The 112277-nt window shown below is 68.4% G+C and carries 108 protein-coding genes (1 of these 108 cut by a window edge); 42 read left to right on the forward strand and 66 right to left on the reverse strand.

Features of this window, described 5'->3' with window-relative positions:
• Positions 1-119: 119 nt before the first annotated feature.
• Entirely contained in the window at positions 120-1421 is a 1302-nt protein-coding gene (tyrS, locus tag ACFVV0_RS08785) for a tyrosine--tRNA ligase (RefSeq protein WP_387061179.1), read from the reverse strand.
• A 180-nt stretch (positions 1422-1601) separates the two neighbouring features.
• On the opposite strand from tyrS, the gene ACFVV0_RS08790 reads away from it, so the two are divergent.
• Together ACFVV0_RS08790 and ACFVV0_RS08795 are read left to right on the forward strand one after the other, a co-directional pair.
• A complete protein-coding gene (locus ACFVV0_RS08790) occupies positions 1602-2219 on the forward strand; it encodes a DNA-binding protein (RefSeq protein WP_387061181.1) in 618 nt (205 codons plus the stop codon).
• Entirely contained in the window at positions 2216-2827 is a 612-nt protein-coding gene (locus ACFVV0_RS08795; RefSeq protein ID WP_387061184.1) for a hypothetical protein, read from the forward strand. The genes ACFVV0_RS08790 and ACFVV0_RS08795 overlap by 4 nt, the downstream gene beginning before the upstream one ends.
• 17 nt (positions 2828-2844) lie before the next feature.
• Here ACFVV0_RS08795 and ACFVV0_RS08800 read toward each other — a convergent pair whose 3' ends face one another.
• From ACFVV0_RS08800 to infC, 15 genes are all read right to left on the reverse strand, one after another.
• Entirely contained in the window at positions 2845-3534 is a 690-nt protein-coding gene (locus ACFVV0_RS08800) for a DNA-3-methyladenine glycosylase (protein ID WP_387061187.1), read from the reverse strand.
• A 1-nt stretch (position 3535) separates the two neighbouring features.
• Positions 3536-3670 (reverse strand): hypothetical protein, encoded by a 135-nt coding sequence (locus ACFVV0_RS08805; RefSeq protein WP_387061190.1) that lies wholly within the window; start codon positions 3668-3670, stop codon positions 3536-3538.
• On the reverse strand, positions 3670-5124 hold the full coding sequence (gene argH / locus ACFVV0_RS08810) for an argininosuccinate lyase (protein WP_387061193.1): 1455 nt from the start codon (positions 5122-5124) through the stop codon (positions 3670-3672). Before argH ends, ACFVV0_RS08805 begins: the two co-directional genes overlap by 1 nt.
• 7 nt (positions 5125-5131) lie before the next feature.
• Positions 5132-6331, reverse strand: coding sequence for an argininosuccinate synthase (locus ACFVV0_RS08815; RefSeq protein ID WP_387061196.1), 1200 nt, complete (start codon positions 6329-6331; stop codon positions 5132-5134).
• Between the two features lie 45 nt (positions 6332-6376).
• On the reverse strand, positions 6377-7306 hold the full coding sequence (argF, locus tag ACFVV0_RS08820; protein WP_387061198.1) for an ornithine carbamoyltransferase: 930 nt from the start codon (positions 7304-7306) through the stop codon (positions 6377-6379).
• 47 nt (positions 7307-7353) lie between these two features.
• A complete protein-coding gene (locus tag ACFVV0_RS08825) occupies positions 7354-8565 on the reverse strand; it encodes an acetylornithine transaminase (RefSeq protein WP_387061200.1) in 1212 nt (403 codons plus the stop codon).
• Positions 8562-9485, reverse strand: coding sequence for an acetylglutamate kinase (gene argB, locus ACFVV0_RS08830; RefSeq protein ID WP_387061203.1), 924 nt, complete (start codon positions 9483-9485; stop codon positions 8562-8564). Before argB ends, ACFVV0_RS08825 begins: the two co-directional genes overlap by 4 nt.
• Positions 9485-10657 (reverse strand): bifunctional glutamate N-acetyltransferase/amino-acid acetyltransferase ArgJ, encoded by a 1173-nt coding sequence (gene argJ, locus ACFVV0_RS08835; protein ID WP_387061206.1) that lies wholly within the window; start codon positions 10655-10657, stop codon positions 9485-9487. Before argJ ends, argB begins: the two co-directional genes overlap by 1 nt.
• Complete coding sequence (gene argC / locus ACFVV0_RS08840) at positions 10654-11697, reverse strand: N-acetyl-gamma-glutamyl-phosphate reductase (protein ID WP_387061208.1); 1044 nt, start codon at positions 11695-11697, stop codon at positions 10654-10656. Before argC ends, argJ begins: the two co-directional genes overlap by 4 nt.
• 324 nt (positions 11698-12021) lie before the next feature.
• On the reverse strand, positions 12022-14568 hold the full coding sequence (pheT, locus tag ACFVV0_RS08845) for a phenylalanine--tRNA ligase subunit beta (protein ID WP_387061211.1): 2547 nt from the start codon (positions 14566-14568) through the stop codon (positions 12022-12024).
• Positions 14568-15608, reverse strand: a complete 1041-nt coding sequence (gene pheS / locus ACFVV0_RS08850) for a phenylalanine--tRNA ligase subunit alpha (protein ID WP_387061214.1) — start codon at positions 15606-15608, stop codon at positions 14568-14570. Before pheS ends, pheT begins: the two co-directional genes overlap by 1 nt.
• A gap of 67 nt (positions 15609-15675) precedes the next feature.
• Complete coding sequence (locus ACFVV0_RS08855) at positions 15676-16491, reverse strand: TrmH family RNA methyltransferase (RefSeq protein ID WP_387061217.1); 816 nt, start codon at positions 16489-16491, stop codon at positions 15676-15678.
• A gap of 28 nt (positions 16492-16519) precedes the next feature.
• A complete protein-coding gene (gene rplT, locus ACFVV0_RS08860) occupies positions 16520-16912 on the reverse strand; it encodes a 50S ribosomal protein L20 (protein WP_387061220.1) in 393 nt (130 codons plus the stop codon).
• 30 nt (positions 16913-16942) lie between these two features.
• Positions 16943-17137 (reverse strand): 50S ribosomal protein L35, encoded by a 195-nt coding sequence (rpmI, locus tag ACFVV0_RS08865; RefSeq protein ID WP_387061222.1) that lies wholly within the window; start codon positions 17135-17137, stop codon positions 16943-16945.
• Positions 17137-17793: a translation initiation factor IF-3 gene (infC, locus tag ACFVV0_RS08870; protein ID WP_387061789.1), complete on the reverse strand. Its 657-nt coding sequence runs from the start codon at positions 17791-17793 to the stop codon at positions 17137-17139. The genes rpmI and infC overlap by 1 nt, the downstream gene beginning before the upstream one ends.
• 270 nt (positions 17794-18063) lie before the next feature.
• Between infC and ACFVV0_RS08875 the strand changes: the two genes are divergently transcribed.
• Positions 18064-18438 (forward strand): DUF1844 domain-containing protein, encoded by a 375-nt coding sequence (locus ACFVV0_RS08875; protein WP_387061224.1) that lies wholly within the window; start codon positions 18064-18066, stop codon positions 18436-18438.
• A gap of 30 nt (positions 18439-18468) precedes the next feature.
• Positions 18469-20259: a gamma-glutamyltransferase family protein gene (locus ACFVV0_RS08880; protein ID WP_387061227.1), complete on the forward strand. Its 1791-nt coding sequence runs from the start codon at positions 18469-18471 to the stop codon at positions 20257-20259.
• Here the strand turns inward: ACFVV0_RS08880 and ACFVV0_RS08885 are convergent.
• Complete coding sequence (locus ACFVV0_RS08885; RefSeq protein ID WP_387061230.1) at positions 20256-21653, reverse strand: pyridoxal phosphate-dependent decarboxylase family protein; 1398 nt, start codon at positions 21651-21653, stop codon at positions 20256-20258. The genes ACFVV0_RS08880 and ACFVV0_RS08885 overlap by 4 nt on opposite strands.
• Positions 21654-21676: 23 nt before the next feature.
• Between ACFVV0_RS08885 and ACFVV0_RS08890 the strand changes: the two genes are divergently transcribed.
• Positions 21677-22006, forward strand: coding sequence for a hypothetical protein (locus ACFVV0_RS08890; protein ID WP_387061233.1), 330 nt, complete (start codon positions 21677-21679; stop codon positions 22004-22006).
• A 2-nt stretch (positions 22007-22008) separates the two neighbouring features.
• Here the strand turns inward: ACFVV0_RS08890 and ACFVV0_RS08895 are convergent, their stop codons facing one another.
• Positions 22009-23436, reverse strand: coding sequence for an amidase (locus ACFVV0_RS08895; RefSeq protein WP_387061236.1), 1428 nt, complete (start codon positions 23434-23436; stop codon positions 22009-22011).
• A 36-nt stretch (positions 23437-23472) separates the two neighbouring features.
• On the opposite strand from ACFVV0_RS08895, the gene ACFVV0_RS08900 reads away from it, so the two are divergent.
• The 4 genes from ACFVV0_RS08900 (at position 23473) to ACFVV0_RS08915 (ending at position 26330) form a co-directional block, all read left to right on the forward strand.
• Complete coding sequence (locus ACFVV0_RS08900) at positions 23473-24174, forward strand: hypothetical protein (protein ID WP_387061238.1); 702 nt, start codon at positions 23473-23475, stop codon at positions 24172-24174.
• 91 nt (positions 24175-24265) lie between these two features.
• Positions 24266-24628 (forward strand): GntR family transcriptional regulator, encoded by a 363-nt coding sequence (locus ACFVV0_RS08905; RefSeq protein WP_387061241.1) that lies wholly within the window; start codon positions 24266-24268, stop codon positions 24626-24628.
• Positions 24625-25557: an ABC transporter ATP-binding protein gene (locus ACFVV0_RS08910; protein ID WP_387061244.1), complete on the forward strand. Its 933-nt coding sequence runs from the start codon at positions 24625-24627 to the stop codon at positions 25555-25557. The genes ACFVV0_RS08905 and ACFVV0_RS08910 overlap by 4 nt, the downstream gene beginning before the upstream one ends.
• The gene (locus ACFVV0_RS08915; RefSeq protein WP_387061247.1) at positions 25554-26330 is read left to right on the forward strand and encodes a hypothetical protein; all 777 of its coding nucleotides are present in this window, start codon (positions 25554-25556) and stop codon (positions 26328-26330) included. Before ACFVV0_RS08910 ends, ACFVV0_RS08915 begins: the two co-directional genes overlap by 4 nt.
• A gap of 210 nt (positions 26331-26540) precedes the next feature.
• On the opposite strand, the gene ACFVV0_RS08920 is transcribed toward ACFVV0_RS08915, so the two are convergent.
• A complete protein-coding gene (locus ACFVV0_RS08920; protein WP_387061250.1) occupies positions 26541-26990 on the reverse strand; it encodes a VOC family protein in 450 nt (149 codons plus the stop codon).
• 69 nt (positions 26991-27059) lie between these two features.
• On the opposite strand from ACFVV0_RS08920, the gene ACFVV0_RS08925 reads away from it, so the two are divergent.
• Positions 27060-27392, forward strand: a complete 333-nt coding sequence (locus tag ACFVV0_RS08925; protein ID WP_387061253.1) for a DMT family transporter — start codon at positions 27060-27062, stop codon at positions 27390-27392.
• A gap of 35 nt (positions 27393-27427) precedes the next feature.
• Here the strand turns inward: ACFVV0_RS08925 and ACFVV0_RS08930 are convergent, their stop codons facing one another.
• The 4 genes from ACFVV0_RS08930 to ACFVV0_RS08945 are packed head-to-tail and all read right to left on the reverse strand — an operon-like array spanning position 27428 to position 29882.
• Positions 27428-27982: a DUF2781 domain-containing protein gene (locus ACFVV0_RS08930; RefSeq protein ID WP_387061256.1), complete on the reverse strand. Its 555-nt coding sequence runs from the start codon at positions 27980-27982 to the stop codon at positions 27428-27430.
• 27 nt (positions 27983-28009) lie between these two features.
• Positions 28010-28588, reverse strand: a complete 579-nt coding sequence (locus ACFVV0_RS08935; RefSeq protein ID WP_387061259.1) for a GNAT family N-acetyltransferase — start codon at positions 28586-28588, stop codon at positions 28010-28012.
• Positions 28589-28624: 36 nt separating this feature from the next.
• Complete coding sequence (locus ACFVV0_RS08940; protein ID WP_387061262.1) at positions 28625-29332, reverse strand: uracil-DNA glycosylase; 708 nt, start codon at positions 29330-29332, stop codon at positions 28625-28627.
• 31 nt (positions 29333-29363) lie between these two features.
• On the reverse strand, positions 29364-29882 hold the full coding sequence (locus ACFVV0_RS08945) for a phosphoribosyltransferase (RefSeq protein WP_387061265.1): 519 nt from the start codon (positions 29880-29882) through the stop codon (positions 29364-29366).
• Between the two features lie 42 nt (positions 29883-29924).
• Here ACFVV0_RS08945 and ACFVV0_RS08950 point away from each other — a divergent pair, with 42 nt between their 5' ends.
• Positions 29925-31427, forward strand: a complete 1503-nt coding sequence (locus ACFVV0_RS08950; protein WP_387061268.1) for an MFS transporter — start codon at positions 29925-29927, stop codon at positions 31425-31427.
• A gap of 117 nt (positions 31428-31544) precedes the next feature.
• Here the strand turns inward: ACFVV0_RS08950 and ACFVV0_RS08955 are convergent, their stop codons facing one another.
• Positions 31545-32867 carry a bifunctional o-acetylhomoserine/o-acetylserine sulfhydrylase gene (locus ACFVV0_RS08955; protein ID WP_387061271.1) on the reverse strand — a complete coding sequence of 441 codons (1323 nt, stop codon included), beginning with the start codon at positions 32865-32867 and terminating at the stop codon, positions 31545-31547.
• 150 nt (positions 32868-33017) lie between these two features.
• Here ACFVV0_RS08955 and ACFVV0_RS08960 point away from each other — a divergent pair, with 150 nt between their 5' ends.
• Genes ACFVV0_RS08960 through ACFVV0_RS08985 form a run of 6 tightly spaced genes read left to right on the forward strand, consistent with a single transcriptional unit; the run spans position 33018 to position 38821 of the window.
• Complete coding sequence (locus ACFVV0_RS08960; protein ID WP_387061274.1) at positions 33018-33797, forward strand: SDR family oxidoreductase; 780 nt, start codon at positions 33018-33020, stop codon at positions 33795-33797.
• 1 nt (position 33798) lies between these two features.
• Positions 33799-34488, forward strand: coding sequence for a potassium channel family protein (locus ACFVV0_RS08965; protein ID WP_387061276.1), 690 nt, complete (start codon positions 33799-33801; stop codon positions 34486-34488).
• Between the two features lie 40 nt (positions 34489-34528).
• Positions 34529-35734, forward strand: a complete 1206-nt coding sequence (locus ACFVV0_RS08970; protein ID WP_387061279.1) for a homoserine O-acetyltransferase — start codon at positions 34529-34531, stop codon at positions 35732-35734.
• A 14-nt stretch (positions 35735-35748) separates the two neighbouring features.
• Positions 35749-36912: a sensor histidine kinase gene (locus ACFVV0_RS08975; protein WP_387061282.1), complete on the forward strand. Its 1164-nt coding sequence runs from the start codon at positions 35749-35751 to the stop codon at positions 36910-36912.
• Complete coding sequence (locus ACFVV0_RS08980; protein ID WP_387061285.1) at positions 36909-38123, forward strand: hypothetical protein; 1215 nt, start codon at positions 36909-36911, stop codon at positions 38121-38123. Before ACFVV0_RS08975 ends, ACFVV0_RS08980 begins: the two co-directional genes overlap by 4 nt.
• Positions 38124-38167: 44 nt before the next feature.
• Positions 38168-38821 carry a response regulator gene (locus ACFVV0_RS08985; protein ID WP_387061287.1) on the forward strand — a complete coding sequence of 218 codons (654 nt, stop codon included), beginning with the start codon at positions 38168-38170 and terminating at the stop codon, positions 38819-38821.
• Positions 38822-39003: 182 nt separating this feature from the next.
• Here ACFVV0_RS08985 and ACFVV0_RS08990 read toward each other — a convergent pair whose 3' ends face one another.
• The 4 genes from ACFVV0_RS08990 to ACFVV0_RS09005 form a co-directional block, all read right to left on the reverse strand.
• Complete coding sequence (locus ACFVV0_RS08990) at positions 39004-40284, reverse strand: MFS transporter (protein WP_387061290.1); 1281 nt, start codon at positions 40282-40284, stop codon at positions 39004-39006.
• Between the two features lie 9 nt (positions 40285-40293).
• Positions 40294-40545, reverse strand: coding sequence for a hypothetical protein (locus tag ACFVV0_RS08995; RefSeq protein ID WP_387061293.1), 252 nt, complete (start codon positions 40543-40545; stop codon positions 40294-40296).
• A complete protein-coding gene (locus ACFVV0_RS09000) occupies positions 40545-40856 on the reverse strand; it encodes an MTH1187 family thiamine-binding protein (RefSeq protein ID WP_387061295.1) in 312 nt (103 codons plus the stop codon). The genes ACFVV0_RS08995 and ACFVV0_RS09000 overlap by 1 nt, the downstream gene beginning before the upstream one ends.
• 66 nt (positions 40857-40922) lie before the next feature.
• Positions 40923-42233 carry a glycosyltransferase 87 family protein gene (locus tag ACFVV0_RS09005; protein WP_387061298.1) on the reverse strand — a complete coding sequence of 437 codons (1311 nt, stop codon included), beginning with the start codon at positions 42231-42233 and terminating at the stop codon, positions 40923-40925.
• Between the two features lie 101 nt (positions 42234-42334).
• On the opposite strand from ACFVV0_RS09005, the gene ACFVV0_RS09010 reads away from it, so the two are divergent.
• Positions 42335-43039, forward strand: coding sequence for a YceI family protein (locus ACFVV0_RS09010; protein WP_387061301.1), 705 nt, complete (start codon positions 42335-42337; stop codon positions 43037-43039).
• 3 nt (positions 43040-43042) lie between these two features.
• Here ACFVV0_RS09010 and ACFVV0_RS09015 read toward each other — a convergent pair whose 3' ends face one another.
• Positions 43043-43900 (reverse strand): NAD(P)H-hydrate dehydratase, encoded by an 858-nt coding sequence (locus ACFVV0_RS09015; RefSeq protein ID WP_387061304.1) that lies wholly within the window; start codon positions 43898-43900, stop codon positions 43043-43045.
• 72 nt (positions 43901-43972) lie between these two features.
• On the opposite strand from ACFVV0_RS09015, the gene ACFVV0_RS09020 reads away from it, so the two are divergent.
• Complete coding sequence (locus ACFVV0_RS09020) at positions 43973-44590, forward strand: HAD family hydrolase (RefSeq protein ID WP_387061307.1); 618 nt, start codon at positions 43973-43975, stop codon at positions 44588-44590.
• Between the two features lie 63 nt (positions 44591-44653).
• Entirely contained in the window at positions 44654-45736 is a 1083-nt protein-coding gene (locus tag ACFVV0_RS09025) for an NADH:flavin oxidoreductase/NADH oxidase (protein WP_387061309.1), read from the forward strand.
• Positions 45737-45749: 13 nt separating this feature from the next.
• Here ACFVV0_RS09025 and ACFVV0_RS09030 read toward each other — a convergent pair whose 3' ends face one another.
• From ACFVV0_RS09030 to ACFVV0_RS09040, 3 genes are all read right to left on the reverse strand, one after another.
• On the reverse strand, positions 45750-46787 hold the full coding sequence (locus tag ACFVV0_RS09030; RefSeq protein WP_387061311.1) for a hemolysin family protein: 1038 nt from the start codon (positions 46785-46787) through the stop codon (positions 45750-45752).
• Entirely contained in the window at positions 46780-48084 is a 1305-nt protein-coding gene (locus ACFVV0_RS09035) for a hemolysin family protein (protein WP_387061792.1), read from the reverse strand. The genes ACFVV0_RS09030 and ACFVV0_RS09035 overlap by 8 nt, the downstream gene beginning before the upstream one ends.
• Before the next feature lie 198 nt (positions 48085-48282).
• Positions 48283-49734: a GuaB1 family IMP dehydrogenase-related protein gene (locus tag ACFVV0_RS09040; protein ID WP_387061313.1), complete on the reverse strand. Its 1452-nt coding sequence runs from the start codon at positions 49732-49734 to the stop codon at positions 48283-48285.
• A gap of 136 nt (positions 49735-49870) precedes the next feature.
• Here ACFVV0_RS09040 and ACFVV0_RS09045 point away from each other — a divergent pair, with 136 nt between their 5' ends.
• Entirely contained in the window at positions 49871-53734 is a 3864-nt protein-coding gene (locus ACFVV0_RS09045) for a multifunctional oxoglutarate decarboxylase/oxoglutarate dehydrogenase thiamine pyrophosphate-binding subunit/dihydrolipoyllysine-residue succinyltransferase subunit (RefSeq protein ID WP_387061794.1), read from the forward strand.
• A gap of 82 nt (positions 53735-53816) precedes the next feature.
• A complete protein-coding gene (locus tag ACFVV0_RS09050; protein ID WP_387061315.1) occupies positions 53817-54590 on the forward strand; it encodes a VOC family protein in 774 nt (257 codons plus the stop codon).
• Positions 54591-54623: 33 nt separating this feature from the next.
• Here the strand turns inward: ACFVV0_RS09050 and ACFVV0_RS09055 are convergent, their stop codons facing one another.
• Both ACFVV0_RS09055 and ACFVV0_RS09060 read right to left on the reverse strand, forming a co-directional pair.
• A complete protein-coding gene (locus ACFVV0_RS09055) occupies positions 54624-54866 on the reverse strand; it encodes a zf-HC2 domain-containing protein (RefSeq protein ID WP_387061317.1) in 243 nt (80 codons plus the stop codon).
• Positions 54863-55468 (reverse strand): sigma-70 family RNA polymerase sigma factor, encoded by a 606-nt coding sequence (locus ACFVV0_RS09060; RefSeq protein WP_387061319.1) that lies wholly within the window; start codon positions 55466-55468, stop codon positions 54863-54865. The genes ACFVV0_RS09055 and ACFVV0_RS09060 overlap by 4 nt, the downstream gene beginning before the upstream one ends.
• 113 nt (positions 55469-55581) lie before the next feature.
• On the opposite strand from ACFVV0_RS09060, the gene aroA reads away from it, so the two are divergent.
• From aroA to bcp, 3 genes are read left to right on the forward strand one after another with little or no spacing between them, the layout of a single operon-like run.
• Positions 55582-56943 (forward strand): 3-phosphoshikimate 1-carboxyvinyltransferase, encoded by a 1362-nt coding sequence (aroA, locus tag ACFVV0_RS09065; protein WP_387061322.1) that lies wholly within the window; start codon positions 55582-55584, stop codon positions 56941-56943.
• Complete coding sequence (gene rsgA, locus ACFVV0_RS09070; protein ID WP_387061324.1) at positions 56944-57990, forward strand: ribosome small subunit-dependent GTPase A; 1047 nt, start codon at positions 56944-56946, stop codon at positions 57988-57990.
• Between the two features lie 24 nt (positions 57991-58014).
• Positions 58015-58488, forward strand: coding sequence for a thioredoxin-dependent thiol peroxidase (bcp, locus tag ACFVV0_RS09075; protein ID WP_387061326.1), 474 nt, complete (start codon positions 58015-58017; stop codon positions 58486-58488).
• Between the two features lie 6 nt (positions 58489-58494).
• Here the strand turns inward: bcp and ACFVV0_RS09080 are convergent, their stop codons facing one another.
• The 8 genes from ACFVV0_RS09080 to ACFVV0_RS09115 form a co-directional block, all read right to left on the reverse strand.
• Positions 58495-59259: an ABC transporter ATP-binding protein gene (locus tag ACFVV0_RS09080; RefSeq protein ID WP_387061329.1), complete on the reverse strand. Its 765-nt coding sequence runs from the start codon at positions 59257-59259 to the stop codon at positions 58495-58497.
• Positions 59256-60074, reverse strand: a complete 819-nt coding sequence (locus ACFVV0_RS09085; protein WP_387061332.1) for an ATP-binding cassette domain-containing protein — start codon at positions 60072-60074, stop codon at positions 59256-59258. Before ACFVV0_RS09085 ends, ACFVV0_RS09080 begins: the two co-directional genes overlap by 4 nt.
• Positions 60071-60958, reverse strand: a complete 888-nt coding sequence (locus tag ACFVV0_RS09090) for an ABC transporter permease (RefSeq protein ID WP_387061335.1) — start codon at positions 60956-60958, stop codon at positions 60071-60073. The genes ACFVV0_RS09085 and ACFVV0_RS09090 overlap by 4 nt, the downstream gene beginning before the upstream one ends.
• A complete protein-coding gene (locus tag ACFVV0_RS09095) occupies positions 60955-61917 on the reverse strand; it encodes an ABC transporter permease (RefSeq protein ID WP_387061338.1) in 963 nt (320 codons plus the stop codon). The genes ACFVV0_RS09090 and ACFVV0_RS09095 overlap by 4 nt, the downstream gene beginning before the upstream one ends.
• A gap of 76 nt (positions 61918-61993) precedes the next feature.
• Positions 61994-63493 carry an ABC transporter substrate-binding protein gene (locus ACFVV0_RS09100; RefSeq protein WP_387061340.1) on the reverse strand — a complete coding sequence of 500 codons (1500 nt, stop codon included), beginning with the start codon at positions 63491-63493 and terminating at the stop codon, positions 61994-61996.
• Between the two features lie 49 nt (positions 63494-63542).
• Entirely contained in the window at positions 63543-64313 is a 771-nt protein-coding gene (locus tag ACFVV0_RS09105; protein WP_387061342.1) for a DUF1684 domain-containing protein, read from the reverse strand.
• Positions 64314-64349: 36 nt separating this feature from the next.
• Positions 64350-64781, reverse strand: a complete 432-nt coding sequence (locus tag ACFVV0_RS09110; protein ID WP_387061344.1) for a hypothetical protein — start codon at positions 64779-64781, stop codon at positions 64350-64352.
• Positions 64782-64822: 41 nt separating this feature from the next.
• The gene (locus ACFVV0_RS09115) at positions 64823-65989 is read right to left on the reverse strand and encodes an acyltransferase family protein (RefSeq protein WP_387061347.1); all 1167 of its coding nucleotides are present in this window, start codon (positions 65987-65989) and stop codon (positions 64823-64825) included.
• Positions 65990-66298: 309 nt separating this feature from the next.
• Here ACFVV0_RS09115 and ACFVV0_RS09120 point away from each other — a divergent pair, with 309 nt between their 5' ends.
• The gene (locus ACFVV0_RS09120) at positions 66299-66547 is read left to right on the forward strand and encodes a WhiB family transcriptional regulator (RefSeq protein ID WP_018190103.1); all 249 of its coding nucleotides are present in this window, start codon (positions 66299-66301) and stop codon (positions 66545-66547) included.
• Between the two features lie 122 nt (positions 66548-66669).
• On the opposite strand, the gene ACFVV0_RS09125 is transcribed toward ACFVV0_RS09120, so the two are convergent.
• The gene (locus ACFVV0_RS09125) at positions 66670-68163 is read right to left on the reverse strand and encodes a sensor histidine kinase (protein ID WP_387061350.1); all 1494 of its coding nucleotides are present in this window, start codon (positions 68161-68163) and stop codon (positions 66670-66672) included.
• Positions 68164-68349: 186 nt separating this feature from the next.
• Between ACFVV0_RS09125 and ACFVV0_RS09130 the strand changes: the two genes are divergently transcribed.
• On the forward strand, positions 68350-68868 hold the full coding sequence (locus tag ACFVV0_RS09130; protein WP_387061354.1) for an Rv3235 family protein: 519 nt from the start codon (positions 68350-68352) through the stop codon (positions 68866-68868).
• Between the two features lie 81 nt (positions 68869-68949).
• On the opposite strand, the gene secA is transcribed toward ACFVV0_RS09130, so the two are convergent.
• The 6 genes from secA to mtrA form a co-directional block, all read right to left on the reverse strand.
• Positions 68950-71754: a preprotein translocase subunit SecA gene (gene secA, locus ACFVV0_RS09135; protein WP_387061356.1), complete on the reverse strand. Its 2805-nt coding sequence runs from the start codon at positions 71752-71754 to the stop codon at positions 68950-68952.
• Positions 71755-71903: 149 nt separating this feature from the next.
• Positions 71904-72608: a ribosome hibernation-promoting factor, HPF/YfiA family gene (gene hpf / locus ACFVV0_RS09140; protein ID WP_387061360.1), complete on the reverse strand. Its 705-nt coding sequence runs from the start codon at positions 72606-72608 to the stop codon at positions 71904-71906.
• Positions 72568-73461 carry a ComF family protein gene (locus tag ACFVV0_RS09145; RefSeq protein ID WP_387061363.1) on the reverse strand — a complete coding sequence of 298 codons (894 nt, stop codon included), beginning with the start codon at positions 73459-73461 and terminating at the stop codon, positions 72568-72570. Before ACFVV0_RS09145 ends, hpf begins: the two co-directional genes overlap by 41 nt.
• 102 nt (positions 73462-73563) lie before the next feature.
• Positions 73564-75297 carry a GerMN domain-containing protein gene (locus ACFVV0_RS09150; protein ID WP_387061366.1) on the reverse strand — a complete coding sequence of 578 codons (1734 nt, stop codon included), beginning with the start codon at positions 75295-75297 and terminating at the stop codon, positions 73564-73566.
• Entirely contained in the window at positions 75294-76934 is a 1641-nt protein-coding gene (gene mtrB / locus ACFVV0_RS09155; protein WP_387061369.1) for an MtrAB system histidine kinase MtrB, read from the reverse strand. Before mtrB ends, ACFVV0_RS09150 begins: the two co-directional genes overlap by 4 nt.
• A gap of 13 nt (positions 76935-76947) precedes the next feature.
• The gene (mtrA, locus tag ACFVV0_RS09160) at positions 76948-77631 is read right to left on the reverse strand and encodes an MtrAB system response regulator MtrA (RefSeq protein WP_387061372.1); all 684 of its coding nucleotides are present in this window, start codon (positions 77629-77631) and stop codon (positions 76948-76950) included.
• Positions 77632-77817: 186 nt separating this feature from the next.
• Between mtrA and ACFVV0_RS09165 the strand changes: the two genes are divergently transcribed.
• The 5 genes from ACFVV0_RS09165 to ACFVV0_RS09185 are packed head-to-tail and all read left to right on the forward strand — an operon-like array spanning position 77818 to position 83375.
• The gene (locus ACFVV0_RS09165; RefSeq protein WP_387061375.1) at positions 77818-79026 is read left to right on the forward strand and encodes a hypothetical protein; all 1209 of its coding nucleotides are present in this window, start codon (positions 77818-77820) and stop codon (positions 79024-79026) included.
• 8 nt (positions 79027-79034) lie between these two features.
• Positions 79035-79682, forward strand: a complete 648-nt coding sequence (locus ACFVV0_RS09170; protein WP_387061378.1) for a DUF4129 domain-containing protein — start codon at positions 79035-79037, stop codon at positions 79680-79682.
• The gene (locus tag ACFVV0_RS09175; protein WP_387061381.1) at positions 79679-80977 is read left to right on the forward strand and encodes a DUF4350 domain-containing protein; all 1299 of its coding nucleotides are present in this window, start codon (positions 79679-79681) and stop codon (positions 80975-80977) included. Before ACFVV0_RS09170 ends, ACFVV0_RS09175 begins: the two co-directional genes overlap by 4 nt.
• Positions 80974-82035 (forward strand): AAA family ATPase, encoded by a 1062-nt coding sequence (locus ACFVV0_RS09180; RefSeq protein WP_387061383.1) that lies wholly within the window; start codon positions 80974-80976, stop codon positions 82033-82035. Before ACFVV0_RS09175 ends, ACFVV0_RS09180 begins: the two co-directional genes overlap by 4 nt.
• Before the next feature lie 8 nt (positions 82036-82043).
• Positions 82044-83375: a DUF58 domain-containing protein gene (locus ACFVV0_RS09185; RefSeq protein WP_387061386.1), complete on the forward strand. Its 1332-nt coding sequence runs from the start codon at positions 82044-82046 to the stop codon at positions 83373-83375.
• 27 nt (positions 83376-83402) lie between these two features.
• Here the strand turns inward: ACFVV0_RS09185 and ACFVV0_RS09190 are convergent, their stop codons facing one another.
• On the reverse strand, positions 83403-84398 hold the full coding sequence (locus tag ACFVV0_RS09190; RefSeq protein ID WP_387061389.1) for a stage II sporulation protein M: 996 nt from the start codon (positions 84396-84398) through the stop codon (positions 83403-83405).
• Between the two features lie 17 nt (positions 84399-84415).
• Between ACFVV0_RS09190 and ACFVV0_RS09195 the strand changes: the two genes are divergently transcribed.
• Together ACFVV0_RS09195 and ACFVV0_RS09200 are read left to right on the forward strand one after the other, a co-directional pair.
• A complete protein-coding gene (locus ACFVV0_RS09195; protein WP_387061392.1) occupies positions 84416-85255 on the forward strand; it encodes an RDD family protein in 840 nt (279 codons plus the stop codon).
• A gap of 2 nt (positions 85256-85257) precedes the next feature.
• Positions 85258-86184 carry a cyclase family protein gene (locus ACFVV0_RS09200; RefSeq protein WP_387061395.1) on the forward strand — a complete coding sequence of 309 codons (927 nt, stop codon included), beginning with the start codon at positions 85258-85260 and terminating at the stop codon, positions 86182-86184.
• Positions 86185-86188: 4 nt separating this feature from the next.
• Here the strand turns inward: ACFVV0_RS09200 and ACFVV0_RS09205 are convergent, their stop codons facing one another.
• The 4 genes from ACFVV0_RS09205 to ACFVV0_RS09220 all read right to left on the reverse strand — a co-directional run bounded on the left by ACFVV0_RS09205 (position 86189) and on the right by ACFVV0_RS09220 (position 89957).
• Positions 86189-86740, reverse strand: coding sequence for a GNAT family N-acetyltransferase (locus ACFVV0_RS09205; protein WP_387061398.1), 552 nt, complete (start codon positions 86738-86740; stop codon positions 86189-86191).
• A complete protein-coding gene (gene ahcY, locus ACFVV0_RS09210) occupies positions 86740-88230 on the reverse strand; it encodes an adenosylhomocysteinase (RefSeq protein ID WP_387061401.1) in 1491 nt (496 codons plus the stop codon). The genes ACFVV0_RS09205 and ahcY overlap by 1 nt, the downstream gene beginning before the upstream one ends.
• A gap of 69 nt (positions 88231-88299) precedes the next feature.
• On the reverse strand, positions 88300-89739 hold the full coding sequence (locus ACFVV0_RS09215) for a phosphomannomutase/phosphoglucomutase (protein WP_387061403.1): 1440 nt from the start codon (positions 89737-89739) through the stop codon (positions 88300-88302).
• Positions 89736-89957 (reverse strand): DUF3499 family protein, encoded by a 222-nt coding sequence (locus ACFVV0_RS09220; protein ID WP_387061406.1) that lies wholly within the window; start codon positions 89955-89957, stop codon positions 89736-89738. Before ACFVV0_RS09220 ends, ACFVV0_RS09215 begins: the two co-directional genes overlap by 4 nt.
• Positions 89958-89999: 42 nt before the next feature.
• On the opposite strand from ACFVV0_RS09220, the gene ACFVV0_RS09225 reads away from it, so the two are divergent.
• Positions 90000-90443, forward strand: coding sequence for a metallopeptidase family protein (locus ACFVV0_RS09225; protein WP_387061409.1), 444 nt, complete (start codon positions 90000-90002; stop codon positions 90441-90443).
• A 6-nt stretch (positions 90444-90449) separates the two neighbouring features.
• On the opposite strand, the gene ACFVV0_RS09230 is transcribed toward ACFVV0_RS09225, so the two are convergent.
• From ACFVV0_RS09230 to ACFVV0_RS09250, 5 genes are all read right to left on the reverse strand, one after another.
• Positions 90450-91880: a DUF5719 family protein gene (locus ACFVV0_RS09230; protein ID WP_387061412.1), complete on the reverse strand. Its 1431-nt coding sequence runs from the start codon at positions 91878-91880 to the stop codon at positions 90450-90452.
• Positions 91873-95022 carry a glycosyltransferase gene (locus ACFVV0_RS09235; RefSeq protein WP_387061415.1) on the reverse strand — a complete coding sequence of 1050 codons (3150 nt, stop codon included), beginning with the start codon at positions 95020-95022 and terminating at the stop codon, positions 91873-91875. Before ACFVV0_RS09235 ends, ACFVV0_RS09230 begins: the two co-directional genes overlap by 8 nt.
• 88 nt (positions 95023-95110) lie before the next feature.
• Positions 95111-95431, reverse strand: coding sequence for a WhiB family transcriptional regulator (locus ACFVV0_RS09240; protein WP_387061418.1), 321 nt, complete (start codon positions 95429-95431; stop codon positions 95111-95113).
• Positions 95432-95616: 185 nt separating this feature from the next.
• Positions 95617-96579, reverse strand: a complete 963-nt coding sequence (galE, locus tag ACFVV0_RS09245; RefSeq protein WP_387061421.1) for a UDP-glucose 4-epimerase GalE — start codon at positions 96577-96579, stop codon at positions 95617-95619.
• A 77-nt stretch (positions 96580-96656) separates the two neighbouring features.
• Positions 96657-97835, reverse strand: coding sequence for an acyl-CoA dehydrogenase family protein (locus ACFVV0_RS09250; protein WP_387061424.1), 1179 nt, complete (start codon positions 97833-97835; stop codon positions 96657-96659).
• Between the two features lie 126 nt (positions 97836-97961).
• Here ACFVV0_RS09250 and manA point away from each other — a divergent pair, with 126 nt between their 5' ends.
• From manA to ACFVV0_RS09265, 3 genes are read left to right on the forward strand one after another with little or no spacing between them, the layout of a single operon-like run.
• Positions 97962-99191, forward strand: coding sequence for a mannose-6-phosphate isomerase, class I (gene manA / locus ACFVV0_RS09255; protein ID WP_387061426.1), 1230 nt, complete (start codon positions 97962-97964; stop codon positions 99189-99191).
• A gap of 29 nt (positions 99192-99220) precedes the next feature.
• Positions 99221-100537 carry an O-antigen ligase family protein gene (locus ACFVV0_RS09260; RefSeq protein ID WP_387061429.1) on the forward strand — a complete coding sequence of 439 codons (1317 nt, stop codon included), beginning with the start codon at positions 99221-99223 and terminating at the stop codon, positions 100535-100537.
• Between the two features lie 9 nt (positions 100538-100546).
• Entirely contained in the window at positions 100547-101836 is a 1290-nt protein-coding gene (locus ACFVV0_RS09265) for an O-antigen ligase family protein (protein ID WP_387061432.1), read from the forward strand.
• Here the strand turns inward: ACFVV0_RS09265 and ACFVV0_RS09270 are convergent, their stop codons facing one another.
• On the reverse strand, positions 101837-103132 hold the full coding sequence (locus ACFVV0_RS09270) for a hypothetical protein (protein WP_387061434.1): 1296 nt from the start codon (positions 103130-103132) through the stop codon (positions 101837-101839).
• A 128-nt stretch (positions 103133-103260) separates the two neighbouring features.
• Here ACFVV0_RS09270 and ACFVV0_RS09275 point away from each other — a divergent pair, with 128 nt between their 5' ends.
• From ACFVV0_RS09275 to ACFVV0_RS09285, 3 genes are read left to right on the forward strand one after another with little or no spacing between them, the layout of a single operon-like run.
• On the forward strand, positions 103261-104157 hold the full coding sequence (locus ACFVV0_RS09275; protein WP_387061437.1) for a glycosyltransferase family 2 protein: 897 nt from the start codon (positions 103261-103263) through the stop codon (positions 104155-104157).
• A 40-nt stretch (positions 104158-104197) separates the two neighbouring features.
• Positions 104198-104923 (forward strand): glycosyltransferase family 2 protein, encoded by a 726-nt coding sequence (locus ACFVV0_RS09280; RefSeq protein WP_387061440.1) that lies wholly within the window; start codon positions 104198-104200, stop codon positions 104921-104923.
• A 3-nt stretch (positions 104924-104926) separates the two neighbouring features.
• Positions 104927-105304, forward strand: a complete 378-nt coding sequence (locus tag ACFVV0_RS09285; protein WP_387061443.1) for a DUF2304 domain-containing protein — start codon at positions 104927-104929, stop codon at positions 105302-105304.
• A 16-nt stretch (positions 105305-105320) separates the two neighbouring features.
• On the opposite strand, the gene ACFVV0_RS09290 is transcribed toward ACFVV0_RS09285, so the two are convergent.
• Genes ACFVV0_RS09290 through ACFVV0_RS09305 form a run of 4 tightly spaced genes read right to left on the reverse strand, consistent with a single transcriptional unit; the run spans position 105321 to position 109687 of the window.
• Positions 105321-106292 (reverse strand): glycosyltransferase family 2 protein, encoded by a 972-nt coding sequence (locus ACFVV0_RS09290; protein ID WP_387061446.1) that lies wholly within the window; start codon positions 106290-106292, stop codon positions 105321-105323.
• Positions 106285-107547, reverse strand: coding sequence for a lipopolysaccharide biosynthesis protein (locus tag ACFVV0_RS09295; protein ID WP_387061448.1), 1263 nt, complete (start codon positions 107545-107547; stop codon positions 106285-106287). Before ACFVV0_RS09295 ends, ACFVV0_RS09290 begins: the two co-directional genes overlap by 8 nt.
• Positions 107544-108620, reverse strand: coding sequence for a UDP-N-acetylglucosamine 2-epimerase (locus ACFVV0_RS09300; RefSeq protein ID WP_387061451.1), 1077 nt, complete (start codon positions 108618-108620; stop codon positions 107544-107546). The genes ACFVV0_RS09295 and ACFVV0_RS09300 overlap by 4 nt, the downstream gene beginning before the upstream one ends.
• A complete protein-coding gene (locus tag ACFVV0_RS09305; RefSeq protein WP_387061453.1) occupies positions 108617-109687 on the reverse strand; it encodes a glycosyltransferase family A protein in 1071 nt (356 codons plus the stop codon). The genes ACFVV0_RS09300 and ACFVV0_RS09305 overlap by 4 nt, the downstream gene beginning before the upstream one ends.
• A 166-nt stretch (positions 109688-109853) precedes the next feature.
• Between ACFVV0_RS09305 and ACFVV0_RS09310 the strand changes: the two genes are divergently transcribed.
• Positions 109854-110969 (forward strand): acyltransferase family protein, encoded by a 1116-nt coding sequence (locus ACFVV0_RS09310; RefSeq protein ID WP_387061456.1) that lies wholly within the window; start codon positions 109854-109856, stop codon positions 110967-110969.
• A 30-nt stretch (positions 110970-110999) separates the two neighbouring features.
• On the opposite strand, the gene ACFVV0_RS09315 is transcribed toward ACFVV0_RS09310, so the two are convergent.
• Positions 111000-111992: a Gfo/Idh/MocA family oxidoreductase gene (locus ACFVV0_RS09315; protein ID WP_387061459.1), complete on the reverse strand. Its 993-nt coding sequence runs from the start codon at positions 111990-111992 to the stop codon at positions 111000-111002.
• Positions 111989-112277, reverse strand: partial view of a DegT/DnrJ/EryC1/StrS family aminotransferase gene (locus ACFVV0_RS09320; protein ID WP_387061462.1) — the 3' end only. 803 nt of this gene lie beyond the right edge of the window; 289 of the gene's 1092 nt are visible here — the last part of the coding sequence; its start codon lies off the right edge, out of view; its stop codon occupies positions 111989-111991. Before ACFVV0_RS09320 ends, ACFVV0_RS09315 begins: the two co-directional genes overlap by 4 nt.

Here is a 112277-nt window from a genome sequence, read left to right on the forward strand (position 1 = left end):
CCTCGTGTTGCCCCACCACTCTCTCCCCCTCCCTTCCATTATCGGGCGTCCCCACCCCCGCTCCCCCGGCCGGCCGCCTCCGCTTCGCGCCCCACCCCTCGTCGCGTCTGGAGGTGCGGCTACTCGACGAAGAGGCCGGCCAGGGTCTTCTTGCCACGGCGGAGGACGGCCATCCGGTCGAGCAGGAGCGCGTCGCCCACCGGGAGTTCGCCGTCTTCGACCTTGACGTTGTTGAGGTAGACGCCGCCCTGGGCGATGGCCCGCCGCGCCTCCCCCAGGCTGGTCGTCAGGCCCGTGTCGACGAGCGACTGGGTGACGGTCGCTGTCGGCGAGGTGGTCGTGTTCGGCAGCTCGCGCAGGGCGGCCTCGAGGGTGCCCTCATCCAGCCCGGAGAGCTCGCCCTGGCCGAAGAGCGCCTGGGCGGCGGCGATGGCGGCCTCGGTGGCCTCGACGCCGTGTACGAGGCTGGTCACCTCGAAGGCGAGCGTGCGCTGCGCCTCCCGCTTGAACGGCTCGTTCGCCACGGCCGCTTCGAGTCGCTCGATCTCGGCACGGGTCAGGAACGTGAACACTTTGAGCCGGTCGATCACGTCGGCGTCGTCGGTGTTCACCCAGAACTGGTACATGGCGTAGGGACTCGTGAGCTTCGCATCCAGCCACACGGCGTTGCCCTCGCTCTTGCCGAACTTGGTGCCGTCGCTGTTGGTGATCAGCGGCGTTCCGATCGCGTGCGCACTGACGTGCTCGACCTTCCGGATGAGGTCGGTTCCGCTCGTGAGGTTGCCCCACTGGTCGCTGCCACCGGTCTGCAGAACGGTGCCGTACTCGCGGTAGAGCTCCAGGAAGTCCATGCCCTGCAGGATCTGGTAGCTGAACTCGGTGTAGCTGATTCCCTCGTCGGAATTGAGCCGGGCTGCCACCGCATCCTTCTTCAGCATGGTGCCGACCCGGAAGTGCTTGCCGATGTCGCGGAGGAAGTCGATCGCCGACAGCGGCGCCGTCCAGTCGAGGTTGTTCACCAGTCGCACGGCGTTGTCGCCCTCGGAACTGAGGAACCGCGACACCTGCGCCTGCAGGTAGCCGACCCACTCCGACACCGTCTCTTTGGTGTTGAGCGTGCGCTCGGCGCTCGGCCGGGGGTCGCCGATCAGGCCCGTGGATCCCCCGACGAGTCCGAGCGGTCGGTGGCCCGCGAGCTGCAGGCGGCGCATGGTGAGCAGCTGCACGAGGTTGCCGAGGTGCAGGCTGGGCGCTGTGGGGTCGAATCCGCAGTAGTAGGAGACCGGCTCGCCCGCGAGGAGCTGTTTCAGCGCTGCTTCATCCGTGGAGACGTGGATGAGCCCGCGCCACTTCAGCTCATCCCAGACATCGTCGAATGACGGGTCATTGGTCTGTGCGTGGAGGGTTTCTGAGTCGGACACGGAATCAGGCTATCAGCGGGAGGGCTGCAGCCCTGATGTGGCATGAAACAGGCCTGTGGACCTGATCACGCTTGCATCAGGGATGAGGACCTGATAGCCTCCTGATCAGGTTTCTGAGCCTGATCCCCCGCCCACACCGACGGACGGATCCCGCGGCCCGGACGCCGGAAGGAGCAACCCGTGTTCGTCATCACCGCCGACCAGGTCGACTCGAGAACCCGCCCCGACATCGTGACCGGCGCCCTCGACGACCTCAACGAACGCTACAGCGACCGCCTCGAACTCCCCGTCGACCGCAACGCCGGCGACGAGATCCAGGCGCTCACCGCCGACCCCCGCACCGCACTCGACCTCGTTCTCGAGCTGACCCGCCGCGGGATGTGGAGCGTCGGCCTCGGCGCGGGCAGCATCCGGACACCCCTCCCCGCCGAGACGAGGGAGGCGAGCGGGGATGCGTTCATCGCCGCCCGCGAAGCCGTCACCCGCGCCAAGCGCTCGCCGACCCGCTTCGCGGTGAACGCCATCGTCGCTCCCCGGCCCGCCGAAGACGCCGAGGCGCTCGTCAACCTGCTGCTGACCATCCGCGAGAGCCGCTCCCCCGCCGGCTGGGAGCTCTACGACCTCGTCGTCTCGGGGCTCACCCAGGCCGAAGCGGGCGCGCGGCTCGGCATCACCCCGCAGTCGGCGAGCGACCGCGCCCGGGCGGCAGGCCTGCGGGCGGAGCTCGCCGCCATCGGAGCCCTGACTAGGCTGTTGACGAGCCTCGACGACGCCCAGCTCCGAACGGACACTGCATGATCCCCCATTTCTTCGCCTTCCTCGCCGCGATCGGCCCGCTGCTCGCGTGGTGCTCGGTGCTGATCCTCGCAATCGCCTCCCTGTGCTGCGTGCTGTTCGCCTTGAGGAGTCCGCGCCGCCCCCTCGTCTACGTCGCCGCCGGTCTGCTCGCGCTGGCCGTGCTGATCTCCGCACTGCCGGTTCCGGATGCGCCACCGCTGTTCCGGGTGCTCATCGGACTCGTGGTGGTCGCGCTCAGCATCGCCGGAGGCGGACCGGCGTCGCAGCTGGTGCTCGCGCTCGCGTCCGGCGGAGGGGTGCCCGGAGTGCACGGCGGCATCGTCGTCGCCGAGCGCGCCACGGCCGGGGACCGCGCCGAGGGCGTGCAGCCCACCCGCGAGGTTCTGCGCGGAGGCGCCACGATCGGGTTCCTCGAGCGCCTCGCCACGACGACCACCATCATGGCCGGCTTCCCCGAGGCCATCGCCGTGATCGTCGCCGTCAAAGGCGTCGGCCGTTTCACGGAACTCGAAGAGCCCGAGGCCCGCGAGCGCTTCATCATCGGCACCCTGACCAGCCTCATCTGGGCCTGCGCCTGCGCGGCCGTCTTCCGCCTCTCGTTCGCCTGATCGAAAGCGATCGCGTTTCAGTGGGATTTGGGGTGGCGCTTGTACGGCGAGACGGTGGGGTCGTCCGGCAGCCAGTACCGCCAGGGGTACGACGCGCTGCCACCGGCACCCGAGATGCCGGTGCGGGGTCCGGTGGAGTACGGCTGCGGGATTCGCGGCAGCTGCACCGAGAACGGTGCGGCCAGCAGGTCGGCGCCGTTCTCGTCGAGGCGGATGCCCGCCGCCACGACCAGGCGCGCCGGCCCACGGCCGAGGTCGCGCGCGGCGACGACCCGCGCCCGGCTTCGCGCCAACCCTGGCGCCGCGCCGGCCGCGCCGGCGCCCGCCGCACCGGATCGGCGCGCCAGTGCCAGCTCGAACCCTTCCACGACCTCGGCGCCGCGCAGGAGCACGGCCGTCGCCTCACCCTCCGGCGAGCAGACGAAATTGGCGCAGACGTGCATCCCGTAGGTGAAGTACGCGTACAGGTGCCCGGGTGGCCCGTACATCACCGCGTTGCGTTTCGTGCGGCCACGGAAGGCGTGCGATCCGGGGTCGACGCCGTCGCCCACGTACGCCTCGACCTCGGTGATGCGCAGGCCGACGGTCCCCTCCGGCGTCGTGTGCCGCAGCACGGCGCCGAGCAGCCGTGGCGCGACCTCGAGAGACGACGCCAGGAAGAACTCCCGATCGGGACGATAGAGCCCCTCGTCGTCGCCCGCAGTCACGTCAGAACATCCGGATGCCGCTGGCCACGGCCACGATCAGGCCCACCACGATGATGGCCACCGCGACGACGACGATCGTCGGGATGATCCACGGGTAGCGCGGGGACTTCTTCTCCGGGCGCTCTCGGGCGGCCATCAGACGAGGTCCCGCTTCACGACGGGGAGCTCGGTCGCGATCGTCCGCACGCGTTTGGTGAGCGCCGCGAGCTGCTCGGCGACGCGAACCGGCGCCGTTCCGCCGACGTTGTCACGGCTGGCGACCGAGCCCTCGATGGTCAGCACCGCACGCACATCCGGGGTGAGCAGTGGCGACACGGATGCGAGACCCTCGTCGTCCACCTCGCTCAGTTCCAGCCCGCGCGTCTCCGCGAACTTGACGAGGTTGCCCGTGATCTCGTGCGCATCCCGGAACGGCACGTGCTTCTTCACGAGCCACTCGGCCACGTCGGTCGCGAGCGAGAAGCCCAGGGGCGCCAGCTCGGCCATCCGGTCGGTGTGGAAGTGCAGCGTGGCCACCATGCCGGTGAACGCCGGCAGGAGCACCTCGAGGGTGGTGACCGAGTCGAAGACCGGTTCTTTGTCCTCCTGCAGGTCGCGGTTGTACGCGAGCGGCAGGCCCTTGAGGGTGGCGAGCAGGCCCGCGACGTTGCCGATCAGGCGCCCGGCCTTTCCGCGCGTGAGCTCGGCGATGTCGGGGTTCTTCTTCTGCGGCATGATCGACGATCCGGTCGAGTACGCGTCGTCGAGGGTGACGAAACCGAACTCCCGGGTGTTCCAGAGGATGATCTCCTCGGCGAACCGGGAGAGGTCCACCCCGATCTGAGCCGCAATGTACGCGAACTCGGCCACCACATCCCGAGCCGCCGTGCCGTCGATCGAGTTCTCAGAGCTGCCGGCGAATCCGAGGTCGTGAGCGACCAGCAGCGGGTCGAGGCCGAGGGTCGATCCGGCGAGCGCCCCCGACCCGTACGGGGAGACGTTCGCGCGCTTGTCCCAGTCGACCAGTCGCTCGAGATCGCGGACCAGGGGCCAGCAGTGCGCGAGCAGGTGGTGCGCGAGCAGCACCGGTTGCGCGTGCTGCAGGTGGGTGCGCCCGGGGAGGATGGCCGTCGGATGCGCGTCCGCCTGAGATGCGATGGCGTCGATCAGCCCGATCACGCGTTCGGCAATGGCACCAGCGTGGTCGCGCAGGTAGAGGCGCACGAGCGTGGCGATCTGGTCGTTGCGGCTGCGACCCGCGCGGAGCTTTCCGCCGAGGTCTCCCCCGGCCCGCTCGATCAGGCCGCGCTCGAGCGCCGAGTGCACGTCCTCATCGCTCTCCGCCGCGACGAATGCGCCGGATGCGACGTCACGGTCGAGCTTGTCGAGCGCGGCGATCATCCCGTCGAGCTCCTCCGACGTGAGATACCCGGCGGCGGCCAGCGCCCGTGCGTGGGCACGGGAGCCGGCGATGTCGTAGACCGCGAGCTGCCAGTCGAACTGCGTCGACTTGCTCAGTGCGGCGAGCTCGGGCGACGGCCCGCCGGCGAAGCGGCCGCCCCAGAGGGCGCCTGCTTCGCCGGCGCGATTGCCGTGCTCGTTGTCGGTCATCCGCTGCCTACTCGGCGGCGAGGTCGCGGCGAGCCGAGATCTTGCTCGGCAGCGACCACAGCTCGATGAAGCCCTTCGCCAGCGACTGGTCGAAGGTGTCTCCGGTGTCGTAGGTGGCGAGGTTGAAGTCGTACAGGCTCTCGGCGCTGCGGCGACCGGTCACAACGGCCGTGCCGGCGTGCAGCTTGAGACGCACCTCGCCGGTGACGTGCCTCTGCGTCTCGTCGATGAACACGTCGAGGGCGCGCTTCAGACCGGAGAACCACAGGCCGTCGTAGACCAGCTCGGCCCACTTCGACTCGACGGTGCGCTTGTAGCGCGCGACGTCGCGCTCGACGGTCATGTTCTCGAGCTCCTCGTGCGCGGCGATCAGGGCGAGTCCGGCGGGCGATTCGTAGACCTCGCGGCTCTTGATGCCGACGAGCCGGTCTTCGACGATGTCGATACGGCCGACGCCCTGCCCTCCCGCGATCGTGTTCATGAGCTGCACGGCCTGGAGGGGGGTGACCGACTTTCCGTCGATCGCCACGGGGACGCCCTCGCTGAAGGCGATGACGACCTCGACCGGCTCCCGCGTGACGGCCGGGTCCTCCGTGTAGGTGTAGAGGTCCTCGATCGGGGCGTTCCACGGATCTTCGAGGAACCCGGTCTCCACAGCGCGGCCCCAGACGTTCTGGTCGATCGAGTACGGCGACTTCTTCGACTGCTCGATCGGCAGGTTGTGCTCGGCCGCGTATGCGATGGCCTTGTCGCGGGTGAGCGCGAAGTCGCGGACGGGAGCGAGTGAGGTCAGGTCGGGCGCGAGCGCGGCCACGGCGGCCTCGAAGCGCACCTGGTCGTTGCCCTTGCCCGTGCATCCGTGGGCGACACTGTCCGCACCGAGCGCCTTGGCGGTGGCGGCGAGGTGCTTTGCGATCACGGGACGGCTGAGCGCGGAGACCAGCGGGTAGCGCTTCTGGTACAGCGCGTTGGCCTTGAGCGCCGGCACGATGTAGTCGTCGGCGAACTCGTCCTTGGCGTCGACCACGACCGACTCGATGGCGCCGCAGTCCAGCGCTCGCTGACGGATCGCCTCCATGTCTTCGCCGCCCTGACCCACGTCGACCGCGAGCGCCACGACCTCTTTACCGGTCGCATCCTTGAGCCAGCCGATCCCGACCGAGGTGTCGAGTCCGCCCGAGTACGCGAGAACAACACGTTCCGCCATGATTCTCCTTCAGCTTGTGTTTCGTAACGAGTTTAGGGTTTGCGGCTAGGCCGCGTTCTGGTCGAGAAGCCAGACGAGCAGCGCCTTCTGAGCGTGGAGGCGGTTCTCGGCCTCGTCCCAGATGACGCTCTGCGGACCGTCGATGACGTCGGCCGTCACCTCGTAGCCGCGGTCTGCGGGGAGGCAGTGCATGAACAGGGCGTCCGGCTTTGCGAGCGCCATCAGCTCGGAGTCGACCCGGTAGCCCCCGAAGACGGCGATCCGCTCCGCCTTCTCGTCTTCTTTGCCCATCGAGACCCAGGTGTCGGTGATCATCACGTCCGTACCCGCCGCGGCCTCGTCGGGGTCGGTGAAGAGGGCGACGGAGCCGCCGGTCGTCGCGGCGATCCTGTCGGCGTCGGCCACCACGTCCTCAGCGGGGGCGTACTCGGCCGGGGATGCGATGCGCACGTGCATCCCGGCGGTGACGCCCGCGAGCACGTACGACTGCGCCATGTTGCTCGCGCCGTCTCCGAAGAAGGTCATGGTGAGGCCCGCGAGCGTGCCCCGCTTCTCCTTGATGGTCAGCAGGTCGGCCAGCAGCTGGCAGGGGTGGAAGTCGTCGGAGAGCGCATTGACGACCGGAACCGTGGTTCCCGCGGCCATCTGCTCGAGACCCGACTGGGCGTAGGTGCGCCACACGATCGCCGAGACCATGCGCTCCAGCACCCGGGCCGTGTCGGACGGGGTCTCCTTGCCGCCGAGCTGGCTGTTCGCGGTCGAGATGATGAGCGGGCTCCCGCCGAGGTCGGCGATACCGACCGCGAAGGAGACCCGGGTGCGGGTGGAGGACTTGTCGAAGATCACTGCGACGGTCTGGGGTCCCGCGAGGGGCTTGGTGCCGAAGCGGTCGGCCTTGAGCTGTTCCGCCAACTCGAGGATCTCCGCCTGCTCGGCGGGGCTGATGTCGTCGTCGCGCAGAAAGTGCCTGGTCATGGGATGTCTTTCGTTCAGGTGTCGGTGAGGGCCGGAGGCGGCGGGCGTCAGCGGTGAGCGGCGACGTCCGCCAGGGCTCGTCCGAACCGCTCGCGGAACCCGGCGAGTTCGGTGTCTCCCACGATGAGCGGCGGGGCGAGGCGGATGCTCGACTCGTTCGGGGCGTTGACGATCAGCCCGTGCGTGAGCGCGGCATCCGAGAGCCGATGTGCTTCGCCCTCGGTGAGCCCGATGCCGATGAGGAGCCCGGCGCCCCGCACATCGCCGATCAGCGGCGAGTCGAAGCCGCGAATGATCGCGCGCAGCTCCTCGCCGCGGCGGGCGGCGTTCTCGATGAGCCCGGCGTTCTCGATCTCTCCGAGCACCGCGTTGCCCGCGGCTGTGGCGAGCGGGTTGCCGCCGAACGTAGAGCCGTGCTGCCCGCGGGAGAACAGGTCGGAGGCCCAGCCGAACGTCACCAGGGCGCCGATCGGAACGCCGCCGGCCATCCCCTTGGCGATCGTGATCGCGTCGGGGACGATGCCTGCGTGCTCGTAGGCGAACCAGCGGCCGGTGCGGCCGATGCCCGTCTGGATCTCGTCGATGATGAGCAGTGCGCCGTGCTCCTGCGTGAGCTCGCGCGCCCGCTTCAGAAAGCCGGGGGGCAGGTCGAGCACGCCCGCCTCACCCTTGATCGGCTCGATGAACAGAGCAGCGACCCGGTCGTCGATCGCCGCCTCGAGCGCCGCGATCGTCGAATCGATGTGCTCGACGCCCGACGGGACGGGCTCGAACGGCTCGCGCATCGGCGGCTTGCCCGTCAGCGCGAGCGAGCCCATCGTGCGGCCGTGGAAGGCGTTGTTGAGCGCGATGACGCGCTTGCGGCGGCCGTGCTCGCCCTTGTTCAGGCGCGCCAGCTTGAAGGCTGCCTCGTTCGCTTCGGCGCCCGAGTTGCAGAAGTAGACGCGCCCGGCGTCGCCGGCGCCGGTCAGGCGCGTCAGCCGCTCGGCGAGTTCGAGCTGCGGCGGGGTGGCGAAGTAGTTGGAGACGTGCGCGAGGGTCGCGATCTGCCGGCTCACCGCATCCACGAGCACCGGATGCGCGTGGCCGAGCGAGTTCACGGCGATGCCAGCCAGGAAGTCGAGATACTCGTTACCGTCGACGTCCCACACGTAGCAGCCCTCGCCGCGCGCGAGCATCAGCTGCGGGGTGGCGAGCGTTCGCATCATCGTATGGCCGAACCGATCGGTCCAGCCCTGGGTCACCTGCTGGGTGCTCACGAGGGCACCACCTCCGTTCCGATGCCGCTCTGTGTGAACACTTCGAGCAGGATCGAGTGCTGCACCCGCCCGTCGATGATGGCCGCCTTCGCGACCCCGCCGTCGACAGCGGCGAGGCACGCGGCCATCTTCGGGATCATGCCCGATTCGAGTCCGGGCAGCATGCCGCGCAGCTCGTCGGAGTCGATCACCGACACGAGCGAGTCCCGGTTCGGCCAGTCCCGGTAGAGGCCGGCGACGTCGGTGAGGATGACGAGTTTGGCGGCGCCGAGGGCGACGGCGAGCGCGGCCGCAGCTGCATCCGCATTCACGTTCAGCGAATGGCCGGGGTCGTCGATGTCCGGCGCGATCGAGGAGACGACCGGGATGCGCCCAGCCGCGATCTGCGCGTGCACGGCCTCGGGATTCACGCCGATCACGTCGCCGACGAGACCGAGGTCGACCTCCTCGCCGTCGACGACCACTCCCCGCTTGCGGCCCTGGAAGAGTCCCGCGTCCTCCCCCGAGATCGCCGCGGCGAGCGGGCCGTGCTTGTTGATGTTCCCGACCAGGGCGCGGCTGATCTGCCCGGTGAGGACCATGCGCACCACATCCATGGCCTCGGGCGTCGTCACGCGGTACCCGCCCCGAAACTCGGATTCGATGCCGAGCCGGTCGAGCATCGCCGAGATCTGCGGGCCGCCGCCGTGTACGACGACCGGGTGGATGCCGGCGTACCGCAGGTAGACCATGTCTTCGGCGAAAGCGCTCTGCAGCTCCTCGCTGACCATTGCGTTGCCGCCGAACTTGATGACCATGATCTGCTCGTGGAACCGCTTCAGCCAGGGCAGGGATTCGATGAGGGTCGCAGCCTTGACGGCGGCGAGGCGCTGGTCGGCCTCCTCGGCGGAGGCGTCGGGATCGGTGTCGGTGTCAGTCATCAGCTCGCGTATGCACTGTTCTCGTGAACGTAGTCGTGGGTGAGGTCGTTGGTCAGGATGGTCGCCGCACGGTCGCCCGCGTGCAGATCGATGAGCACGTGGACCGCGCGCGGCGTCAGGTCGACGAGCTCACGAGGCTGGTCGGGTTCCCCTGCGGTGCAGACCTGCACCCCGTTGATGGCGACGTCGATGCCGTACGGGTCGAACTCGGCGTCCGTGGTGCCGACCGCTGCGAGCACGCGGCCCCAGTTGGGGTCGTTGCCGAAGACCGCGGCCTTGAAGAGGTTGCTGCGCGCGACCGCACGTCCGACCGTGACCGCGTCGTCCTCGGTGGCCGCATCGACCACCTCGATGGCGATGTCGTGGGATGCGCCCTCCGCGTCGGCCTGCAACTGCTCTGCCAGGTCCCGGCACACGCCCGTCAGTGCGACCGTGAACTCGTCGAGATCGGCGCGCACCTCGCTCGCCCCGGAGCCGAGCAGCGCGACGGTGTCGTTCGTCGACATGCAGCCGTCGGAGTCGAGCCTGTCGAACGTGACCCTGGTCGCGTGGCGGAGCGCTGTGTCGAGCTGCTTCGAGTCGAGCACCGCGTCGGTCGTGATCACGACGAGCATCGTCGCGAGACCCGGCGCCAGCATCCCGGCGCCCTTCGCCATGCCGCCGACGGTCCAGCCGGCGGGCGAGGTGTAAGCGGCCTGCTTGGCCCGTGTGTCGGTGGTCATGATGGCCTCGGCCGCGGCCAAGCCGGCAGCCTCGGACTCGGCATCGCCCGTCGCGATGGCGAGGGTCGCATCCCACACGCCCACCTTGAGCAGGTCGAGGTCGAGCTGTTCGCCGATCAGGCCGGTCGAGCAGACGAGCACGTCTCCCGCGCTGATCGCCAGGCGCTCGGCCACCGCCTCGGCCGTCTCGTGGGTGGTCTGGAAGCCGCGGGTGCCGGTGTAGCAGTTGGCTCCGCCGGAGTTCAGAACGATCGCCGAGACGACGCCGTCGGTGATCACCTGTTCGCTCCACAGCACCGGGTTCGCCTTGCACCGGTTCGTCGTGAAGACGGCCGCCGCGGCATTGAGCGGGCCGAGGTTCTGGACGACAGCGAGGTCGCGCTTGCCGCTCGACTTGAGACCGGCGGCGACCCCGGCGGCGGCGAATCCGGATGCTGCTGTCACGCTCACGGCGCTACTCCATTCACGGTCAGGCCGGCTGTCTCCTCGAGTCCGAGGGCGATGTTCGCCGACTGGATGGCGGCGCCCGCGGTGCCCTTGTACAGGTTGTCGAGGGCCAGAACAGTCACGAGCCGGCCCGCTTCCGCGTCGACGGCGACGCCGATCAGTGCGGTGTTCGAGCCGAGAACGTCCGCGGAGCGCGGCACGGTTCCGGCCGGCAGCACCTGCACGAAGTTCTCGCCGGCGTACGCAGCCTCCCACGCCTCCTGCACCTGGGTCGCCGTGACCCCGGGTTTGAGGCGGGCGGTCGACGTGGCGAGGACCCCCCGCGACATCGGCACCAGCACGGGAGTGAACGAGAGCGTCGGATGCGTCGCCCCGGCATTGCGAAGGTTCTGCTGGATTTCGGGGATGTGCCGGTGCGTACCGCCGACGGCATACGGATTCGCGGAGCCGAGGATCTCGCTCGCCAGGTACATCGTCTTCAAGCTCTTGCCCGCGCCGGAGGGTCCGACCGCCAGAACGGCGACGATGTCCTCCTCCTCGATGAGACCGGCCGCGATTCCGGGGGCGAGCGCCAGGGAGACGGCGCTGGCATTGCATCCGGGAGCCGCGATGCGCGTGGTGCCCACGAGGCGCTCGCGCTGCTTGCCGCCGTCGACGGGCAGCTCGGGGACCCCGTACGACCAGGCGCCGAAGTACTCTCCGCCGTAGAACGCCGCCCACGACTCGGGGCTTTCGAGGCGGTGGTCTGCGCCGCAGTCGACGACGAGGGTCTCCGCCGGAAGGTGGGATGCGATCTCGCCCGACATGCCGTGAGGCAGGGCGAGGAACACCACATCGTGGCCGGCGAGGTTCTCAACGCTCGTGTCGACGAGGGTGAGGTGGCTGAGGGACCGGAGGTGCGGTTGGTGGGCGACGAGCGGCTGCCCCGCGTTCTGATGCGCGGTGACAGTGCGGATCTCGAACCCGGGATGGCCGGCGAGGATCCTCAGGAGCTCTCCGCCCGCGTAACCGGATGCTCCGGCGACGGCTACCGAGAAAGTCATGCTTCTACCTTATTGAGTGGACGACAGGGGGCCGGTCGACGGCGGCACCTACGTCGGCCCTCGCACAGGGTCGCGTCAGCGCCGCCTAGATTCGGCGGTCGCGGAGGCGTCGGCGCAGGGCGCGGGCGGCCGAGGCCGAGCGCGAGTCCGTGATGCACCGAGAAAGCATGCCGCAACCCTAGCGCGCCCGGGCGGCCCGGCGCGAATCCGGCTGCGACGGAGGATTCTGCCGACTCGCCGGTGATTCGTCCGTAACGACGGAGATCTCGGCCGATCGGGGCCGAGATCTCCGTCACTGCGACCGCAGGAGCGGCCGGTTCGCGGCTACTCGCGGATGTGAGCGCCGAACAGCCCGCTGGCGCGCTCGGCGCCGGCGATCTTGGCCTCGCTGGCCTCGGCAGCGGTGAGCGTGCGGTCGGCGGCGCGGAAGCGCAGGGCGAACGTCAGGCTCTTCGTACCGTCGGGCAGTCCCGTTCCGCGGTAGTCGTCGACGAGCCGGATGTGCTCGAGCAGTTCTCCCGCGCCATCGGCCACGGCCTTCTCGACGTCCCCGGCGGGAACGCTCTCCTGCACGACCAGGGACAGGTCCTGGGTCGCGGCCGGGAAGCCGGCGATCACGCCCGCGACGATATCGGCCGGCGCGACGGCCACGAGGGCGTCGAGGTCGAGCTCGAAGACACCGACCACGCGTGGCAGGTCATACTCCTCGGCCAGCGCGGGGTGCAGCTCTCCGGCGAAGCCGACAGGGACGCCCTCGCCGTTCTGGTCACGCGCGATCAGCTGAGCTGTGCGCCCCGGGTGCAGGCTCTGGTGCGTGCTCTGCACGGGCTCGACGGTGACCCCGACCGCGGCGGCGGTCTGCGCGACCATGGTCAGTGCATCCGCGATGCCCGCTGCGACGGCCGCCTGGCCGGGCTGCTTGAGCACCGGGTGCCCGACGGCGAGGCCCGCGAGGTAGCGCGGCTGCGGCGGGATGCCCGCGTTCAGCGAACGGAGCACGTCATCGCTCGGGAGGACGGCACCCGGCGGCAGCGTCTCGCTGCCGAATTGCGCGCCCGCGGCCGGACGGAACACCGTTCCGAGTTCGTAGATCGTCAGATCGACGAGTCCGCGCGCGAGGTTGCGCTTGGCCACGTCGATCAGGCCAGGGAGCAGCGACGTGCGCAGGAACGGCGCCGTGGCGTCGAGGGCGTTGGCCAGCCTGACCGCCGGCACGGAGCCGGGCTCGGGCGAGCCGAACCGGTCGTTCGCCTGCTCGCTCACGAACGGGAAGGCCATGACCTCCGTGGCGCCGTTGTCGGCGAGCATCTGAGCGACCGCGCGGCGGAGCTTCTGCTCCCGGGTGAGCCCCCGCCCGGGAGGAGCCACGGGCAGCACCGACGGGATGCGGTCGTAGCCGACGATGCGCGCCACCTCTTCGGCGAGATCGGACTTGTCTTTCAGGTCGGGGCGCCAGCTCGGCGGTACGACGAGCAGGTCGTCGCCCGATTCGCTGACGAAACCGCCGATCTCGGCGAGCGCGCCACGCACCTCTTCGTCGGTGAAGTCGACGCCAACCAGCCCGGAGATGTAATGCTTCGGCAGCACGATCGGCTCGGGCGAGCCTGCCTCGTCGAGGAGCGAGCCGAGCGCATCCGCGTGCCCGCCGGCGAGCTGCTCGAGCAGCTGCACGACGCGAGCGGCGGCGGCCACGGCGACCCTCGGGTCGACCCCGCGCTCGAAGCGCTTGGACGCCTCACTGGGCAGCTTGTGCCGACGAGCCGTGCGAGCGATGGACACGGGATCGAAGTTGGCCGCCTCGATCAGCACGTTGCGGGTCTCGGCACCGATCTCGGTCGACGCGCCGCCCATCACGCCCGCCAGCCCGATCGGGCCGGACTCGTCGGTGATCAGCAGGTCTTCGGCATCGAGGATCCGCGACTGGTCGTCGAGCGTGACGAGCCGCTCCCCCGCATGCGCACGACGCACCACGATGCCGCCGCTCAGCTTGTCCAGGTCGTAGCCGTGGATCGGCTGGCCCAGCTCGAGCATCACGTAGTTGGTGATGTCGACGATGAGCGAGATCGAACGGATGCCCGCCAGCTTGAGGCGCGCGATCATCCAGGCCGGCGTCGTGCGGCTGCCGTCGATGTCGCGCACGACGCGCGTGACGAACACGGTGGCGCCGACACGGCCCCGGATGGGGTCGCGGTCGTCGACCGAGACGCTGAAGCCGGCCGCGTGGGCGCGGTCGAGCAGCAGACCTGCCGCGTCGGCAGGATCGCGGAACTCTGCCCCGGTGGCGTGCGAGTACTCGCGGGCGATGCCGCGGATCGAGAACGCGTAACCGCGGTCGGGCGTGACGTTCACCTCGACGGCCGTGTCGTCCAGGCCGAGCAGCGAGATCGCGTCGGCGCCGACCTCGGGGTCGAGCCCCAGAGTCGCGAGCCGCAGGATGCCGTCGTGCTCGTCGCCGAGACCGAGCTCGCGCGCCGAGGCGATCATGCCGTCGGAGACGTGTCCGTACGTCTTGCGGGCGGCGATCGGGAACGGACCGGGCAGCACGGAGCCCGGCAGGGTCACGACGACCTTGTCGCCGGGGAAGAAGTTGCGGGCGCCGCAGACGATGCCGTGAACCGCATCCCCGCCGTCGGCGGCCGTCTCACCCTCGGGCGCGACACGCACCTGGCACCAGCGGATCGTCTTGCCGTTCGACTGCGGCTCCTCGACGAAATCGAGCACCTGGCCGACGACCACCGGTCCGGAGATCTCGAACGTGTGCACGTCCTCCTCTTCGAGGCCGACCGAGACGAGGGCGGCGTGCACCTCGTCGGCCGAGGTTCCCGGCTCCAGATCGACGTACTCGCCGAGCCAACTCAGAGGGACGCGCATCAGACCACCATTCCGAACTGCTGGGAGAACCGGACATCGCCTTCGGCCATGTCGCGCATGTCTTTGACGTCGTTGCGGAACATCAGCGCGCGCTCGACGCCCATGCCGAACGCGAAGCCCGAGTACACCTCGGGGTCGATGCCCGCCGAGCGGAGCACGTTCGGGTTCACCATGCCGCACCCGCCCCACTCGATCCACCGCGCGCCGCCCTTGAAGGTCGGATGCCACAGGTCGAGTTCGGCGCTCGGTTCGGTGAACGGGAAGTAGTTCGGACGCAGGCGCACCTTGGCCTCGTCGCCGAACAAGGTCTTGACGAAGTGGTCGAGCGTACCGCGCAGGTGAGCCATGGTGAGTCCCTTGTCGACCGCGATCCCCTCGGTCTGGTGGAACACCGGCAGGTGCGTCGCGTCGAACTCGTCGGTGCGGAAGACGCGACCGGGAGCGATGCGATAGACGGGGAGGTCGTTGCCCAGAAGGGCGCGCAGCTGCACCGGCGACGTGTGGGTGCGCATGACCATGTGCGCATTCGTCGGCTCGACGAAGAAGGTGTCCTGCATCGCTCGCGCCGGGTGGTCCTCATCGAAGTTGAGCGCGTCGAAGTTGTACCACTCGCTCTCGAGCTCAGGACCCTCTGCCACTTCCCAGCCCATGCCGACGAAGACATCGGCGATGCGCTCCTGAAGCAGGGAGAGCGGATGCCGCGCGCCCGGCTGCCAGCGCAGTGGAACGGCCGTCACATCGAGCGTCTCCGCGGCGAGCTGGGCGGCCGTCTCGGCGGCTTCGATCTGCGCCTCTTTCGCCGCGAACGCCTGGGTGACCCGCCCGCGGGCCTGGCCGACGAGCTTGCCCGCCGCGGCCTTCTGGTCGTTCGGAACGGAGCGGAGGCTCGCGTTCAGGCGCGCCAGCGGCGAACCCTCGGCCGTGTGGTCGTGACGGACGGTCTTGAGCGCGGCCGAGTCGGCGGCGGCGTCGATGGAGGCGAGCGCATCCGCAACGGCAGCTTCGACCGTCGCTTCGGAGATTTCAGTGGGATCAGACACGGTACCCCAGTTTAGTGCGCAGGCTCAGCGCGCATCCGGTCGGCAGGGTCGGCGGACGACCCGGCGGCTAATCGAAGAGTTCAGCCGATCGCTGCGCGAACGCCGACTCGTAGAGGCAGACGGATGCGGCGGTCGCCAGATTCATCGACTCGGCACGCCCGTAGATGGGAACGGTGACCACCCGATCGACGAGGTGGAGCAGTTCGTCGGCCAGTCCGCGCGCCTCGTTGCCGAAGACCCACGCGGTCGGACGAGCGAGCTGCCCGTCCGTGCGGGCGGCGAGAAGGTCTTCGCCCTTGATGTCGGCGGCGAGCACTTGCATCCCGGCGCCGTGCGCCCGCTCGACCACATCGTCCAGGCTCGCCCCTACCGCGACGGGCACGTGGAACAGTGAGCCGGTCGTCGACCGCACGACCTTGGGATTGTAGAGGTCGACCGTGCGCCCGGTCAGCACCACCGCATCCGCACCGGCGGAGTCGGCGGCACGGATGATCGTGCCCGCATTGCCCGGATCGCGCACCTCCTCGAGCACCGCGACCAACCGCGGCTCGCCCGAGAAGATGTCGCGGATCGATGTCGGGAACTGGCGGCAGACCGACACGAACCCCTGCGGGGTGACCGTGTCGGCCATCGCCTCCAGCACCTGCTCGGTGACGAACTCCACATCGACGCCGGCCTCGACGGCCGTCTGCCCGATGTCGCTGTACCGCTCGAGGGCGGTCGGAGTGGCATAGAGCTCCACCACGAGTTCGGGTCGGAAGGTCAATGCCTCGGCGACAGCCTGGGGCCCTTCCAAGAGAAAAAGCCCGGTCTCAGACCGGGCTCCTCTCTTCGCTAGTTTGGCCACGGCTCGAACGCGCGGTGAGCGCGGGTTGTCAAGCATGGCACCAGCTTAGTGATGCAGGGAGAACCTACGCAGCGGCGTCCGCCTTCGGAGCAGACGTGTCGGCGGGCAGAGCCTTCTTGGCGGTCTCGACGAGGGCCGCGAACGTAGCGGGCTCGTTGACGGCCAGCTCGGCGAGGATGCGGCGGTCGACCTCGACACCGGCGAGACCCAGACCCTGGATCAGACGGTTGTAGGTGAGGCCGTTCGCGCGGCTCGCGGCGTTGATGCGCTGGATCCACAGGCGACGGAAGTCACCCTTGCGCGCACGGCGGTCACGGTAGCTGTAGACCAGCGAGTGAGTGACCTGCTCTTTTGCCTTGCGGTAGAGGCGCGAACGCTGGCCGCGGTAACCCTCGGCACGCTCGAGGATGACCCGACGCTTCTTGTGGGCGTTGACCGCCCTTTTTACTCTTGCCATTTCTCTTTGCTTCCTTAAAAGTCGGGGGCGTTACTTGCCGAGCAGCTTCTTGATGTTCTTGACGTCGGCCGGAGCGATGACCTGGTCTGTGTTCAGACGGCGCTTACGGCTGGTCGACTTGACCTCGAGGTGGTGGCGCATACCGGACTGCTGCTTCATGATCTTGCCGCTGCCGGTGACCTTGAAGCGCTTCTTGGCCCCGGAGTGGGTCTTCTGCTTGGGCATTATTTCTCCTCATTCGTCGCCTGGGTGGGCGAACTCTCTTCGGACTGCGCAGAGTCGTCTGCTGCAGCAACCGATTCGTCGGCGGGGGCGTGCGCCCGAGCCTTTGAAGCGGCACGTTGTGCGTTGGCCTCGGCCTTGGCCTCCGACTTGTTCTTCAGAGGGCCGATGACCATGACCATGTTGCGACCGTCGATGGTCGGGGTGGACTCGACGGAGCCGAACTCGGCCACGTCTTCTGCGAAGCGCTGCAGGAGGCGGACGCCCTGCTCGGGGCGCGACTGCTCGCGGCCGCGGAACAGGATCATGGCCTTCACCTTGTCGCCGGCCTTCAGGAAGCCTTCGGCGCGCTTGCGCTTGGTCTCGTAGTCGTGCTTGTCGATTTTGAGGCGGAAACGAACCTCTTTCAAGATCGTGTTCGCCTGGTTGCGCCGGGCTTCCTTCGCCTTCTGCGCAGCCTCGTACTTGAACTTGCCGTAGTCCATGATCTTCGCGACAGGCGGCTTGGAGTTGGGAGCAACCTCAACCAGATCCAGGTCTGCTTCCTGCGCGAGTCGGAGGGCGACCTCGATTTTGACGACGCCGACCTGCTCACCGCTGGGGCCGACAAGTCGAACTTCGGGGACGCGGATACGGTCATTGGTACGGGGATCGCTGATGCGTTTCTCCTCTGATCTAGCGATTTCTTCAGCCTCGTTCCCGTCGGTTGACGGTCACGGCGAGAGAGGATTTTCCACGCACCAACGCATTCCTGCGAATTTCTCGCAGGGCTGGTACCGCACCCTGACTACCCTCGCGCTGGCGGCGCGACGGCGGAGTGCAACAACCCGGTAACCTAGTGAAGCGGTCAAGCGCGGGTGGGAGGAATCTCCACTTTCGTACCGGAACGATAAGTCCCGGAGCCCGAACGATTCTAGCAGAGGAATGCAGTGAGCGACACACCCGAGGCCCGGCGCTATGCCGAAGCCGCCGAGGAAGCATACGACGAAGCGACCCGGGACATCGCGGAGGTCCCCGCAGTCGAGGTCATCACCACCACAGCGGTGCACCTGATGAGCGCGGCCGCGGTGAAATGCGGCCTGGCCGACGATCCCGATTCGCAGACCGATCTCGACGAGGCCCGCAAGCTCATCGACGCCCTCGCCGGTCTGGTCACGGCCAGCGCCCAGCACCTCGGCGATCAGCACGCCCGCAGCCTCCGCGACGGTCTCCGCTCGCTGCAGCTCGCCTTCCGCGAAGCGTCGCCGTTCCCCGACGAGATCGGAAAAGGCCCGGGCGAGAAGTACACCGGGCCGGTCAACTAGACCACCGGATCGAGTCTGTAGCCTGAAGCGATGAGCTTCACGCCTCCCCCGTCGTTCACCACCCGTCCGACCCTCGAGGGCACGTTCGGGATGTCCGCCTCCACGCACTGGCTCGCCACGGCGAGCGCCCAGGCCGTGCTCGAGCGCGGAGGCAACGCCTTCGACGCGGCGGTCGCCGGCGCCTTCGTGCTGCACGTCGTGGAGCCGCACCTGAACGGTCCGGGCGGCGACATGGTCGCGGTGTTCGCAACCTCCGAAGACCCCACACCGACGGTGCTCTCGGGCCAGGGCCCGGCACCGGCCGCGGCGACCCGCGACCACTATCTGGCCGAAGGCCTGGAGCTGGTGCCGGGATCCGGCGCCCTCGCCGCCGCCGTTCCGGGAGCGGTGGATGCGTGGCTGCTGCTCCTGCGCGACCACGGCACCTGGGAGCTCGCCGACGTGCTCGCGTTCGCGATCGGCTATGCGCGAGACGGGCATCCGGTGCTCGAACGGGTGCGGGCCACCATCGCCACCGTCGAGCGCCTGTTCGCCGATCACTGGACCACGTCTGCCGAGCACTGGATGCCCGGCGGGCGCCTCCCCGAAGCCGGCGAGATCATCAAGAACCCTGCGTACGCCGCCGTACTCGAACGGCTGATCGCCGCCGGCGACGGTGCTCCCGACCGGGAGAGCCGTGTCGAGGCGGCCCGAACCGAGTGGAAGACCGGATACGTGGCGCAGGAGGCGGTCGCGTTCCTGTCCGCCCCGCACCGGCACTCCTCCGGCACCGACCACGCCGGCGTCATGACCGTGGCCGACTTCGTGTCGTTCAGTGCGAGCTATGAGCCCGCCACGACGCTCGACTTCCGCGGCCACACCATCGCGAAGACCGGCGCGTGGGGGCAGGGTCCTGCGCTTCTGCAGACCCTCGCCATCCTGGACGGCTTCGACGACGAACGGCTCGACCCGTCGACGGCGATCGGCGCCCACACGATCCTCGAGGCGCAGAAGCTGGCATACGCCGACCGGGATGCGCACTACGGCGACGGCGACGTTCCGCTCGACGTGCTCCTCTCCGCCGAGTATGCGGACGAGCGCCGGGCGCTGATCGGCGCGTCCGCCTCCGCCGAGTTCCGTCCCGGATCGGTGCGCGGCGCTGCACCGTTCATCCCACCGCTGCGCACCGAGTACTCCACGAGCGCCGAGGCGTCCGGAGCGGGTGAGCCGACCGTGCGACCGACGGGTGAGACGCGCGGCGACACCTGCCACATCGACGTGGTCGACCGCCATGGCAACATCGTGTCGGCCACCCCGTCCGGCGGCTGGCTGCAGTCGTCGCCCACCATTCCCGCGCTCGGCTTCTGCCTCGGCACCCGGTTGCAGATGACCTGGCTCGAGGACGGCGCGGCATCGACCCTCCGTCCTGGCAAGCGGCCGCGTACGACCCTCACCCCGACCCTCGTGCTGAAGGACGGACATCCGGTGACCGCGCTCGGCTCCCCCGGCGGCGACCAGCAGGACCAGTGGCAGCTCCTCTACCTGCTCCGCACCATCGTGGGCGGCTACACGCCCCAGCAGGCCATCGACGCCCCCGCGTTCCACACCACCTCGATTGCCGGATCGTTCTGGCCGCGCACGTGGGAACCGGCGGGGGCCGTCGTCGAGAGCCGGCTGGGCGACGACGTGGTCGCCGAACTCGAGGCCCTCGGCCATGTGGTCACCCGCTCCGGCGACTGGACGCTCGGACGGCTCTCCTCGGTGGGCCGCGACCTCGATCGCGGCGTCATGACGGCCGCTGCGAATCCCCGGGGCGTGCAGGGCTACGCGGCCGGACGCTAGCGCACAGCGTCGACCGCGACGCGCACGGCGTCCAGGGTGCGCTCGACTTCGGCCTCGTCCGTGAGCCAGTTGCTCACGGAGAACCGGAGCACGGCGCGTTGCTGCCAGCGCGATGGCGACGCGAACGCGACGCCCGCCTCGTCGAGCGCCGCCCCCACCCGCCGGGTCGTCTCGTCGTCGCCGAACGAGACGCACACCTGCGTGTAGACCACATCGTTCAGGATGCGCACCCCCGGCACCGACCGCAGCCCCGCGGCGAGCGCGGCCGCCGCATCCGCCAGTCCCTGCACCAGGTCGGCGACTCCGTCGCGGCCGAGACGGGCGATGGCCGCCCACACCGGCACGCCACGGGCACGCCGGGAGAGTTCGGGAACCCGGTCGCTGGGGTCGGAGCCCTCGGTCGACGACGGCAGATACGCAGCCTGCTGCGAGAAGGACGAGTGGAGTGCCGATGCGTCCGCGACGATCGTGATCCCCGAGTCGTAGGGGACGTTGAGGGTCTTGTGGGCGTCGGTGCCCCAGGAGTCGGCACGGGCGAGCCCCGCTGTCAGGTGCTGAAGGCCGGGGGCCGCTGCCGCCCAGAGGCCGAACGCGCCGTCGACGTGCACCCAGGCGCCGGCCTGGTGCGCGACGTCGATCGCACCGGCCAGGTCGTCGAACGAACCGGAGTGCACGTTGCCCGCCTGAAGGCACACCACGGTCGGTCCGTCACCTGCCGCGAGTGCGGCGCGGAGAGCATCCGTGCGCATCCTCCCCTGGTCGTCCGCGGCGACGAGGGACGGGGTCCCGAGTCCGGCGAAGCGGCCGGCGTCGTCGACCGAGCCGTGTCGTTCCTCCCCCGCGAGGAACCTCACCCGCGGTCCCCCGGCGAGCCCGTTCTCGCGCACATCCCATCCCGCCGCGCGCAACACCGCGTCGCGGCCGGTGACCACTCCGACGAACGTCGCCATCGTCGCACCCGTCACGAACCCCACCTCGGCGGTCGCGGGCAGGCCGAGCAGGTCGAGCAGCCACTCGCCGGCGATCTCCTCCGCCGCGATGACGCCCGGAGTGACGTTTCGCAGCGCGGTGTTCTGGTCCCATGCCGAGACGAGCCAGTCAGCGCCGAGCGCGGCCGGTTGGGCGCCCCCGATCACCCAGCCGTAGAACCTCGGCGAGTGCATCCGGATTAGTCCGGGCTCCACCGCCTCGGCGAGCCTGCTCAGCACGAGCGGCGCCGCAGGACCGCGGTCGGGAAGGGTGCGACCGAGTGCGTCCTTCACCTGCTCGATACCGGCGGTCGGTGGGATGGGCGCATCGCGCACCCCGTTCAGCCAGCGTGCCGCGAGCGCCGCCGCCTCGCCGAGCGCCCCCTCGAAGGTGTCGGCCCTGGCATCGTCGCTGCTCGCGGCCACGATGAGGATTGTACGCTTGGCTCGTGGATTCCGCTCAGGTTCGCACGCTGATTCTCGCCCTCCCCGACGTCGAGGAGTACGAGCACGGCGGCCTGCCCGCGTTCCGCGTGCGCGGCAAGCGGTTCGCGACGATGCTCGACACCACCACGGTCAATCTCATGCCGGGCGAGGCCGGCATCCGCGAGGCGTCGGCCGCCTGGCCGGAGCACTGCTCAGAGCGCTGGTTCGCCGGTCGTCTCGCCGCCGCCCGTGTCGACTTCGAGACGATCGAGCACGAATTGATGCGCGAGCTGGTGACCGATGCGTGGCTGGCGAAGGCACCCGCATCCCTGCGCCGGCAGCGCGACGCCTGACCTCACCAGGTCGGCGGGTAACGAAACTGCCACCGGATGCGCCGCTCCAGCTGTGCCGCCAGCGAGAGCAGGGTGCGCTCCCCGCCCGGGCGGCCGATGAGCTGCACGCCCATGGGCAGGCCGTCGTCGGTCTGTGCCACCGGAAGAACGATCGCGGGCAGCCCCGACACGTTCAGCATCGAGGTGAACGGTGTGTACTGCACCTGCTGCTCGAAGTTGCGTTCGCCGTCCTCCTGGTCGAACCAGCCGACCGGTCGCGGGGTCATCGCGAGCGCGGGCGTCAGCACGGCGTCGAACGACGAGAGCTGCGCGATCATCGAGCGCTCGTACAGGGTGAGGGCCGACAGCGCCTCGCCCAGCTCGCGAGCCGAGAGTGCTCGGCCGCGATTCAGCAACCACTTCGTCAGAGGCTCGAGAAGCTCCTCCGCGTCCCCCTCGGCAGGGATGGTCGCAGCACCCGCCTGCCAGATCGTGCGGAACGCGGGCGCGTAGGTCGGGTCGGGCACGAGAGCGGTCTCCTCGATGCCGTGACCCATCGCGGCGAAGGCGTCGACCGCCGCATCCAGCGCCGCACGGGCCTCCGGGGCCACGACGATGTCGTAGGCGTCGTCCCAGGCGGAGGTCGTCATGACCCCCAGCTGGAAGCGGCCCTCGCCGCGCACCGCGGTGCCGAGGAATGGACCGTCGTCGTCGTAGGGCGCGCGCAATGTGTAGTGGTGGTCGATCCGGCCCTCGCGCCTCGCGATCATGCCGTCGAGGAGGAGGGCGGCGTCCGCGGTCGTGCGGGCCAGGGGTCCCTGCACGACGAGACCCGCGAGGGAGTCGATCCCGCTCCCCGACGGCACCAGACCGCGCGACGGCTTGAGCCCGACGAGCCCGCAGGCGGCCGCGGGGATGCGCACGGACCCGCCGCCGTCCGAGCCTGGAGCGAACGGGAGCATGCCGCTCGCCACCGCGACGGCCGCACCGCCGCTCGAACCACCGGCGCCGAGCTCCGGATTCCACGGGTTGCGCGCGGGCGGAGCGGCGAGCGACTCGGTGTACGCGGGCAGCCCGAACTCGGGCGCGTTCGTCTTTCCGAGGCTGATCGCGCCCGCGGCGTCGAGCGTCTCGACGATCTCATCCGAGGTGTCCGGCACGAAATCGGCCATCAGGCGGGAGCCGAATCCGGTGCGTACGCCGGCGCGCATCCACAAGTCCTTGTCGCCGATCGGCAGACCCCAGAGCGGCGAGGTGCGCGGCACGTCTGCGGCGACGCGATCGGCGCGCGCGAGCGCTGCGTCGCGGGTCACCGTGACGAACGCGCCGAGCCGGGGATTCGAGCGCTCGATCCTGTTCAGGTAGTGCTCGGTGAGTTCTCGGGGAGAGACCCGTCCGCTCTGCAGCTCCTGCCAGAGGGCGAGCGCGGTCAGCTCGTGAAGTTCGGCCATGGTTCGAGGCTAGTCGCCGGGCAGTACAGTGATCGAATGGAGGAGCGGGAGCCGGTCGAGCAGGTTGTGGCGCGGCGCTCCGTTCTCAAAGCCGTCGCCCGATTCGAGGAGAAGCACCCGGTCTGGCTCGTCGAGCACGCGCTGACCGCGGGCTGGATCTGGGCGGCGTTCTGGATCCTGCTCCTCGTTCCGGCCGACCACTACAACTGGCACGGGTCGATCGTGGTCGGCATCGTCGTGGTCGCCGTCGTCCCGACCTTCACCGCAACGGTGATCGTGCTCAGCCAGACACCGCACTCGCACCTGAGGCGCAGCGAGTCCGTTCTCGGTCACTTCTTCGGGCGCTTCGCGGCCTACGTCTTCGCCTTCGTCGCCTGGACCCTCTCCGTGGTGCTCAGCGCGACGATCGCCTCGCAGCTGCAGACCGAGGGCGACAACAATGAGATCGACACGCTCGGCGTCGGGCTCAAGCTGCTCGTGGGCGTCACCCCGGTGGTCGTCCTGTTCCTCTGGCTGCTGCTGATCTTCCGCTATGCGTGGTTCCTGTCCCGGCTTCGCGGGTGGCGGGCGCGGCCCGTGCGCACGCGCATCCCGAAGACCTTCCTCGCCGACGAGCCGCGCACGCACCGGATGCTCATCGGTCTCGCCCACCCGGCTCTCCTCGCGGTCACCGGCAGCCTCGCCGTGATCGTCGCCCTCCTGCTCTACCTCGACGACGTCACCATCAACGTCGTCTAGCCGTTTGGGGCTTGACACGGCGCGTGCGGCCTGGTTGGTTAGTTACATGAGTAACTAACCGACGAGGTTAGCTGAGCCGAGGGAGGTGCGGATGATCGAAGAAGGAAAGCCGATCTTCGTGCAGATCGCCGAACAGATCGAGAACGACATCATCGACGGCATCTACCCCACCGAGACACAGGTGCCCTCGACCAACGAGTTCGCAAGCTTCTATCGCATCAACCCCGCCACCGCAGGCAAGGGTGTCAACCTCCTCGTGGACGACGGGATTCTCTACAAGAAGAGAGGAATCGGCATGTTCGTGGCCGAAGGCGCCCGCGAGCGTCTCATCGTCAAACGGCGCGACGCGTTTCGCGACGAATACCTCCGACCCCTGCTCGCCGAAGCGGCGAAGCTCGGGATCGACCCGCAGCAATTGACCGAAATGATCACCAAGGAAGGAGTCAGCGCATGAGTGCCGCCCGCACCGCGACAGCACAGCCGCCGACGTCCATCGCCCCCGCCGTGCACGTCGAAGGGCTCACCAAGCGCTTCGGATCGTTCACCGCGATCGATGACGTCAGCTTCACCGTCAAGCCGAACAAGATCTACGGTCTCCTCGGCCGCAACGGCGCCGGCAAGACCACGATCATGCAGCTGCTCACCGGCCAGGACTTCGCCACCACGGGCGACATCCGGGTGTTCGGCGAGCGGCCCGTCGAGAACGCCCGCATCCTGCAGAACATCTGCTTCATCAAGGAGAGCCAGCGCTACCCTGACGACTTCCAGCCGAAGCACGTCTTCCGCAGCGCACCCTGGTTCTTCGAGAACTGGGATCAGGATCTCGCCGACCAGCTCATCGACGACTTCCGCCTGCCGCTCAACCGCCGCATCAAAAAGCTCTCCCGCGGCCAGCTCTCGGCCGTCGGCGTCATCGTCGGGCTCGCCTCGCGCGCTCCCCTGACCTTCTTCGACGAGCCGTACCTGGGGCTGGATGCGGTGGCCCGGCAGATCTTCTACGATCGCCTCCTCGAGGACTTCGCCGAGCATCCGCGCACCGTCATCCTCTCGACCCACCTGATCGACGAGGTGGCCAACCTGCTCGAGCACGTCATCGTGATCGACCAGGGACGCATCCTGATGGACGAGGACGCCGAGGAGATGCGCACCTCCGCCACCACCGTGGTCGGCCAGCGTTCCGCCGTCGAGAGCTTCGTCACCGGGCTCGACGTGCTGCACCGCGACGGCATCGGCGGACTCGCCTCCGTCACGGTCGGCGCGCTCAGCCCGGCCCAGCGGGTGGAAGCCGCGGCCGCCGGCCTCGAGCTCTCCCCCGTCTCCCTGCAGCAACTCATCGTCCGCAAGACCAACGTCCGAGCGACAGAATTCGAGCAGAGCGCATGACCGCCATCGCCCCGGAGACGGTGAATCTCCGAACCGCCCCCGCCTCCGCGCACCGCATCTGGCGCGTCGTCAGGCTGAACCTCGTCAATAAGTCGACGACCATCTGGGTGCCCCTGATGATCATGGGCTTCATCTGGCTGGTGAACTACCTGATCTGGTGGATCATCTACAGCGCGGCGCCGGTCGCCGACCGTGCCAAGGCCATGGAGGGCACCCAGTGGAGCGGCGGAGCGTTCTACATCTTCGTCTACATGCTCGTCGTGGGCGTGCAGGTGATCGGAATGACGTTCCCGTTCGCACTCGGCTACAGCGTGACACGCCGTGACTTCTGGCTGGGCGCATCCCTGACCTTCCTGCTGCTCTCGGCCGGCTACGCGATCGGGTTCACCGTGCTGTCGGCGGTCGAGGAGTGGACGGGCGGATGGGGCCTCGGCGGGCACCTGTTCACCTCCATCTACTTCGGTGACAGCGGATTCTTCGCGAGGCTCTTCATCGTCTTCGTCGCCATGCTGTTCTTCTTCTTCGTCGGTGCGACGGCGGGGACCCTGTTCATGCGGTGGCGGGTGAACGGTCTGCTGATCGCAGCGGCCATCCTCGTGCTCCTCATCGTCGGCTTGGTCGCTCTCGTCACGTTCACGAACAACTGGCCGGCGGTCGGCGAGTGGTTCATGGCGATGGGGCCGGTCGGAGTGGTGGCGTGGATGCTGGTGCCGACAGCGATCTCGGCCGTCGCCGGGTTCTACATCCTGCGCCGCGCGACCCCGAAGAACTGACCGTCTGAGAATGGACGTGGCCGGGGACCCCACGGGGTTCCCGGCCACGATTGTTCATCTGCCTCGTGCGGCCGGCTCTCGCTCGGATTCTGAGCACTGAACCGGCCGTCGATGATGCTGGGCCGTCGATGACGGTGTCTTCACTGTAGGTCGGCCGTCTCGCCGCGTGCGGGTTCCTGATGGCTTACAGGCGAAGACCATAGGCGGCCCTCAGGATGCGCCCGGCCCGCTCTCATCCGCGAGCTCCTGGAAGATCGTGAGCTGCAGCTCCGCCGGGCCCGCCAGCCGGGCATTGAGCGAGTTCCACGGCGTGAGCGTCGGCGGTGCGATCAGCTCCGCTCCCCCGGCGACGAGACTGGCTGTGACACCGCGGCTGTCGCCGACCTCGAAGGCCAGCCGGATGTGCGGCGCGACCGCCCTGCCCACCTCGACCTCGTCGATCATCGCCTTCTGCGCCGGATTCGCGATCTCCAGAGTCGCGCGTCCGGCGTCGAGGATGGCCACTTCGGCGCCTCCCTCGCCGGAGTACGACTCCTGCTCGGGGAGTCCGAGCACATCGCGGTAGAACGCGAGCGCCGCCTCGTAGTCCTCCGCCTCGACGACGATGCGCAACTGGCGCACCCGTGAAGCCCCGCGTTCCGTGTCGGCTGTTTCGCTCATCCGTCGCCCTCTTCCTCGGTACCGTTGTTCTGAGCCTGGCGTGCGCCGGCCGACGGGAGCAACCTGCACATGCTCGGGTACCTATTCCTCGCCATCGCGATCGCCACCGAGGTGGTCGCGACGGCGTTCCTGAAGTTCACCTCCGGCGACAGCCCGAAGTGGTGGGCGTTCGTCATCGTCGTGGTCGGCTACGTCGCATCGTTCGCTGCGCTCTCGCAATCGCTCAGCCGCGGGGTGCCCCTCGGGATCGCCTACGCGATCTGGTCGGCCGTCGGCGTGGTCGCCATCGTGCTGATCTCGTGGATCTTCTTCAAGGAGTCGCTCACCTGGGTGCAGCTCGGCGGCATCCTGCTCGTCATCGCCGGCGTCGGTCTGCTCGAGCTCGGCGGCAAGCACGCCTGACCGTGCGGCGGTGTGCCCCGGCGCGGCGGGACGGATCAGAACTTGCGCGTGAACGGCATCGGTTTGCGCATCCGGATGAGCAGCAGCAGCGGAACCAGCACGTACGGCCCGTTGTAGAGCAGGAAGATGAACGGCTGCGGGGTGCGCTGGGCGGCGTCGCCGAAGAACTCGACACCGAAGATCGGGATGCCGGTGAGGCTGATGATCATCGTGGCGTAGATCACGGCGTACAGCTGGATCCAGTTGTAGCCCTTCGACAGGCAGATGACGAGCAGCACATAGAACGGCAGGTATATGAACGCCGACGTCCCGGTGATGAACCGCAGCCAGATCGGCGGGTTCTGGTACAGCGGGTCGTACTGCGACGAATAGGTGTAGTTCCACTGCGCGAACAGGTTCGTGGTGGTCGCCGTCTGCGGGATGCCGAGCGTGGGGATCGCGTCACTGATGATGCACGTCACGATGAACAGCGAGAAGACGCAGATGAAGAAGATGTCGATGGGTCGTTTGCGCAGGGGCAGGTTCGCGGGCGTCGCAGCGGTTGCGGCGGCGGGGGCGGCCGGTGCCTGGTCGGGGCTCAGTGAAGTCACGCAGGACACACTAGTGACACTGCGACGCTATTTGAGGGATTTCTGCATCAGGATCGTGCCCAGCCAGCGGTCGAACTTGTACCCGACGCGGCCCATCCGGCCGATCTCGGTGAAGCCGAAGTTCTCGTGCATCTTGATGGAGGCCTCGGCGCCCTTGTCGGCGATGACGGCGATCATCTCCTTGAGACCCGCCGCCTTCGAGCGGTCGATCAGCGCCTGCATGAGCACCGGTCCGAGCCCCTTGCCGGTGGATGCGGCGCCCAGGTAGATCGAGTTCTCGACGGTGAAGCGGTATGCGCGCTTCTGCTTCCAGGGACTGACCAGCGCGTAGCCGAGGATCTGTCCGCTCGGCGAGACGGCGACGATGAACGGCATGCCGAGCTTGTGCAGGTAGGCGTACTTGGACTTCCACTCGCGCAGGGTCATCGCATCCTCGTCGAAGGTCACGGTGCTGTTGGCCACGTAGTGGTTGTAGATCTCGCGGATCCAGGGCAGATCGGCGGGTTCGGCATCCCGGATGCTGTACTCGAACGGCGCCGGCGCGGGCTCCGCCTTGCGCAGGTGCGGTGGCAGCGTGCGGCGCGTCTGGTATTCCTCTTCAAGCACGTCGACAAGCCTACGCCGCCGCGCGTTTCAGCGGGGTTACGAGGCCGGGAGCAGAGGCTCCAGCGACCAGTCGACCGGCTTCTCGCCGAGCTTCTCGAGCAGTGCGTTCGCTCTCGAGAACGGCCGCGATCCGAAGAAGCCGCGGGACGCGGAGAGCGGGCTGGGATGCGCGGACTCGATCACCGGAGTCCCCCCGAGCATCGGCTTCAACGTCGACGCATCCCGGCCCCAGAGGATGGCCACGAACGGCCGATCTCGCTGCACCAGCATCCGGATGGCGTGCTCGGTCACGGGCTCCCAGCCCTTGCCGCGATGCGAGGCCGGCTCCCCCGGCCGCACCGTCAGCACCCTGTTCAGCAGCATCACCCCGTGCCGCGACCACCCGCTCAAGTCCCCGTGGGGAGGAGACACGGTGCCGAGGTCGTCGCGCAGCTCTTTGTAGATGTTCTGCAGGCTGCGCGGCAGGGGGCGCACATCCCGTTCGACCGCGAAGGACAGACCGATCGGATGCCCGGGGGTCGGATACGGGTCCTGGCCGACGATCAGGACACGCACGTCGTCGAACGGTGCGCGGAAGGCGCGGAGCACGTTCGGCCCCGCAGGGAGGTAGTGCCGGCCCGCGGCGACCTCGCCACGGAGGAACGACCCCATGTCGGCGATGCGGTTGGCGACGGGTTCGAGGGCGGCAGCCCATCCGGGATCCATCGACCCGTCGGCGGCCAGTTCGGCGAGCGTCTTCGGCACGGTCGTTTCCCGTTGTGGCGGAGAACGGCGGCTACTCGCCGGCGGTCACGGGCGGGAGGGCCGACCACGGGAAGGTGATCCAGCGATCGGTGCGGCGCCAGATGAAGTCGGGTTCGAGCACCGTGCGGGGCTTGCTGTAGAGGCAGACGGTGCGCACCTCGGCGCCGGATGCGGCGATCAGGTCCACGACCATCGCGAGGGTGCGACCGGAGTCGGAGACGTCGTCGACGAGCAGCACCCGCTTCGCGGCGAGAGCGGCCTCGTCGAGCAGCGGCGGCAGCACGACGGGTTCGGGCAGTCGCTCATCCACGCCCGTGTAGAACTCGACGTTGAGGGCGCCGCAGGTCTTGATTCCGAGCGCGTACGACATGGCTCCGGCGAGGAGGAGACCGCCGCGGGCGATCGCGACGACCACATCCGGTTCGAAGCCGGATTCGACGACCTCGCCGGCGAGATGACGTGAGGCTTCACCGAATTCGAGCCACCCGAGAACCTCCCGCTCCGTCTCGGCGAGAACGGTGGAGCCTGAGTCGTCGAGTTCGCTGGCCATCCCTCTACCGTACCGGGGCCGCGCGGGTGTTAGCATCCACAAATGACGTCACAGAGGACGCGCGCTGAGGGCGCCCGCACCCCCACTTCCCGCCGCGGCGCTGTGACCATCGGGGTCACTGCCGGCCTCATCGGCTGGCTCGCTTTCGTCGAGCTGACGAGCGGCATCCTCCAGGGCTACTACGTGCCGCTGATCTCGGACATCGTCAAGCATCTGGGCATCCACGACGCCGACTACAACTGGTTCGAGGCCGCGCAACTCCTCCTCTCGGCCCTGGTCGTCCCGGTGCTCGCGAAGCTCGGCGACATGTTCGGGCACAAGCGCATCCTGCTGATCGCGACGGTGCTCACCGCGCTGTCGACGTGGGCCCTCGCATTCTCCGGCAACTTCGTGACCTTCCTCGTCGCGTTCGCCCTGCAGGGCTTCTACGTCGTCTGGCTTCCGCTGGAGGTGGCGCTGATCTTCGACCGCGGACGGCGCACCGGCACGGCCGCCTCCCAGACCCGCAAGGCCGCGGGTCTCCTCGTCGTCGCTCTCGAGCTCGGCGCCATCCTCGGTGCCGTCGGCGCGGGTCTGCTCTTCGAGGCGCTCGGCGGCAACGTCACCCTCACGCTGATCGTGCCCGCGATCGCCGTCACGATCGTCTTCTTCGCGATCCTCTTCGGAGTGCCGGAGTCCGAGCCGACCCCCGGGCGTCGTCTGGATGCGGTGGGCTTCAGCATCCTCACCCTCGGCCTCCTGCTCATCACCTCGGGGCTCACCTTCCTGCGGATCAACGGCGTCGGAACCTGGTGGGTCTGGGCGCTCATCGTCGTGGGAGTGCTGACCTTCATCCCGTTCGGGAGATACGAGCTCAAGCAGGAAGACCCCGCGATCGACCTGCGAGTGCTCCGGCGTCCCAACATGTGGCCGGTGCAGCTGACGGCTGGCCTCATCGGCATCAGCCTGCTCGGCGCGCAGGCCCCGCTCAGCACGTTCGCCGGCACCGACCCGGTGAACGGATACGGTCTCGGGCTCTCCGCAGGTCAGCGCAGCATCCTGATCGGCGCGTACCTGATCTCGATGATCGTCGGGGCGCTCCTGTTCCCCCTCGTCTCGTCGCGGCTGACGCCGAGGGTGACACTGATCGCCGCCTCGTTCCTCGTGGCGATCGGCTACCTGCTCTTCCTCCCGTTCCATCAGGAGACCTGGCAGGTGTTCACCAACATGGCGGTTGCGGGGATCGGATCGGGGGCGCTGGTCGGCGCACTGCCTGCGGCCGCCGCTGCCGCCGCACCTCGTGGCCAGACCGGGATCGCCACCGCCCTCACCAACACCACGAAGACGATCGGCGGGTCGTTCGCGTCGGCCGTGTTCGGCGTGGTGCTCCTGTCCGGGGCAGCGACCGTGACCGCGTCCGCCGCCAGCCTGTTCGGCTACATGCTGGTCTGGACCATCTGCGGTGTCGGCGCGCTCGTCGCCGCCGTGCTGCTCTTCTTCGTGCCCAAGCTGGCGTTCGCGGATGCGGAGCCCGCCGTCGAGGCGGCCGTCGACCGCGTCGTCTGACCTCGGTCCACGACGGGCTCACACGCGAAGAGGGGTCGCAACACGCCGTGTGACGGCAAGCCGTCACGGCGTGTTGCGACCCCTCTGTGACGCGGGTCGACGCGTGGGACGCCGGGGTCAGACCCGGGCGGCCTCCACGACGGCGCGGGCTGCGGCGAGGCCGCCCTCGAGGTCGGCCTTGAGGTCGGCAACGTTCTCGAGACCGACCGAGAGACGCACGAGGCCGGCCGTGACGCCCGCCGTGAGCTGCTGCTCGGGCGTGAGCTGCGAGTGGGTGGTGGACGCCGGGTGGATCACCAGGCTGCGCACGTCGCCGATGTTCGCGAGGTGGCTGAAGAGCTTGAGGTTGTCGACGAATGCGCGGCCAGCATCCACCCCGCCCTTGAGCTCGAACGAGAGCACGGCACCGACGCCCTTGGGCGAGTACTTGTTGGCCGCCGCGTACCACGGGCTGGTGGGGAGGCCCGAGTAGTTGACCGTGGCGACGTCCGGGTGGTTCTCGAGGTACTCGGCGATCTCCTGCGCGTTCTGCACATGGCGCTCGACGCGGAGGGAGAGCGTCTCGATGCCCTGGATGAGCTGCCACGCGCTGGCCGGAGCGATGGCCGAGCCGAGGTCGCGCAGCAACTGCACGCGGGCCTTGATGATGTACGCCAGGCCGTCTCCGACCGCGGTCGTGTAGCTCGCGCCGTGGTACGACGGGTCGGGCTCGGTGAGGCCCGGGAACTTCTCCACATTCTTCGACCACTCGAAGGTTCCGCCGTCGACCAGGACGCCGCCGATGACCGTGCCGTGACCGCCGAGGAACTTGGTGGCCGAGTGCACGACGATGTCGGCGCCGAACTCGAACGGGCGGATCAGGTACGGCGTCGCGATCGTGTTGTCCACGATCAGCGGAACGCCGGCGTCGTGCGCGATGTCGGCGACGAGCGAGATGTCGAGGATGTTGATCTTCGGGTTGCCGATCGTCTCGGCGAAGAACAGCTTGGTGTTCGGTCGCACTGCGCGGCGCCACTCTTCGGCGTCGTCCTGGTTCTCGACGAACGTGGTCTCGATGCCGAGCTTGGCGAGCGTGTACTTGAAGAGGTTGTACGTTCCGCCGTAGATCGAGCTGGACGAGACGATGTGGTCGCCCGCCTGCGCGATGTTCAGCACGGCGAACGTCTCGGCAGCCTGGCCCGAGGCGACGAGGAGGGCGCCGGTGCCCCCTTCGAGCGCGGCGACGCGCTCCTCGACGACGGCCTGCGTCGGGTTCTGGATGCGTGTGTAGATGTTGCCGAACTCGGCGAGCGCGAACAGGTTCTTGGCGTGCTCCGCGTTGTTGAACACGTACGACGTGGTCTGGTAGATCGGCGTGGCCCGCGCGTTGGTCACGGGGTCGGGCGCAGCGCCGGTGTGGATCTGCTTGGTCTCGAACTGCCAGTCGGCGGCGTCGGTCATGGCTGTACTCCTTCGGGTGGATGCTGGGGCGAGCTGGTCTGCTACCGCCGGGCGAACTTTCTCCTTCGAGCAGGCTATGCTCGCGCACCCGCGCCCACAATGCGCGCGCAACAAGGCGTAACCGGCGCATCCTCGGCCACAATGGGAACCATGAGTACGAAGCGTGTGGTTGTGACGGGTGCGAGTTCTGGGATCGGGGCGGCGACCGTCCGCCTGTTCCGCTCTCACGGGTGGGACGTCGTGGGCGTCGCCCGGAGGGCCGATCGGCTCCGGGAGCTCGCCGACGAGACCGGCGCCGGCACCTTCGTCGCCGACCTGACCAAGCAGGACGACGTGGATGCGCTGCGAGCGCACCTCGAGGCGACCGGGCCCATCCACGCCCTCGTCAACAACGCCGGCGGCGCACGCGGTCTCGACTCCGTGGAGAAGTCGGCGACCGACGACTGGGTGTGGATGTACGAGGTCAACGTCATCGCGACCAAGCGGGTCATCAGCGCTCTCCTCCCCCTGCTGCGGGCGGGAGCCTCGGCGAGCGGGCACGCGGACATCCTCAACGTCACCTCGATCGCCGGACACACCGCCTACGTCGGCGGCGGCGGCTACAACGCGTCGAAGTTCGCCGAGCACGCTCTCACCGAGGTACTGAGGCTCGAGCTGAATGGCGAGCCGATCCGTGTCGTCGAGGTCGCACCCGGAATGGTGGCGACCGAGGAGTTCTCGCTGGTCCGGTTCGGCGGCGACAAGGCGAAGCGCGACGCGGTCTACGAGAACGTCCCCGAGCCGCTCACGGCGGAAGACATCGCCGCCACCATCGTCGACGCACTCGAGCGCCCGCGCCACGTCGACTTGGACCTCATCGTGATCAAGCCGGTCGCCCAGGCCGCGCCGTACCGGTTCCACAAGGGCGACCTGCAGGTGCGCGGCGACTGACATGGCCGGCAAGGAGGGTGCGATCCAGCGCTGGGAGCGAGCCACGATCTGGCCCCTCATCGGCGCGTCTCTCGTTTTTCTCGTCTGCTATTCATGGCTCGTCCTCGAACCGCGCATGCCCCGCACTCTCAATACGGTGCTGGTCGTGGTGCTCGTACTGGTGTGGGTGTCGTTCGTCGTCGACTACGTCGTGCGCCTCGTGCTCAGCCCGAAGAAGTGGGCTTTCGTCCGGGCGAATCCCGTCGATCTCGCTTCGATCCTCATTCCGCTCGCGCGCCCCTTCCGGCTCGTGGCCGATCTGCAGCGCGTGCCGGCGCTTCGAGGTAATACGGGGATGCATCTGAGGCGTCGGGTGATCATCATCGCCGCCTCATTCGTTGTCCTGTTCATCTACGTGATCGCTCTCGCCGAGTACTCGGTCGAACGCGACGCTCCGAATGCGAACATCACGAGCTTCGGCGACGCGATCTGGTGGGCGTGCGTCACGATGGCGACGGTCGGATACGGCGACTACTACCCGATCACCGTGCCCGGGAGGATCCTCGCCGTGCTGCTGATGATCGGAGGCGTCGCCATCGTCGGAACGGCGAGCGCGACGATCGTCAACTACCTCAACGACCGCACGAGACACCTCCGGGAGGAGCGGGAGCGCAGAGGCGTCCACGACGACGCCGATGACCCGAACGCGTAACACGGTCACGCCACATCACCCACTCCGACACAATTGAGTCATGGAGTGGCAGACATCCGCCGATACGGCCCCGTCGAGTTTCATCACGGAGGCGCAAGCGCGGTCGCTCCTCGGCAAGCCGCCGGCCAGCGGCGCATGGAAAGAGAGCGACCCCGTCGGCGCACGGCAGTTCGCGGGGATCGGAGCGTTCGAGTTCGAGAGCGGCGAGAGCCTCCCCTTCGTGCGCGTCGCCTACGAGACGGCAGGCACCCTCTCCCCCGAGCGCGACAACGCCGTGCTGGTGCTCCACGCGCTCACCGGCGACAGCCATGTGATCGGGAGCGCCGGTCCTGGCCAGCCCACCCCCGGCTGGTGGCAGGGGATCGTCGGCCCCGGACGCGCCATCGACACCGACCGGTACTTCGTGGTGGTGCCGAACATGCTCGGCGGCTGCCAGGGGACGACCGGCCCCGCCTCGATCGCGCCGGACGGGTCGGAGTGGGGTCCGCGGTTCCCGTTCACGAGCATCCGGGACCAGGTCAACGCGCAGGCCGCGTTCGCCGACGCGATCGGCATCGACCGCTGGGCGGGCGTCGTCGGCGGTTCGATGGGCGGGATGCAGGCCCTCGAGTGGGCGGTGACCTACCCCGAACGCGTCGAACGGCTTGCGGTGATCGCCGCTCCCCCGATGACGACGGCCGACCAGATCGCCCTCAACTCCGTTCAGATCGAGGCCGTGCGAACCGACCCGAAGTTCCGCGGCGGGCTCTACTACGACGCGGGCGACGGCGAAGGACCCCACCAGGGGCTCGCCCTCGCCCGCCGGATGGCCCTGCTCAACTACCGCAGCCCCTCCGAGCTCAACGACCGTTTCGAACGAACCTGGCAGAGCGAGATCAGCCCGCTCGGCGCCGACGGCCGGTTCGCCGTCGAGTCCTACCTCGACTTCCACGGCAACAAGTTCACCCGGCGGTTCGACGCGAACAGCTACATCACCCTCGTGCACGCGATGAACTCGCACGATGTGGGTCGGGGCAGGGGCGGTGTCGCCGACGCGCTGTCCCGGGTGACGGCCCGCACACTCGTCGTGGGCATCGACAGCGACCGTCTCTTCCCAGTCGAAGGGCAGGAGGAGATCGCGCGACACCTGCCCGACACGATCGACGGTGACGCTCCGGTGGTAATAGAGTCAGATTTCGGACACGACGGTTTTCTGATCGAGAACGATGCCGTGAGCGAGCAGTTGCGCCGTCTGTTCCAGAGCTGACGGATCGGAGGACCATGTCGCGCATCCAGAAGGAGCGTGATCGCCTTCTCTCCGTCACGGCGCGCAATGTCGGGCTCACCGCGACCGCGACCGCTCTGTTCTGCATGAGCATCCCGGGAACGCTGCCACTTCCGCTCTATCTCGCCTCCGTCGTCCTGCTCGCCGGGCTCGCCTACGCCCAGTTCCAGCTGACCTCGCAGCACGTGACGCCGTGGATCGTGACCATCGTGATCGCCGGCGTGGCGCTCATCCTGCTCAACCTGCTGCCGGCGGTCCCGCTGAACCCGGCGGCCCTCAGCGCAGCGGGCATCCTGGCGGGCGCCGCGATCCCGTGCGTGTCGATCCTGTCCGTGACGTCGACGCGGCGCCTCATACTGCTGGGTGCCGCCGGACTCGTCACTCTGGCGACCGTCTCGCTCACCCTGATGGTCACGGGGTCGCGACTCTGGGAGCCGCTCCTGTTCACGATCGCCGGCTGGATCGCGCTCACCGCTACCGGCGTCTGGCTCTCCCGCACGGTTCCGAGAACGCTCAAACGCATCTCGACGATGAGCCGCGCGTACCGGGTCGAACGGCAGGCAAGCGAGACCGAGGCGCGTCGCCGTCAGGGCGCCCGGCTCCTCCACGACACGGTGCTCGCGACGCTCACCCTGCTCGCCCACTCGGGTGTCGGGGTCAGCGTCGCCGCTCTGCGCGAACAGGCGGCCGAGGATGCTGCACTGCTCCGTCAGCTCCGCCTCGGCTTCACCCCCGACCCGACATCGTCGGGCGACTACAAACTCAAACCGGTCGAGGAGTCCACACTCGGCAACACCCTCGAATCGGTGAAGCAGCGGTTTCGGCGCATGGGCCTCGAGGTCAACTGGCACGGCACCGGTCAGGTGCTGCTGCCGAGCGACGTGCTCGACGACTTCCTCCTGGCCCTGGCCGAATGCCTGGAGAACGTGCGCCGGCACTCGGGCGTGAGCGAGGCGCACGTGACGATCACCGACGACGAGACCACGGTGCGCGCGATGGTGACCGACGCGGGCAAGGGGTTCGACGTGGCGACCATCGAGGAGGGCAGGCTGGGGTACACCGAGTCGATCGTGGCCCGGCTCCGCGACATCGGAGGCAACGCCCGTCTGTTCTCGTCGCCCGGCTCCGGTACGACGGTCGTCCTGGAGGTACCGAAGTGACGCGCATCCCCGAGCAGACGCTGCCGCACCCCACCTCGGCGACCGCCAGCACGACCAGCGAACGGGATGCCCTCGGCCGCGCCCGCCTGGACGTCGGCTTCAATGTGACAGCACTCGCGCTCATCGCCTACCAGTTCGTGGTGATGACGCTCAATCTCGGCTCCTACACGGTTCTCCCGCTGAGCCTCGCGGCCTGGGCCGTGCTGATCGCGACCCTGGTCGTCGCGCTGATCCTGCATCCCCGGATGCCCGGCGAACTCCCCGACTGGCTGTTCTACGGCGCCCTCGTGCTGTGGGCGCTGGTGGTCGCACTCGACATCACGGGCACGTGGAGCGCCGGAGATGCGGGAGCACCCCTCACCGCGGCCGTCGCGGTCGGCTCGGCCCTGCTTCTCTGCGCACCGGTGCGACCTCCGCGGGACATCGTCATTCCGGCGGTCATCCTGGGCGTCGCCCTGGCCAGTGCATTCGCCCTCCGCGGGCAGCACGACGTCTCCGCACTCGGGCCGGCGTTCGTGACGATCGCGCTCTCGGTCGCTCCTCCGCTCCTCGGCGTCCAGATCGTCCGCTCGCTGCGCACCCTCGTCCAGTTGGAGCTCGACCTCGTGCAGGTGCAGAGCACGGTGAGCGCGCCTCCGTACGCCGTCGGCATGATGGCGTCCGAGGAACTCGCGCGACTCGACCTCGCGGCCGAACGGCTGCTCGACGGGGTGGCCACGGGACGCACACCGCTCCCGCTCGACGACGCCACCGCATCCGCCGCCGCCTCGATCGCCACCGAGCTGCGGCTTCACCTCATCCAGGGGCGCCGGGAGACCTGGCTCTACCACGCGATCACCGAATCGGCGTTGCTCGGCCCCTCCGTCACCCTCAACGACCCCGAGGGTCTCGCCGGACTCCTCACCCGCGACCAGCGCGACGGTCTGCTCACGGCGGTCTGGCTGCTGATCAGCGATCCGGTGCGCCAGGGAGCGGTGCAGACCCGCACTCTGCAACTGGACCTGATCCGTCCCAGCGCGCCAGATGCCCTTGACCCCTCTGCGGGTGCCAGAATGCCTATCGTGATCTCGGCCACCGGTGTGCCGCGAAACGGGGTGGACCCCGCGGCGTGGCAAGCTATCAGAAAGGTGGGCCGGCACGTCGAATCATTCTCAGGTTCGACGCTCCGGATCGAGATCGACAGCCTGAGTCACAATCCGGCTGACTTCTAGCAGGACACGGGAGTCGGTCCCCGAGAGCTTAGAAAGGCACTTACGTGAGTGAGGCATCCCCCATCAGAATCGCGATCGTCGACGATCACAAGATGCTGCTCGGCGCCCTGACCGAATGGATCCGCAACGCCGCGGACGACATCCGGATGGTCGCTGCAGTCGCCACCTGGCCGGAGCTGCTGACCAGCCCCGAATTCCCGGTCGATGTCGTGCTTCTCGACCTGGACCTGAAGGACAACATCCCGGTCTCGCTGAAGCTCTCGACGCTCAAGACCACGGGCGTTCGCACGGTGCTCATGAGCACGTATTCGGAGCCCGCGGTGGTGCGCGAGGCGCTGGCGGCCGGCGCGCTGGGCTACCTCGTGAAGAGCGAGGACGCGGAGATGATCGTCGAGGCGATCCGCGCAGCCAGCAAAGGCGAGTCGTTCATCTCGGCCGAACTCGACCTGGCGCTCAACGCGGGCGAGGTCGGCGGAGCCCCCAAGCTGAGCGCGCAGGAGCGCCGCGTGATGGCGCTGTACGGCGCGGGCGAGCCCGTCAAGGCGGTGGCCTTCCAGCTCGGCATCTCCGATGAGACCGCCAAGAGCTACCTCAAGCGGATCCGCGAGAAGTACCGCGTGGCCGGCTACGACGTGGGCACGAAGGTCGCCCTCCGCAAGCGAGCCATCCAAGACGGCATCCTCCTCCAGGGCGACTGACCCCGCCCCCGCCCGCTCACCGCACTCACCTCACTCACGCCCGGTCGCGCAAGCCGCCGAGTACACGCGAAATGCCCTCAAAACAGCGTTTTGAGGGCATTTTGCGTGTACTCGCGAGCTCGTCGGTGGGGCGAGCGGAGCTCGGTGGGGCGAGCGGAGCTCGGTGGGGCGAGCGGAGCTCGTCAGTCGATGGGGAGGGGCTCGGGGTGCTGGGCGTGCACGACGCCGGTGTCGACGCCCCGGCGCAGACGCGAGCGGTCGATCCCGAACGCGACCAGCGCGAGCGCGATTCCGCCGATGCAGAGTGCTGCACCGACGACGATCGGCGACAAATAGCCGAACCCGGCCGCGATGGTGAGACCGCCGAGGAACGCCCCGGCCGCATTCGCGATGTTGAGAGCCGAGTGGTTCAGCGCCGCCGCGATCGACTGGCTGTCGTGCGCCACATCCATCAGCCGGGTCTGGATGGTCGGCGAGAGCGCCGCGCAGGCCGCCGCGATCACGAACAGCGAGATCAGCAGACCGGGCACGGTCGCCGCTGTGAAGAACAGAGCGGCCAACCCGATGAGCAGCAGCGCGAAGAACAGCAGCATGCCGCGTTTGAGGTCGCGGTCGGCCATCCAGCCGCCGAACAGGTTGCCGACGGTCATCCCGATGCCGATCAGGATGAGCACCAACGGCACCGCGGACTCGTTCAGCCCGGTCACCGTGGTCACCAGCGGCGAGACGTAGGTGTACACCGCGAAGAATCCGCCGAAGCCGACCGCTCCGATCAGCAACGCGAGCCACACCTGCAGTCGTGTGAACGCCTTCAGTTCGTTCGCCATCGTGGCGTTCGGATCGCCCGGCTGCCACGGCACGAGCAGCGCCACCGCGAGGAAGGTCAGCGCGAAGATCCCAGCGACCACGAGGTAGGCGGCACGCCACCCGTGCACCTGACCCAGCCAGGTGATGAGCGGAACGCCGATCACGTTCGCGATCGTCAACCCGGAGAGCACGAACGCGACACCCTGCCCACGCTTTCCCGGCCCCATCAGCGACGCGGCGACGAGGGATGCGATCCCGAAGTACGCGCCGTGCGGCAACGCGCTCAGGAAACGGGCGAGCAGGATCAGCGGGAAAGTGGGGGCGAGTGCCGAGGCGATCGTGCCGAGTGTGAACGCCACCAGGAGCCAGAGCAGCAGCTGCTTGCGCGGAAGCCGGGCAGCGAACGCCGCGATGGTCGGAGCGCCGACGACGACGCCGAGTGCATAGGCCGAGATCGCCCAGCCCACCTGGGCATTCGCCTCGGCCGGGGCGGACGCGTACAGCGCCGGAAACAGGTCGTGAGCGATGTTGGGCAGCAACCCCATCGCGACGAACTCCGTCGAGCCGATGCCGAATCCACCGAGGGCGAGCGCCAGGAGCGCAAAACGAATACGGGCCGACGACGTCTTCGTCGGCCCGTCAGAAGTCAGGGTCACCGCGTCAGCTTATATCGAATCGTTTCGATCGGGCGCCAACGTCGCGAAGAGTTCCGGAAACGCCTCGGCCGGCTGCTCGTCTTCGACATCCTGGCCGCCGCGCGCCTCCCCTGGGCGCAGGGAACGGCTCGTCGCGACCACGATCGCGACGACGACGGCGCCGAGGAGCGGGCCCGCCACGAGCACGATGATCAGGACGATGATCGGCCAGCCGAGCCAGACCACCGAGGCGACGACCCAGCCCCAGCTGTCGCCGCCCACTATTCAGACCCCTCCAGCGCGGCCTCGAGCCGTTCCACCTTGCCGGTGAGCTCACCGGTGTAGCCAGGCCGGATGTCGGCCTTCAGCACCAGCGAGACGCGCGTTCCGAACCGCCCCACCGCATCCGTCGCCCGTCTGATGACCTCGAAGACCTCGTCCCACTCGCCTTCGATGGTGGTGAACATGGCATCGGTGTGATTCGGGAGGCCGGACTCGCGGACGACGCGAACCGCCGCGGCCACGGCGTCGTGAACGGACGCGTCGGGCTGCCCCTCGCCCCCGCTCGGGGCGACTGAGAATGCAACGAGCATCGTTCCTCCTTGCTCTTCGAACGATTGCCTCCAGCCTAGCCAGCCACCACCGGTCTTCGCTTCTGTCTAGACCTTTTGTGCGACCGGCTGCGACCTGAACGGCCACACCCCCTGGGGCAAGGCATCGCGCTCGCTGTCCGACGGATGCGCGCCCCGCAGCAGTGCGACCACCGCCCATCCGAGAATGACGAAGAACATCGCGTTGCGCACGGTCAGCACCGCGATGATCGCCGGCTGAACGGAGAGGACCGCGTCGTAGAAGAACGGGTAGATGACCTGAGTGAGCGCTGCCGTCACGGCGACGAGGATCGCCGGGGTGCGGAAGCCCCGCCCCTGGTAGACCAGCCCGATCAGCACGGGCGCCGCCAGCCAGGCGACGTACTGGGGCGACCCGACCTTGTTGAAGGCGATGAAGGCGGCGACCAGCGCCAGCGACAGCTCCGGCAGGATGCGCGTGACGCGTGCGCCCGCACGGACCGCTCGCACGCCGATCAGTACGACGACGACGACCGCGACGGCAAGGAGCGGACTCATCAGCGAGCTCGCCGTCGTCGTTCCGTCACCGGTCACCTGGAACGTGAGCAGTTCGCGGTCGTAGTAGACGAACGAGCCCGGCACGTGCAGGGCCGCCTGCCACATCCAGATCGTGCTGACGGGCGCCTCGATCTGGAGGCCTCTGCCGGTCTGCATCGTGATGAAGCTGACGACGTGCATCCCCGACCCGAAGACCAGCGCGACGATCACGATGACGAGGCTCGTGACTGCGGCGACGCCGAGGATGCGCCAGCGCGACCTGAGCGCGATCATCGCGGCCGCGATCAGTGCCGCCGGCCACACCTTGATCCAGGTCGCGAGGGCCAGCACGACCACGGCGACCCGCTCGTTCATGGTCAGCCAGAGCAGGCCGATGATCGCGAGGGCGACCGAGACCGAGTCGAGGCGGCCGACCGCGATCGGGCCGAGGAGCGCCAGGAAGGCGAGCCACCACCACGCAGCTCTGATGCGGCGGGGATTCCGCCCGATGATCAGCACGGCGAACGCGGCCGCATCGAACAGCAGCACCATCGTCAGCCACGCGCCGGTGTAGTTGTCGGGGCCGAGGAGGAGCGGCAGCATGACCGGCACGATGGCCATGATCGGGTACACCCAGTCGGTGTCGATGCCGACGATCGAGGTTCCCTGCGCCGCCAGTTGCGCCCACGGCTTGTAGACGAGGAAGACGTCGCCGAGCGGCATCCCGACCGAGTGCAGGCCGAGGAAGCCGACCAGGATGTGCACGGCCAGGAACGCGATCCACAGGCTGAACGGGCTGGCCGCCAGCCGCCCCAGCGTGCTCGTGCCTTCCGGCGCCGGATTCGGTGCCGGATCGTTCCCCATAGTCGCCCATCGTAGCGGCCCCGGATACGCGGCAACGCTTCACAGAACGACCATCGTGAACTCCCAGCAAGCCGCCATGACCAATGCATACTGTCGATGGCATGTCACCAGTGCGCACGTCGTCGAAGATCTGGATCGGCGTGATCGCCGGTGTCGTCGTGGTGGGCGCGGTCGCCGCCATCGCCGGGCCGTACGTATACCGTGACCTCGTCTCCGGCCCTCCTGCCGCCGTGCCGACGGTCGCGCTCACCGCCGACCCGAAGGCTGAGACCACGCTCGACACGGCCGACCTCAGCGGCACGTGGAAGGTGGGCGCCGACTCGTTCGCGGGCTATCGGCTGAAAGAGGTGCTGAACGGCGTCGATGTCACGGTCACCGGCCGCACCTCGAAGGTGTCCGGCGACCTCACGGTCGACGGGCTCACCTTGACGCAGGCGAAGGTGACCGTCGAGGTGGGAAGCATCGCCACGGATGAACCGGCGCGCGACGCCTACTTCCGTTCGAGCGCCTTGCAGACCGACAAGTTCCCTCAGGCCACGTTCACCCTGACGCAGCCCGTCACCGCGACGGGAACGCCGAAACCCGGCGACGTGCAGACCCTGCAGGCCACCGGCGAGCTCTCCCTGCACGGAGTCACCAAACCGGTCACCGTGGAGCTTCAGGTGGGCCTCAACGGAAATGCCGGTCAGCTGAGCGGGAGCATCCCGATCACGTTCGCCGACTTCGGCGTCGATGCGCCTGACCTCGGCTTCGTCACAGTGGAGAAGACGGGGTCGGTCGAGTTCCTGCTCAACCTGGAGAAGTAGCGGTCAGTCCTGCCGGTCGAGCGTCTCACGCACGATCTGGGGCAGGGCCTCGGCGATGTCGAGTGCCACGATGGGTCCGCCGGACGACGCCCGCGCGCCCGCGCGCCCGTGCAGATACGCGGCGGTCGCGGCCAGGGACGGGAGAACGGATGCGTCTCCGCCGGCGAGCTCGCGGGCGTGCGTGGCCAGCAGCGCACCGAGCACGCCGCCCAGTACGTCCCCGCTGCCGGCCGTAGCCAGCCAGGACGGACCCGCGGTCACCGCGAACCTCGAGCCCTCGGGGCTCGCCACGTACGTCGTGTGACCTTTCAGCAGCACGGTGACGCCGAGGATGGTGCTCGCCCGAGCCGCCCAGCCGCCCGGGTCGGCGGCGATGTCGTCCGCTGTGACCGCATCCGGATCGTCGTCCGCTCTGGAGGCGAGAACCCCGGCGAGTTCGCGATAGTGCGGGGTGATGACGACCGGACCCGTGGCCTGCGGCACCAGGTCGAGGGCTCCTGCGTCGATGACGATCGGGGTGCCGTCGCTCACGGCCGCCTTCAAACGCACGGCATCATCCTGAGGGCGCGATCCGGCATCCATCCCGCTGCCGACGAGCCACGCCTGCACCCGCCCGGGCGCCGTCACGACTTCGGGCCTCCTGTGCAGCACGAAGTCGGCCGCGCGCTGCGCGCCGCGATAGCGGATCATGCCGAGACCGGTGCGGGCGGCCGCCTCCACCCCGAGCACAGCAGCGCCCGGATACAGGTCCGACCCGGTGACGACGCCGAGCACGCCGCGCGCGTACTTGTCGCTCGACTCCGTCGGCACCGCGATCCACCGAGCGGACTCCACACGGCCCCAGCTCTGCCAGTTCTCCACAGTTTCTCCGCTCCGCGCATCCTCGCCCCTGCCTTCACGATAGGTTGAAAACGACGGAAAGAGGACAGCGGCATGGGCATCAGCATCCCCGGCAAGGTCATCGTGTTCGACTACGGAGAGGTGATCTCGGCCACTCCGACCGAGGCCGACCGTCTGCAGTTGACCGAGATCGCCGGCGGCGAGGCGGAGGTCTTCTGGCCTGCGTACTGGCGTCACCGTGACGCGCTCGACCAGGGCACGCTGACCATCCAGGAGTACTGGCGCGGCATCGAACGCGAACTCGGCGAGCACTGGGGCGACGCCAAGGTGCACCGTCTCTGGCTCGCCGATTTCCGCAGCTGGCTGAGCATCGATCACGACACCCTCGACGTGCTGATCGACCTGCGCGACGGCGGAACGCGCATGGCGCTGCTCTCGAACGCGGGGCGCGACTTCGGCTCGTACTTCCGGCACGGGACTCTCGGCGACCTCTTCGAGCAGGTCTTCGTCAGCGGCGAGCTCGGCACCATCAAGCCGAGCGCCGACATCTTCGAGGTCGTACTCAGCGAACTCGCAATCACTCCCGAGCAAATGGTCTTCATCGACAACAAAGACGTCAACGTGCAAGGCGCAGAGGCGCTCGGCATCGCGGGACACGTTTTCACCACGGCTTCCGATCTCCGGGCATATCTGGAGACGCTCGCAGCTTGAGAGAAGGTGGGGTGCCTCTGGTGCCCCTCCGCCACGACCGGCACCACGATAGGACTCTGCTTCATGCCCACGCTCTTCGACCAGCTCACGCTCCGCGACGTCACCGTGCGCAACCGCATCTGGACCTCGCCGATGTGCCAGTACTCGGTGCTCGACCACTCGGGCATCCCCCAGCAGTGGCACCTGGTGCACCTCGGGTCGTTCGCCGTCGGCGGCAGCGGTCTGGTGTTCAGCGAGGCGACGGCCGTGAGCCCCGAGGCACGCATCTCCCCACGCGACACGGGCATCTGGACAGACGAGCAGCGGGATGCGTGGAAGCCGATCGTCGCGTTCGTCGCCTCCCAGGGCGCGGTGCCCGGCATCCAGCTCGGGCACGCCGGCCGCAAGGCCTCGACATGGCCGGCCTGGGGCTTCGAAGACCGCACGGGATCCGTCCCCATCGAGGAGGGCGGATGGAGCACCGTCGCGCCCTCCGCGATCCCGTTCGGCGACGATGACGAGCCCAACGAACTCGACCTCGCCGGCATCGACAAGATCGTCGGCGACTTCCGCGCGGCCGCTCGCCGTTCGGTCGACGCCGGATTCCGGGTGATCGAGCTGCACGCGGCACACGGCTATCTCCTGCACCAGTTCCTCTCTCCGATCGCCAACCACCGCAGCGACGAGTACGGCGGTTCGCTCGAGAACCGCGCCCGGCTGATGCTGCGCGTCGTCGAGGAGGTCCGTGCCGAGGTCGGCGACGGCGTCCCCCTCTTCATCCGGTTCTCGGCCAGCGACTGGACCCCGGGTGGCTGGGACGAACAGCAGACCGCGACGGTGGCGGGCTGGGCCGAAGAGGCAGGAGCCGACTTCTTCGACATCTCCTCCGGCGGCATCCAGTCGGGCATCCGCGTCCCGCTCGAACCGGGCTATCAGGTGCCCTTCGCGGCCCACGTGCGAAGCTCAGCCGAAGTGGAGGTCAGCGCCGTCGGCCTCATCACGACCCCGCAGCAGGCGTCGGCCATCGTCGAACGTGGCAAGGCCGACGCGGTGATGCTCGCCCGCGAGGCTCTGCGCGACCCGCACTTCACCCTGCGTGCCGCGCACGAACTCGGAGTGGACCTCGACTACTGGCCCGCGCAGTACCTGCGCGCCCGCTGGCACTGACAGCTCAGCGCACCTAGGCCCGTCGGGTCGCGTCCTGGACCTCACCGACGAGCTCCTCGATGATGTCCTCGAGAAAGAGCACCCCGGTCGTCTCGCCCTCCGCATCCACGACGCGCGCGAGGTGGACGCCGGAGCGGCGCATCGTCGCCAGCGCATCCTCGAGGTCGCTGTCGGAGAAGACCGTGACGAGACGACGGATGCGCTTGGCCGGCACGGGCAGCTCGAAGCCCGTCTCCTCCAGGTCGAGCACATCCTTGAGGTGGAGGTAACCCGTCGGCTCGCTGGAGGCATCCGGCACGATGTAGCGCGAGAATCCGTGCTTGGTGACCGCCTTCTCGACATCGGCCGGAGTGGGCGACGGCGGCAGGCCAACGAGTGAGCCCAGTCCGACGGCGACGTCGCGTGCCTTCTTCGAGGTGAACTCGAACGCAGCGGTAAGGGCTCCGGTGTGGTCCGTCAGCACGCCTTCACGTGTCGACTGGCTGACGATGGTCGCCACCTCGTCGAGCGTGAACGTGCTGGCCGCCTCCGCCCTGGGCTCCACCCGGAACAGGCGGAGAACCCCGTTGGCGCTCGCGTTCAGCGCGACGATGATCGGGCGCACCGCGCGGCCGATCGCGACGAGCGGCGGCGCCAGCAGCAGGGCGGCCCGGTCGGGCATCGAGAACGAGATGTTCTTCGGCACCATCTCGCCGAACACGACGTGCAGGAACGAGACGATCACCAGCGTGACGATGAACGCGATGGTCCCGATCACCTGGTCGGGCCAGCCGGTCAGGTGCAACGGCCCCTCCAGCAGGTGGTGGATGGCCGGTTCGGACACATTCAGGATCAGCAGCGAACAGACCGTGATGCCGAGCTGGGTCGTCGCCAGCATGAGAGTCGCGTGCTCCATCGCGTAGAGAGCGGTCTTCGCGCTCCGCTTGCCGCGTTCGGCCAATGGTTCGATCTGCGACCGTCGAGCGGAGATCACCGCGAACTCGGCCCCGACGAAGAAGGCGTTGACGAGCAGGAGCACGACAAGCCAGACGATGCCCGCCCAGTCACTCATGGTCGACCTCCCCCGCCCGCTCCGGGTCAGGCGTGTACCGGATGCGGTCCACCCGCCGTCCGTCGAGCCGCTCGACCCGCAGCGTGCCGCCGTCGATCGGCACCTCGTCGCCGACGACCGGCAGGCGGCCGAGCTCGTTCATCACGAATCCGGCGACCGTCTCGTACGGGCCGTCCTCCGGCACTGTCACACCGGCACGCTCCTGCAGTTCGTCGGGTCTCAGGATGCCAGGGAACGTCAAGGAGTCGCGCCCGCGCACCACGCCGGCACGCGTGCGGTCGTGTTCGTCCGCCACCTCGCCGACGATCTCCTCGACAAGGTCCTCGAGCGTGGCGATGCCGGAGGTGCCGCCGTACTCGTCGACCACGATCGCCATCTGGTAGCCGCGGGCGCGGAGTTCGCCGAGCAGGGTGTCCAACATCATCGTCTCGGGAACCCGCAGAGCGTCGGTCTGCAGGGCGGAGACGGGGACGCGGGAGCGGCGTGCCCGCGGCACGGCGACGGCCTGCTTGATGTGCACGATCCCGACGATGTCGTCGATGTCCTCGTCCACGACCGGGAAGCGCGAGTATCCGGTTCTCCGGGCGAGATCGATCACCGCTTGCGCGGACTCGCTCCGTTGCACGGTCGAGATGCGCGGACGCGGGGTCATCACATCGGCGGCCGTGCGGCTCGAGAACGCGAGCGTCCGGCTGAGCAGCGTCGCGGTGTCCTCCTCGAGGAGCCCGGCGCTCGCCGAGCGCCGCACGAGCGACGACAGCTCCTCTGCGGTGCGCGCGCCGGACAGTTCCTCCTTGGGCTCGATGCCGAAGAGCCGCAGCACAGCGTTCGCCGTCCCGTTGAGCAGCGCGATGAACGGCTTGAACACGACGGTGAACATCGTCTGGAACGGGATCACCAGCTTCGCGGTCGCGATCGGGAGTGCCAGCGCGAAGTTCTTGGGCACGAGTTCGCCGAGGATCATCGACAGGAGAGTCGCCACGATGATCGCCACCGTCGTTCCGATCGGCGAGACGGCTGCCTCCGGAATCCCCATCCCCGTCAGGGGACCGCTCAGCAGCGAGCTGATCGCGGGCTCCATGGTGTAGCCGGTGAGCAGCGTCGTCAGCGTGATGCCGAGCTGGGCGCTCGACAGGTGCGTCGAGGTGATCTTCAGCGCGGCGATGGTCATCGACAACCGCGTCTCGCCACGCGCACGACGTGCTTCGAGTTCACCGCGATCGAGGTTGACGAGAGCGAACTCGCTGGCGACGAACAAGCCGGTTCCGACGGTCAGCAGGAGGCCGACACCGAGCATCACCCACTCATAGACCACGGCGGTCACCGCGTTTCCGGCTTACGTGGCCGCCGATGGCTCGCGAGACCTCAGGCCTCGCGGAATCGAATGGGCTCTGCGCAGAAGGGGGGTCGTCCATTTCCCGCCAAGTATAGCGACACGGCCGCGGTCCCAGCCTGGGAGCGCGCCAGACGATGGCGCATCACCGGCTCCTTGTCCTCACCAGGAGACGGGGAGCGCCTTGCCCTCTTCGTACCCGGCCGCCGACTGGATGCCGACGAGCGCCCGGTCGTGGAACTCGGCCACCGTGCGCGCACCCGCGTACGTGAACGAGCTGCGCACCCCCGTGGTGATCATGTCGAGCAGATCCTCCACCGAAGGACGCAGCGGGTCGAGGGCGATGCGCGAACTCGAGATGCCCTCGGCGAAGAGCGTCTTGCGGGCCAGCTCGTAGGCGTCCAGGCGCTCGAACCGACCCTGGACGGCCTTGGTGCTCGCCATGCCCCAGCTCTCCTTGTAGAGGGCTCCGCTCGCATCCGTGTTCAGCAGTCCGGGCGCCTCGATCGTGCCGGCGAACCACGAGCCGATCATCACGGATGCGCCACCGGCGGCGAGCGCGAGGGCGACGTCGCGGGGGTACCGCACCCCGCCATCCGCCCAGACGTGGGCGCCGAGTTCGCGCGCCGTCTGCGAGGTCTCGAGCACCGCCGAGAACTGCGGGCGGCCGACCGCGGTCATCATGCGGGTGGTGCACATGGCACCCGGGCCGACACCGACCTTGAGGATGTCGGCGCCGGCTTCGACGAGGTCGCGCACGGCCTGCTCCGTGACGACGTTGCCCGCGACGATCGGCAGCCCCAGGTTCAGGCCCTTGACGGTGCGGATGGCGCTGCGCATCCCCTCCTGATCCCCGTGGGCCGTGTCGATGACGAGAACGTCGACGCCGGCCGCGGCCAGCGCCTTCGCCTTGCTGGCCACGTCGCCGTTGATGCCGATGGCGGCGGCGACGCGCAGGCGCCCGTGGGAGTCGACCGCCGGCTGGTAGATGGTGGAGCGCAACGCGCTGCGCTGGCTGAGGGTCCCGACCACTCTGCCGTGGTCGAGCACCGGAGCGAATTCGATGCCCGCGGCGCTCATCACGTCGAAGGCGGCTCTGCCGTCGGTGATGTCCTCCGCGTCGAGCGAGGTGAGCGCACCGTGCAGGAGGTCGCCGAGCCGCGCATCCGGGAGGGCCGACCCCAACGTCGAGGCCGCGACGGCGCCGAGGTAGCGTCCCTCGCCGTCGCCGTCACCGTCACGGATGACGATGCCGTGTCCCTCGACGGCCGGCACCCGGCGCAGGGCGTCGGCCACGGTCTCGTCGGGGCTGAAGATGAAGGGGGTGTCGAAGGCGACCGGCTGCGCTTTCACCCAGCGGATCGCGTCGTCGAGGTCTTGGAGGTGCATGTCCTGCGGCAGGACCCCGAGGCCGCCGCGGCGCGCGAGGGTGGCGGCGAGGCGTTTTCCCGTGACCGAGTTCATATTCGCCGACACGACGGGGATGGTCGCGCCGGTGCCGTCGCCGGGCGCCAGGGACACGTCCAAGCGGCTCGTCACCGACGACCGGGAGGGGACGAGGAACACGTCGGAGTACGTGAGGTCGTGCAACGGAGTCGTTCCATAGAACTGCATGGGAATAACGCTATCCCTCCCGGCCGATCGCCCGCACCCGTCCTCCGATGGGATTAGGCTTGATGACTGGATGGATGCGGACGGTCACGAGCCGTCCGGTCGCAACGAGATCGATGGAGAGAGTGGGCGAACGGCTGTGTCGAGCCAGTTGACCGGAGTGGGAACCGACGACGGATCGTCGGGCGAGTTCGGAGCCAATGAATGGCTCGTCGACGAGTTGTACGAGCAGTTCATCGTCGACAAGAACTCGGTCGACAAGTCCTGGTGGCCGATCCTCGAGAGCTATCACCCCACGGTCAAGGACGACGCGCAGGCGTCGATCCCCTCACCGGACGAGACGCCTGCCCCGAACCCGGCGGAACCGACCGTGCCGGCGCCGACCGAACCGAACCCGGCGGAACCGACAGAGCCGAATGCGCCGTCTCCCGCCGAGCCGACGACGCCGTCGGTCCCGACCCAGTCCACCGAGCCCCGCCCCGTCACCGCCCCCATCCCCGTGATCGGCACGCAGCCGGTCGCTCGCACCACATCGATCGCGCCGAAGCCGCAGCCCGTTCCGGCTGACGCTCCGGTCACCGCACCGCAGACCGTCGTCACGGCGGACACCGACGGCACCGCCGAAGAGCCTCAAGACAAGGTCACCCCGCTGCGCGGCATGGCGAAGACCCTCGCGACCAACATGGATGCGAGCCTCACCGTTCCGACCGCGACCAGCGTTCGCACGATCCCGGCCAAGCTGATGATCGACAACCGCATCGTGATCAACAACCACCTGAAGCGTGCGCGCGGTGGCAAGGTCTCCTTCACCCACCTCATCGGCTGGGCGCTCGTCCAAGCGCTCAAAGAGTTCCCGAGCCAGAACGTCTACTACGACGAACCCGACGGCAAGCCCTCGGTCGTCGCGCCGGCGCACGTCAACCTCGGTATCGCCATCGACATCCCCAAGCCCGACGGCACCAGGGCGCTGCTCGTCCCGAGCATCAAGCGCGCCGACACGATGGGCTTCGGCGAGTTCCTGGCCGCCTACGAAGAGCTCATCGCCAAGGCGCGCTCCAACAAGCTCACGGCGGCGGACTTCGCGGGAACGACCCTGTCGCTCACCAACCCGGGCGGCATCGGCACCGAGCACTCCGTTCCGCGTCTGATGAAGGGGCAGGGCTGCATCATCGGCGCCGGCGCCCTCGAGTACCCGGCCGAGTTCCAGGGCTCCAGCGAGAAGACGCTCGCCGGCCTCGCGATCGGCAAGACGATCACCCTCACCAGCACCTACGACCACCGCGTCATCCAGGGCGCCGGTTCGGGCGAGTTCCTCAAGATCGTGCACGAGATGCTGATCGGCAAGCGCAGCTTCTACGAAGACATCTTCTCCGCTCTGCGCATCCCGTACGACCCGATCCACTGGGCGCCCGACATCAGCGTCGACCTCGCAAGCGCCGTCGACAAGACGGCCCGCGTGCAGGAGCTCATCAACGCCTTCCGTGTGCGCGGTCACCTCATGGCCGACATCGACCCGCTCGAATACGTACAGCGTTCGCACCCCGACCTCGACATCGCCACGCACGGCCTCACCTTCTGGGACCTCGACCGCGAGTTCGTCACCGGCCAGTTCGGCGGCGACAAGCGGCAGATGAAGCTGCGCGACATCCTCGGCGTGCTCCGCGACTCGTACTGCCGCACGGTCGGCATCGAGTACATGCACATCCAGGACCCCGCCCAGCGCAAGTGGTTCCAGGACAAGCTGGAGCGCGGCTACGAGAAGCCGTCGCACGACGAGCAGCTGCGCATCCTCGGCAAGCTGAACGAGGCCGAGGCGTTCGAGACCTTCCTGCAGACCAAGTACGTCGGCCAGAAGCGCTTCAGCCTCGAGGGCGGCGAGTCGACCATCGCCCTGCTCGACACCATCCTCCAGGGAGCGTCGGAGGCCGGGCTCGAAGAGGTCGCCATCGGCATGGCGCACCGTGGCCGGCTCAACGTCCTCACCAACATCGCCGGCAAGACCTACGGTCAGATCTTCCGCGAGTTCGAGGGGACGCAGGACCCGCGCACCGTGCAGGGTTCCGGCGACGTCAAGTACCACCTCGGCACCGAGGGCACCTTCAAGGGCGCGGACGGCGAGGAGATCCCCGTCTACCTGGCCGCGAACCCCTCCCACCTCGAGGCCAACGACGGCGTGCTCGAGGGCATCGTGCGCGCCAAGCAAGACCGGCGCGCGCCGATGACCTTCCTCACGCTCCCGGTCCTCATCCACGGCGACGCGGCGATCGCCGGCCAGGGCGTGGTCGTCGAGACGCTGCAGATGTCGCAGCTGCGCGGCTACCGCGTCGGCGGCACGATCCACGTGAACATCAACAACCAGGTCGGCTTCACCACCTCCCCGAGCGAATCCCGCTCGTCGGTGTACTCGACGGATGTCGCCAAGACCATCCAGGCCCCGATCTTCCACGTGAACGGCGACGACCCCGAAGCCGTGGTGCGCGTGGCGCAGCTCGCCTTCGACTACCGTCAGGAGTTCAAGCGCGACGTGGTCATCGACCTCGTCTGCTACCGCCGTCGCGGCCACAACGAGGGCGACGACCCCTCGATGACGCAGCCGCTCATGTACAACCTCATCGAAGCGAAGCGGTCGGTGCGCCGGCTCTACACCGAGGCCCTCGTCGGTCGCGGCGACATCACCCAGGAAGAGTTCGAGCAGGCCCACCGCGACTTCCAGGAGCGCCTCGAGCGTGCCTTCATGGAGACGCACGCGGCCCAGACCAACTCGGTGCCGGTCGTCACGGGCGACGTGGACACGGTCGCCGACCTCGAACTCCCGGCCGCTCAGCAGAACGATGGCGCGGGCGAGCCCGAGACCACCGGTGTGAGCGAGCAGGTCATCCACCTCATCGGGGACGCGTTCGACAACCCGCCTGCCGGCTTCACCGTGCACCCCAAGCTCCAGCAGCTGCTGACCAAGCGCCACGACATGAGCCGCAACGGCGGCATCGACTGGGGCTTCGGCGAGTTGCTGGCGCTCGGCTCGGTCCTGCTCGAGGGCACCCCGGTGCGCATGGCCGGCCAGGACACCCGGCGCGGCACCTTCGTGCAGCGTCACGCTGTGCTTCACGACCGCTCCAACGGCCAGGAATGGCTGCCGCTCGCCAACCTCAGCGACAACCAGGCAAAGTTCTGGATCTACGACTCGCTTCTCAGCGAGTACGCCGCGATGGGCTTCGAGTACGGCTACTCGGTGGAGCGAGCGGATGCCCTCGTGCTCTGGGAGGCCCAGTTCGGCGACTTCGCCAACGGCGCCCAGATCATCATCGACGAGTTCGTCTCCTCGGCCGAGCAGAAGTGGGGCCAGCGCTCCTCCGTCGTATTGCTGCTACCGCACGGCTACGAGGGCCAGGGGCCCGACCATTCGAGCGCCCGCATCGAGCGGTACCTGCAGCTCTGCGCCGAGAACAACATGACGGTCGCCCGTCCCTCGACGCCGGCGTCGTACTTCCACCTGCTCCGCCGGCAGGCCTACGCCCGCCCGCGTCGGCCGCTGGTGGTCTTCACACCGAAGGCGATGCTGCGGCTCCGTGGCGCGACCAGTTCGGTGGAGGAGTTCACGAGCGGCAAGTTCGAGCCTGTCATCGACGACGCGCGCATCCAGGATCGCGGTGCTGTCAAGCGGGTGCTGATGATGGCCGGCAAGCTCTACTACGACCTGCTCAACGAGCTGGAGAAGAACCCGAACCCCGAGATCGCGCTCGTTCGCGTCGAGCAGTTCTACCCGCTGCCCGCCGAGGAGCTGAAGGCCGTCGTCGATTCCTACCCCGGCGCGGAGCTGGTGTGGGTTCAGGACGAGCCCGAGAACCAGGGCGCCTGGCCGTACATGATCCTCGAGACGTCCAAGCTCGGCCCCCGCCCCCTCAGTGTGATCTCCCGGCCGCCGTCGGCCTCGCCTGCCGCAGGCTCGGCGAAGCGTCACGCACAGGAGCAGAGCCTGCTCGTCCAGCGCGCACTCACGCTGTAGGGCGCACGCACGACGAAAGGGCCCCGTACCGAAAGGCGCGGGGCCCTTTCGTCGTTGCGGGTGCAGACGTAGGCTGCCTCACATGACCGTGCTGACCACTCATCGTCTCGGCGAACCCTGCTGGATCGACTACGCGAGTTCAGACCTGGACGCCTCCCGTGAGTTCTACGCGAGCCTGTTCGGCTGGGAGGCTGACGTAGCGGCGCCCGAGTACGGCGGCTACGTCACGTTCCGTTCGAACGGGCATCCGGTCGCGGGGATGGGTACGGCGATGGAGGGCATCCAGCCGAACGTGTGGACCACCTACCTCCTCGTCGAGGACGCATCCGCCACCGAGAGCGCAGCCGTCGAAGCGCACGCCGAGGTCTCCGCGCCGACCATGACCGTGGGCGACCAGGGAGCAATGGCGATCGTCACCGACCCCGGCGGAGCGGCGATCGGCCTGTGGCAGCCGAACCGGTTCCGCGGGTTCGAGGTCGTCGGCGAGGCGGGCGCGCCCACCTGGCACGAGCTGTACGCCCGGGACTACGCGGCCCAGGTCGAGTTCTACACGAAGACGTTCGGATGGAGCACGCAGGTTCTCGGCGACACCGCCGACTTCCGCTACTCCACCTACGGGCCGGAAGGGGCACCGGTCGGCGGGGTCTTCGACGCCGACAAGATGCTGCCCGACGGAGTCGCGTCGCACTGGACGATCTACTTCGGGGTCGACGACGTCGACGCCGCCTGCGCACGCGTGGTCGAACTCGGCGGAAGTGTCATCCGCGACCCCTGGGACAGCGAGTTCGGCCGCTTCGCGCAGGCGAACGATCCCCTCGGCGGTCTGTTCTTCCTGCAGCATCTGCAGGGGCGCTGACCCGGGCGCTGACCTGGGCTGGCCGGGCCGAGCCTAGTGCGTGGCCTGGATGGCGCGGATCCTCAGCAGCACCTCGGTGCGCAGCGTAGCCGGCGCAGTCTCCTTGCACGCGCGCTGCACCACTTCGGTGAGCACGACGTTCAGGTGTGCCTCGTCTGAGCATCCGTCGCAGTTGGCGAGGTGTTCGCGGATGTCCGCAGCATCTTCGCTGCGGAGCTCGTTGCGAAGGTACTCCTCGAGGTCCTGCTTGGCCTTGTCACAGCCGCAGTCTGTCATTTCTTGCTCCCCGGATTCTGCACGGCGGACAGTCCCCGCTCGTGCGCGTAGTCGGAAAGAAGCTCCCTGAGCATCCGGCGGCCGCGGTGGAGGCGGCTCATCACGGTGCCGATCGGAGTCTTCATGATGTCGGCGATCTCTTGGTAGGAGAAACCTTCGACGTCGGCGAAATACACCGCCATCCGGAAGTCCTCCGGGATGGCCTGCAACGCGTCCTTGACGGCGCTGTCGGGCAGGTGGTCGATTGCCTCGGCCTCAGCGGACCGGGTGGTCGACGACGTGAACGACTCCGCACCGCCGAGCTGCCAGTCCTCCAGCTCGTCGATCGTGCCCTGGTACGGCTCGCGCTGCTTCTTGCGATACGTGTTGATGAACGTGTTGGTGAGGATGCGGTACAGCCACGCCTTCAGGTTCGTGCCCTGCTGGAACTGCCGGAAGGCGGCATACGCCTTGACGTACGTCTCTTGCACCAGGTCTTGCGCGTCGGCCGGGTTTCTGGTCATGCGCAGGGCGGCCGCGTACAACTGGTCCATGAACGGCAGGGCCTGCTCTTCGAAGAGGGGGCCCAGGTCGTCGGAGGCGGGTTCGTCGGTGGTGGTCATCACGGGCCAGTCTAGTTCTGCCAGTGCGTCCACACTGGGAGAGTCCAGAACGGCGGTCACGGATACCACGACGGTCCTTCCTTCGGTCGAAAACGCGGATAATCTTGACAACAATGCTGATCTCGAAATATTCCGCTCCCGAGTTCGATCCGTACGGCGACAACCGCCACGACGAGCCGAACAAACTGTGGCCCGCCCCTGTCGCGAGCGGCCCGTTGAGCGCGTCCGTCTCGCTCCCCGGTTCGAAGTCGCTGACCGCCCGTGAGCTCGTGCTCTCCGCCCTGGCCGACGGGCCGTCCCTGCTCCGTGCGCCCCTGCACTCGCGTGACACGACGAACATGGTCGAGGCGCTCCGCTCGCTCGGGGTCGGCATCGAGGAGAAACCCGCCAGCGGAGAGTTCGGTGCCGACCTGCTCGTCACTCCCCCGGAGGAACTCCTCGGCAGCACCACGATCGACTGCGGGCAGGCCGGAACGGTCATGCGGTTCGTGCCGCCGATCGCCGGACTGGCGCTGGGGCCGACGATGTTCGATGCCGACGACTCCGCGCGCGGCCGGCCGATGGGAGCGATCATCTCCTCCCTGCGCGCACTCGGCGTCGACATCAATGACGACGGGCGCGGCTCGCTGCCGTTCACAGTGCACGGCATGGGATCCGTCACCGGAGGGTCGATCCAGATCGACGCCTCCTCGTCGAGCCAGTTCGTGAGCGCCCTGCTGCTGTCGGCATCCCGCTTCGAGGACGGCCTCGACCTCACGCACTCCGGCGAGCGCCTGCCGAGCCTGCCGCACATCCAGATGACGATCGCGACCCTCGCCGCCCGCGGCGTGACCGTCGATTCGCCCGAGGTCGGGCGCTGGATCGTGTCGCCGGGCACGATCGGCGCGCTCGACGTCGACATCGAGCCCGACCTCTCCAATGCGGCGCCGTTCCTCGCTGCCGCGGTCGTCACCGGCGGCTCGGTGACGATCACCGGCTGGCCCGGGGAGACCACCCAGGTCGGCGCCGACCTCGCCGAGCTCCTGCCTCTGTTCGGCGCGACCGTCACGCGCGAGAGCGACCGTCTCACGGTCACCGGCGGCGAGAGCATCCGGGGCATCACCGTCGACCTCAGCACCGGCGGCGAACTGGCTCCTGCGCTCGTCGCGATCGCCGCACTTGCGGACGGCCCCAGCGAGATCACCGGGATCGGGCACATCCGCCACCATGAGACCGACCGTCTCGCCGCCCTCGCGGCCGAGATCAACGGGCTCGGCGGCGCCGTGACCGAGCTCCCCGACGGGCTCCGCATCGAACCGCGCCCGTTGACGGGTGGGGTCTGGCGCAGCTACGAGGACCACCGCATGGCCACCGCTGGCGCGATCATCGGCCTGGCCGTCGCTGGCGTCGAGATCGAGAACGTCGCGACGACCGCCAAGACACTGCCCCAGTTCACTCAGCTCTGGCAGCGCATGGTCGAGGAAGGCACCGCATAGATGTCGTGGTGGGCGGACGAAGACGACGATGAGGACGTGCTCGACGCATACGACGAAGCGAGCATCCGCAGCCGTCCCAATCCGAAGGGCAACCGTCCCCGCAGCAAGCAGCGCCCCGAGCACACGGATGCGCAGATCGCGCGGGTGCTCGGCGTCGACCGCGGCAGGTACACGATCCTTCTCGACGAGAACACGCCCGACGAACGCCAGGTGACCTCGACGCGCGCGAGCGAACTGCGGCGGCAGGCGATCGTGACCGGTGACCGGGTGGCGGTCGTCGGGGACACCACCGGCGACGAGGGCACACTCTCCCGGATCGTCCGGATCGAGCCCCGCAGGACGCTGTTGCGCCGCAGCGCAGACGACACCGACGAGGTGGAGCGTGTCATCGTCGCGAACGCCGACCAGATGCTCATCGTGGTCGCCGCGGCCAACCCGGAGCCGCGCACGCGCCTGGTCGACCGCTACCTCGTCGCTGCCTTCGACGCGGGGATCGAGCCGATGCTGTGCGTCACGAAGATCGATCTCGCCGACCCGGCGCCGTTCCTCGAGAACTTCGCCGGGCTCGACCTTCCGGTGTTCACGAGCAGGGAGGACCACATCCCTGTCGACGAGATCAAGGCCGCGCTCGTCGGGCACGACACGGTCGTCGTCGGGCACTCGGGCGTGGGCAAGTCGACACTGGTGAACGAGATCGTGCCGGGCGCGATGCGGGCCACCGGCCACGTGAACGTCGTGACCGGTCGTGGACGGCACACGTCGTCCTCCACGGTCTCGCTGCGGGTCGAGAACGAGAACGGGCGCGGCTGGGTCATCGACACCCCCGGTGTGCGGTCGTTCGGTCTGGGGCATATCAACAGCGACAGCATCCTCAAAGCGTTCACCGACCTCGCCGAGATCGCCGAGGACTGCCCGCGCGGGTGCACCCACCTGCCCGACGCTCCGGACTGCGCGATCATCGAGGCCGTCGAGGCCGGGCGCCTCGGCGACACGGGCCGAGCACGGCTCGACTCCCTCCAGCGTCTGCTGGCGACCTTCGCGACCTGACCGCGTATCCGGGAGAATGGATGCATGGAGACCAAACTCGAACCCGGTACCGCCGCCCCCACGTTCACCCTGACCGACCAGAACGGCAAGGACGTGTCGCTCGGCGACTACGCCGGCAAGAACGTCATCGTGTACTTCTACCCGGCGGCCATGACCCCCGGATGCACCACCGAGGCCTGCGACTTCCGCGACAACCTCAACTCACTCGCCGAGGCGGGCTATCAGGTGCTCGGCGTCTCGAAGGATGCGCCGGCCAAGAACAAGCAGTTCCAGGAGCAGGAGCACCTCAACTTCCCGCTGCTCTCGGACGAGGACCTCGCGGTTCACCGCGCCTACGGCGCCTACGGCGAGAAGAAGCTGTACGGCAAGACTGTCACCGGCGTGATCCGCTCGACGTTCGTGCTCGACCCCGACGGCAGCGTCCGCCTTCCCCTGTACAACGTTAAGGCGACCGGTCACGTCGCGAGCCTGCGCAAGAAGCTCGGCCTCGACGCGTAGCGCGCGCTAGGCCGGGAGCCTCGGCACGGAGTCGAGCAGCGTGCGCGTGTACGGATCGGCGGGCGACCCCAGCACCGTTCGTGTGTCGCCCTGCTCGACCACGCGTCCGCCGCGGAGCACGACGGTCTGCTCGCACAGGGCCGCTACCACGCCGAGGTCGTGGGAGACCATCACCACGGTCAGACCCTCGCGCGTGCCGAGCTCGGCCAGCAGCTCCATGATCTGGATGCGGGTCGTCACGTCGAGCGCGCTCACCGGCTCGTCGGCGAGAAGGATGCGCGGGCGCGAGACCACCGCGCGCGCGATCGCGATGCGCTGGCGCTGACCACCGGAGAACTCGTGCGGGTACCGGCGGGCGGCGTCGGCAGGAAGACCGACGGCTTCGAGGGCCTCGGCGACCCGCTGGGCGGCTTCGGCTCCCCGTGCGATACCGAGGGACCGGAGCGGCTCCGCGATGATGCGGCCGACGCTCTGACGCGGGTCGAGCGAGGAGTACGGATCCTGGAAGACGGTCTGCACGCTGCGACGGAACTCGCGCATCCTCGCCCTGTTGCGTCGGTCGAGGGGCGTGCCGTCGAACAGGACCGCACCGCTGGTCGGGCTGCTCAGCCCGAGGAGCAGGGACAGCACGGTGGTCTTTCCGGCCCCCGACTCCCCGACGATGCCGACGTTTCGGCCGTGCTCGACCGCGATGGACACCCCCTCCAGGGCTGGTCGATCGCTCCGGCGGTAGGTGAACCCCGCGTCGCGGAGCTCCAGGACGGTGCTCATGACACCTCCAGGGCCGCATCGAGCTGCCGGGCGCTGCGCACCAGTTCGACCGCGTACGGGTCGCTCGGCGCGCTCAGGATGCGATCGATCGGGCCCTCCTCGACCACCCGGCCGCCCCGGAGCAGGAGGGCGTGGTCGGTCATGCGCGAGACGACGGCGAGGTCGTGACTCACGAAGATGAGGGCCATCCGCCGTTCCGCGACGAGCGAGTCGAGGAGCGAGAGGATCTCCTCCTGCACGGTCACGTCGAGCGCCGTCGTCGGCTCGTCCGCGATCAGCAGCCGGGGCTTGCAGGCGAGGGCAGCGGCAATGGCGACGCGCTGGCGCTGACCGCCGGAGATCTCGTGCGGGTAGGCGTGCGCGATCCGCTCCGGTTCGGGTAGCCGCACTTCGGCCAGCGCTTCGAGAACAGCCGATCGGAGCGCGGCCCCGCGGAGACCGAGATGCCGGCGCAGCGGTTCGGCCACTTGTCTGCCGAGCCGCATCAGGGGGTCGAGTGCCGTGAGCGGCTCCTGGAAGACGATCGATGCGACGCTGCCGCGGACCCCGACGAGATCGCGTTCCCGAGCACCGATCACCTCCACGCCGTCGAGGATCGCGCTCCCGGATGCGACGAGCCCGCCCGGAAGGAGGCCGGTCACCGCGAACGAGGTCAGCGACTTGCCCGAACCGGATTCGCCGATCAGGCCGAGCCTCTCCCCCGGCGCGATCGAGAACGAGACATCGCTGACCAGCGGGACCCCGTCGCTCGAAGCGACCCCGAGCGAACGGACATCGAGGATGGGCGCGTCGGACGCGACCGTCGCTGCACTCATCGCGACCTCCTTCTGGTCGGATCGGCCACATCCCGCAGACCGTCGGCCACGAGGTTCACTCCGATGACGAGGATGACGAGCGCGACCCCGGGTGCGATCGCGCCCACCGGCGCGACCGCCACGGTGCCCTGCGCCTCTTGCAGCAGCCGGCCCCACGAGGCGTTCGGCGGCGGCGCGCCGAGACCCAGGTACGACAGACTCGCCTCGGCGAGCACGGCGACTCCGAACTGCAGCGCGAGGTTCACTCCGAGCGTCGGCCAGATGTTGGGCATGATGTGCCGCCCGATCACGCCGAACCAGCTCGTTCCCGACGTGCGGGCAGCCGTCACATACTGCTGTGAGAGCACGCGTTTGGCGAGCACCCTGGTGAGTCGTGCGACGACCGCCGACATCGCGAGACCGATCGCGAGAATGGCCGTCGAGAGCGATGCGCCCTGCGCCGCGACGATGAGCATCGCGAGCAGCAGCGTCGGGAAGGCGATCAGGATGTCGAGCGCCGCCGAGATCGTGTCGTCGAGCCAGGTCGTCGCGAACGCCGCGAGGAGCCCGAGCGTGATGCCGATCACGGCGCCGATCGCGACGGACCCGGCGCCGACCGCGAGGGCGATGCGCGCTCCGACCATGAGCTGGGAGAGGAGGTCGCGACCGAGCTTGTCGGTGCCGAGCCAGTGCGTGGCGTCCGGATGCTCGAGCCGGCCGCCCGACGTGTCGCTCGGCGCGAACGGCAGCCAGAAGAACGAGACGACCGCCACCGCGACCACCAGCCCGACCAGGACGAGCCCGAGCGTCAGCGTCACCGAGCGGCGTCTCCGGGTGCGCGGCACCGCCGCCGAGGCGGGTCCCGTCTCACCGGCGTGCGCCGCCTGATCGACGATCGCGCTCATCGATTGCCCGAGATGCTCAGCCGCAGCCGCGGATCGATGAGACGCTGAACGACATCGGCCGCGAAGCCGATCAGCAGCACGGCGAAGGTGCTGACGAAGAGGATGCCCTGGATGTTCGGATAGTCGTGCTGCTCGATCGCCCGCAGCAGCATGCTGCCGAGCCCGGGGAGCGTGAACACACTCTCGACCACGACGGCTCCGAGGAACGTGGTCGCCAGCTCGATGCCCAGGATCGAGATCACCGGGACCGCTCCGTTGCGCACCCCGTGGCGCCGCATCGCCTGCCCGAAGGTGGCCCCGAGAGCTCGCGAGTTGCGCAGGTAGTCGCTGCCGATCACATCGAGGGTCGCGCTGCGCACGTAGCGGGCGATCGAGGCGCTCATGACGATCGCGACCGTGATCACCGGAAGAGCCAGCGAGGTGAGCGCTGCGGCGGGGTCGGCCCAGTCGTCGCGCGGAAAGCCGCCGGACGGAAACCAGCGCAGGTTGATCGAGAACGTGCTGACGAGCAGAATGCCCACCCAGAACACCGGAACCGCGATGCCCAGCTGCGACACCGCCGACAGGGCGATGCCGTACCAGGTGCCCGACTTCCAGGCCGCGACGAAGCCGATCACCAGGCCGAGAGCAAGCGCGAGCACGAACGCCAGCAGGGTGAGCGGGATGGTGACCGCCAGTCGCGAAGCGATCTCGGGTGCGACAGGCAGCGACGAGATGAACGACTGGCCGAGGTTCAGGGTCAGCATGGCGCCGAACCAGCTGAAGAACTGCGCGATCAACGGCTGATCGCTGCCCACCTGGCGCTTCGCCGCCTCGATCTGCTCGGGCGTGGCGTTGACCGAGAGCAATGCATTGGACGGGTCGCCCGGAAGCACCCGCAACAGGAAGAACAGGACGACCATCGCCAGGGCGAGCGAAACCACCAGGAAGGCGAGGCGACGCACGATGTAGATGGCCATGATGTTCTTAAGCGTAGGTGCCCGGGGAGCCGCGATCCGGCCCCCCGAGCATCCAGTGGATAACGAGTCCCTGTGACTACTTCTTGACGATGTCGTACACGTAGAACTGCGAGTTCAGCCCGTTCACGGGGTAGCCGCTCACCGAGCTGGACGCCACCACGATCTGCGGATAGAGGTAGAGCCAGGCGCTGGCCGCATCCTTCGCGATCTGCTCGTTGACGAGCTTGAGCTTGGCCGTCTGCTCCTCTGTGCTGCTCGCCTGCTCGGCCTCGTTCACCCACTGGGTCACCTGCGGGTTGTTGTAGCCCCAGTAGAAGTCAGGGTCGCCGTACCAGACCACATCGCGGTCGTTGACGTGCTCCTGCAGGGTCGCCTGGAAGTTCTGGTCTTTGAACACCTTCGAGTACCACTCGTCGGCAGAGATCGAGTTGATGTTCACCGTGATCCCGACCTTCGCGAGGTCACTCTTCAGGAACTCCGCCACCGCGGGATGCGGGTCGTACGTCGGGGTGTCGAGCGTGAACGAGAAGCCGTTCGGGAAACCCGCCTCGGCGAGCTCTTTCTTGGCGAGGTCGACATCGTACGGGTTCACCGAAGTGAGGTTCTCGTACCAGGGGTCGCTCGGCGGCACCATCGAACCGATGAGCGTTCCGTAGTCGCCCCAGATCGAGTTCAGCAGCTTCTTCGTGTCGATGGCCGAGTACACGGCCTTGCGCACCTCGACGTCGTCGAAGGGGGCGACGCGATCGTTGAAGGCGAGCAGCTCCTTGGTGGTCGACTTGCCGTCGCTGATCGTGTAGTCCTTGTTGCCGTCGAACTGGGTGAGCGCATCCGGGCTCTGGATGCTCGTGACGATGTCGACCTCGTTGGTCAGCAAGGCGTTCGACAGCGCAGTGGCGTCGGTGAAGTAGTCGAAGACGACCTCCTTGTTCTTCGCCTCGGTTCCCCAGTAGTCGCTCGAGCGCTCGAGGCTCAGCGAGCTGCCGCGCTTCCAGGTGCCGAGCGTGTAGGGACCGGTGCCGTCTTCGGCGGTCTTGTAGTTCTTCGCACCGGGGCCCATGATCCACACGTAGCTGAGGTTGTACGGCAGCGAGATCGAGCGGCTCTTCAGTGTGATTACGACCGTCTTGTCGTCCGGAGTGTCGATCTTCGAGATCACGGCGAGCTGCGACTTGCGCGCCGACTGCGAGTCGGCGGCTGTCACGCGTTCGATGCTCGACTTCACGGCCGAGCTGGTCAGCGGCTCACCGGAGTGGAACTTGACGCCATCGCGCAGGGTGAACGTGTAGGTGAGGCCGTCGGCGCTGGTCTCGTACTTGGTGGCGAGCAGAGGCTCGACCTTGCCCGCGTCGGTGAGCTTGAACAGGCCCTCGTAGACGTTTCCGTTCAGGGCCTCGGTCACGCCCTGGCCGCCACCGGCGGTGTTGTCGAGGTTCTGCGGCTCGTAGAGGGAGCCGACCGCGATCGACGCATCGGCGCCGGAACCGCTGGACGAAGAAGCGCCCGCGCACCCGGCCAGTGCGAGTGCGGTCGCAACGGCCGTGGCGAGCACGGCGATCAAGGGGGTCTTTCTCAACGGAGTTCTCCTGTGTGCTGTGTGTGAAATGAAGTGAGGGTGAAAAACGTCAGTGCGCGAAGCCGTCGCGGAAGACGACCTGCTTCTCGCCGGCCTCGACGGGCAGCGCGAAGCGGTTGTTCCGCGGCGGGAGCGGACAGTTGTACTGGTCGCTGAATCCGCACGGGGGCACGAATGCCTGGTTGAAGTCGAGGATCACACGGTCGCCGACGTGCTCGACGAAGAGGAAGCGACCGGATGCGTACGTTCCGCCGGAACCGGGCAGGCCGTTCGTCGCGTCGCCGAACACGAGCAGGAGCGTGCCGTCGTCGTCGAAGGCGCTCAGGCTGTAGTCGACGCCGTCACGGCTGAACGTGATGTCGCCCGGCACGACGAGGTCGCGCGTCCCCCCGTTGTCGCGGATGTGCTCGAACGCGACGCGGCGTTCGCCGGCGACGGGGGTGAAGTCGGCCTCGATGACCCAGTCGGGGTTGAAGGGGAAAGCTGTGATCGTCTCGAATTCCCGGATGGCCGGAGAGTTCGCGTCCCAGAGCCGAATCCCGCGCTGGGGCTCGCCGGTCTCGAGGTCGGTGCGCGACAACTCTGTGGCGGTGACCGTCGACGGGTGACCGGCCAGTGCATCCTGCGCCGTCGTCTCATCGCCCGGCTGCAGCCAGCGGGTCTCGATCAGGCTCAGGTTGCCTGTGGGGCCGACGACGGACGCGAGGCGACCGGATCGCCAGGCCGCGTGAGCGGCGCGTGAGCGTTCTACTGTCGCGGGGCTGGCAAGGGCGGATGCGGGAGCCTCGAGGGCAGACGATTCAGACACGATATTTGCCATAACGCCTTCAGTCTCGAACTTGTTCCCGCTGTTCTCCTATTCGTGTTGCGTGGTGTTGCGCGTCGTTGCTCTGACGACCTGCGGGGTCAGGGCGAGCACGATGCCGGCGAGCGCGGGGACGAGCAGCGCCCAGCCGAGATCGGGACGGGCGTAGAAGCCCTGGAAGCTGCCGACAGCGACGGCGATCTGCAGCACCTGAATGGTCACGGCGGATGCGCGTGACCAGCCGCGGCACTGCAGCGCGGCGATCGCCGTCGCAGCGATCCACACCGCGGTGAGCGCGACCAGAACGAAGATCGCGATCGCGCTCGCGTACGATTCCGGAACCACCGTCAGCAGCTCGACGAGCAGCCAGACGGCCGCTCCGGTCACCAGCAGGGCCTCGAGCATGAGGATCACAGCGAGCGCGATCAGCAGGGGTGGACGGGCGGACTTGGCCTGCTCGGGGGTCGGGTCTACGTCATTCATGGGATTCCGACATTGTAGGGCTGTCAGACGCTCGCGACCGGCTAGCTCTCGACCGGCGTCGCGACGGCGCCGGTGGTCGCCGGACGGACGCCACGCGAATTCACTCGGGCTCGAGCCCACTCGCGGATCGGCGTCTCGATGAATCGCCACGAGGCCAGTGCCAGCACTGCGGTGACCAGGAACGAGACACCGACCCGCACGGTCTGCGGCGCCGGGAAGACGGGCATCGACGCGAGCACGACGTAGTGCCAGAGGTAGAAGCCGTAGGAGAGATTGCGTCCGGGCCAGGCCAGCCAGCGAACAGCGAGCACACGAGCGAGCAGACTTCGTCCATTGGTTGCAAGCCCGCCGATGAGTATCGCCGCCAGGAGCCCTGTGACAACGAATCCGTAGACGTGGTGGTAGGCGAGCCACCCGGGAGTCAGCGTCCGGTACGGGAAGAACAGTGCGATCCAAGCCAGTACGGCGCCCGCGGGCCACATGGCCCACTTCGTGAATCGCTGGATGAAGCGCGCCGCCGCCGGCGATCCCACGAGAGCGAGTGCCAGGGCGCATCCGAACAGGAGCTGATCGGCACGGGTGTCGAGACTGTTCGTCACCCGGTTCGCGCCGAGGCCACCGTCCCAGAGGAGGATTCGCATGGCGAGGGGCACGAAGGCCAGGATCAGCGTGCAGACGGCGGCCTTGCCGATGGGCATGAACCGCAGCAGCACGAGAACGAGCACGGGCCACACGAGGTAGAACTGCTCCTCCACACCGAGCGTCCAGGTGTGTCCGAGCGGGCTGGCCGTCAGAACATCGATCGGCGTGGCGGCCCTGACGATGTTCTCCGCGTAGATGGCGGACCAGATCGAGTCGATGGCGCCGTTGCGATACAGGAGATCGTGCCGGAAGATCGCGATGACCGCGACCGCGGCGCAGACGGCGAGAAGCGCGGGCCACAGCCGGGCGAGCCGCAGGAAGTAGAACCTGCCGAGGCGGATCTTCTTCGTCACCGTCCACTCGCGCAGCAGGAGCAGGGTGATGACGAAGCCGCTGAGCACGAAGAACACGTCGACGCCCACCTCGCCGCCGAGCATCCTGTCACCGAAGGCGTGGAAGGCGAATACGGCGATCACGGCGAACACGCGAAGACCGTCCAGAGGCTGGAGGCGCGATACGAGGATGTTGGTCACAGGCTCCGGCACGCGCATGATCATATCGGCCATTCGGGCACCCGTTCGCATTTGCGAATCCGACGGCGGGATGCGCGTGCTCGGCGATCAGACGCCGGATAGTACATCCGGATGGTTACGGGGATGTAAAGCCAGTGCCACACCGCGACAAACGCACGGCACTTTCTCATACAAAACTATTGATTCGAGTTAACTGCTATGGGAGCATATTTGGGGTCGAGTTAGCGCTCACAGGGTCGTGGGCAGGTCTATTCCCCAAGGATCATTGAACCCTGTAGCTCGACTGCTTACCACGCATTCTAGGCCGATCGGCCATGCACACAGCAATTAAGGAGCACCTCCATGGACTGGCGCGATAAAGCTGCCTGCCTCACAGCGGACCCCGAACTGTTTTTCCCGGTCGGGAACACAGGACCCGCCGTCGACCAGATCGACAAGGCCAAGGCCGTCTGCGCCCGGTGCACCGTCACGGAGATCTGCCTGCAGTATGCCCTCGAGACCGGCCAGGACTCGGGCGTCTGGGGCGGCCTCTCCGAAGACGAGCGTCGCGCCCTCAAGCGTCGCGCCGCTCGCGCCCGTCGCGCCTCCTAAGCCCACACCTCCCCCACCGGGGACAGTCACAGCGCAGCTATGGCGCTTCCGAGGCCTCTGCAGCTCCCTCACACACCTAGCGCCGGAGGGAGCGCAGGGGAATCTCGGGCACGACGAAGCCCTCAGGCCTTCGTCAGATAGCGCAGCGGAACCTCGATGGTGACCTCGGTTCCCTGCCCCATCATTGTGTGCCAGTCGATCGTGCCGCCGAGTTCGCCCTGAATGAGCGTGCGGACGATCTGCGTGCCGAGCCCGCTCCCCACTTTGCCCTCCGGCAGCCCGGAGCCGTTGTCGACCACTTTGACCGTGAGGGACTCCTCGGATCGGTCGGCGATGATCTCGACCTGACCCTCCCGGCCTGCGAGCCCGTGCTCCACCGCGTTCGTGACGAGCTCGGTGAGCGCGAGAGCGAGCGGGGTCGCGTACTCGCTGGGCAGCGATCCGAAGCTGCCGGACGACTTGGGATGCACGGTCGTGTTGTGACTGGATGCGACCTCGGCGACCAGGAGCAGCACACGATCGAACACATCGTCGAAGTCCACGATCTGCGCCAGACCGGTCGAGAGCGTGTCGTGGACGACGGCGATCGCGGCGACCCGGCGCATGGCCTGGCTGAGCGCCTCGCGAGCCTCTTCGGAGTGGGTTCTGCGGGCTTGGATGCGCAGCAGTGAAGCGACAGTCTGCAGGTTGTTCTTCACTCTGTGATGGATCTCACGGATGGTCGCATCCTTGGTGATGAGCTCCCGTTCCTGGTGGCGCAGCTCGCTCACGTCGCGGCAGAGCACGATCGCACCCACCCGCTCCCCGCGATTGCGGATCGGGATGGCGCGGAGCGAGACGGTGACGCCGCGCGCTTCGATATCGGTGCGCCACGGGGCGCGGCCGGTCACGACGAGCGGCAGGGACTCGTCCACGGTCATCCGGCCGGTCAGGAGCCGGGTGGTGACAGTGGCGAGGGACTCCCCCTCCAGCTCGTCGGTGAATCCCATCCGGTTGAACGCCGACAGGGCGTTCGGGCTCGCGAATGTGGTCGTCCCGTCGACGTCGAGCCGGATCAGACCATCCGAGGCCCGGGGGGCGCCGCGCCGCGGACCGGTCGGGGCGCCGAGGTCGGGAAAGTCTCCCGTGGCGATCATGTTGAAGAGGTCGTTCGCGCAGTCGTTGAACGTGAGTTCCTGACGACTGGGTGTGCGCGCCTCACTCAGGTTGGTGTGTCTCGTGATCACCGCGACAGGCAGCTCCGCCGTCTGCTGCGAGTTGACGTTGAGCCGGCGGATGACCGGCACGGCACGCACTCTGGTCGGGGTCTCCTCGAACCAGTCCGGTGCGGAGGTGTCGATGATCTGCTTCGTCTCGTACGCTTCAGTGACCTGCTGCTGCCATTCGGCCTTGATCCGCTGGCCGACGAAGTCCCGGTAGAACAGGGTGGCAGCGCTGGACGGTCGCGCATGCGCAACTGCGACGAAGCCGTCGTCGGCGGTCGGCACCCAGAGCACGATGTCGGCGAAGGCGAGGTCGGCGAGGAGCTGCCAATCGCCGACCAGCCCGTGCAGCCATTCGACATCGGCCTCCGAAGAACGGCCCTGGGCAAGCACGAGATCACTGAGCGTCGACACGGGCTCTAGTCTAGGCAGATCCGTGAACTGATGACGAAAGTTATCCACACCGCGTTGGTGCCCTGGACACTCCGTGTCTCCCCCTGATTGAGTAGCTGCCACGCGACGTCCGACAGGAGCGGGGTGGTTCCACGACGTCGGCCAAGACTGCCGCGGCGCGGCATTTGAAATGAGGGGGAACTTTCGATGAGCACAGCACTCGAGCTCGACCACGGCACCCGTACCGTGAGGCAGGTGGCCTCCGCTGCGGGGCCCGTGAAGTCGACGCAACGCCGTTTCCGGCACGTCACGCCTCCACCGCATGCGGCCGGGGATGCGGACCGGTCGGTCCTCGACTTCGACTTCCGCGTGAGCCGGTCCGGCGACCTCGTCGATCCCGCTCCGCTGCTGATCAATCTCGCGCGGTGCGTGACCGAGGTGATCGCCGGCGTGAGATCGCTCGATCAGGTCGCCCGTTGGGTTTCCGACGACGTGTACACGACCCTGCTGCGCCGGGTCACCATCGCCGCGCGCTCACGGGCGATCACCGGCGGCCAGGCTCGGCGGCCGCGTCTCTCGATCGGCAGCCCGATGGTCACCCACCCCCGAGAGGGCGTGGTCGAAGCCGTCGTCATGGTGCATCAGCGATCTCGTTCCCGGGCCGTTGCGATCAGGCTGGAGGCTCTCGACGATCGCTGGCGCGCCAGTGCCATCACCGTGCTCTAGGCGCAACCGATCGGTGGGCCCGGCGCCACCTGTGGCCGCCCCGAATGGGACGGCCACAGGTGGTCACACGGTGTCGGGCGGCTAGCGCTTCTTGCCCTGCGCCCGGCGCTCAGCGCGGTTGGTCGGCGCCGGCTCGTCCCCTTCGATCTTCTGACCGAATGCGCCACGCTGGGTCGCGCCCTGTGCGGGCGGTGCTGCGGGCACGGCCTGCTGCTGAGCAGCACGCTGGGCGCGAGCCGTCGCCGCCTGTTCGATCTGCCCGCGCTGGTTGCGCACCTCGACGCCACCGTCGTCGCTCGGAGCCGAGTAGCTGAGCCCGGTGTCGCTCTGACCGCGGCCGAGCCCCTTGGCCGCGACGTTGGGCACCTCGACCTCGCCGGGAGCCTGGTTGACTTCGACTTCGAGGTTGAACAGGAAGCCGACCGTCTCCTCGCGGATGGAGCCCATCATCTGCTGGAACATGGCGTAGCCCTCACGCTGGTACTCGACCAGCGGGTCGCGCTGAGCCATCGCTCGCAGGCCGATGCCGTCCTTCAGGTAGTCCATCTCGTAGAGGTGGTCGCGCCAACGGCGGTCGATCACCGAAAGGACGACCCGCCGCTCGAGCTCGCGCATGGCGGGTGCGCCCAGCGACTCCTCGCGGTGCTGGTAGGCGATCCGGGCGTCCGACAGGATCTCACGCCGCATGAAGTCGCGATTGATCTTGCCCTTGTTGCCGGCCTCCGTGATGACCTCGTCGATCGTCACACCCACCGGGTACAGAGTCTTCAGCTCGCCCCAGAGCGCGTCGAAGTCCCAGTCGTCGCCGTTGCCATCACCGGTGTGGGCGTCCAGGATGTCATCGATCACGGCGGTGAGGAACTGCTGCGTGCGCTCGTGCAGATCGTCGCCCTCGAGAATGTGGCGTCGGTCGCCGTAGATCGCTTCGCGCTGACGATTGAGGACGTCGTCGTACTTGAGAACGTTCTTGCGGATCTCGGCGTTGCGTGCCTCGACCTGCGACTGGGCACTCCGGATGGCGCGGCTCACGACCTTGGACTCGATCGCCAGGTCGTCGGGCACGTTTCCGCGGCCCATCAGGCTCTCCGCCGCGCCGGCGTTGAACAGGCGCATGAGGTCGTCGGTCAGGGACAGGTAGAACCGGCTCTCGCCGGGGTCGCCCTGACGTCCGGAGCGACCACGGAGCTGGTTGTCGATACGACGCGACTCGTGCCGCTCCGTACCGAGCACGTAGAGACCGCCGGCGGCGACGACCTTGTCGGCCTCCTCCTGCACCTTCTCCTTGACCGCAGTGAAGACGTCGTCCCACGCGGCCTCGTACTCGTCCGGCGTATCCACCGGGGACAGCCCACGGGCGTTCATCTCGGCGACGGCGAGGAACTCGGCGTTGCCGCCGAGCATGATGTCGGTTCCACGGCCGGCCATGTTGGTGGCGACGGTGACGGATCCGAGGCGTCCGGCCTGCGCGACGATCGCAGCTTCGCGAGCGTGGTTCTTCGCGTTCAGGACCTCGTGGCGCACGCCCTTCTTGGCGAGCAGACGCGACAGGTATTCGCTCTTCTCGACGCTCGTCGTACCGACGAGGACGGGCTGGCCGTCCTCGTGACGCTTCGCGATGTCCTCGACCACCTGCGCGAACTTCGCCTGCTCGTTCTTGTAGACGAGGTCGGCCTGGTCTTTGCGCTGCATCGGCTTGTTGGTGGGGATGGGGACCACACCGAGCTTGTACGTGCTCATGAACTCGGCGGCCTCGGTCTCGGCGGTACCGGTCATGCCGGAGAGCTTCTTGTAGAGGCGGAAGTAGTTCTGCAGCGTGACCGTTGCGAGGGTCTGGTTCTCGGCCTTGACCTCGACACCCTCCTTGGCCTCGATGGCCTGGTGGATGCCCTCGTTGTAGCGGCGACCCATCAGGATGCGTCCTGTGTGCTCGTCGACGATGAGGACTTCGCCGTTCATCACGACGTAGTCCTTGTCGCGCTTGAACAGTGCGTTGGCCTTGATGGCGTTGTTGAGGAACGAGATGAGCGGTGTGTTCGCCGACTCGTACAGGTTGTCGATGCCGAGGTAGTCCTCGACCTTCTCGATGCCCGGCTCCAGAACGCCGACGGTGCGCTTCTTCTCATCGACCTCGAAGTCGACGTCGGGCTCGAGACGCTTTGCGAGGCTCGCGAACTCGTTGAACCAGCGGTTCGCCTCGCCGGAAGACGGGCCGGAGATGATCAGCGGGGTGCGCGCCTCGTCGATGAGGATCGAGTCCACCTCGTCGACGATCGCGAAGAAGTGGCCGCGCTGCACCATGTCGCTCGCCTGCCACGCCATGTTGTCGCGCAGGTAGTCGAAGCCGAACTCGTTGTTCGTGCCGTACGTGATGTCGGCCGCGTACTGCTCACGACGCTCCTCCGGAGTCTGACCGGCGAGGATCACACCGGTGGACATGCCGAGCGCGCGGAACACGCGGCCCATCAGCTCCGACTGGTAGCTCGCGAGGTAGTCGTTCACGGTGATGACGTGCACGCCACGGCTGGCGATCGCGTTCAGGTAGGCGGCGGTGGTGGCGACCAGGGTCTTGCCCTCACCGGTCTTCATCTCGGCGATGTTGCCGAGGTGCAGTGCGGCGCCGCCCATGATCTGCACGTCGAAGTGACGCATCCCGAGGGTCCGTTTGGCGGCTTCGCGCACCGCCGCGAAGGCCTCCGGCAGCAGATCGTCGAGGGACTCGCCGTTGCTGTAGCGCTCGCGCAGCTCGACCGTCTCGTGCATCAGCTCTTCATCGGTCAGTTCGCTGAAGTCGTCTTCGAGCGCGTTCACGGCTTTGGCGTATGCCTCCAGCCGACGGAGGGTGCGGCCCTCGCCGACGCGGAGAACCTTTTCCAGTACTGAGGCCACCTATGCACTCCACTTGGTCTGTTCAGGCGACGATCGCCCGTGTCGAAACTCTCCCATGCTAGTCGGTTCAGCGGGTGCTTTCCTGAGAGCGCAAGTCGATGGATGCCGCCGCCTGGGCGACATCCATCGACACTGCGGATGCTGCTGTTCTAGCTGCCGAGCTTGCGGCTCGCGGTCGCGACCTCCTGCAGTTCCTCGGCCTCCTCGTCGAGCGAGATCACACCGTAGTCCCAGCCTTTGCGGCGGTAGACGACGCTCGGCCGCTCGGTGTCGTGATCGATGAAGAGGTAGAAGTCGTGGCCGACCAGCTCCATGTAGTACAGGGCGTCGTCGACGCTCATCGGCACAGAGGCGAACACCTTCGTACGGATGACGACGGGGCAGTAGTCGTCGTCCGCCTCAGGAGCCGCAGCGGACTCGTCGGAGACCACGGGGATGCTCCCCGTGCGAACCTGGTCGAGCACAGCGACCGGGGCCGCCGCGATCCCGACAGCGCTGAACCCGTCGGTGCTCGCTTCGCGGAGCGACGTGGGCCGCCGCTGACCGCGGTGCACCTTCCGTCGATCCTTCGCGCGGCGCACGCGTTCGAGGAGCTTCTGGATCGCGACGTCGAATGCCGCGTACTTGTCCGCTCCTGTCGCCTCCGCGCGCACGACAGCACCGGGTCCGACGAGGGTGAGTTCGACGCGATCGTTGCCGATCTGAGTGCCGAGTTTCTCGCTGTGACGGCTCACTTTGATCTCGAACGAGATAGCTCGTTCGGCGAGATGTGAGACCTTTGCGGTTTTCTCTGTCGCGTATTCGCGGAACCGATCAGTGATGTCCAGGTTTCGTCCGACGATGTTGATGTCCATTCCGACCTCCCTGATCTGACGTGTCTCTCGCCCGAATCACGAAGGGCGGGTCATCCACGCCTTTTCGACTACCGTAGTGCCGTCTCGCGTCGAAGTGAACAGGCAAACGCGGTGGATCTGCGGGACGTTCGCTGTGCGAATCCCCCGCCTGCCTGTGAGCTCGCCGAAGCGCGGTGTGGGCGATTGCGGCGGCGCCGACCACGATGCCGCCAACGTCCTCGATCGCTCGCGCCGCTTCGCGCACGGTGGCCCCGGATGTGACGATGTCGTCGACGATGAGGCACGAGCGGGCGGCCAGTTTCGGTGACGCGACGAGGGATCCGGCGCGGTTGCGCATCCGCTGCTCGCCGGTCAGCCCGGCCTGGTCGGATCCCTGCCTGGTGAGCCGCAGAGCACGCCGCACCGCGCGGGGACTCAGTCCCGCTCGCCGGAGCACCGCGGCGGTGGGGTGGTAGCCGCGTCTGCGGAAGGCGGCCCGGGTGGACGGGATCGTGACCAGCACGACTCCCCCGGCACGGGACGGCGGCGGCACGGCGGTGAGAGCCGCGGCGACGGATGCCCGGAGCGCCCGGGCCAGCGGTGCCACCGCATCCGTTCGCCCACCGTCTTTGTATGCGATCAGCACCGCGCGAGCCACACCTGAGTAGTCGAGCGACGCCCAGACCGGCGGTCCCGCTCCGGCGTCACGCACCGGCACCGGCCGTGGTGAGAGGGCGGTCACGCAGCGCGGACAGAGTGAACGGTCGGCGCGGCCGCACCCGCTGCAGGACACCGGCAGGAGCACGGCGAACGCGTCGAGCACGGCTTCGCGAACGAGTGGAGCGGCGATTCTCAGGATGCTGGCTGGGGTCACATGTCGAGGCTCCGGCAATCCCGAGCATCGGTGCACTACCGTCGACGATCGGTGGAGAACCGCCTCGAACGCACGCCTGTGGAGGGGGAAACGAGGAGCGGACTACGGCTGCCCCAGCTGCACGGCGACCGCTCCGACCTTGTCGGCCTGCGCCTGCCAGCCCGTTCCCGTCGGCGCCTGCAGCGAACCGCCAGACGTGAGCACGAGGTAACGCGAGAGACCGCCCGCGCCGACGATGGTGACACCGCCGCTCGGGCCGGCCGTCGACGTCAGCTGGCCGCCGATGGTCTGCTCGGCGATCGAACTCCCGTCGTCGCCCGTTGAGCTCAGGACCGCGACGCCGAGCTCACCCGTCCAGGTGACCGACTGCGGGGTCCCCGGGCCGAGCGCGAGTTCGAGCGGCTCGCTGAGAGCGGTCGGCAGCCCGTTCTCTCCCCGGGTGATCCCCACGGCCACGAGCGAGTATGAGGCGCCCGATTGAAGGACGGCGACGAGTCGTGTGCCGTCGCGTGAGACCGCGAACGAGAGGATGCGCGTGGCTCCCGGCCAATCGGTCTTCACCGCGTGCGGCGCGCCATCCTGGCCGAACACCTGCAGTGCGCCGGGCGCCGAGGACGGCACCGACCAGAGCCAGCCGTCATTGTCGATGGCCGGCGCGATCAGGTCGGGCCGCGAGTCGACCTTGAGCGCTTCGGAGTTCTTGCGCACGAAGTACGCCGAATGCTGCGAGAGCACAGCGGCCTGGTCGCGGGCCGCGTCCAAGGCGACGGCGGCCGGCTGCAGCGCGACGATCCGGTCGCTGAGGCCGCTCAGGTCGGTGACGGTCGTTCCGCTCAGCAGCCCGAAAGCACCGGAACGGTAGACGATCGGATGCGAGTCGACCGGCGGATCCTGGATCGGCGCGTTCGCGGCGCTGAGCGGTGACACCTGCTGCACACTGCCCTCGATCGAGAGCTGCACGGACTGGGCCAACGTGCCGAGGCTCAGTTCCAGCTGGAGCTGCATCCGCTGCATGGTGAGGGAATCGGCGCGTCCGGCCTCGGAGCTGAGGTCGACTCGCGCCTCGCCACCCTCCGTGGTCACGGCGGGAACCGAGAGCTCGGTGCCCTGCGGGAAGGCACTCGACACCGCACCGGCCAGCCACTTCGACGGTCCCGTGAGCACGGCCTTGGTGGCGCGGGTGGCCGCGCTCGCGACGCGGGCGGGGAACCAGCGCGCATCCGGAACCATGTAGTGGAAGTCGGGGCTGAAGAAGTAGATCGTCTGCTGCGAGTAGACGGCGCGGAAGGTGGGGTCGTCGATCACGACGCCGTTGGGCGCCGCGGCGATCCGCCACTCGCCGGCCTCTTTGCGCAGCTGATATCCCAGGGTGACCGGGGCCTTCGTGGCGACCGGATGGTACGCACCGCCGCTGTCGACATTGGCCACCGGTATCACGTCGAGGGTCCACTGGTTGCCGTCGTTCTCGAGCGTGCGACTGCGTCCGTCGTCGACGGTGACCGACTCATCCGGGTTCCAGCTCGCCGACATACTCGCGGTGAGGTACTCGCGGGCGATCTCGAATCCGTTCTTCGGGCTGGAGGCGGCGTCGATGAACCCTTGCACGATCCGCTGCGGCGATGCGCCCTTTTCGGGCGGCGACGGGTTGAAGTCGAGGTCGAGCGGATCGGTGACCTGAGCGATCGGTGCACCCTGGCGCACCGGTCCCGACTCCGGGATGCTCGCGCACGCAGCGAGAGTGGTCAGCAGCAGGGCCGCCAGTCCACCCGTGAGGATGCGCGCGACCCGGCCCCGACGGATCGATGGACGGCGGGTCGGTAGTCTGCGAGCGCTCATGTGCGGGCCTCCGTCTCGGCTCCGAGAGCGGACTCGGCCTGCGCGTCCGTCGCCCCGGCGTCGAACGGCGGGAGCGGCAGCGGCGAGGAGGCGATCTCGCGTCCGATCACTCTCGGCAAGGTGAGCCGGAAACACGAACCGGCGCCCGGGGCGGACCACACCTGCAGCCAGCCCGCGTGCAGGGTCGCGTCTTCGAGGGAGATGGCGAGACCGAGGCCCGTTCCTCCGATCGTGCGCTTGCGCGAAGGGTCCGCCCGCCAGAACCGGTCGAAGACGTGGTTGACCTCTTGCTGGCTCATCCCGAGCCCGTAGTCGCGCACGGTGAGCGCGACCGCGCTCTCATTGCTGTCGACGGTGACGATCACCGGTTTGCCCTCGCCGTGCTCGATGGCGTTGCCCAGGAGGTTTCGCACGACGCGGCGGATGCGGCGCGGATCCATGGCGACGTCGAAGTAGCCGCCGGGGGCGTCGAGCCGGAGTTCGGAGCCGTTCTGGTCGGCCAGCGTCCTCATCTCGTCGACTGTGTCGTCGGCCAGGCGGACGAGATTGGTGGGCTCGGGCTCGAGAGCCACGGATCCGGCGTCGTACCGGCTGATCTCGAGCAGATCCGAGAGCAGGCGGTCGAATCGCTCGATCTGCGTGTGCAGCAGTTCGGCCGTGCGCTCCGTCGCCGGAGGGAAGCTCTCGCGCTGGTCGTAGATGACATCGCCCGCGAGCCGGATGGTCGTCAGGGGCGTCCGCAACTCGTGGGACACATCCGACACGAAGCGCTGCTGCAGTTGGGAGAGGGTTGCGAGCTGGTTGATCTGGCTCTGAAGGCTGTCGGCCATCCCGTTGAAGGATCGCGCCAGAGAGGCGAAGACGTCTTCACCCCGCTCGGGGATGCGCACCGCGAGATCCCCCGCGGCCAGTCGCTCGCTCGTCTCGGCGGCGACCCGGATGGGCTGCACGACGAATCGCACGATCACCCAGGTGATGGCGCCGACGAGCAGGATGAGGGCGAGCCCCGCGAGCGCGAGCGTGTTCTGGACGAACACGAGCGTGTTCTCGGCGTCGCGCAGGTTGTAGCCGATGTACAGCTCGTAGTGCCCGTAGCTCGGGAGGGTCAGCTGAGTACCGACGACGAGACCGGGATCGGTGTTGCCGTCTGTGCCGGGGAGGGCGACCGACTGGTAGAACTGCTTCGTTCCGCCCTTCTGCACCTCAGCGCGCAGTTCGCTGGAGATGACGTCGTTCAGGCCCGGGCTCGACCTGTCCGGCGGCGACGGCGTGGCCGCATCCTGGCCCGGCACCCGGTACGCAGCGATGAGGCGGCTGGACGTGGCCGACTGCACATCCTGCAGGGCGGAGTTCAGGAGATTTCGGCCCGCATCGCCTGTGGAGGCGTCGGAGGCGTTCAGCGTGGACTGCGCCGTCGTCGTCGCGCGGCTCGAGTCGCGCAGAGCCTGATCGAGCCTCGACTGGTAGAGGTCGTTGCTGATGCTGAGCGACATGTAGACGCCCGTCACAAGGATGGCGGCTCCGGTCAGCAACAGCGTGATCGCGACCGTGCGCACCTGCAGCGAGGTGCGCCAGAGCCGCGTCAGCCGCGGCGGCACCTGCCGCCACCACTCGCCGTCCATCCACCGGTACCGCATCGTCGAACTCGCGCTAGGTGACGGCGCCGGCACGGTAGCCGACGCCGCGCACCGTCATGACGATCTTGGGGTTGTCCGGATCCTGCTCGACCTTCGCCCGCAGGCGCTGAACGTGCACGTTGACCAGCCGGGTGTCGGCCTTGTAGTGGTAGCCCCAGACCTGCTCGAGCAGCATCTCGCGGGTGAATACCTGCTGCGGCTTGGAGGCGAGTGCGAGCAGGAGGTCGAATTCCAGCGGGGTGAGGTTGATGCGCGCATCCCCGCGCTTCACTTCGTGGCCGGCGACGTCGACGACGAGGTCGCCGATGCGCAGCAGCTCGGCGGCGGGGGCCGCGGATGCGGGCCGCAGCCGCGTGCGGATGCGCGCGACGAGCTCCTTCGGGTTGAACGGCTTCACCATGTAGTCGTCGGCGCCGGACTCCAGGCCCTTCACAACGTCGGCGGTGTCGGATTTCGCGGTCAGCATGATCACGGGAGTACCGGATTCGGCACGGATGCGCGCACAGACCTCGATACCGTCGAGACCGGGAAGCATCAGGTCGAGAAGCACCAGATCGGGCTTGGCGGAACGGAAGGTGTCGACGGCGAGCGCGCCGTCTTCGCAGAAGACCGGATCGAAACCCTCGGTTCGCAGCACGATGCCGATCATCTCGGCGAGCGCGGTGTCGTCGTCGACAACCAGGATGCGACTGTTCATGTCCCCGTTTCCCACAACCCGTTCCCCGCGGCATGCGACGCGGATGTCTGGCATAACAGTAGCCGAGACACCTGCGCTCCCCATGGATGCAAGCCAAAAGTGCCCTGTGGGTGGGACAGTGCCCTCGGCGCGGATGTGCCAGCATGGGTGGACTACGCACCGCGCGCGGGGAGTGAGGAGCACGGCGTGACCGACGAACAGAACTGGCAGGCGCCGGGGACGCAGCCGCCCGCACCGGGCGCGCCTCAGCCTGCTGCCGGTACGCCCCCGCCTCCCCCGCAGGCACCCTACGGCTACGGCCAGCAGCCGGGCTACTACTACGGCCAGCAACCCGGTTGGACTCCTCCACCGAAGCCCGGTCTCATCCCGCTGCGTCCGCTGAGCTTCGGGACCTTGATCGGCGCTCCCTTCCAGGCGCTGCGACGCAACCCCAAGATCACGGTCGGCGCGGCACTGCTGATCCAGACCATCCCCTCGATCGTCGTCAGCCTGCTGCTCGTCGGCGGCGCAGTGCTGCTCGTGAGTCGCATCGCCACCGCCGACAGCAGCGACCAGGCCGCCATCACGGCGGGCGCGATCGGGGGCTCGATCGTGCTCGGCCTGCTCGCCGCCGTCGTCTCCGCGATCTCCAGCGCCCTGTTGCAGGGGGTCGTCGTCGGCGAGGTCGCACGCGGGACGGTGGGCGAGAAGTTGTCGTTCCGCAGTCTCTGGCACCTGGTGAAGGGCCGCATCGGGGCCTTGATCGGCTGGACCTTCCTGCTCGCCCTCGGCTGGACGCTGGCTGTCGTGCTCGTCGTGCTGGTCGCCGTCGCGTTGTTCGCGCTCGGCGGCGGCCCGGGAATCGGCGGCGGCATCGCCGTCGTGATCTTCGGCGGTCTCGGACTCGCTGCCCTGGCGATCTGGCTGAACACCAAGCTCGTGATGGTCCCGAGCGCGCTCGTCCTCGAGCGCCTCAGCCTCCGGCGGGCTGTCGTCCGGTCGTGGAATCTCTCCAGTGGCTACTTCTGGAAGACCTTCGGCATCATCGCCTTGATCGCTGTGATCGTCTACGCGGTCGTGCAGATCATCTCGATCCCGTTCAGCATCCTCGGCGGTCTGCTCGGCGGGATCTTCGCGCCGACCTCCGTCTCGACCGGGGATCCGTCCGCGTTCTCGCAGCTGATCGTCTCGCAACTGGGGGTCAACATCCTCGCCAGCATCGTCGGAGCGATCGTCGGCGCCGTCATGTCGGTCGTGCAGACCGCGACCGTCGCCCTCCTCTACATCGACCTCAGGATGCGCAAAGAAGGACTCGACCTGGAGCTCGTCCGCTTCGTGGAAGCCCGGCAATCCGGTCGCACGGATGTTCGCGACCCCTACCTTCCGCCCGTCCAGCCCTCCCCGCCATCCGTATGACCTTTTCGATGGTCGGAGTCGTGCCGGTCGACGTTCCCGTCGATCCGAGCTCTCCGGAAGCACAACGCTGGATCGTCGGCGAGCTCGCCAAACCCGAGTATCAGGCGGCGAAACCGACGTGGTTCGACATCGCCTCGAAGGCTGTGCTCGACTGGCTCGACTCGCTGTTCCAAGGTCCGGGGGGCAGTGCCGGACCGGTTCTGCTGGCGGTCATCGTGCTGCTCGTCGCGGGACTGATCGTCGCCGCGTTCTTCATCTTCGGCCGGCCTCGTCTCAACCGACGCGGAGCGAAGGACCGGTCCGTGTTCGGCTCCGACGACACGCGCACGGCATCCGAGCTGCGCGCCTCCGCGGCAGCCGCCGCGCGTCTGAGCGATTGGGTCGTCGCCATCGAAGAGCTTTTCCGCGCCATCGCTCAGGGCCTGGACGAGCGGACGATCGTGACCGTCACGCCGGGCACGACCGCGGCGGAGTTTGCCAATCTCGCCGCCGCCGCACTCCCTCACGAACGTGAGCGGCTCATCGCGGCGGCCCGCGTCTTCGACGGAGTCCGCTACCTCGATCGGCCCGGCACCGAATCCCAGTACCAACAGCTCGTCGCACTCGACACGAGCATCCAGCAGTCGAAGTCCGAACCGATAGCGGTGCTCGCGTGACCGGCACACTCGACGGCACGACCACCCGCCCGGGTCACGGCACCGGCACCGAGTCCGGCCCCAGCGCCGAGGCGACCGCGATCACCCCCACGGTCAGACAGGCCGGCAGACGCAGCATTCCCTGGATCGTCCTAGCGGTGATCGCAGTGCTCGTGGCCCTGGTCGGCATCCTGTTCTCCGGCCGGGCCGTGAACGTCGGGACTCCCCTCGACCTGGCGAACCCCGGTCCCGTCGGCTCGCAGGCCGTCGTCGAGGTGCTCCGGCAGCAGGGCGTCGGGGTCTTCGGAGCCAGCACGCTCGACGAGGTGCGCGGCCACGCCACCGACGACACGACCGTGCTCGTCTACGACCCGGACGGCAACCTCGACGCGGACGGCTACGACTCGCTGACGTCGGTGGCCTCGACGATCGTGGTCGTCGAACCCGGATTCCGCACCCTGGAACAGCTCGCGCCCGGCGTGGATGCGGCGGGCCGGCCCTCCGGCTCCGGCGTCCTCGCCGCCGGCTGCTCCGTTCCCGCCGCCGTCGCAGCGGGGCGGATCGATCCGCATCCGACGGGCAACACCGAGGGCGCCACCGTTCCGGGAACGTTCCGACTCGGTGACTCGGGTGCCACCGGATGCTTCCGCTCGAGCACAGGGCAGTACTCGCTCGTCGAGTCCACCGTCGAGGGGCGCACGGTGTTCCTGCTCGGCTCGGCGAGCATCCTGATGAACGACGGTGCGGCCCGTTCCGGCAACGCGGCGCTCGCGTTCAACCTCCTCGGGGAGCACCGCACACTCGTCTGGTACCTGCCCAGCGTGCTCGACCGTCCGGTCACGGGGCCGCCCGACCTCTCGGCGCTCACGCCCGGCTGGGTGACGCCGGTCGTCATCCTGCTCATCGTCGTCGCCATCGCGGCGGCATTCTGGCGGGGCCGTCGATTCGGCCCGCTCGTCATCGAGAACCTGCCGGTCGTCGTGCGCGCCGGCGAGACCCGCGAGGGCCGCGCCCGGCTCTATCAGCGCTCGTCAGCCAGGCTGCGCGCCGCCGACTCGCTCCGCATCGGGTCCCTGGGCCGCCTCGCGGGACTCGCGGGCCTGCCGCAGGCGGCGACGACGACGGAGATCGCGGACGCTGTCGCCGCCATCACCGGTCGCGAACGAACCGCCATCCGCGGCCTCCTCCTCGACGACGTGCCGGGCACGGATGCGCAACTGATCGCCCTCTCAGACCACTTGGCGGAGCTCGAACGAGCCACCGCGGCAGCCGTCTCCCCCACCACGGGCGGACCGACCGGAAGAATGGATGCATGACAGACCTGACCACCGGAACAACACCGGGCTCCGACGGCTCCGGCGGCTTCGACGCCGCCACGCCCACTCCAACGACCCCGACCCCGGCGGCAGCAGCCGCTCCGGGCTCGGCTGAGCTGCGCCAGGCGCTGAGCCGGGTGCGCAGCGAGGTCGGCAAGGCGGTGGTCGGCCAGGACGGTGCGGTCTCCGGCCTGATCATCGCGTTGCTGACGCGCGGACACGTGCTGCTCGAGGGTGTGCCGGGCGTCGCCAAGACCCTGCTCGTGCGTTCGCTGAGCCACGCGCTGAGCCTCGATACCAAGCGCATCCAGTTCACCCCCGACCTGATGCCAGGCGATGTGACCGGTTCGCTGGTCTACGACGGGCAGACGGGCCGATTCGAGTTCCGCGAGGGGCCGGTGTTCACGAACATCCTGCTCGCCGACGAGATCAACCGCACGCCCCCGAAGACGCAGTCGGCCCTGCTCGAGGCGATGGAGGAGCGTCAGGTGAGCGTCGACGGCGTCAGCCGGCCGCTCCCCGACCCGTTCATCGTCGCGGCGACCCAGAACCCGATCGAGTACGAGGGCACGTATGCACTCCCCGAGGCTCAGCTCGACCGCTTCCTGCTGAAGCTCACGCTCGACGTTCCCGAGCGCGACTCCGAGGTGGAGGTGCTGCGCCGGCACGCCGCAGGGTTCAACCCGCGCGATCTGGCCGGGGCGGGCGTCACGCCGGTGCTCGGCGCGGCCGACCTCGAAGCCGCACGGGTCGCCACCGCTTCGGTCGGAGCGACGGCGGATGTGCTCGCCTACATCGTCGACCTCGCCCGGGCGACCAGGTCGAGCCCATCGGTCAAGCTCGGCGTGAGCCCGCGTGGCACCACGGCGCTCCTCGCCGCCGCGAAGGCCTGGGCGTGGCTCTCCGGATACGAGTCGATCACGCCCGACCACGTTCAGGCCATGCTGCTGCCGGTCTGGCGGCACCGTGTGCAGCTGCGACCGGAGGCCGAACTGGAGGGGGTCGGCGTCGACGCCATCCTGCGGTCGATCGTTCAGCAGGTTCAGGTTCCGATCTAGGCCGCGCCGTGACCGTCTCCGGCCGATTCGTCGCTCTCCTGGCCCTGGGCATCATCCCGGTGGTGCTGCTGGGCGCGCACGAGGGCACGGCCTATCTCGCGCTCGGCGGGTGGATCGTGCTGTGCGTTCTGCTCGGCCTTCTCGACCTGCTGCTCGCCGCATCCCCTCGTCGTGTCATCCTGGAGCGCCGGCTGCCCGCTCGCGTGCGGTTGGGAGCCGAAGCGGTGAGCGAACTGCTCGTCACGAACACGGGCACGCGCACGATCCGCGGCGGGCTGCGGGATGCGTGGGAGCCGTCCGCCGGCCTCGATCGCCCTCGCCGGCCCCTGACGGTGCCGCCCGGGGAGCGGCGCCGGATCACGGGAACGCTCACCCCGTGGCGGCGGGGCGAGCGCCGGGTCGCCGAGGTCACCATCCGGGCGTGGGGGCCGCTGGGACTGTGGGGGCGCCAGGCGACGCTGAGTGCGCCGGGGGCCGTCCGTGTACTGCCTCCGTTCGCCGCCCGCAAGCACCTGCCTTCGCGACTGGCCCGGTTGCGCGAGCTCGACGGGATGACCAGCGTGCAGCTGCGTGGCCAGGGCACCGAATTCGACTCCCTGCGCGAGTACGTGCGCGGGGACGACGTGCGTTCGATCGACTGGCGGGCGACCGCACGGCGGCACGACCCGACCTCCGGCAGCGGTGCCCGCGTGATGGTGCGCACCTGGCGTCCGGAACGCGACAGACGCGTCATCCTGGTGATCGACACGGCGCGGACCTCAGCGGCTCGCATCGAGAACGAGCCCCGCATCGACACCGCATTCGAGTCGGCGCTGCTGCTCGCCGCCCTCGCGAGCAGGGCGGGCGACCGCGTCGATCTGCTCGCCTACGACCGGACCGTGCGCGGCCGGGTGCAGGGCGCGACCGGGGGCGACCTGCTCGCCCGCATGGTCGATGTAATGGCCGGACTGGAACCCGCCCTGATCGAGATGGACTGGACCGCCGTGCCCACGCAGGTGGCGGGCATCACGAGCCAGCGCTCACTCGTCGTGCTGCTGACATCGATCGAAGCTCCCGGCGCCTCCCGCGGGCTTCTCTCGGTGCTGCCGCAGCTGGCGAAGAAGCACACGGTCGTCGTCGCATCCGTCACCGACCCGGAGACCATTCGCGCCACCGGGCAGCGTGCGAACCGCGACGGCGTGTACCGAGCGGCGGCGGCAGAGCGCTCCCTGCTGGATGTCGCCCGGGTGACCGCGGCGATCCAGCGATCGGGCGCGGATGTGGTCACGGGCTCCCCCGCCGACCTTCCGCCCGCTCTCAGCGACCGCTACCTTGCGCTGAAGGCCGCCGGACGGCTCTGAGCCGCAGCGCGACACCGGGCGTGGACGTCAGCCTGCGACCACGCGACGGGAGCCCGCCTCGAACTCGCTGAGGTCGCCGGTCTCACCGGCGCGCACGGCTCGACGGCCGAGGACGAGCATGTAGGCGAGGAACGCCGCCAGGGCGAGTGCGCCGATGGAGATCTTCAGCCAGACCGGGAGGGACGACGGGGTGACGAAACCCTCGATCAGTCCGGAGACGAACAGCGTGATCGCGCAGCCGATGGCCACGGTGAACAGGGCTCGGCCGTCTTCGGCGAGCGCCTGGGCGCGCGTTCGGGCGCCGGGCGCGATCCACGCCCAGAAGATGCGCAGCCCGGCGGCGGCGGCCACGAAGACGCTGGTCAGCTCGAGCAGACCGTGGGGCAGGATGTACGAGAACAGGACGTCGCCGCGGCCGTAGGCGAACATGACGCCGGCCGCCGTTCCGACACCGATCGCGTTCTGGATCAGAACGTACGGCACGTACACACCGGTGATGCCGAACGCGATGCACTGCGCGGCGATCCACGCGTTATTGGTCCAGACCTGGCCGGAGAACGATGCGGCCGGGTTGTTCGAGTAGTAGTCGATGAAATCGTGTTCGACGTACTGGCGCAGCTGCGCGTCCTGACCGAGGTTGGCCAGCACATCCGGGTTGCCCGCGATCCACACCGCGTAGAGGGTCGAGACCACGATCGTGCCCAGGGCGACCGCCAGCACGATCCACCGGATGCGGTACAGCGCGGCCGGCAGCTGCAGCACGAAGAACTGCGGGATCTGCGAGAACAGGTTGGCCCCGGCGCCGGTGAACCGGAGTCTGGCGCCCGCGAGCGCGACCGACAGCCGGTCGCCCGTGGCCGTCGAACCCGCGAGGGTCTTGATGGCCGACAGATCCGTGGCGCCCGACTGGTAGAGGTCGATCAGTTCGTCCGCTTCGCGGCCGTCGAGACGCCGTCGTTTCGCCAGCTGGGCGAGCCTGTCCCAGTCGGCGCTGTGGGCTGCCGTGTATGCGTCGAGATCCATCTGCTTAGATGATAGCCATGGCCCCGGCCCCCGCCCCCTTCGAGACCTCCGGCGAACGCGAAGTCGTCACCGGCGAGGCGGTCACGCTCGACGTCAAGCCGGCCAGCTACATCCTGCGAGCCGCGGGAACGGCCATCGACTGGCTCGTCTACATGCTCGTCATGCTCGGAGCCGTCCTGTTGCTGGTCTGGACCGGAAGCGGTCTCGACGACGCCCTCGGGCGAACGCTCATCGTGCTCATCCTGGTGTTCGGGACGGTCGTGCTCCCGATGACCGTCGAACTCGCGGCTCGCGGGCGCTCCCTCGGCAAACTGGTCGTCGGCGCCCGGATCGTGCGAGACGACGGTGGGGCGATCGGTTTTCGCCACGCGTTCATCCGCGCCCTCACCGGCGTTCTCGAGATCTTCATGACCATCGGCGGCATCGCCGCCCTCACCGGTCTGCTGAACGCGCGCTCGAAGCGGCTGGGCGACCTCCTCGCCGGCACCTATAGTCAGATGGAGCGGGTGCCGAAGGTCGCGACTCCGCTCTACGGCGTGCCCCCGCACCTGGCCGCATGGGCTTCGACCGCCGACGTCGGCAGGCTGCCCGACCGCCTGTCACGCCGCATCGCGCAGTACGTACGACAGGCCGCCTACCTCACCCCCGCCGCGCGGGCGGGGCTCAGCACGGAGCTCGCTCACGAGGCCGCCGCCTTCGTCTCACCCCTGCCGCCCACCGACGCGGAGACCTTCCTCCTCGTCGTGTCCGTTCTCCGCCGCGATCGGGATGCCGCCGCTCTGAACCTGGAGCACCAGCGACTCGAGCGCCTCCGGCCGACCCTCGCCGGCCTTCCCCACGACTTCCCGGAGCGATGAGCATGCCCGACTACCGAGCCCACTTCGACGCGAGTGTCACCTTCGCGAACGGGGGCGGCCTCGAAGCGACCGCCTTCCGACTCGACCTGCCGACGGATGAGCTCGACGCGTCCCAGATCGCCGAGCTCTTCGTGCGCCACCTCGGTCTCGCGCTCGTCGGCGAGGTGCGGTTGAGCAACCTCACCATCGTCGAGGAGCAGCACCGCGGGAGCCGCGACGCCGTCGGCCCACGGCGCGGAGACGCCGCGAACGGCCGCAGGCGCCTCGTCGACCTGAGCCACCGCATCCGCGCGGGCCTCATCACCTACCCCGGACTGCCGGCGCCCGTCATCACGCCGCATCTCACGCGGGAGGACTCGCGTGCCGTATACGCTCCGGGGACCGAATTCGAGCTGGACGTCATCACGATGATCGGCAATACGGGAACCTACCTCGACAGCCCCTTCCACCGCTATGCCGACGGTGGCGATCTCGCCTCACTCGACCTGGGCACCCTCGTCGGCCTGCCCGCGGAGGTCTTCCACCTGGCGGATGCCACCACCCGCGGCATCCCTCCCGAGGTCTTCTGGGACCGGGAACTCGCCGGCACGGCCGTGCTCCTCCACACCGGGTGGGATGCGCATTTCGGCACACCCGCGTACGCCACCGGCGCTCCCTACCTCACCGAGCGCGGTGCGCGGCACCTCGTCGAGGCGGGCGTTGCGCTCGTCGGCATCGACTCGCTGAACATCGACGACACGGAGTCCGGCGGCGAGAGGCCTGCGCACTCCCTCCTGCTGGAGGCGGGCATCCACGTCGTCGAACACCTCACCGCCCTCGGCGAGGTCCCCGCCCGGGGCGCTCGTTTCACGGCGACGCCGCCCGCCGTCGAAGGTTTCGGCACGTTCCCCGTGCGCGCCTTCGCCGAGTTCGACGGGCTCGAAGCGTAGGTCGTCAGTCGTGCAGGATGCGCTGGAAGAGCACGTGATCCTGCCAGCGGCCCGCGATCTTCAAGTAGGCCGGTGCGACGCCGATCCGCTCGAAGCCGGCCCGGGTGAGCACCGTCTGCGAAGCATGGTTGTGGAGCAGGGTGGCCGCCTGAATGCGGTGCAGCCCGTAGTCGTCGCGCGCCGCCTCGATGACGGCGTTCAGTGCCCCTGAGGCCAGCCCGCGCCCGGTGTGGCCGCGGTCGAGCCAATAGCCGATCATCGCGCTCTGGAACGCACCCCGCACGATCGACGTGAGGTTCATGATGCCGGCGATGGAGTCGCCGTCCATCAGCACCAGCGGGAGCGCCGTGTCGAGCTCCCGCATGGCGAGGAATTCGCGGGCGCGCGAGAACTGCCCGGCGTCCGTGTAGAACTCCTCGGTGCGTGTCGGGTCCCACTGCGCCAGGTGGCCGCGGTTGCGGGCGTACGCTGCCGCCAGTTCCGCAGCATCCTCCTCGCGGAGCACGCGCAGCACGAGGCCCCCGGGCAGCTCCCGGTCGGCGAACTCGAGCACCATCAGTAGCGGTAGTGGTCGACCTTGTACGGGCCTTCCACGGGTACGCCGATGTACTTCGCCTGCTCGTCGGTCAGGGTGGTCAGTTCGACGCCCAGGGCGTCGAGGTGCAGGCGGGCGACCTTCTCGTCGAGGTGCTTCGGCAGCACGTAGACGCCGACCGGATACTTCTCCGGCGACACGTACAGTTCGAGTTGGGCGAGCACCTGGTTGGTGAACGAGTTGCTCATCACGAAGCTCGGATGGCCGGTGGCGTTTCCGAGGTTCATCAGCCGGCCCTCGGAGAGCACCAGGACACTGCGGCCGGTGGGGAGGCGCCACTCGTGCACCTGCGGCTTGATCTCGACCTTCTCGGCGCCCTCGAGCGTCTCGAGGGCGGCCATGTCGATCTCGTTGTCGAAATGACCGACGTTGGCGACGATGGCCTGATGCTTCATGCCGAGAATGTGGTCGACGGTGATCACGTTGAGGTTGCCGGTGCCGGTGACGAAGATGTCCACCTGGTCGACGACCGACTCGATGCGGGCGACCTGGTAGCCGTCCATCGCGGCCTGCAGCGCGTTGATCGGGTCCACCTCGCTCACGATGACCCGCGCGCCCTGGCCGCGCAGCGCCTCCGCTGCGCCCTTGCCGACGTCGCCATAGCCGGCGACGAATGCGACCTTGCCGCCGATCAGCACATCCGTCGCCCGGTTGAGGCCGTCGGGCAGCGAGTGGCGGATGCCGTACTTGTTGTCGAACTTGCTCTTGGTCACCGAGTCGTTGACGTTGATGGCGGGGAACAGCAGCTCGCCGTCGCGGAACAGCTCGTACAGGCGGTGGACGCCCGTCGTGGTCTCCTCGGTCACACCGATGATGCCGTCGGCCACCGTGGTCCAGCGATCGGTCGACTCGGCGAGCGATGCCTTCAGGGCGGCGAGGACGACACGGTATTCGTGGCTGTCGCCCGCAGCGGGCTCGGGGACGGCACCGGCGAGCTCGAATTCGCGGCCCTTGTGCACGAGCATGGTGGCGTCGCCGCCGTCGTCGAGGATGAGGTTCGGCCCGGTCCAGTCGGCTCCCGCCGCTTCGGCCTCGCCCGTCCAGTCGAAGATCCGCTGGGTGCACCACCAGTACTCTTCGAGCGTCTCGCCCTTCCACGCGAACACCGGGACGCCGGCGGGCGCTTCGGGCGTTCCGTTCGGACCGACGGCGACGGCGGCAGCCGCCTCGTCTTGCGTGGAGAAGATGTTGCAGCTCGCCCAGCGCACCTGCGCGCCGAGGGCCACGAGGGTCTCGATCAGCACGGCCGTCTGCACGGTCATGTGCAGCGAACCGGCGATGCGCGCACCCGCCAGCGGCCGGGAGGCGCCGAACTCCTCGCGGAGCGACATCAGGCCCGGCATCTCGTTCTCGGCGAGCCGGATCTGGTGGCGCCCGGCTTCGGCGAGGCCGAGGTCGGCGACTGCGAACGGATGGGCGGTGGACGTTTCAGCGACGGTGGTGGAGGCCATTGCTCCATTCTCGCATCCGCCGGCCCCTCATTCCCAAGATGACGGATTCGCGGGCGCTGCGCCCGCGGTTCAGACGCGGATGAGCGCGAGCACCTCGTCGCGGATGCGCTCCATCGTCGCCCGGTCACCGGCCTCCACGTTGAGCCGCAGAAGCGGCTCCGTGTTCGAGGAGCGCACGGAGAACCACCAGAACGGCTCGTCCCCGCCGACGACGCCGGTCACGGTCAGACCGTCGAGTTCATCGAACTCCGCACGGCTCGTGAACGCTTCGACGATGCGGGTGAACGCGGCGGGAACATCCTCGACCGTCGAGTTGATCTCGCCCGACATCGGGTACGGCGTGAACTCGGCCGAGAGAGAGGAGAGCGGGCGCTCCTGAGCGCCGAACTCGGCGAGCAGGTGCATGGCCGCGAGCATCCCGTTGTCGGCGCTCCAGAAGTCGCGGAAGTAGTAGTGCGCCGAGTGCTCGCCACCGAAGACGGCACCGGATTCGCGCATCGCCGCCTTGATCAACGAGTGACCAACCCTGGTGCGCAGCGGGATGGCGCCTGCGGCCGCGATCGTCTCCGGGACGACGTTCGAGGTGATGAGGTTGTGGATGACCGTGATCTCGGCGTCCGGATCCGCGGCACGTGCGCGGGCGATCTCGCGCAGGGCGACGATCGCGGCTACGGCCGACGGCGTGACGGCGTCGCCCTTCTCGTCGACGACGAAGCAGCGGTCGGCGTCGCCGTCGAACGCCAGCCCGAGGTCGGCGCCGTGCTCGACGACCGCCTTCTGCAGATCGACGAGGTTCTTGGGCTCCAGCGGATTCGCCTCGTGGTTCGGGAAGGAGCCGTCGAGTTCGAAGTACATGGGCACGATGGTGATGGGCAGAGCCGGCAGCCCCGCGGCCTCGCCCAGAACTGCAGGCACCGTCAGCCCGCCCATCCCGTTGCCCGCGTCGACGACGACCGTGATGGGCCGGATGCCGGAGAGGTCGACGAGGGAGCGCAGGTACTCGGCGTACCCGGCCAGCACATCCTGTTCGCGGAAGGTCCCGGTCTCGGCGACGGCGTCGATGCCATCGCGCAGGTAGACCGCGGCTCCGTCGCGCACGGCGGCGAGACCCGTGTCGCGGCTGAGCCCCTGGGCCCCCGCCCGGGAGAGCTTGATGCCGTTGTAGGTCGCCGGGTTGTGGCTGGCGGTGAACATGGCCGCGGCCGCCTGGAGCGAGCCGGACGCGTAGTACGACTCATCCGTCGAGCACAGCCCGATGGAGACCACGTCGCCCCCTCGTGCCTGGACGCCACGTGCGAACGCGGCGGCGAACGCCGGGGAGGAGTCGCGCATGTCGTGCCCGACGACCACCTCCTGCCCGGAGGCTCCGACCACGTCGACGAAGGCGGCCCCGATGGCGGCCACGATCTCCTCGGTGAGGTTCTCGCCGACGAGCCCCCGCACGTCATAGGTCTTGATGACCGTATCGAGGGACGCGCGGATCTGGTCGATGCTGGAGGAGCTGCTCACGCCCCATAACCTACTTCACGGAAGACCTCGTGGCGCACGATCTGCCATCCCTGGGGCGCCGAGAGACGCTCGGCGTGGATGGCGCACAGATCGTACGCGTGCGGTTCGTGATTGTGGCTGAGCGGGCCGAGCACGGCCATCGAATCGGCGTAGACGTATGTGAGCGTGGCCACGGCATCGCGCGGGCACGCCACACGGGAACACAGGCGGCTCAACATCGGGCTCAGACTACCGGAGCGCCGGCGTCGTAGGATGACGACATGCCCCGCAACCGCCGCACCAGCAGTGAGCCGCCAGCGACTTCGCGCTGGCGCAGCAGGCACGGACGCGGGGCGCGCGGACCGGTCACCGGACCCCACCTGCCGATGCTGCACAACCGCATCGACTCCTTCGACATGACCGTCGCCTCCACGGCCGACTACCTGAAGGGCATCTGGCCGCGCGAGCTCGCCGACGTGCACTTCGAGGTGGCCGCCACGCCGATCGGGGTGGCGGGCAACGATGGCGTCGATCGCTGGCAGGTCGACCACGCGCGTCGGCGCATCGTGCTCTACCGCGTGCCGATCCAGCGGCTCGCCAAGCTGCACCGCAACGACGACCTCCATCGCCGGATGTACGTCGAAGGATGCGTGTTCCGCGCGGTCGCCGAGCTGCTGGGCAAAGACCCTTGGGATCTGGCGCCCGAGCGGTTCCGCCACTTCTGACGGACGTCAGCCCGGGTACACGTCCAACGGCGCCGCGAGCGGCCCCGGCGGAGCGAGCGGGTAGCTGGCGGTCTCGCCCGCCGACGCCAGGCTGACGCTCGCGACGAGCCCGTCGGCACCGGTGACGGTGATCATCCCCCGCCCCACCGGCGCGTTCGCCGAGCCTTCGGCGGGGACGGAGACCGTCGTGGCCTTGCCGTTCGCGGTGGTCAGTGTCACGGTCTGGTCGGCGTCGCCCGGATTCGCGAAGTGGACGACCGGTGATGGTCCGGTCGGGATCGCGGCGAGGAACTCGTCGACCATCGGCTGCGACGAGACGAACCAGGCGAAGTCGCGTAGGGTGCCCGCGGCGACCGACGTTCGCGCAGCGGCGACGATGGGCACGCTCGAGCGCACGGTGACCGTGTAGCTGCCGTCGATGAGGCCGTCGAGCGGCACCTCGGCCACGACGCCGGCTTTCACGGTCGTCGAATACGAGTTGCCGGCGGCCGTTCCGTTCTCACCGACCGCGCCGACCGTCACCTCCGCATCCTGGGTGCCGGGCACGAACAGCCGCACGGCGGGCAGATCGGCGCCGTAGCCCTCGCCGGACTGGCTCGCGGTAAGCGTGGCGAGCGTTGCGATCGTCATCCCCGAGATCACCTGCGTGCGGTCGGGGAGCGCCGTGGCACCGGTCAGCTCGACGCCTCGCGGATCGATGCCCTGCTCGAAGCTCTGCTGGATGGAGGCGAGCACCTGTCCACCCAGACTCTCGACGTGCACGACCGGAGCGGTCGCACTCGGGGCGAGCCCGGCGAGCGGGACGACCTTCTGCGCGCCGGGCGGCACGACGATTCCGGATGCGCCTGGCGCATCCACCGATCCGCTCTCCGAGAAGATGGTGAGGTTCACTGTCGCCTGCACCGACGTCGGATTGGAGAGGAGGATCAGACTCGTCTGACCGAGCGAGTTCGATCCGGCCACGAGCCAGCTGTCGGCCGCCGCCTCGCCGCAGGATGACGCCGCCAGGCCCCTGATGTCGTCCTCGGCGGCCTGCTGGCTCTGCGCTCCAGCCACCAGCGGCGGCTCGGTCGCACCCTGCGGAGTCGAGACGGTCAGAGCTGTCGGCGCCTGGCCTCGGCTCGAGGTCTCCGAACCGGGCTTGAGGCTGCGGGTCTGGAGATCGGCGCCGTCCGTGCCGTAGACCGAGCCCGCGCTGCCGAATGCCGAAGCCGTCGTCGCCGCGCCGGCGTCCGATGCGAGGGACAGGAGAGCGCCCGGGCAGACGCGCTGCTGGTCCGTCGGAACGGGTCTCACCGTCGAGACGGGCGCCGCCACCTGGAACGAAGGGATCGGCAGCAGCGTCGCGCCCGCGATCGCCAGTGTGGCGACGGCCATGCCGACGACACCGGCGACGACCCGGATGCTCACTCGGGCGATGCCACGCTTGTCAGCCACGAGCGTCTCCTTCCGGTCCGCGCCGCGGGCGGACGATCGTCTCGTCGAGGCCGTCCTCGAGCGTGGTCGGAGTGGTCACGCGCTCGTGCCGTGGACGAGTGTGCTCGATGTCGGGCATCGCGGCGGCTGATTCGGTTCGGGGCGCCTCGATGTCGGGTTCCGGGATCTCGTCGGCCGCCTCCACGGCGGCTTCGTCCTCGGGCTCGCCGTCGTAGTCGGGAACACCCTCGTCGCGGACGGCGTCGTCACTCGCGTCGGGCTCGTCGTCCGGCGTCACTGCCGCATCCTCGTCGCGGGAGCCCGTGCGCTTCGCGCGGCGGGCGTTCAGTTCGGCGACCCGGTCGGCCGAGCGGACCGTCGGAAGCGACATCAGCAGCGCGAGACCGATCACCAGCCCCTGCACCAGGAGGACGACGATCCGCCAGACGCCTCCCGCGTCCGCAGGGATCTTCGCGGCGGCGGGCACCGTGCTGGTCCCCGAGTCGAATGCCCAGAGCTGCCCGTTGGCGGTTGTGCCGACGGGTGCCAGGATCGGGTTCGAGTCGAGTGCGGTCGACGCCCGGGTCGTGGTCGCCTTCGCTGGTCCGCTGATCTCCTTCTCGCCGAGGGCAGTCGCCGGCGGAGCGAGCAGCACGAAGTCGACGCCGAGCTCGCGCATCTGGCCGGTCGCGTCGAATCCGCTCTGCGACGCCAGGTTGCCGGCCAGTGCGGCGAGGGCGCGCTGGTCGGCGGACAGCTCGCGTTCGGTGGAGGCGAGGGTGCTCTGCTTCTCGAGGGTGAGGCCCGACCCGCGGATGAGTTCGGCTTCGATCCCACCGCCGGGCTCCGGTGTGATGCGCAGGGTGCCTATCCGGGGCTGGGCAGACGCTTTGGCCGCGACCACGGCGGGCATGGTGCGGCCGTCGCTCGCCGCGACGCTGGACTGCCCGGCCGGCAGGGCGATCGCAACGGGAACGATCGCGAGACCGAGCGCGAGGATGGCCACCCAGACCGGATAGACCGCTGCCCGGCCGAGAGCGGACAGGCAGATGACGACCGCGCCGATGATGCCGAGCCAGTACAGGCTGACGGCCGTTCCCGGCCAGATCGGTGCGACTATCGAGCCGGCCGTCGCCACCTGGACGTGCAGAGCGGTCACGGCGGTGAGGAACCCGACGAGCGCGACGAGCAGCGCGACGATCGCTCGGCTCGACCCGCGGAGGAAGAGCGCGAGCAGCGCCAGCACGCCGATCGGCAGGAGCAGCAGGGGAACCAGGATGTTCGGAACCGTTGCAGGGATCTGCCAAGCCTCGGCCAGCGTGTGCCAGCCGCCGAGCGTGCCGTCCGGGAAACCGAGCGCGAGCTGCCAGGCCGGCGTCTGCCGTGCATCCTGAACCACACCGGGGTCGGCGAAGATCGACAGCCAGTTGCCCCGATCGATCTGCTGCCAGACCAGAGGAGCGAACAGCACGATCGCGGGAAGCGGTATGAAGGCGACCCGCACCGCACGACGGCCCGCGAACGCCACCGCGGCGATCCACGCGACGAGCAGAGCAGGGATGAGGATGGGCGCGCAGGCCACGGTGGCGGCGGCCAGCAGCGCTGTGACTGCGCTCGCGGCCCAGGAGCGGCGTGCCGCTAGGCCCGCGAAGAAGAGCCACGGCAGGAGGATGTGCGCGAGGATCGCTGCCGGACGGCCGTTCTGCATCGCGTAGAGCAGCGTCGGCGCCACAGCGTAGGCGAGTCCGGCGAAGACGCGCAGGAGTGTGCGGTTCGTCAGACGCGCCGCGGCCAGCCACGCGCCGAGTGCGGCGAGCGGCAAAGCTGCGAAGTAGAGCGCCACGATGGCGAACGACGGCTGCCAGAAGGTGATCGTGCCGAGAACGGCGAGCACCGCCGAGAACGGGTCGGCAGCACCGACGAACCCCAGGCCGACATCGCGCCAGCCGTAGCCGAGGTTCGCCCAGAGCTGTCCCACCGAGCTGTTCAGGGGCAGCAGGCCGCCTCCGCCGATGGCCCCGCTGCCGAGCAGCGGGAAGAAGATGGCGACGCCGATGACTAGGGCGCCCACCACGGTCCAGCCGCCGCCGGTACCGAAGAAGTCGAGTTCCTGTCGTTCGCCCTGCTGACCGACGAGGGCCGCCTCGCGTTTGAGGGCGCGCGCACGGCGAACTTCGGCGAACGGGATGCGCAGGGGCGCGATCGCCGCCCAGCCGACCACCTTGTTCTTGGCGAGCATCCGGCGGGCGTTGCTCACCTTCATCCCCGAGAAGGCGACACGGAAGGCCGCGGCGAGTTCTCCGCCGACGGCCCCGGGCTCCTTGCGGACGATGCGCCCGATCCCCCGGACGATCGCGAGCGGCACGAGGCTGAGCCAGTGGAAGGGCACGGCCGCTGCGGGCGCATAGACCATGCGGCGGTGCAACTGCGCGGCGCGGCGCTCCTTCGCGAGCCGGCGGCGCACGCGCCACTTGCTCGACAGGTTGGGGCCGGCGATCCCGTCTCCCGCCAGGGCGACGCGCGCCTGCGCGACCAGCACGATCCGGAAGCCGGCCAGCCGGACACGGGTGCAGAAGTCCAGACCGTCGTCGGCGGTCGGCAGGCCGCGGTCGAACCCGCCCAGCCTGTCCCAGAGCGTCTGACGGACGATCAGCCCGGCCGACGACACCGCGAGCACATCGGTCAGACCGTCGTGCTGCGCCTGATCCATCTCGTTCTCGACGAGCGGCACGGCGGCACCGAACGGAGTCATCGCCTCACCGAACTCGCGGATGAACGCAGCATCGTCCCAGTCGACGAGCTTCGGCCCGGCCGCGGCGACGGACGGTGAGACTTCGACCGCGCCGAGCAGTGCCTCGAGGGCCTCGGGCTCCGGGGCGGTGTCCTGAGCGAGCAGCCAGAGCCACTCGTGATCGGAAGTCGGCGGGGCGGTCACCCGAACCGCGGTCGAGACCGCGTCGCCGAACGAGACCTTCTCGGGCACGGAGAGCAGGTGGGTGGGCTGGAACTCGGCGAGAAGCTTGGCGGCGTCGTCGGTGGACGCGCAGTCGACGGCGATCACGACATCCGGCTGCCTGGTCTGGGCCGCCAGCGCGTCGAGAGTGCGCTGAAGGTGGGGGCCGCCACTCTGGGCGACGACGATGGCGGTGACTCTCGGATACATCGAGTGTCAGCCTAAGTTGGGCTTCGGCGGATGCGGGGAAGTACGTCGGGCGCGGCGTGGATTCACCCGCGCCCCACGATGCTCCCTGCTAGACGGCGCGCTTGCGGAGCTTGCGGCGCTCGCGCTCGGAGAGCCCGCCCCAGATGCCGAATCGCTCGTCGTTCGCCAGTGCGTACTCGAGGCACTGCGACCGCACCTCGCACGATGCGCAGATGCGCTTGGCATCCCGCGTCGAGCCGCCCTTCTCGGGGAAGAACGCCTCGGGGTCGGTCTGCGCGCACAGCGAGTCGGACTGCCAGGCAAGCGGATTGTCATCGTCGACATTCGCCCGGACGCCCGGGACTCCCAGCTTGACCGGATCGATGAACCAGTCGTCGGGTACCCCAGAACGATATTCAGGAACTGTCATATCGGTCTCCCACCCATTAACTGCAAAGCACGTAAGACAACGTGTCGTGATAATTACACCGTTGTCATTCGTCTACGTCAAGTCGCGAATCGTAAAGCCTTGACCGCGAGTCGAGAGTTCGCGACGCGCCGAAGTCGCACAACGGACACGACACGCCCGGGCGTTCTACCCCCGTTTCGGCAGCCTCAGGAGGCTTTCTGCCGTGCTTCCCAGGCGCTGCGGACCATCTCGTCCAACGAGTGCCGCATTTTCCAGTCCAGATCGCGGGCGGCGAGTTGCCCGGATGCCACGATCCTCGCAGGATCTCCGGGCCGCCGCGGCCCCACTTCTGGGGTGAACGGGATACCGGTCACAGCCGCCACGGTGGTCATGATCTCGCCGACGGAGACGCCGTCGCCGCTGCCCAGGTTGTAGACGTGCTCGATCGGCAGCCCGGCGTCCAGCCGCTTGGCCGCTGCCACGTGGGAGATCGCAAGGTCGGCGACGTGGATGTAGTCGCGTACGCACGTGCCGTCGGGGGTCGGATAGTCGTCGCCGTTGACCCGCGGCGTCTTGCCTGCGACCAGGGCGTCGAACACGAGGGGGAAGAGATTGTGCGGGCTGGTGTCGCGAAGAGACGGGTCGCCGGAGCCGACCACATTGAAGTAGCGGAGCGACGCGTGACGCAGGCCCGCTGCGACGCCCTGGTCGCGCAGGAGCCATTCGCCGATCAGCTTGGACTCGCCATACGGCGACTCGGGGTTCTTCGGGGTGTCCTCGGTGACGAGTTCCACATCCGGAGTGCCGTAGACGGCGGCGGACGAGGAGAACACCATGGCGTCGACGCCGGCGTCCTGCATGACGGCGAGGAGCGTGGCCGTGGCCGTCACGTTCTGCTCGTAGGTGTGGAGCGGCCGCTGCACCGAGACGCCGGCGTACTTGAAACCGGCCACGTGCACGACGCCCGTCACGCGATCCTCCCGGAATACGCGCTCCAGCAGAGCGCCGTCGAGGACGCTCCCCCGGTAGAAGGGCACCTCGGCGGGCACGAACTCCTCATGGCCGCTCGACAGGTCGTCGACGACGATCACGTCGATGCCGTCGGCCAGGAACGCACGAACCACGTGTGAGCCGATGTACCCGGCCCCTCCGGTCACCAACCACGCCACGGAACGCTCCTCCTCGCCTGACCGGCGCGCCGCCGGACGCTCGCCACCCTATCGCGAGCCGGTAGCGCGTTCGGAAATCAGGCGAAGGCCGCGTGACCGGTGATCGAGCGACCGACGATGAGCGTGTTCATCTCCCGGGTGCCTTCGTAGGAGTACAGCGCCTCGGCGTCGGCGAAGAAGCGGGCGACGTCGTAGTCGATCACGATGCCGTTGCCGCCGAGGATCTCTCGGCTCCAGGCGACCGTCTCGCGCATCCGGGAGGTCGCGAAGGCCTTGGCGAGCGCGGAGTGCTCGTCGTGCTGCTCGCCGCGGTCGAGCATCTCGGAGACGCGCGTGCAGATCCCGATCGACGACGTTATGTTGCCGAGGGACTTGACGAGCAGGTCCTGGATGAGCTGATGCGCCCCGAGCGGCTTGCCGAACTGGATGCGCTCCTTCGAATACTTCACAGCGGCCTCGTACGCGCCCATCGCGACCCCGATCGCGGCCCAGGCGACCTCGGCCCGCGTCAGCCGGAGCACAGCGGCGGTGTCCTTGAACGAGTTCGCGTTCTGCAGCCGCAGGGATTCCGGCACGACGACGTCGTCGAGCACGATGTCGGCGTTCTGCACCATGCGCAGAGACTGCTTGCCTTCGATCTTGGTGGCGCTGTATCCCGGAGTGTTCGTCGGGACGATGAAGCCCTTGACCTGTCCGTCCTCCGCGCTCTTGGCCCAGATGATCGTGATGTCGCTGAAGGTGGCGTTGCCGATCCAGCGCTTCGAGCCGTTCAGCACCCAGTTGTCGCCGTCGCGGGTCGCGATGGTCTGCAGTCCGCGGGCCGAGTCGGAGCCTGACAGTGGCTCGGTCAGGCCGAACGCTCCGAGCACCTCGCCCGACGCGAGCTTCGGCAGCCATTCCGCGCGCTGCTCGTCCGAACCGGTGACCCCGATCGCGCCGAGCGCCAGTCCGTTCTGAACCCCGGCATACGTGCTGACGGATGCGTCGACCCGGGCGAGTTCGAGCGCCACCCAGCCACGGAACACGGCCGAGTTCTCAAACGGTGCCGTCTCCGGGAAACCGAGGCCGATCACGCCCATGCGGTGCAGACCCTCGCGGATCTGATGCGGGAACTCCGCCTTCTCCCAGTACTCGTTGACGAGCGGCTTCACCTCGGCTTCGAGGTGGGCCCGAAGGTCGGCGAGAAACTGCTTCTCCCGCTCCGGGAGGAGGTTCTCGTAGCCGTAGAAGTCGCTGGCGAGGGTCTCGAAGGCCATGTCTGCTCCATTGCGTGCGGGTGTGCGGATGCGTCCGAAGAGGACCAGGGTCAGCCTAGGCAGCGTGCACCAGCCGCTCAAAGCGATTGGTAGTTTGGTCTAACGATTTCGAAGGGACCCCGACGGATGTTTGTGCGCATCGGCAATACCCCCCGCGATTACGCGTGGGGCTCGACGACCGCGATCGCGGGGCTCCTCGGCACGGAGCCGACCGGGCGTCCGGAGGCGGAGCTATGGCTGGGCGCGCACCCGGGCTCGCCGTCGGTGATCCTCGACCCGGCACGCACCGGCGGGTCGCGCGACCTGGCGGAGTGGATCGCCCGCGATCCCCGTGCCGCCCTCGGCTCCGGGCAGACGCAGCTGCCGTACCTGCTCAAGGTGCTGGCGGCGGCCGGGCCGCTGTCGCTGCAGGCGCATCCGTCGACCGCCCAGGCCCAGGCCGGGTTCGCACGCGAGAACGCCGCCGGCATCCCCATCGACTCGCCCGACCGCAACTACAAGGATGCGGCGCACAAGCCGGAGCTCATCTTCGCCCTCAGCGACCCGTTCGAGGCGCTCTGCGGATTCCGGGATGTGGCGGCCAGCCGTGAGCTGTTCCGCCGCCTCGCCACGGTGTCCGGGGACGACGGCTCCCCCATCTCGACCTTCGCAGACACGCTCGTCGGCGAGCCGCCGGTCGTGCTGCGCCGGGCGACCGAGTGGCTGCTCGGCGGAGACCCGGCCGTCGCCGACCTGGTTCGTGCAGTGGTCGCGGGCGCCGCATCCGTCGAGCCCGATGCGAATGCGGCCGCAGCACGCGACGACCTCGCTGTCGCGGCGGACACCGTGCGGATGCTCGCCGAAGCGTTCCCCGGAGACCCCGGCATCGTGCTCGCCCTCCTCCTCAACCGGGTGACCCTGCGGCCCGGTCAAGTGCTGTACCTGCCGGCGGGAAACATCCATGCCTACCTGCGCGGACTGGGCATCGAGCTCATGGCGGCCTCGGACAACGTGCTGCGCGGCGGGCTCACACCCAAACGCATCGACGTGCCGGAGCTGGTGAGCATCCTCGACTTCTCTCCGATCGAGGCGTCACCGCTCGCCCCCGAACGGCCGGCACCCAACGTGGAGGTCTTCCGTCCGGATGTGCCCGACTTCACCCTCGATCACGTGGTGGTCGGCGGCGAGGTGGCGACCGCATCCGTTCACCTGCCCGGCGCAGCCATCGCCCTCTGCACCGCGGGACGGGTCACGCTCACCGGCGCGACCGGCCACATCGACCTCGGCCGCGGCGACTCGGTCTACGTGACACCCGACGAAGGGGACCTGACGGTCGCCGGCGACGGGACGGTCTTCGTGGCGACACCGAAGGGCTGACGCAGAGGGCCGTCCGTTACTCTGAGCGAGTGAGCTCCCCTTCCCCGGTCCGCGTGTGGCGGCGTACCGCCACCGCCGGCTCCGGACTCGTCGCCTTCGCCACGCTGCTTCTCTTCACGCTGTTCGCGGGCGATTTCTGGCGCAATCTGATCAGCTGGCCCGGATACTTCGTGCTCGCGCTCGCGCTCGTCGTGGTCAGCATCGTGCTGCTGGTGCGCATCCGGCCGGCCTTCAACTGGCGACGCTCGCCCCGGATGCTCGTGCTCTTCCTCGCACTGGCGGTCGTCTCGATCACCTGGTCGGCGTACCCCGGAGCGACCGCGCTCGGCCTCCTCGCGCAGCTCAGCACCACGGCCGCCGCCGTCTTCCTCGCGCTGTGCCTGAGCTGGGCGCAGCTGCTGCGAGCGCTGGCGAACGCCTTCAAGTGGATCCTCGGACTCTCGCTGGTGTTCGAGCTGATCGTCTCGCTGTTCGTGCGGCAGCCGATCCTCCCGCCGTGGGCGTCGTACCCGCCCGGCAAACAACCCGCGGCCTTCTACTGGAGCCGCGACCTGCTGTTCCACGGCGGGCAGATCCAGGGCATCCTCGGCAACAGCAATCTCCTGGCGATGGTCGCGCTGCTCGCCATCGCCGTGTTCGGCGTGCAGTTCGCCGACCGCAGCGTTCGTCGCGGCACGGGGATCGCCTGGCTCGTCGTCGCCGTGCTGACGATGGCGCTGACCCGGTCGTCCACGGTGATCCTGGCCGGGGTCTTCACGATCGTGGTACTCCTCTTCGCGCTCTGGACCCGGCGGGCCGACCCGGCGAAGCGGCTTCCCGTCTATCTCACGGGCGCGGGTCTGGTGGTGGTCGTCGCCGCGCTGGCGACCGTGTTCGCGAGCCGCATCCCGACCCTCCTGGGCAAGAGCGAAGACCTCACCGGCCGGCTCGACATCTGGCACTCGGTAATCGGGCTGGCGCAGCAGCGCCCGGTCTTCGGCTGGGGCTGGGTGAGCTACTGGGCGCCCTGGGTGAAACCATTCGACGGCCTGGCCGTGCGCAACCACGTGCAGTACCTGCAGGCGCACAATGCCTGGCTCGACGTTTGGCTGCAGCTCGGCATCGTCGGGCTCGTGGTCTTCATCCTGCTGGTGCTGACGACGCTGCGCCGCGCGTGGTTCTTCGCGGTCGACCGTCCGCGCGACGGCGTCGCCGACGACAAGCCGTTCTCAGCTCTCACGCTGTTCCCCCTGCTGGTGCTCGCCGCGTTCGTGGCGCAGAGCGCGGCTGAGAGTCGGCTGATTCTCGAAGCGGGGTTCACCATGCTGGTCGTGATCTCCGTGAAGACGAAGCAGGCCGCGCCCTAGGATTGCCTCATGGCCACGACGCGTAGACCCCTGGTCCCCGTCTCCGTGACCGAGTTCCTCGGATCCGCACGCTTCAACTCGGTGCTGTCCCTCGTGGCGGTCGGATTCTGCTTCTCGACGCACGCCATCCGGGCGCTCATCGACTGGCCGGGCCTCGTCGGCGCGCTCGCGGTGCTCGTGGTGCTGGCCGCCCTCTCGTTCATCGCGCAGCGCAAGCTGGTCGAATGGCACGGACTGCTGCCGCTCACGATCATCGCGTTCGTGGGCTGGTGCGCCGTCTCGCTGTTCTGGAGCGACTACCAGTGGGCCACCCTCGGCGCGGTCGCGTACCAGATCGCCTTCGCCTTCCTCGCGGTCTACATCGCGCTGGTGCGGGATGCGATCCAGATCGTGCGCGTCGTCGGCGACGTCCTGCGCTTCCTCCTCACCGTGTCCCTCGCCCTGGAGGTGCTGAGCGGGCTGCTGATCGACGCGCCGATCAAGTTCCTCGGCATCCAGGGCAACATCGCGCTCGGCGGGCCCATCCAGGGTCTGTTCGGCAGCCGCAACCAGCTCAGCATCGTCGCCCTGATCGCGTTCGTGACGTTCCTCGTCGAGCTGCGCACGCGATCCGTGCGGCCTCCGGTGGCCGTGGTGTCCATCACGTTGGCCGCGGCGTGCATCCTGTTCGCCCACTCCCCCGTGATCGCCGCGGTCTCCGTCGTCGTGGGGCTCGCCACCCTGGCGCTGTACGGCATCCGGCAGGTCGCGCCTGCCCACCGACGGTACTACCAGTGGGCGCTCGCGGTGCTGACCGTCGTCGTCCTCGTGGTCGGCTGGATCTACCGCACGCGCGTGATCGAGCTGCTGAACGCCCGAGCCGACTTCCAGGTGCGCTACCGGTTGTGGATCCAGATCTGGGAGCTCATCCCGATCAACCAGATCTCCGGATGGGGGTGGGTCGGTCAGTGGCCGACCGAGCTGTACCCGTTCATCGCCATCAATGACGCGACCGGAGTGTTCCATGCGAACGCGCTGAACGCCTACCTCGACCTCTACCTGCAGGTCGGCCTCATCGGGCTGATCCTCTTCGTCGCCCTGGTCGCCCTGGCGTTCGGACGGTCGTGGCTGCTGGCCTCGAACAAGCGCAGCGTGGTCTACGCCTGGGCGCCGCTGGTGCTGGTGTCGCTGCTCGTCACGAGCGTGTTCGAGAGCTCCATCCTCGTCGAGTCCGGGTGGCTGCTGCTGGTGATCTGCGCGGTCAAGGCTTCGCAGGGGATGAGCTGGCGGGTTCGGCTGCCGCACCGCGAGGCCGCCTGATCACAGCCTCCCCGCCGACGCGGTCGCGGTGCGACCCCGGCGCGCGAGCGCTGCAGCATGGATGACGATGCCCACCGCCGGGCCGAGTGAGAGCGCGAGGATGCTGCGCAGCTCGAGCGGCAGAGGCAGAAAGAGGATCGCGACGGTCACGACCGACGCGCCGACCCACCCGGAGGTGTAGGCGCCGTGGCGGTTCCGTGCCAGCAGAGCCGGACCGGTCACGCAGAGCACTCCCACGAGCCCGGACGAGCCGATCAGAGCGATCAGCACCTCCGGGGGAAGGACGAACGCCGCACCGAAGAGCAGACCCAAGAGGGCACCACCCCACAGCCACGCGGCAGCGCCCAGCAGCACCGTTGCCGCCAGGATCGCACCGACGAGCGCCAGCAGTGTTCGACGAACCCGTTCCGGCGCGACGGCGAACCGTGTGATCAGGAAGCTCTGCAGCGCCATGAGCGGCACGAGGATCGGGGCTCGGGTGAGCGTGATGGCGAGGATGAGGGCGCCCAGGTTGCTCGCATCCGTGCCGGCAGCCGCCGCTGTCGCTGCGGCGGTCAGCGACAGCACGAGCGGAAACCCGTTGACCAGGAGGGCAGTGGAGGAGGCGGCGAGCATGGTCTGCGCAGCGTTGCGGGTGAACTCCATCAGACTCATCGCCGTTCGGGCAGCGGCGCGGATGCGGCCGGGAGCGAACGCCACGACGATGATCACCACGAGCGGGAACGGAAGGACGACGGCCCAGGCCAGCCCGTTCACATCGGCGCCGACGAGGAGCGCGACGACGACGAACACGAGGCGAAGGACTCCGTCGAGCCCCAGGGCGAGCGCGGCCAGCCGCCACATCTGGGAACCGGCGAGCACACCGGTCAGAACGGCGACACCGCAGTCGAGCGCCGCGCCGACGGCGACCGGGAGCACCAGGCCGGCGTGCGCCGCGCCCAGGCTGACCGGGCCCCACCAGAGACCGGACAGGCCGACGACGATGAGCACGACGACGGCGAAGAGGGCGCCGTACGGCACGAGGGAGGCCTTCGTCGCTCGCGGTGCGTCACTGATCTCACGGGCGACCGTCGCGCGGGCGCTCTCCTGCTGCAGGCCGGAGAGGATTCCGACCGCGAGATAGAGCGCAGACCAGAAGACCGCGAACGCGGCGTACCGCGCCGGACCGATCGAGGCGGCGACGCTCCAGATGACCAGATAGCCGGAAACGCCCGAGAGGACCGTGGCCCCGAGGATGAGTGCGGCACCGGATGCGCGTGCCGCCGGCGGCCGCTGCATCGGCTGGAGTTCGCTCATCGTGCCGGTCGCTCCCCATCGAAAAATGGTTGCCTTTCAGGAAGCATACGTTGCGCTGACACGATCGACGGGTACGATCGTTATCCCCGGACCGATGGTTACCGACCGAGGGTGGTGAGCCTGATCGCGTGACAATCGACATCGTTATGCCCCTGTACGGCGGACTCGAGCAGTTCCAGGCCGCTGTCAGAAGCGTGCAGGCCCAGACCTCGCCGGACTGGCGCCTCGTCGTCATCGACGATCACATGCCCGATCCCGCGCCCTCCGCCTGGCTGGCGACGGTGGACGACCCACGAATCGAGTTCTTCCGCAACGACCAGAACCTGGGCGTGAACGGCAATTTCAGTCGATCCCTCCGCGAAGTGCAGTCGAGCCACTTCGTCCTGATGGGCTGCGACGACGTCATGCTGCCCCGCTACGTGGAGCGGATGGCCCGGTACATCGCCGCGCATCCCCACGTCGCGTACATCCAGTGCGACGTCCAAGTCATCGACGACCTCGGCGACCGCGTCTCGCCGATCGCGGACCGCGTGAAGGAGTTCTACCGGCCCAGCATCGACGCAGAGGTCACGATGTCGGGCGAGGAACTCGCCGTGAGCCTGCTGCGCGGCAACTGGACGTACTTCCCGTCGATCTGCTGGCAGACCGACGCCGTGCGTGCCCACGGCTTCCGAACCGGCCTGGAGATCGTGCTCGACCTGGACCTGCAGCTCGCGATCGTCGGCGAGGGCGGTGCGCTGCTCGTGGTTCCCGATCTGCTCTTCGCCTACCGTCGCCACTCCCTGAGCTATTCGTACCGCACGGCGACCGACGGCACCCGGTTCCTCGAGGAGCGGGCGCTCTTCGAGAACGCCGCGGAGACCATGGCCGCGAAGGGGTGGAACCACGCTGCGAGGGTCGCCCGCCTGCACCTGTCCTCCCGGCTGAACGCGGCCACGCGCATCCCGGCGGCAGTGACCAGTGATCGCAAGAGCCTGGGCCTCCTGCTGTCGCACACCTTCGGGCCCTCGCGCGCACGCGGCTAATCGCCAGGGAGGAGCGATCGCACTTGGTAGGATCGTCGACATGAATGCGGCGCTCCACAGGACCCTGATCGTCCTGCCTGCGTTTAACGAGCAGGATTCGGTCGGAGCGGTCGTCGCAGAGGTCTCGAGCAAGCTCCCAGGAGCCCACATCCTCGTCGTCAACGACGGCTCGTCCGACAACACGGAGGCCGCCGCCACTGCGGCCGGAGCCATCGTCGCGTCGATCCCGTTCAACATGGGCGTCGGCGGTGCGATGCGCCTCGGTTTCAAGTACGCGATCGCCCACGACCTCGACAACGTGGTCCAGATCGACGCCGACGGGCAGCACGACCCGTCGAGCGTGCCCGCCCTCCTCGCCGCGCTCGAGCGCAATGACCTCGTCATCGGCGCCCGCTTCGCCGGCCAGGGGGACTATTCCGTCACCGGACCGCGTCGCTGGGCGATGAAAGTCCTGTCGTCGGTGCTGAGCCGCGTCACCCGCGCCACCCTGACCGACGCCACCTCCGGGTTCAAAGCCAACGGCCCGAAGGCCGTCGCCCTGTTCTCCGAGAACTTCCCGGCCGAGTACCTCGGCGACACCGTCGAAGCCCTCGTCATCGCCGCCAGAGGTGGCTGCGCGATCGAGCAGGTGCCGGTGTCGATGCGGCCCCGGGCCGGCGGCCAGCCCTCGCACAATCCGATCAAATCGGCCATCTACCTGGGACGGGCGTTCCTCGCCCTGTCCGTCGCCCTCATCCGTCCGATCACGCCCGCGAAAGAACTCTGACCCGTGTCCGTCGCCAGTTACATCTTCGGCATCCTGGCCGCCCTGTTCACCCTCGGCGTCGTCATCGAGATGCTGCGTCGCAATCGCATGCGCGAGCGTCACGCGATGTGGTGGCTGGTCGCGGGCACCTTCGCCCTCATCGTCGGGATCTTCCCGTCCATCCTCGCCTGGGCCACCGAGCTGCTCGGCGTCGGAGCGCCGACCAACCTCGTCTTCTTCGTCAGCATCGCGGTCCTCTTCCTCGTGTGCATCCAGCACAGCTCGGAACTGACGACGTCGGAGGCCAAGCTGAGGACGCTCACCGAAGAGGTCGTGCTCCAGGATCTCCGCATCAACACCCTCGAAGAGCGGATCGCGGAGCTCGAAGCACAGCGCAAGTGACGCGGCGCTGCGCGCGTCAGGCCTTCTGAAGGATGTCCCGGACGACGTCCCACGTGCCCCGACTAGCGAATCGCTGATACGCGCCCGAACGGTACATCCGCAGAACAGGGAACACCCTGAGGAGACGGTTCGCGGGATAAGCCGCCCGGGACGCCTCGAAAGCGGCCTTCGCCCTGGCCGCCTCGACCGCACCGGGCCGCACGACGGGCCCCAGCGCTGCGAGACGATCGCTGAGGGTGGTGAACTTGTCGGCGAGCGTCCGGTTTCGCTCGCGGCTGGAGCCCACGACTCGTCTCACCTTGTGCGACAGCGTCGGGCGCACGACGCCGATGGCGTTGCTTCCGTGCTGCCGATAGTCGATCAGCTGTTCGGGGAGCACGCGGATCCGCGCGGTGGCCGCTGCGATCATCGCCAGCCACTCGTCGTGCACCCAATCCGCCGGGAAGGGACGAGCGACATCGAGCAGTTCCCGCCGGAACGCCATCGTCGCGCCCGTCGTCAGGTTGCGACGGAGCAGCATCAGGTAGCCGTCCTCGCTCTGTTCGAGCTCCAACTGCTCGGCGGAGATCTCGAGCGCCTCGAACAAGCTCAGGCCGAGTGGACGCCCGTCCTCATCCACGAGACGTGCGTCGGAGTGCACGAGTGCCACATCCGGGTCGTCGAAGGCACGCGTCATGGCCGCCAGCTTGCCGTCCGCCCACACGTCGTCCTGGTCGCTCAGGGCGACGATCGGAGCGCTCGTCGCGGAGATGGCCCGCTCGAAGTTCTTCGTCACGCCGAGTCGCGCTGACGGCGGGAGGACGATCAACGCAGTCGCGCTCGTCTCGGCGGCGGATGCACCCACCAGTTGCAGCGTCCCATCCGACGAGCCGTCGTCTGCGACCACGATCTCGGCCGGAGCGACCGTCTGCTCCAGGATGCTGGCCAGCTGCCGCCCCAGGAATCGCTCTCCGTTGTACGTGCACAGCGCCACGGAGACCTCAGCCATCGAGCCCCGCCTGTTCCGCAGAGCGAACAGTCAGCTTGCGGCCGGTCAGGAGGTGGACCACGTACATGGCGCCGAATGCGAACAAGCCGACGCACCCGTTGAGGATCATCATCGCCATCACGTCGGGCAACACGATGAGAGCACCGACGTACTGCGCGACGATGGCGATCACGAGCACCCCGACACCGACCAGCGAAGCCGACGCCGTGATCCGGATGAGGATGGCCTGGGCGAGCGCCCACGGAATCCACGTCAGCGCGAACAGCGGCAGATACTGCACGCTCGCGGAATACCCTGCCCCGAAGAGGATGTGGACGATGAGGTCGCCCGCGATGGAGACCACGGCGAGCATGAGGAGCCCGGAGGCGAGGGTGACACCGAGCACGACGTTCACTCCGAGACGCATCATCGACGCATCCCCTCGCCGGTTGACGAAGCGCGGGAGGAGGTAGAGCGACAGGGTCGCCGGGATGATCAACGTGGTCTTGATGAGGACCGCCGCGGCGGCGAAGGCTCCGGCAACCGCCTCCGGCGCGTGCGCACGGACGAGGACCACGTCAGCGTTCGTGAGCCACGCCAGTCCGATCGTGAGCGCCAGCACGATCGTGCTCTGCAGCGTGAACGGGCGGGTCGCCGACTGAACGGCGATCTTGCGCGCCTCGAAGCTCGCACCGACGGCGCCACCGATGGCGCACACCACGAGAACGACGAGCACCCCGATCGCGCCGAATCCCGCGAGGAGGACGAGCACCGCCAGAACCAGCTGCGCCAGCTGGGCGCCGGTCGACCACCAGACGACGGCGCGTGAGTTTCCCGCTCCCTGGAGCAGCCCCTGCGCTCGCGCGAAGAGGAAGTACGGGGTGATGGCGATGGCCGTCAGGATGAGCGTTGCCGGCGATGAACCAAGAGACGATGCCAGGAACGGCGCGAGGACGAGAACCCCGATCGTGCCGATCGCCCCCAGCACGAGCGCTTCGATCATCGGCCCGTCGAACCATCGATGCCGGCCGGTCGGGCCCGTCTGTGACGCGGTGACGACGGCGACCGAATTCCTCAGTGCTGCGCTGCCGATCGAGGCGACATTGATGATCGCCACGAAGGAGGCCAACAGCCCGAACTCCGCTGGTCCCAGACCCCGGATCGTGACGATCTGGAAGCCGGTCGTCGCCAGTACACCCAGGATGGTGACCGCGCCGATTTCGGCGAGAGCACGTCCGTGCTGGGCGACGAGAGCGCGCGAGGGAACCTTTTTCACGATGTGGCGTAGCCGCGCGCTATGAGGTCGTCGACGATGATGTCGGAGGGAGAGGTGTGCGGCTTCCGGCTGACCACGCGATAGTCGGCGTGGCTGGTCAGGAAGTCCGACAGAACCTTCTGATTCCACTTCGACAGGAGGATGTTCTCGCCCACGCCCTCTTGCTGCTCCGTCGCCATGCGGTGCACCAGGGTCGGCACGCCCAGAAGAGCCGCCTCCGCCTGCACTCCCCCGGAGTCGGTGACGATGAACTCGGCCGACTTGAGAAGGGTGATGAATTCGTCGTGCGGGCGCTTCGACTCGATGACGATCCGTCCCGCCGACTCGGCCTCGCCGGTCGCTTCGCCGAGGGTGTGCGAGTTGTATGCGTCGACGAGCATCTTGAGCGGGTAGGGGCTGGATGAATTGAGCGTGCCGATCGTCTCGTCGACGAGGGGCTGATTCGAGATGAACTCGTAGCGGTGAAGCAGCACCACGCCGTACTTCTCGCCCTCTGCCTTCTCGGTCTCGTCGTGGTCGAGCACAGCGTCGACGATGGTGTTCCCGTGGGTGAAGACCACGTTGTCCTTGCCCGCGAGATTCTCGGTGGCCTCTTCGGAGGGCGTGTAGTGCACGGTGGCCAGTCGGCCGACCAGCCGGCGGTCGATCTCCTCCGGGAAGGGGTGCCGCCAATTGCCGGAGCGGAGGCCCGCCTCGATGTGGGCGCAGGCGACCTTCAGCCGCTTGGCGAAATAGGCGCCGATCACGCTGGTGATCGTGTCGCCGTGCACGACGATCACGGTGTTGGCCGGAAGAGTTCGCCGCAGTTCGGCTCGATTGCCGCGCAGCCAGCGTGACGCCTGGAGCAGCCAGCCGAGCACATCCCGCGAACCACGGAGCGGCTGGCCTTTGTGCCCGTTGGCGATCAACCGGTCGGGCGCGGGCAGGCCGAGCTGCGGAAGGATCTCCAGCAGAGCATCGGTGTGCTGCATGGTGAGCCATTGCTCGAACGGGATGCCGCGCTGCTTGAGGCGACGGGCGACGGGAGCGAGCTTGATGGCTTCTGCAGTCGTGCCATAGATGAAGACGATCACTGGGATTCACTGTTCTGTGGATGGATGCGGCCGAACGACCGCCGATGGACGAAGACTCCGCGCGCGATCCCGCACCAGAACAGCGCTCCGAACGGCACGACGAAGGTGAAATAGGAGAGGACCGCACGGGGCGGACACGCTCTGAACGCTGCCAGCACGGCCGGCAGCGCCAGCCCGAGCACAACGAGTGCGACGATCACGGCGACAGCCCAGCCGAGTCCCGCGACGATCGCCAGGACGAGCAGCACGACTGCCAGCGGTGGTGCGAGCACCAACGCCACGAGCACGACGTTTCGAAGGACGCTGGTGCCCGCGTAGCTGTCGACGAACAGGGTGCCCCGGTCGAACGCGTGGCCGAGGAAGGCCCCGACGGTCGTCCTCGGTCGGTAGATCGCCCGAAAGCCGGGGTCGAGCCGCATCGTCTGCGTGGCCACGACGTAGCGGAGGATCTTGGTGTCGTCGGAGACGAGGTCGGCGTTCTCCTCCGGCCAGGCGGCAAGGCAGGCCTGTTCGAACAGGGCGCGCCCGATGACGAGGCATCCTGTGCCCTTCGGCACACGATCGAAATTCGTCGCCGTGATCTCGGTCGGCCGCGGGTTCGCGAGGTATGAGCCCCAGAAGAGATGGGTCGGAACCTCCCAGAATCGTCCGACCAGGGACGACGACTCGTCCGTCGGCACATGGCCGACCCAGACCTGACCCTCGGGGAGACCCTCGTCTCTCGACCGGAGGTACGACAGGGCGTCAGGATCGAGCAGCAGGCGCGAGTCGAAGATCATGAGCCTCGCACTGCGCGCCTCTTGGACGCCCGCCCAGCGGGCGAGGAACCGTCCCCTGTTCTCCTGCGACACGACGCGCACCTCGACGGGCGACGTCGCACGGAACCGCTCGAGAACGTCGCGGGTGTCATCGGTGGAGCCGTCGTCGACGACGATGATCTCCGCATCCAGCGAGGCACGCTGAATGGCGGTGACCAGGGATGCGAGGGTGGAGGGAAGCCAAGGGCCCGAATTGTATGCGGCGATCACCACACTCAACGAAACGGTCTGCTCAGCCTCGGGCGCCACTCAGTTCAACCATCTCTCTCGCGGGGAATCCGCTGTATGCGCGGAAGAAAACCACCCAATGATACCAACCGACCTGGCCACGGGCTGAATGGCAGGGTTGTCCACTATAGTGCCCAGGCCAGACATCGTCGCTGTTTCGAGGGAACGAGCTATCAGATACCGCCAGTTGGACACGCTGAGGGGCCTTGCAGCGATCTCGGTGCTCCTCTACCACGTGCTCGCCACCAATTTCCCACCGCTGCAAGCCGGCGTCGGCCTCACCCCGTCGACGAGCACGCTCGACAACGTCCTGATCTTCTCTCCGCTGCACATCGTCTGGCTCGGCGCGGAGGCGGTCTGGCTCTTCTTCGTCCTCTCGGGTTTTGTTCTCACGAAGGCGGCGACCCGGCCGAGCTTCTCCTGGTCCGCGTACTACCCGAGCCGCATGGTACGGCTCTATGGCCCCGTCGTTTTCGCGATCGTTCTCGCCTGGCTGTCGTACAAGGTCGTTCCGCACGTCGTGCACCCCGGCGATGCCCAGGCCCTGACGCTGTTCCCGACCGGGTATCCGTTGGGAGACGTCGTCAAGGACATCACCCTGATCGGCGGAACATCCACCTCCCTCGGCGTTCTCTGGTCGCTCCAGTGGGAGGTGATCTTCTCGCTGGCTCTACCCGTCTATCTCATCCTCGTGCGCAAATACCCGATTCCCGCCACCGTCGTTGCGATCGCGGCCGCGCTCGCCGGCTGGGCGATCCACGACCAAGTCACGTCGTATCTGCCGATGTTCTTCTTCGGGGCGCTTCTCGCTCAGTACTGGTCCCTCATCGAGCGGGCCTTCCGGTTCGTAACAGGGCGCGGATGGGTCTCGACTCTCTCCGGCCTCGGGCTCGTCATCGTCGCGCTCTGCGCAACGACGTCCTTCTTCCTGCTCGGCCCGTGGATCACTTCGCTCGGCCTGCCCGCCCGCGTCGTCACGCTTCCGATCATCCTGATTGGAATCCTGTTGATCGTCGTCATCGGCGTCCTCTGGCGTCCGCTCGCGTCGGTGCTGACGATACCGCCGCTCCGCTTCCTCGGCACGATCTCCTTCAGTCTCTATCTGGTGCATCTGCCGATCGTCGTGGCCTACGCATTCCTCTTCAACCTGGGACCCTGGTCCGCCGTGCTCGCGACGGTGACCAGCCTGGTCGTGGCCGTTGGCTTCTACTACGCCTGCGAGCGCCCGATCCACAAACTCTCGCAGAAGATCGGTTCCGGAATTCGTGAACGCGAAGCGGTGCCGACCAGCGTCTCGAGTTAGCGATCGCCGCCCGGGAGGACCCGAGGCTCGTCAGCCGCCGATGCCGACGTGCGTATTGCCCGACGCCGAACGCAGCGCCGCCTCGGCGACCTTCACCGTCTCCAGGCCCTCCCGCATCGTGACGACGTCCTGACGTTCGCCCAGGATGGCGTCGCGGAAGGCCTCGTGCTCGATGCGGAGCGGTTCGCGTTTGGCGAGCGCGAAGCGGATCATGGAGCCCTCGGACACACCGCGGAACGCGACGACCGAATCCCATTCCGTGGCAATGGTCCCGTTCTCGAAGAACGTCAGGTCGCCGCTCAGCGTGTCGGCCTCGAAAGCGCCGCGCTCGCCCGTCACGACCACGACGCGTTCCTTCATGGGCGAGAGCCAGTTGATCAGGTGGTTCGTGACCACCCCGTTCTCGAGCTGGCCGGTGAATGCGATGAGGTCCTCGTGGGGACGACCGCTGCGCGAGGCGGTCCGGGCGTAGAGGGAGTCGAACCGGCTCCGAGACAGCCAGAGGGTGAGGTCGATGTCGTGGGTCGCGAGGTCCTTGACCACACCCACATCCGCAATGCGCGATGGGAACGGCCCCTGTCGCCGGGTGGCGATCTGGTAGACCTCTCCCAGCTCCCCGGCGTCGATCCGTTTGCGGAGCTCCTGCAGGGCGGGGTTGAACCGCTCGATATGACCGACCGCCCCGACGAGCCCCCGCGACTCGAAAGCCTCGACCATGCGCTCGCCCGCAGCCGTGTCGACCGCGATGGGCTTCTCGACGAGGGTGTGAACACCTGCCTCCGCCAATGCGATGGCTACCTGTTCGTGGGCGGTGGTCGGTACCGCCACGATCGCGGCGTCGATACCGACACGGATGAGCGCATCCACCGAATCCACCAGAGCGAGCCCGTTCGACACTCCGAACGGATCGCCGTTGGCATCGGCGACGCCGACCAGCTCGATTCCGTCGGTCTCGCGGATCACGCGCGCATGGTGGCGGCCCATCATGCCCAGACCGATGAGCCCCATCCGGAGATCGCTCATCGGGAACCCGCCAGGGTGTTGACGGCGGCGACGATGCGGTCAAGATCGGCCTGCGACAACGACGGATGCACGGGTATCGACAGCACCTCCCGCGCAGCGCGCTCGGTCTCGGGGAGATCGAGCTCCAGCCCGAACGACGGCAGACGGTGATTCGGGATCGGGTAATACACACCCGAACCGATCGCGTATTCGGTGCGCAACGCCTCGGCGAAGCCGTCCCGGTCTTCGGGAACGCGGATGGTGTACTGGTGATAGACGTGTTCTGCGCCGTCGGCCACGGGCGGC

This window comes from Leifsonia sp. NPDC058230, from assembly GCF_042882245.1.
Lineage (GTDB): Bacteria > Actinomycetota > Actinomycetes > Actinomycetales > Microbacteriaceae > Leifsonia.

What these genes read in the sequence shown, in the direction of transcription:
- ACFVV0_RS08950 (WP_387061268.1), top strand. Translation starts at nt 29,925, where the DNA reads ATGACGTCACAGAGGACGCGCGCTGAGGGCGCCCGCACCCCCACTTCC.
- ACFVV0_RS09110 (WP_387061344.1), bottom strand. Translation starts at nt 64,781, where the DNA reads ATGAATGACGTAGACCCGACCCCCGAGCAGGCCAAGTCCGCCCGTCCA.
- ACFVV0_RS09040 (WP_387061313.1), bottom strand. Translation starts at nt 49,734, where the DNA reads ATGCAGTTCTATGGAACGACTCCGTTGCACGACCTCACGTACTCCGAC.
- ACFVV0_RS09150 (WP_387061366.1), bottom strand. Translation starts at nt 75,297, where the DNA reads ATGAGCGCTCGCAGACTACCGACCCGCCGTCCATCGATCCGTCGGGGC.
- ACFVV0_RS09180 (WP_387061383.1), top strand. Translation starts at nt 80,974, where the DNA reads ATGACAGACCTGACCACCGGAACAACACCGGGCTCCGACGGCTCCGGC.
- ACFVV0_RS09225 (WP_387061409.1), top strand. Translation starts at nt 90,000, where the DNA reads ATGCCCCGCAACCGCCGCACCAGCAGTGAGCCGCCAGCGACTTCGCGC.
- ACFVV0_RS08905 (WP_387061241.1), top strand. Translation starts at nt 24,266, where the DNA reads ATGATCGAAGAAGGAAAGCCGATCTTCGTGCAGATCGCCGAACAGATC.
- ACFVV0_RS09020 (WP_387061307.1), top strand. Translation starts at nt 43,973, where the DNA reads ATGGGCATCAGCATCCCCGGCAAGGTCATCGTGTTCGACTACGGAGAG.
- hpf (WP_387061360.1), bottom strand. Translation starts at nt 72,608, where the DNA reads ATGGACATCAACATCGTCGGACGAAACCTGGACATCACTGATCGGTTC.
- ACFVV0_RS09105 (WP_387061342.1), bottom strand. Translation starts at nt 64,313, where the DNA reads ATGGCAAATATCGTGTCTGAATCGTCTGCCCTCGAGGCTCCCGCATCC.
- ACFVV0_RS09060 (WP_387061319.1), bottom strand. Translation starts at nt 55,468, where the DNA reads ATGACCACCACCGACGAACCCGCCTCCGACGACCTGGGCCCCCTCTTC.
- ACFVV0_RS09130 (WP_387061354.1), top strand. Translation starts at nt 68,350, where the DNA reads ATGAGCACAGCACTCGAGCTCGACCACGGCACCCGTACCGTGAGGCAG.
- rsgA (WP_387061324.1), top strand. Translation starts at nt 56,944, where the DNA reads ATGTCGTGGTGGGCGGACGAAGACGACGATGAGGACGTGCTCGACGCA.
- ACFVV0_RS09315 (WP_387061459.1), bottom strand. Translation starts at nt 111,992, where the DNA reads ATGAGCGATCTCCGGATGGGGCTCATCGGTCTGGGCATGATGGGCCGC.
- mtrB (WP_387061369.1), bottom strand. Translation starts at nt 76,934, where the DNA reads ATGCGGTACCGGTGGATGGACGGCGAGTGGTGGCGGCAGGTGCCGCCG.
- ACFVV0_RS09005 (WP_387061298.1), bottom strand. Translation starts at nt 42,233, where the DNA reads ATGGGGAACGATCCGGCACCGAATCCGGCGCCGGAAGGCACGAGCACG.
- argC (WP_387061208.1), bottom strand. Translation starts at nt 11,697, where the DNA reads ATGACTTTCTCGGTAGCCGTCGCCGGAGCATCCGGTTACGCGGGCGGA.
- ACFVV0_RS09240 (WP_387061418.1), bottom strand. Translation starts at nt 95,431, where the DNA reads ATGACAGTTCCTGAATATCGTTCTGGGGTACCCGACGACTGGTTCATC.
- ahcY (WP_387061401.1), bottom strand. Translation starts at nt 88,230, where the DNA reads ATGGCCTCCACCACCGTCGCTGAAACGTCCACCGCCCATCCGTTCGCA.
- ACFVV0_RS09000 (WP_387061295.1), bottom strand. Translation starts at nt 40,856, where the DNA reads ATGCTCGTTGCATTCTCAGTCGCCCCGAGCGGGGGCGAGGGGCAGCCC.
- ACFVV0_RS09280 (WP_387061440.1), top strand. Translation starts at nt 104,198, where the DNA reads ATGAATGCGGCGCTCCACAGGACCCTGATCGTCCTGCCTGCGTTTAAC.
- rplT (WP_387061220.1), bottom strand. Translation starts at nt 16,912, where the DNA reads ATGGCAAGAGTAAAAAGGGCGGTCAACGCCCACAAGAAGCGTCGGGTC.
- ACFVV0_RS09190 (WP_387061389.1), bottom strand. Translation starts at nt 84,398, where the DNA reads ATGGATCTCGACGCATACACGGCAGCCCACAGCGCCGACTGGGACAGG.
- ACFVV0_RS09120 (WP_018190103.1), top strand. Translation starts at nt 66,299, where the DNA reads ATGGACTGGCGCGATAAAGCTGCCTGCCTCACAGCGGACCCCGAACTG.
- ACFVV0_RS09170 (WP_387061378.1), top strand. Translation starts at nt 79,035, where the DNA reads ATGGTCGGAGTCGTGCCGGTCGACGTTCCCGTCGATCCGAGCTCTCCG.
- ACFVV0_RS09055 (WP_387061317.1), bottom strand. Translation starts at nt 54,866, where the DNA reads ATGACAGACTGCGGCTGTGACAAGGCCAAGCAGGACCTCGAGGAGTAC.
- ACFVV0_RS08970 (WP_387061279.1), top strand. Translation starts at nt 34,529, where the DNA reads ATGGAGTGGCAGACATCCGCCGATACGGCCCCGTCGAGTTTCATCACG.
- aroA (WP_387061322.1), top strand. Translation starts at nt 55,582, where the DNA reads ATGCTGATCTCGAAATATTCCGCTCCCGAGTTCGATCCGTACGGCGAC.
- ACFVV0_RS09235 (WP_387061415.1), bottom strand. Translation starts at nt 95,022, where the DNA reads ATGTATCCGAGAGTCACCGCCATCGTCGTCGCCCAGAGTGGCGGCCCC.
- ACFVV0_RS09035 (WP_387061792.1), bottom strand. Translation starts at nt 48,084, where the DNA reads ATGCTCGGTGTCGGCCTCCTGCTGACCGTCGGAACCGGCTTGTTCGTC.
- pheT (WP_387061211.1), bottom strand. Translation starts at nt 14,568, where the DNA reads ATGCGCGTCCCTCTGAGTTGGCTCGGCGAGTACGTCGATCTGGAGCCG.
- ACFVV0_RS09250 (WP_387061424.1), bottom strand. Translation starts at nt 97,835, where the DNA reads ATGGCCTTCGAGACCCTCGCCAGCGACTTCTACGGCTACGAGAACCTC.
- bcp (WP_387061326.1), top strand. Translation starts at nt 58,015, where the DNA reads ATGGAGACCAAACTCGAACCCGGTACCGCCGCCCCCACGTTCACCCTG.
- ACFVV0_RS09090 (WP_387061335.1), bottom strand. Translation starts at nt 60,958, where the DNA reads ATGAGCGCGATCGTCGATCAGGCGGCGCACGCCGGTGAGACGGGACCC.
- ACFVV0_RS08925 (WP_387061253.1), top strand. Translation starts at nt 27,060, where the DNA reads ATGCTCGGGTACCTATTCCTCGCCATCGCGATCGCCACCGAGGTGGTC.
- ACFVV0_RS08910 (WP_387061244.1), top strand. Translation starts at nt 24,625, where the DNA reads ATGAGTGCCGCCCGCACCGCGACAGCACAGCCGCCGACGTCCATCGCC.
- mtrA (WP_387061372.1), bottom strand. Translation starts at nt 77,631, where the DNA reads ATGAACAGTCGCATCCTGGTTGTCGACGACGACACCGCGCTCGCCGAG.
- ACFVV0_RS08965 (WP_387061276.1), top strand. Translation starts at nt 33,799, where the DNA reads ATGGCCGGCAAGGAGGGTGCGATCCAGCGCTGGGAGCGAGCCACGATC.
- ACFVV0_RS08895 (WP_387061236.1), bottom strand. Translation starts at nt 23,436, where the DNA reads ATGGCCGAACTTCACGAGCTGACCGCGCTCGCCCTCTGGCAGGAGCTG.
- ACFVV0_RS09080 (WP_387061329.1), bottom strand. Translation starts at nt 59,259, where the DNA reads ATGAGCACCGTCCTGGAGCTCCGCGACGCGGGGTTCACCTACCGCCGG.
- argB (WP_387061203.1), bottom strand. Translation starts at nt 9,485, where the DNA reads ATGACTGACACCGACACCGATCCCGACGCCTCCGCCGAGGAGGCCGAC.
- ACFVV0_RS09085 (WP_387061332.1), bottom strand. Translation starts at nt 60,074, where the DNA reads ATGAGTGCAGCGACGGTCGCGTCCGACGCGCCCATCCTCGATGTCCGT.
- ACFVV0_RS09290 (WP_387061446.1), bottom strand. Translation starts at nt 106,292, where the DNA reads ATGGCTGAGGTCTCCGTGGCGCTGTGCACGTACAACGGAGAGCGATTC.
- ACFVV0_RS08815 (WP_387061196.1), bottom strand. Translation starts at nt 6,331, where the DNA reads ATGGCGGAACGTGTTGTTCTCGCGTACTCGGGCGGACTCGACACCTCG.
- argH (WP_387061193.1), bottom strand. Translation starts at nt 5,124, where the DNA reads ATGACCGACAACGAGCACGGCAATCGCGCCGGCGAAGCAGGCGCCCTC.
- ACFVV0_RS09010 (WP_387061301.1), top strand. Translation starts at nt 42,335, where the DNA reads ATGTCACCAGTGCGCACGTCGTCGAAGATCTGGATCGGCGTGATCGCC.
- ACFVV0_RS08805 (WP_387061190.1), bottom strand. Translation starts at nt 3,670, where the DNA reads ATGGCCGCCCGAGAGCGCCCGGAGAAGAAGTCCCCGCGCTACCCGTGG.
- ACFVV0_RS08880 (WP_387061227.1), top strand. Translation starts at nt 18,469, where the DNA reads ATGAGCTTCACGCCTCCCCCGTCGTTCACCACCCGTCCGACCCTCGAG.
- ACFVV0_RS08855 (WP_387061217.1), bottom strand. Translation starts at nt 16,491, where the DNA reads ATGCTTGACAACCCGCGCTCACCGCGCGTTCGAGCCGTGGCCAAACTA.
- manA (WP_387061426.1), top strand. Translation starts at nt 97,962, where the DNA reads ATGTTTGTGCGCATCGGCAATACCCCCCGCGATTACGCGTGGGGCTCG.
- ACFVV0_RS09220 (WP_387061406.1), bottom strand. Translation starts at nt 89,957, where the DNA reads ATGTTGAGCCGCCTGTGTTCCCGTGTGGCGTGCCCGCGCGATGCCGTG.
- ACFVV0_RS08960 (WP_387061274.1), top strand. Translation starts at nt 33,018, where the DNA reads ATGAGTACGAAGCGTGTGGTTGTGACGGGTGCGAGTTCTGGGATCGGG.
- argF (WP_387061198.1), bottom strand. Translation starts at nt 7,306, where the DNA reads ATGACCAGGCACTTTCTGCGCGACGACGACATCAGCCCCGCCGAGCAG.
- ACFVV0_RS09095 (WP_387061338.1), bottom strand. Translation starts at nt 61,917, where the DNA reads ATGGCCATCTACATCGTGCGTCGCCTCGCCTTCCTGGTGGTTTCGCTC.
- ACFVV0_RS08920 (WP_387061250.1), bottom strand. Translation starts at nt 26,990, where the DNA reads ATGAGCGAAACAGCCGACACGGAACGCGGGGCTTCACGGGTGCGCCAG.
- ACFVV0_RS08945 (WP_387061265.1), bottom strand. Translation starts at nt 29,882, where the DNA reads ATGGCCAGCGAACTCGACGACTCAGGCTCCACCGTTCTCGCCGAGACG.
- ACFVV0_RS09025 (WP_387061309.1), top strand. Translation starts at nt 44,654, where the DNA reads ATGCCCACGCTCTTCGACCAGCTCACGCTCCGCGACGTCACCGTGCGC.
- ACFVV0_RS09205 (WP_387061398.1), bottom strand. Translation starts at nt 86,740, where the DNA reads ATGGTGCTCGAGTTCGCCGACCGGGAGCTGCCCGGGGGCCTCGTGCTG.
- ACFVV0_RS08955 (WP_387061271.1), bottom strand. Translation starts at nt 32,867, where the DNA reads ATGACCGACGCCGCCGACTGGCAGTTCGAGACCAAGCAGATCCACACC.
- ACFVV0_RS09200 (WP_387061395.1), top strand. Translation starts at nt 85,258, where the DNA reads ATGCCCGACTACCGAGCCCACTTCGACGCGAGTGTCACCTTCGCGAAC.
- ACFVV0_RS08795 (WP_387061184.1), top strand. Translation starts at nt 2,216, where the DNA reads ATGATCCCCCATTTCTTCGCCTTCCTCGCCGCGATCGGCCCGCTGCTC.
- ACFVV0_RS09195 (WP_387061392.1), top strand. Translation starts at nt 84,416, where the DNA reads ATGGCCCCGGCCCCCGCCCCCTTCGAGACCTCCGGCGAACGCGAAGTC.
- ACFVV0_RS09115 (WP_387061347.1), bottom strand. Translation starts at nt 65,989, where the DNA reads ATGGCCGATATGATCATGCGCGTGCCGGAGCCTGTGACCAACATCCTC.
- ACFVV0_RS09270 (WP_387061434.1), bottom strand. Translation starts at nt 103,132, where the DNA reads ATGAGCGAACTCCAGCCGATGCAGCGGCCGCCGGCGGCACGCGCATCC.
- ACFVV0_RS08915 (WP_387061247.1), top strand. Translation starts at nt 25,554, where the DNA reads ATGACCGCCATCGCCCCGGAGACGGTGAATCTCCGAACCGCCCCCGCC.
- ACFVV0_RS09265 (WP_387061432.1), top strand. Translation starts at nt 100,547, where the DNA reads ATGGCCACGACGCGTAGACCCCTGGTCCCCGTCTCCGTGACCGAGTTC.
- rpmI (WP_387061222.1), bottom strand. Translation starts at nt 17,137, where the DNA reads ATGCCCAAGCAGAAGACCCACTCCGGGGCCAAGAAGCGCTTCAAGGTC.
- ACFVV0_RS08900 (WP_387061238.1), top strand. Translation starts at nt 23,473, where the DNA reads ATGGAGGAGCGGGAGCCGGTCGAGCAGGTTGTGGCGCGGCGCTCCGTT.
- ACFVV0_RS09050 (WP_387061315.1), top strand. Translation starts at nt 53,817, where the DNA reads ATGACCGTGCTGACCACTCATCGTCTCGGCGAACCCTGCTGGATCGAC.
- ACFVV0_RS09030 (WP_387061311.1), bottom strand. Translation starts at nt 46,787, where the DNA reads ATGAGTGACTGGGCGGGCATCGTCTGGCTTGTCGTGCTCCTGCTCGTC.
- ACFVV0_RS08975 (WP_387061282.1), top strand. Translation starts at nt 35,749, where the DNA reads ATGTCGCGCATCCAGAAGGAGCGTGATCGCCTTCTCTCCGTCACGGCG.